The sequence below is a fragment of the Sphingobium chungbukense genome (assembly GCF_001005725.1).
GTDB lineage: Bacteria > Pseudomonadota > Alphaproteobacteria > Sphingomonadales > Sphingomonadaceae > Sphingobium > Sphingobium chungbukense.
In genome coordinates, this window is sequence record NZ_LBIC01000013.1 from 56,655 (window position 1) to 171,997 (window position 115,343).

The window sequence follows — 115,343 nt, forward strand, 5'->3', positions numbered from 1 at the left end:
CTGCCGCTCTACACCCAGGCTGACGCGCGTCTGGCATTGCAGCTCTTCCGGCCGATCGAGTTCGGAGCGTGGCATGCAGTCACGGACGGCATCAGGGTGCGCTATCATCGCGCCGGCCACATCCTCGGCGCGGCGTCGATCGAGATCGACTGGAAGGGGCGGACAATCCTCTTCTCAGGCGACATCGGCCGTTACGGCGATTCGGTGATGAAAGATCCCGAGCCGCCCGCGCGCGCCGACTATGTCCTGGTGGAATCGACCTATGGCGATCGGCGCCACGAGCAGGTCGATCCGACAAAGACGCTTGGAGATCATGTCGAACGATGCGTCGAGAGAGGAGGGACGGTGGTGATCCCGGCCTTCGCCGTGGGACGGGTCCAGTCGCTTCTCTATCATTTCTCGCGTCTGCGCGCGCAGGGACGCCTCCGCGACATCCCGATCTTCCTCGACAGCCCGATGGCGATCAACGCGAGCGGGCTGATGTGCGATTTCATGGACGAGCATCGCCTGGCCCGCGCCGAGTGCGAAGCGGCGTGCAGCGTCGCGCACTATGTGCGCGAAGTGGAGGAATCCAAGGAACTCACCGCCAACCCCGCCCCAAAGGTCATCATCTCGGCCAGCGGAATGGCAACGGGCGGCCGCGTGCTCCACCATCTCAAGCGCTTCGCGCCGGATGGGAAGAACCTCATCCTCTTCTCGGGCTTCCAGGCGGCGGGCACCCGCGGCGCCGCCATGATCGGCGGCGCCCGGACGATCAAGATCCACGGCGAGTATATCCCGGTCGAAGCCGAGGTCGCCAACCTGACGATGCTCTCGGCGCATGCCGACAGCGACGAGCTCATGCGCTGGCTCGGCTCGCTGCACGAGGCCCCGCGCCACGTCTATGTCACCCATGGCGAGCCGACCGGCGCCCACGTCCTGGCGAAGCGTGTCTCGGAGGAACTGGGCTGGGCATGCAGCGTACCGGCGCTGGGTAGCTGGGGCATGCTCGCGTGAAGCCCGGGATCATCGAGAACGCCGAAGCAGAGTCTGTCGCGACGACGCTGCGGGCACGCCGCATCGGCCTGTCGGGTGCCGGTAGCGATCTGATCGCGGTCATGCGCCACGACTGTCCCGTCTGCCGCTCGGAAGGTCTTGCGTCCCGCGCGCAGGTCGCGCTGCGCGCCGGCGGGCGGGAAATCGTCGTCTCGCTGCTGCACAGTTCCGCGGAGACTCCAGCGCCCGGCGAGATCGGCCTCTCGGAATCCGCATGGCAGCGGCTCGGCGTCAGCGAGGGCGATCCGGTCGAGATCGCGCACGCCCAGCCTCTCGCCTCGCTCGCCGAAGTGCGTCGGCGTATCTATGGCAATCGTCTCAGTGACGGGGCTTTTTCAGCGATCATCACCGACATCGCCGAGCGACGCTATAGCGATGTCCATCTCTCGGCATTCGTCACGGCCTGCTCAGCGGTCCCGCTCGATACGGACGAAACGATCAGCCTGACCAGGGCGATGGTCGATGTCGGCGAGCGATTGCAGTGGCCCGGAACGGTCATCGTCGACAAGCATAGCGTCGGTGGATTGCCGGGCAATCGCACCACGCCGATCATCGTCTCGATCATGGCCGCGGAGGGCCTGATCATGCCCAAGACATCGTCGCGGGCGATCACCTCGCCGGCCGGCACGGCGGACACGATGGAGGTGCTGGCACCTGTCGACCTCGACGTTTCCGCAATCCGCAAGGTGGTCGAGCGCGAAGGCGGCTGCATCGCCTGGGGCGGCGCCGTCAACCTCAGCCCTGCCGACGATGTGATCATCGGCGTGGAACGGGTGCTCGATATCGATGCCGTCGGGCAGATGGTCGCCTCGGTGCTGTCCAAGAAAATCGCGGCCGGTGCGACCCATCTGGTCATCGACATCCCGGTCGGGCCGACCGCCAAGGTACGCGGAGCCGATGCCGCCGACACGCTCGAGCGGGCGCTGAGCTCTGTCGCCCAAGCCTTCGGGCTTCGCACGCGCGTGATGCGCGGCCCCGGCGCCGAGCCGATCGGACGGGGCATCGGTCCGGCGCTCGAGGCGCAGGATATCCTTGCCGTGCTCCAGGGGCAGCCGGGCGCCGAGGATCTCGCCCACCGGGCCTGCGAGCTGGCGGGAGGACTGCTTGAGCTCGCGGACGCAGCCCCGGCCGGCGAAGGCTATGCGCGTGCGCGGGCGTGCCTCGAAAGCGGCCGGGCCTGGGCCAAGTTCCAACGTATCTGCGAAGCGCAGGGCGGCATGCGGGCTCCACCGGTCGCCCGGTTCCAACAGGATATGATCGCTCCCTATAGCGGCCGCCTGGTGAGTATCGACAATCGCAAGCTCGCGACGGTCGCGAAGCTTGCCGGCGCGCCGATGGCCAAGGCCGCCGGCGTCGCGCTGCAGTGTCGGCTGAACCAGATGGTGGATGCCGGGGCTCCCTTGTGCACCATTCATGCCGAGAGCCCGGGCGAGCTCGATTATGCGGCGGCCTATGCGGTGAGCGACGGGCCGATCTTCGGGATTGAAGCGCTATGAACCGTCCCGTGCTGTTCGCGCTGCCTGGCAGCGAGGCCCTGGCACAGCCGCTATCCGCCGCGCTCGATGCAGAGGTCGGCACGATCGAGCATCGTCAGTTTCCTGACGGGGAAACCTATCTCAGGGTCGTAAGCGACGTCAGCGACCGCGAGGTCATCCTGCTGTCGAGTCTCGATCATCCGGACGCCAAGCTGTTGCCGCTGCTGTTCGCAGCCGACACCGCGCGCGATCTGGGCGCTCGCAGGATCGGGCTCGTCGCCCCCTACCTCGCTTACATGCGCCAGGACATACGCTTCCATGCCGGCGAGGCGGTGACGTCGCGAACCTTTGCCGCGATTCTGTCCCGCCATCTCGACTGGCTGGTGACGGTCGATCCGCATCTCCATCGCTATCATGCGTTGTCGGAAATCTACCGCATCCCGACCCAGGTTGTTCATGCCGCGCCACTTCTGGCCTCGTGGATCAAGCGCAATGTCGCTCGTCCGCTGATCATCGGTCCGGACCTGGAAAGCGAACAGTGGGTCTCGCAGGTGGCGGCCGATGCCGATGCTCCGTTTCTCGTGTGCGAGAAAATCCGGTCCGGCGACCGTGACGTCACCATCTCGATTCCGAATGCCCCAGCGTTTCTCGATCGCCAGCCGGTGCTGGTCGACGATATCGCCTCATCCGGCCGGACCCTCGCCGAGGCGGCGCGCCAGCTGGTCGGCATGGGGTTCGCGCGACCGGATTGCGTGGTCGTGCATCCGCTTTTCGCCGGCGATGCAGCGCAAGTCCTGGGTGGGCTCGTCGAGAGGATCGTCAGCACGAACGCTGTTGCGCATACCTCTAATGATATCGACGTGATGCCGGCGATTGCGGAGGCCGTTCGTCACGGAATTTGAACGGTGCGCTGCGCGTCAGTTCTTCAGTACTCAATGCTCAATGCACGATGAAAACGAACGCCCGGCAAACGCCGGGCGCATTCCCATCCATTGACCCTACACGAGCCCGAACCAATCTTCCGGGAACTTCGCTTTCGGAGAAAGTCGCGGCAGGAAAGGAGGATATGTCATGTCGCACACACGCTCTTTCCTTGATCCCTTCATCGTTGCTCGGACCCGCAGCTTGAGCCCGAAGTGAAGCCCGCCATCCTTGCATCCTGGGCGTCCGATCGCTCCGCCGTCGAGGGCCAACCGGCCCTCCGTCGCCCGCCAGCATCCCGGTGCCGGTCGACGATGTGATGGCAGCGCTGCGCTGGCTCGATCGCGCTGAGCGCGGCGCGGGCCTGGCATCCTTGGTTCGTCAGGAACAACCCGGTATCGGTGCCATCCTCGCCGGGAATATCGAAACTGCGACACGGAAGGCGGGCGATCTCTGCGATGATCAGCCTTCGATCTCAAAACCCTATGATCACCGGTTCGTGCTGAATCGGATTCGCCGTGCCGTAGCGGCGCGCGAGCGGAGCTGCGATCCGCCCCGGACATCGGCGTTACGGCGCGCTGCTGACACAGAATAGCGATTATCAGCTTCTTGCCATGACAACATGACGCGTCGAGCTTAGGAGCAACCAGCGCGCTCATCCCCCAAGAGGCGTGCCCACTCCCGGCGGCAGCGTCTTGCGGCGCCTTGCCGCCGGGAGACCAGAGGGAGCGCCGCCCCGTTCGCAAGAGCGGTCATCTCGCAAAGTTCGGCACATGATGCCGGGTCGCTTACCCCCCTCTCGCCGAGCACCTGCCTTGCCTGTTGTGATGCGGCGGTATTTCGGCCTTGACCTTGGACCATGGTCCTACCCGTAGAAGGTCTCCCCTTTGAAGCTGTGCCCGCTGGGGTGCGCAGCAATGCCAACACGTCCGGGGGGCCATGGAGAGCAAGCGCGTCGTTCATGTCATTGATGACGAAGAAACAATCAGGAAAGCTGTAGGATTCACATTAAGGACAGCGGGATTTGCCGTCGAGACCTATGGCTCGGGAGTCGACTTTCTGAAAATTGCAGATGAAGCTGAAAGAGGTAGCATCGTTCTCGACATGCACATGCCGGACATGAACGGTCTACAGGTTCAGGCAGCGCTGACGCAGATGGATATAAGCATGCCAGTCGTGATGCTGACCGGCAACGGAGACATTGCGCTTGCTGTCCAAGCGATGAAGGCGGGTGCTGTCGATTTCCTGGCCAAACCTATCGAACGGCCGCTGCTGCTCGATGCGATAGACCGAGCGTTCGCGCGCATCGACACGGCCGAGGGGCGCGCTCTCGAAGAAGCCGAGGCATGCCGACAGGTCGATCTACTGACACCGCGCGAACGGGATGTTCTCGAAGGCCTTGCGCAAGGCCTTCCGAACAAGACCATCGCCTATGATCTGGGCATTTCTTCACGGACGGTCGAAGTCCATCGCGCGAGCATCATGTCCAAGCTTGGAGTCCGTACCCTTGCCGAAACCTTGCGGATCGCCTTTGCGGCTGGAATGGGAAGGCCGCTGTAGGTAAAGGCGGCCAGGGCTGCTGCGGTTGAATCTCTGCGTGTCACCTGATGGCGCGGACATAGTGCCTGCTGGGATGCATCGACGGTGTTCATCAGCTTTTGGCGGAATTTTCGTGAGCCCAGGCGAAGGGTCGCGCTTGATTGCTATCGCGAAAGGAGATGAAACTCTTCCAACAGCTGGGCGATCTCTGTGCCTTCAAGCTTCGTCATCAACAGCTTGCGCAGGAAGGACGGGCCGGGAATGTCGATCCCTTTGCCATCCCTGAGCGGCCCGATTGCGGCCAGAAGCGTGCGGATATCATAGGTTGAGTTGAACACTTCGGGCACGCCGCGTTCGACCTTCATCAGCGTGTAGACGGCCTCCATCGGCGTGCGCACCGAATATTCCGTCGTGAAGATACAATCACGCTGCTTCGACTCGGCAAACTGGCCGACAAAGGCGAAGTTGACCGCGCCCTCGGGCACCACGTCCGGCCGGTCGCCGGCCTGGCGCGGCATGAAGAAGGCGGTGATGTAGGGCATCATCACCGGCACGGTCTTCGCCCCCGTCGCGGCGAGGCCGGGGATGTCCTCGACCGGCACGCCGAGATGATAAAGCCATTCCTGCGTGATCTCCTCGCCCGTACAGTCCTGCATCGGCTTCTTCACATAGTCGCCGGGTCGGTCGACGAACAAGGCATAGAACCAGGCGACGATCTGGTCCTTCGGCTGTTTCCTGAAGTGGGGTTGCCGGCTCACCGTCCAGCTCAGCAGCCAGCTCGAGTCCTTGACCGTGATGATGCCGCCGGTCACCACCGTGCCGCTGAACGGATCGCGCTTGGCAATCTTGCGAATGTACGCCGGAATGCGCGCGTCGAGCGTGGTGATGGTCGCCGACGCCCATTTGGTTTCCGGGATATGGGATCCAAACACGTCGGGACGACCAAAGGCCGGGTCCTTGGCCGCGATCCGGCGCCACAGGTCCCAGGCCGGCGCCGGCCCCTCATTCAGCCTGGCCGGTGTATGATGATCGCCATTGTCGGAATTTTCGGTCAGCGATCCGATAGTGATGAAGACGAGATCATCGGCGCCGAGATCGACGCCGCCTTCGACGCCGTTTTCGATCCAGGCAATCCGGGTCGCCTGCTTGCGGCCGGGCTGGATGTCGAAATCGACGTCGGTGACCTCGACGCCGTAGCGAAATCTCACACCGCGATCCTGCAACCATTTGACCAACGGCAGGACCATCGATTCATATTGGTTGTAGCGGTTGAACTTGAGCGAGGAAAAATCCGCCAGACTGCCGATATGGTGGATGAAGCGATGCAGATAGAGCTTCATCTCGAGCGCGGAATGCCATTCCTCGAAGGCGAACATGGTGCGCCAGTAGAGCCAGAAGTTGCTCCTGAGGAAATCATCGCCGAAGACTTCGTTGATCCGCTTGTTCTCCATCTCCTCCCGCGTCGCGAGGAAGACGGAGATCAGATCTCTTCGCGCGCGATCGCCGAGTGTCAGCAAAGCCTTGTCGGGCACATCCTGGCCCTGGTTCTGCGTGACGCGCTGCAGCGAGAAATTCGGATCGTCCTTGTTGAGCCGGTAGAATTCGTCGAGCACACTCGCATCCTCGATCTCCAGCGACGGGATCGAGCGATAGAGATCCCAGAGGCATTCGAAATGCTCCTCCATCTCGCGCCCTCCGCGGATGACGAACCCCTTTTCGGGGACGTCGAGGCCGTCGAGCGCGCCGCCGGGAATATGCAACTCCTCAAGGATGGTAATATGCTCGCCGGCGACGCCGCCGTCGCGGATCAGGAACGCCGCGCCTGCCAGTCCCGCAAGACCCGAGCCGACGAACCAGGCCGTCTTCCTGTCAGCGCCCTCAGGTTTGCGGGGCCGCACGAAAGCTTCGTAGTTCCCGCTACTATAGTGCATGCTCAACTCCATCCTTGATCCCGACGACAATGGCGGTTCTGCGGTTTCTTGCTGAACAGCAGAAATGCCTGCCCTGCATTCATTCTCGCCGATGTCGCCCGCCGCTCAGTTCGACGACTTCACTGGTGATCTGATCCTGACGCGTGAGGCGCTCCTCGAGGCGCAGGGCCTCGCCCTTGCGATCGATGTGGCTGCGGGCGGTCGCCATGGTGCGCAGCCGTGCCTCATTCTCGGCGACGAACGTCTCGACCGCAGCCGCGCAGATGTGGGCGAAGACATATTCCGCGGTCAGGTCGCCGATAAGGTCCGCCGCGTTGATATTGACGAGCGGCGGCAAATCCGCCGTGGACGCGGGGAAAGTGTCGAGGTCGAGCGGCAGGAGGCTCGCGCGCACGATCGAGACGCCCTTGCCGCTGCTCCAGACCGGATAAGCCATGGTGATGGGCACCGCGCCGACCTCGTCCAGATAGTCGTACAGCGCGTCGATGATGCTTGTCGCGAGTGCGGGCAGCGCATCGGCCTTGCTCGGCATGCTCGCGCTCCATGCGATGCGCAGACCGCGCTCGGCCGCAAGCGTGGCCGTGCGCGCGCCAATCAGAAGAATATGCCTGTCCTGCATGTCGGCCGCGGCGCCGTCGAGCAGCTGCTCCGGAAAGGCCCCGGCAAAGCCTTGCTCCGCACCGAACAGGATAAGGCCGCCTCTCGCACCACCGACCGCCCGCGCCGGAAAACGCGCCAGTGGCTCGTCAAGGCGGCGCGCCTGGCCAATGGCGGTGCGGGCGGTCTCCGCATAGCGTCGCACCGCAGGCAGCAGCGCGCGCGCCTGATGCGCCCGCTGCGCGGCGATGCCCTGCATGGCGTTGACCACCGCACCGAGCTGGCGGACGGTCTCGATCCGCTGGCCGATCTCGGCGAGGCGATCGCTCATGATGCAGAACCGGCCGGCTGGCTTTCGATCAGCGCTTTCACCGTCGTCATCAGAGCGGACCGCTGCGCGGTGTCGATCTGTCCAGTCCGCTCGATCTGCGCGCATAGATCGGGGACGTGATCGTCGATCCAGGCGGGCAGCCGCGTGCGGAGCGACGATATCTCCGAGACCGCCATGCCATCGAGCAACCCTTCGCCGAGCGCCACGACCAGCGCCACCTGGTCGACGACCCGTAGTGGACTCGACAGCGGTTGCACGAGCAAGGCGCGCAAGCGCTTGCCGCGTTCGATCTGGGCGCGGACACGCGGCTCGGGCTGCTCGCCGAAGCGGGTGAACATCTCGAGCTCGAGGAACTGCGCATAGTCGAGGCGCATGGTCCCGCTCGCGTCGCGCAGGACGCGAAGCTGCGTCTTGCCGCCGACCCGGCTCACGCTCGTGCCCACATCGATGGCGGGCTTGTGCCCCTGCGCGAACAGCTTCGCGTCGAGAATAATCTGACCGTCGGTGATCGAGATCAGATTGGTCGGGATATAGGCGCTGACGTTGCCGGCATCGGTCTCCGCGATCGGCAGAGCCGTGAGCGAACCGCCCCCCTTCTCCGTCGAGAGACGCGCCGCACGTTCGAGCAGGCGGGAATGGAGGAAAAAGACGTCGCCGGGATAGGCCTCGCGCCCGGGCGGCTGTCCGGTCAGCAGGGCGATCTCGCGATGGGTCGCGGCATGCTTGGTGAGATCGTCGAGCACCACCACCGCATGGCCGCCACCATCCCGAAAATACTCGGCCATCGTGAAGCCCGCGAACGGCGCGATCCATTGCAGCCCCGGCGCCGCGGCGGGGCTCGCCACGACGAAGATGGTGCGGTCCGGCGCGCCATGCCGCCGCACCTGGTCGACCACGCGCGCGACCGCCGAGCTTTTCTGGCCGATCGCGACATAGACGCAGATCATGTCGCTGGTGCGCTGGTTGATGATCGTGTCGACCGCGAGCGCCGTCTTGCCTGTGGCGCGGTCGCCGAGAATGAGTTCGCGCTGCCCCCGGCCGATGGCGAACATCGCATCGATTGCGAGCGTGCCGGTCTGCACCGGCTGGACGACGAGGTCGCGTTCGATGATCGCCGGCGCCGGCCGTTCGACAGGATCGAAGCGCCTGGCCCGGATCGGCGCGCCCCCATCGAGCGGACGGCCGAGCGGATCGACGACTCGGCCAAGCAATGCCTCGCCAACCGGCACGCGCACCACCTCGCCCGAGCCGGTTACGGTGTCTCCTGCCTCCACCTGGGCGGCATCGTCGAGCAGCACGCAGCCGATCCGGTCCCGGTCGAGCGTGTGGACGAATCCGGTCTGGCCCCGGGCGAAATAGAGCAATTCGTCGAGGCGCGCGTCCGGAAGGCCCGAGACCATGGCAACGCCGTCGCCGATCGATTCCACCCGGCCAATTGCATCGACACGCGGCCCGAGATTGGCGCGCGTGATGCAGCTCTGGGCCTGCGTCAGCCAGTCTTCAGGCGATCCGGGCATGATCGTCTTCATTGAGGCTCTCAACCATGGCGTCGAGATCGGCGCGCCAGCTGTTGCGCACGACGGCGTGGGGCGTGCGAAGCTCCGCGCCGGCGATGAGATCTGGATCGACTGCGAAGATCGGGGTCGCGGTATCCGGCAGGATTTCGCCAAGCGCGCGCGCTACCTGCGTCTGCAGATCGGCCGTCAGCGGCGCGGGCGTCGCGACGGTGACGGGCCCGGCGGCCGCCAGGCTGCGGCGATCCGCCTCGGAAAGGTCTCCGAGCCGCGCCTTGAGCGCGTCGACCATGGCCTGCACCGTCTGCTCGGGCGGGAGACGAGCGAGCAACGTGCCTGCCATCGAGGCGGCGAGGTTCGCTGCCTTTTCCCGCCACTGCGCCGCCACCCGCCCGCGTTCGGCATCGATCGCCGCATGGCCTTGCTCGACGACGGCGTCCGCCTCGAGCCTGGCCTGCGCGAGGAGGCGCTGGCGCTCCGCTTCGGCCTCGGTCCGGATCTCGGCGCGGCGAGCCGCCGCATCCGCGACGAAGCCGTCATTCTGCGTTTTGAGCGCCTGCGCTTCGGCCTGTGCCCGGTCCTTTGCCTCCCGCGCTTCGTCGAGCAGCGCCTGGGCCGATGCCTGGCGGGCAGCGATGGCATCCATCACCGGACGGAACAGGAAGCGTCCGAGCAGCCACACGAGGATGAGGACATTGACCGCCTGCAGCGCGAGCGTCCACCAGTCGATCCGCATGTCAGGCGAACGGGTTGGCGAAGAGCAGCAGCAGCGCGATCACGAGGCAGTAGATCGCCATCGTCTCGATCATCGCGAGGCCCACGAACAGCGTGCGCGAGACGGTGTTGGCGGCTTCGGGCTGGCGCGCGATCGCGTCCATCGCGGCGGCGACGGCCCTGCCCTGCCCGAGCGCCGGGGCGATTGCGCCGATCGAGATCGCGAAAGCGGCTCCGAGGATGCTGGCGAGATGGATCCAGTTCATGCGGGGGACTCCTGTTTGGATGGCGGGCGGGCGCCGTTCTCGCTGATAGCGCTCCCGATAAAGACCATGGCGAGCGCGCCGAAAATGTAGGCCTGGACCGCGCCGGTCAGCATTTCGAGCGCCATGAGCGGGATCGGGACGAGCAGCCCGGCGAGGCTCAGCACGACGCCGATCATGAAGACGCCGCTCATGACGTTGCCGAACAGGCGCACCATCAGCGAGAAGCTGCGGGTGAAGAGCTCGACGATATTGAGCGGGGCGAGCAGGATCGAGGGGCGCGCGAAGGTCGCGAGATAGGCCCTGGGCCCGAGCGCGCGGACGCCGAACCAGAGCGTCGCGCCGAAGACGATCAGCGCCAGCGCCGCGTCGGTTTCGAGGGTCGCGGTCGGCGGCTCGACGCCGGGGATCAGCGACGACCAGTTGGCGACCAGCAGGAACAGGAACAGCGTGCCGATCAGCGGCAGATAACGCTGCGGTTCCGCCTCCATCGTCTCGCGGATCTGGCCGGCGACGGTCTCGACGACCAGCTCGAGCGCCGCTTGGGCTCGGGTTGGGCGTAACGCAAGGCGGCGGGTCAGCAGCCAGCTTCCGATTGTAAGGAAGGCCATGATGCCCCAGGTCGTGGCGACCGGCTGGCTGATCGGCACCGGACCGATCGGGAACAGCACATGGCTTTCAAGTGGTGACGCGAATTTCATCGGGCGCCTCCGAGCCGGTGGAGCATGATCTGGCGCCCGCCCATGAAGCCGGTTGTAGCGGCAAGAAGCGCCGGCCACCCTTGCCGGCTGGCGATGACGAGAACCAGAATAGTGACGGCGAGACGCCCGAGCCTGAGCAGGATCGCGCGCGATGCCGGGCCGCCATGGGTGACGAGGTCGGCTTCTCTGGCGATGGCCGCGAAATGGGCGAGGCCGACCGCAAATCCGAGGGCCAGGAACAGGATGGGGGAGAGCTGGCTCATTGCCGGTGCATCCAGCGCCAGCCCGACCAGCAGCCGAGGGCGAGCCCGACGAGCAGGAGCGGCGCGGTCCAGAAGATGCCGCTATCCAGCCGGTGGTCGAGCCAGCGGCCGATCGCGAGACCGACCAGCGCGGGCAGGACGATCTGCCAGCCGAGCACGCCGATCTGGCCGAGATTGCGGGCGACGGAAGGAAGCCGCTGCGCAAGCCGCCGCCGTTCCGCGCGGGTCCGGATGGCTTCGACGATCGGCTGCTCGGGCTTGTCCGCGGTCACAGACCAAGCTCCCGGCCACCACCCTGCAGGGCCTCGACCATATGGCGGATCGCCTGCATCCTGAGTTTCGCCGACGCGGTCCGTTCGGATCGTTCGCCCTCGTCGCGCTCGCGGTAGCGCGCGAGCACGTCATGCTCGAGCGTTCCGAGGTCATCGCCGACATGGCCTTCGCGCGTCGCGACCGCGACCTCCGTGCCGTGGCTCACGGTCAGAATGCCGTTGCGCACCGCGCAATAGCCGGGAGCGCCATCGAGGCCCCGCCAGGAGACGATCGAGACGCCAAGCGCGGTCAGGAAATCGGCGTGGCCCGACAGGATGCCGAAACTGCCGCTGGCATCCTCGGCGCGAACCGACCTGACGTCCGTGTCGACGAGGATCGCGGTCGGATCGGTGATCCGCAGCTTCATGCGCCCTCCCCCACGCGAGAGCGTGCCTCTTCAATATCGCCCACCATGTAGAAGGCGCTCTCGGGCCAGTCGTCGGTCTCGCCGGCCAGGATGGCCGCGACGCCCTGCAGCGTATCGGCCAGCGCCACAGAACGGCCGGCTTGCCCGGTGAAGGCCTGGGTCACCATGAAGGGCTGGGTCAGGAAGCGCTGCAGCCGCCGCGCCCTGCCGACGATCAGCCGATCCTCGCGGCCCAGTTCCTCGATACCGAGCAGCGAGATGATGTCCTGAAGCTCGCGATAATGCGCGATCGTCTCCCGGACCTGCTGGGCGAGCGCGTAATGATGATCGCCCACGACCTGCGGATCGAGCAGGATCGACGACGATCCCAGCGGATCGACCGCGGGATAGATGCCTTCGGCCGCCATGGCGCGCGAGAGCAGAATGGAACTGTCGAGATGGGCGGAGATGGCGGTGACCGCAGGGTCGGTGAAATCGTCGGCGGGCACATAGACCGCCTCGATCGCGGTCACCGCCGCCCCATGCACCGAGGCGATGCGCTCCTGCAGCGCGGCCACTTCGCTGGCCAGCGTCGGCTGGTAGCCGACGCGCGAAGGCATGCGTCCGAGCAGGCCGGAGACTTCGCTGCCGGCCTGGACGAAGCGGAACACATTATCCATGAGCAGCAGGACATTGCGCTTCTGCTCGTCGCGGAAATGTTCGGCGATGGTGAGCGCGGTCAGCCCTACCCGCCAGCGCGCGCCCGGCGGCTCGTTCATCTGCCCGAAAACGAGCACGGTCTTGTCGATCACGCCCGAGCCGCGCATGTCCGTGAGCAGCTCATGGCCCTCGCGCGATCGCTCGCCGATGCCGGCAAAGACGGAAACACCTTCATAGCGCGCGACCATCGCGTTGATGAGTTCCATCACCAGCACGGTCTTCCCCACCCCCGCGCCCCCGAACATTGCCGCCTTGCCACCCTGGGCGAGCGGCGCGAGCAGATCGATGACCTTGATGCCAGTCTCGAACATCGCCGTCGCCGCGCTCTGCTCGTCGAGCGGCGGGGGGGCGCGGTGAATGGGCCTCAATGGGACATCCGGCCCAAGCGGCGCGCCGCCGTCACCCACCTGCCCGGTCGGCGTAAGGAGCCGCCCCAGAACCTTGTCTCCGACCGGGACCGCGATGGGGGCGCCCAAGGCCATCACGCCGACATTCCGAGCGAGACCGGAGGTCGGCTGAAGCGCGACGGCGCGGACGGTGCGGTCATCGATATGGCTCTGCACTTCCGCGACCAGCGGGCCTGACGACGCATCGACGCGCAGCGCTTCATTGACCGCGGGCAGCGGCCCTTCGTCGAACTCGACGTCGAGGACGGGACCGCGCAGCGCCGCAATCCGGCCGAGCCTGGCTATGGACGGTATCACGCCCATGCCGGTTGCCGGGTCAGACCATAATCATGCCCGACCGTGCCGCGATCATGACGGGACGGGTAGAAGTCGCTGCCCGCGGGCACGACATGGACGACAAGCCAAAAGTGCATTGGCTGAGCGTCGCAGGCAAGCCGCAGATTCGGCATACGTAGAGTTACCGATTCTCTCTGATTCAGCCTCGCCGAATAACGGCGGCGCGACGCGATGGGCCTCAGGCCAGGGCGCTATGCCCGATATGCCAGAGCTCAAACGCGAAGAGAAAGGTTCACCGTTTCATGCCCTATCCCGTTGATCAACTCGCCGCGCTCGCCAAAGCGAATGTCGGCCTGATGCTGAAGCTCGCCGAAGTCGCCCGGAAAGGTGGCGAAGAGTCGCTCGAGGTCGGCAACCGCGCCGCCGGCCGCTTCGCCGAAGAGGCGCGTGCCTCGATTGCGGGCGCGACGGACAAGACGTCGGACGCCGGCGCGGTCAGCCCGGCCGGACCGCGGGCACTGTTCGAGGACATGGCCACGGTCCGCGAGCATATGATTGCCGGCACAAGATCGGCGTTCGAGGAATGGCAGCAGGCCTGGCAGGCCGTCGCGAGCGCTCCGACGGCTCCCGGGGCGCTGGATGCCTTTGCTGCCATTGTCGGACCATGGTTCGGGCAGAAAAGCCCGGGCGACGGCGAGAAGCAGGCCACCAGCGACAAATAGGATAGCCCCCGATCGCGGCGAGCCGCCCTAGCCGAGCAGGTGCTGACCGCCATCGACCGGAATGATCGTGCCGGTGATATGGCGGCCGGCATCGCTCACCAGAAAGGCGGCGAGCCCTCCGACATCCTCGATGGTCACGAGCTGGTGCTGCGGGACCGTCGCCGCGGCCCGTTCGAGCAGCTCGTCGAAGCGGTCGATGCCGCTGGCAGCGCGGGTCGCGATCGGGCCTGGCGAGATCGCATGGGCGCGAATGCCCTTGGGGCCAAGCTCAGCCGCGACATAGCGGGTCGCGCTTTCGAGGGCCGCTTTGACCGGCCCCATCAGGTTGTAGTGCTCGACCACCCGCTCCGACCCGTAGAAGGTGACGCACAGCAGGCAGCCGCCATCCGACATCAGCGGCTCGGCGAGACGCGCCATGCGCAGGAAGCTGTGGCACGAGACGTCCATCGCCAGCGCGAGGCCTTCGGCCGAGCTGTCGACGACGCGGCCGTGCAAATCCTCCTTCGGCGCGAAAGCGATCGAGTGAAGCAGGAAATCGAGGCCGCCCCATTCGGACTTCACCCGCTCGAACAGGGCCTCCAGTTCGCCCGGCACCCGGACATCGCACGCGGCGAGCCATTCGACTCCCAGGGTCTCCGCGACGGGCGCCACGAACGGCTCGGCCTTTCCGTTGAGATAGGTCGCCGCCAGTCTCGCGCCACAGTCGTGAAAGGCCTGGGCGCAACCCGCCGCGATGCTATGCGCGTTGGCGATACCGATCACCAGGCCGCGCTTGCCAGTAAGATCGACGAGAGGTTTCATGCTTTCGGCTCCTCACGCAGCAGATCGGCGGTGTGGATGGCGATCATCCTTTCCTCATCGGTCGGGATGACGCGGACGGCGACACGGCTGGACGGCGCGCTGATGACTGCATCTCCTCGGAGGTTCGCGTCCGCGTCGAGGTCCACGCCGAGCCAGCCGAGCCGACCGGCGACGCGGGCGCGAATTTCAGGCGAATTCTCGCCGATCCCGGCAGTGAACACGAATGTGTCGAGACCCCCGAGCGAGGACGCGAGAGCGCCGGCCTGGCGCGCGATCTGCCAGACGAAGAGCTCGATCGCTTCCCCAGCGGCGGGCGTTTCGCTGCCGAGAAGCGCGCGCATGTCGCTGGAGACGCCGGACACGCCCAAAAGGCCGGACTCACTGTAGAGGAGATGCTCGACTTCACGCGCCGTCATGCCCCTCTGCTGGAAAAGATAGAGCACCGCGCCCGGGTCGAGCGCGCCGCAGCGCGTACCCATCACCAGCCCGTCGAGCGCGGTGAACCCCATCGTCGTGTCGATGCTGCGCCCCCCGGCCATCGCGCAAAGGCTGGCCCCGTTGCCGAGATGCGCGGCGATCGTGCGGCCACCGCCTGTATCGGGATCGATCGAACGCAGCTGCCGCGCGATATATTCGTAGGAGATGCCGTGAAAACCGTAGCGCCGCATGCCCTCTTCGCCAAGCGCGCGCGGCAGCGCGAGGCGCGTCGCGATCGGGGGCTGGCCATGATGGAAGCCGGTGTCGAAGCAGGCGACTTGCAGCACAGCGGGGCGCAGCCTGGAGACGGCGCGGACCGCGGCGAGATTATGGGGCTGATGCAATGGCGCCAGTGGGCAAAGCGCCTCGAGCGCGGCGAGGAGTGGCGCGTCGACCCGCGCCGGCGCTGAATAGTCGGTGCCGCCATGAACGATCCGATGGCCGACCGCGATCAGATCGTCGCCGACCGAGGCTTCGATCTCCCGCAGCAAATCCTCGAGCAGCGTCTCGTGCGTGATCGTGCCGTCTTTCGTCCAGCGCCGCTCGGCAAGGACATCCCCCTTCGCATCGCGCGCGATCAGGTGCGGCTCAAGGCCGATATTCTCGATCTTGCCGCTCGCCAGCAAAGAGGGCTCATCAGTGCCCGGCTCGGCGTAGAGCGCGAACTTAAGGCTCGACGAACCGGCGTTGAGGCACAGGATTTCAGCCATCGCGGCGCTGTCCCGCAACGCCGGGAGCCGCCTTGGTCGCAGCCCGCGCCAGCAGCACCGCGAGCGCGCAGGAGGCGAGGCGCGTGCGCACGCTGTCTGCCCGGCTGGTGAGGATGATCGGAGCGCGCGCGCCGAGCACCACGCCTGCGGCATCGGCGCCGCCCAGGAAGGTCAGCTGCTTTGCGAGCATGTTGCCGGCCTCCAGATCGGGCACCAGCAGGATGTCCGCCTGGCCGGCGACCGGCGAGACGATACTTTTCTCGCGCACGGCCGCCTCGCTGATCGCATTATCGAGGGCGAGCGGGCCATCGAGCAGCGCGCCTTCGATCTGGCCCCGGTCCGCCATCTTGCAGAGCGCCGCGGCATCCAATGTGGTGCGCATTTTCGGATTGACCGTTTCGACGGCGGCGAGGATCGCGACCCTGGGCTGTTCGATCCCGATCACATGGGCAAGGTCGATCGCGTTGCGCGCGATGTCGGCCTTGTCCTCAAGCGTCGGCTCGATGTTGATCGCGGCGTCGGTGATGATGAGCGGGCGCGGATAGCCGGGCACGTCCATCACATAGGCGTGGCTGATCCTGCGTTCGGTCCGAAGGCCCGTGTCGGACGATACGACCGCGCCCATGAGCTCGTCAGTATGAAGCGAGCCCTTCATCAGCAGCGCGGCTTCGCCGGCCCGCACGCGCGCGACGGCTTCGGCGGCGGCGGCGTGGCTGTGCGGGACGTCGATCACCCGGAAGGCCGCAATATCGACACCGGCGTCCTTCGCCGCATTCGTCATACGCGCCGCAGGGCCGATGAGAATCGGAACGACGATGCCGGCGTCGGCGGCCTCAGCCACTGCGCGCATGGCGTCGGCGCTGCACGGATGGACCACGGCCGTGACGCACGCAGATCCGTCCTTGGCGCGCGCCATCAACTGGCGGAAGCGGTCGTGGCTGGCGATCCGCACGTCGGGAAGCGGCATGCGGGGCCGGCTGACTTTCTCGGTGGGCGCCTTGACCTCGGCCTGGCCGCTGATGACGGTCTCGCCCTTCTGGTTCACACAGGTGCAGTCGAGAACGATGACATGATGCTCGGCGCGCTTCTGCGCGACGGTGACGCAGGCCGTGATGGTGTCGCCGACGCCCACCGGGCGGGTGAAGCGAAGCGATTGGCCGAGATAGATCGCACCGGGCCCTGGCAGCTCGGTTCCCAGGATCGCCGAGATGAGCCCCGCGCCCCACATGCCATGAGCGATGACCCTGTGGAACATGTCCGTTTCGGCATAGACAGGGTCGAGATGCGCCGGATTCACGTCGCCTGACACCGCCGCGAAGAGCTGGATGTCGTCGGCGGTCAGCGTGCGGGTGAGGCTGGCCGTATCGCCGACGGCGATCTCGTCGAACGTGCGGTTCTCGATGAGGTTGGCGGCGGCCATGGCTCAGCGCTCCAGCACGTAGCGCCCGGGGGCATCACCGAGCGGCGGATAGTTCCGTTCGGGCGCGCCCATCGCCGGTGGGGCCGCCGCCTCGCCCGAGTGCGATCCAAGCCATGAACTCCATTCCGGCCACCACGACCCTTCGCGCACCTCGGCCCGCTCCAGCCAGGCATCGGGACCTGGCGCCGGGCCATCCTGCATCCGTGTCGCGATGCGATAATGGCGATGAGGATGCCCGGGCTCGGAGACGATCCCGGCATTGTGGCCACCGCTCGTCAGCACGAAGCGGATCTCCGCGCCCGTCAGCATGTGGAGCTTGTGGGTCGAGCGCCACGGCGCGACATGGTCGGTTTCCGTGCCCACCATGAAGATCGGCATGCGCAGCCCCGAGAGCGAGACCGGGTGGCCGCCGGCCTCGTAGCGCCCTTCGGACAGGTCATTGTCGAGGAACAGGCGCCGAAGATATTGCGCGTGCATGGCATAGGGCATGCGGGTGCCGTCGGCGTTCCATGCCATGAGGTCGGTCATCGGCTCGCGCTCGCCCATGAGATAGGTCGAGAGGATGCGCGACCAGAGCAGATCGTTGGACCGCAGCATCTGGAAGGCGCCGCCCATATGGCTGCTGTCGAGAAAGCCGCGCGCCCACATCATCGCATCGATCAGGTTGATCTCCGCCTCGTCGATGAACAGACCAAGTTCGCCCGGCTCGCTGAACTCGGTCTGGGCGGCGAACAGCGTGACGCTCGCCAGACGCTCATCTTCATCGCGCGCCATCGCGGCCGCGGTGATGGCGAGCAGCGTGCCGCCGATACAATAGCCGGCCGCGTGGATCTTCTCGGTGCCGGTAATCGCCTGGATGACATCAACGGCGGCCATCGGCCCAAGCAGGCGATAATCCTCCATGTCGAGATCGCGGTCGGCGCTGTCGGGATTGTGCCAGGAGATGCAGAACACGGTGTAGCCCTGCCCTACCAGCCAGCGGATGAGCGAATTTTCCGGCGACAGGTCGAGGATGTAATATTTCATGATCCATGCCGGCACGATCAATATCGGCTCCGGACGCACCGTCTCGGTTGCGGGCGCATATTGGATCAGTTCCATGACCCTGTTGCGAAACACGACCTTGCCAGCCGTGGCTGCGACCTTCTCGCCGACCCGATAGGCCTCCGTGCCCGCTGCGGGCTCCCCGCGTACCAGGCGTTCCAGGTCGTCGCAAAAAAATCGCGCACCCTCGACAAGGCATTGTCCTCCGGTTTCGAGGATGCGCTGCTGGAGCACGGGGTTGGTCGGGATGAAATTGGTCGGGGACACCATGTCGAGCATCTGGCGGGTCGCGAACTCGACGATCGCTTCGTGGTGCCCGGTGACGCCGCTCACGCCGGTCGTCGCGGCATGCCACCATTGCTGCTGGAGCAGGAAGGCCTGCTCGATCAGGTCGAACGGATGGCGCTTCCAGGCTGCGTCGGCGAAGCGCCGATCCTGGGGCAGCGGATCGATCGCCGGCTCGGGATCGCTGCCGGATGCGCTGCGCATGGCATAGTCGGCGAGCCGCATCAGCTTGCGCCCGCCCTTGGCGGCGAGCTGCAGCTGCCTGCCTGGCGAGCAGAGAATGTGCGTCCACCAGTCGGAAAAAGACTGCGCCAAAGTGGCGGGCGACTGGCCTGAAGTCAGCTGCGCGATGGCGGCGAAGCTCGACCGATCCAGCGTCGTGGCCAGACCGTCCAACGGGTCAGGGATATTGCTTCGACTCTGCACATTTTCGCTCCTGCTGCGGTGCAACAAGCCCTGAAGCGCAGGAAGCCTCTGCGCACTCCGTAGTCCTACGGAGGGATTGCCTCGCATATGCCAGCCCCAGAAGTCAGAGCTCAGCACGACATTGCTGTATGAAAAGCGGCCAAATACGATCAGGAGGCTCAGTGCGGTCGCACGGGCGAGCCAGCTATCCCGCCGAACCAGTCCCGCAATACCGGCGAAAGGGTCTGCGGGTTGCCGCCGATATGGCGAAGATCCTCCGCCAGCAGTGGCGGGCGGACTGCGAGGAAATATATCGCGAGGCCCGTCGTGAGAATGCCAAGTGCGATCAGCACCCCGGCCGCCAGAGCGGGTCTGGTCCGAGAGGCGGCCGGCGCTAACATTTTCTGTCGAGACTCAGTTCGGCGATGATGGGACAATCTGGCCGCTCGTCGCCATGACAGCGCTCGGCGAGATCGACGAGGGTCTCGCGCAGGGTCGTCAGCGCTTCGGCCTTGCGCTGCAATTCCTCCGCCCGCGCCAACGCGACCCGCTTTACATCGGCGCTGCTGCGGCCCGTGTCGGCCCACAGGCCGAGCAGGGTCCGGATCTCCTCGATCGGAAAACCGAGATCGCGGGCATTGGCGATGAACCGCAGGCGATGGAGGTCACTCTCGCCATAGTCGCGATAACCCGCTCCCCGGCGCGGCGGCGCCGGGATGAGGCCGATCTTCTCATAATGGCGGATCATCCGCTCCGAGACCCCGCTTTGCTTCGACGCCTCCCCGATGTTCACAGCGCTTTCCGGTTGAGGCGCAGCGCGTTGGTGACCACGCTGACCGAGGAGAGCGCCATGGCGGCGGCCGCGATGATCGGCGAGAGCAGGATGCCGAACAGCGGATAGAGCGCGCCCGCCGCCACCGGCACCCCGGCGACATTGTAGATGAAGGCGAAGACCAGGTTCTGGCGAATGTTGGACATGGTCGCCTGGCTCAGCCGCCGTGCCCGCACGATGCCCATGAGATCGCCCTTGAGCAGCGTCACGCCCGCGCTCTCGATCGCGACGTCGGTGCCCGAGCCCATGGCAATACCGACATCGGCGGCAGCCAGTGCGGGGGCGTCGTTGACCCCGTCGCCGGCCATCGCCACCACGCGCCCCTCGCTTTTCAACCGCGCGACGACGGCACTCTTCTGGTCGGGCAGTACCTCGGCTTCGACATCGTCAATGCCGAGCCGCCTTGCCACCGCCTCTGCTGTGGTGCGGTTGTCGCCGGTCAACATCACCACGCGAATGCCTTCGGCCTTGAGTGCGGCCAGGGCCTCCGGCGTCGTCTGCTTCACGGGATCGGCGATTGCAAAGGCGCCGCCGACGGTGCCGTCGACGCCGATGAAGATCGCGGTGGCGCCATCCCGGCGCAGGGCGTCGGCCTGCTCCGCCAGCGCGTCGGTTGCTATGCCCTCTTCCGAGAGGAACCGCGCATTACCGAGCACGATCCGGCGGCCGTCGACGGTGCCGAGCGCGCCGCGTCCGGTGGGGGAATCGAAGTCGGTGACGTCGCTCGTGGGGATGCCGCGATCCTTGGCGGCCTCGACGATCGCCAGCGCGAGCGGATGCTCGGAGGCCCGCTCGACCGAGGCGGCAAGCCGCAGCAGTTCGGCTTCGTCGAAGCCGGGCGCCGGCACGATCTGGGTGACGGCAGGCCGGCCTTCGGTCAGCGTGCCGGTCTTGTCGACGACGAGCGTGTCGACTTTTTCCATATGCTCGAGCGCTTCGGCATTCTTGATGAGGACGCCGAGCCCGGCGCCGCGGCCAACCCCGACCATGATCGACATCGGCGTGGCGAGACCCAGTGCGCAGGGACAGGCGATGATCAGCACGGCGACCGCCGCAACCAGCCCGTAGGCGAAGCGCGGCTCGGGGCCCCAGATGCCCCAGGCGATGAACGCGACCACCGCGACCGCGATGACCACGGGCACGAACCAGCCCGACACCTGATCGGCCATGCGCTGGATCGGCGCGCGCGAGCGCTGCGCCTCGGCGACCATCTGGACGATGCGCGCCAGCATGGTGTCCCGGCCAACCTTGTCGGCGACGATAACGAGCGCGCCGGTCTGGTTGAGCGTGCCGCCGATCACCGTGTCGGCCTTGGCCTTGGTGACGGGCATGGACTCACCGGTGACCATCGACTCGTCGAGCGAGGAACGGCCGTCCTCGACCACGCCATCGACCGGCACCTTCTCGCCAGGACGCACACGCAGGCGGTCGCCGACCGCAACGAGATCGAGGCTGATTTCCTCTTCACTGCCATCGGAACCGATCCGGCGCGCGGTCTTTGGCGCAAGGTTAAGCAGCGCCTTGATCGCGCCCGAGGTCCGCTCGCGCGCGCGCAGTTCGAGCATCTGGCCGAGCAGCACGAGGACAGTGATCACCGCGGCCGCCTCGAAATAGACGGCAACCATGCCGTCCTCTCCGCGGAAGGCGGGCGGGAACAGCTGGGGCGCGAGCGTCGCGACGACGCTGTAGATCCAGGCGACCCCGGTCCCCATCGCGATCAGGGTGAACATGTTGAGGTTGCGGGTCTTGAGCGAGGCCCAGCCACGCTCGAAGAAGGGCCAGCCCGCCCAGAGCACGACGGGTGTCGCCAGCACGAACTGGATCCATACCGAGATCGACATCGGCACGAGGCGATGGATCGCGGGAAAGAGATGCGCGCCCATCTCGAGGATCAGCACCGGGAGGGCCAGCATCAGGCCGACCCGGAAGCGCCGTGTGAAATCGACCAGCTCATGGCTGGGGCCGCTGTCGGCAGTCACGGTCGCGGGCTCGAGCGCCATGCCGCAGATCGGACAGGACCCGGGATGGTCCTGCCGAATCTCGGGATGCATAGGGCAGGTCCAGATCGTGCCTTCTGGCACCGCGACTGGCGGTGCCGGCGGGCCGAGATAGCGCTCGGGATCGGCGATGAATTTTGCCCGGCAGCCCGCGCTGCAGAAATGATAGCTTTCACCGCCATGCTCGGCATGGTGCGCAGTGATCGCAGGATCGACGGTCATGCCGCAGACCGGGTCCTTGACGCCAGCCGCTGGTTTCGCAGCGCCGTGGCTGCCGCAGCAACCGCCGCCATGCGCCGCTCCATGTGTCTCGTTCATCGCCTTGCTCCTTTCGACGCCTGACGATCTAGGGTCTGACACCGTGTCAGGGTCAATACGTAATCGCCTAAGCGGACAAATCGGCGGGCCCGTTCGCCTGGCCGCCATCAGCCAAGGTCATTGGCAACCGTAAGGCCGTGGTCCTGCGCCGGTCGATGCGCCGTAAACAAGTCGATCGCGCCGGTGATGGTCAAAAGCCGAAACGTCTCGGCCACATGCCTGAAGCCGGCCGCCGCGATCAGGCCGGGGAGCACGCCGTCGGCATTGGGCCGGGTATCATCGATGCCATCGAGCCGCTGCACGGTCAGGCGGAAGGCAAGCCGCATGAAACCCTGCTGGCGGCCATAATCGGCGATCACCAGGCGCCCACCCGGGCGCAGCATGGCGAACATGGCGCGCAGGGTTGCCGCCTTCTCCCTGACCGGCATCTGATGCAGCACGAGACTCGACACGACAGCGTCGGCGGTACCCGGGGCCACGTCCCTGGCAAATCCCTGACGCCAGTCGATATCGGCCCGCCGCACAGCGGCCTTGTGCCGCGCGATGTCGAGCGCCTCGGCATCGGGATCGAGACCGATCACCTGCGTCCTGGGCTCGGCTTGCTTGAGCATCAGCGCGAAGCTGCCGGTGCCACAGCCGACGTCGACGACCGTCTCACCGGCTTTGGGCGCCAGGGCGGCGAGCATGGCGGCACGCCACCGCTTCTCCCGCGTCCACAGGCGGATCGCGCGATCATAGTCTTTCGTCGATCCGGTCCCGAGCGGCGGGGTGTAGGATTGCATTGGCTTCTCCCAACGCGAGGCGTCCGAAACGATAAGCTACATCGACATGGGCGGCGATAGTGTCCCCAGCCAGGCGACGAGCCCGAGAATGACGATCGCAAGACCGCCTTCGACGACGAGGCTCGCGCGCAGCAGCGCCTGCGCCCGTGGCGCGTCCTCTTCCTCGATCGCCTGCGCAAGTGCCGGGGTCAGGCGATAACGGTTGAGCGCGGCCAGGCCCAGCATGCCGGCGAACAGCAGCAGCTTGGCGATGAGCAGCAGGCCGTAGGTCGACTGCCCGAGCGAGGCGATGTTGCCCGGACCGACGAGGAACCAGCCGTTCACCGTCCCGGTCAGGATCAGCAGGGCGACGATGATCGTGCCGACGAGGGAGAAGCCCCGCAACGCTTCCTCGGCGAGCGTGACCCGGTCCATGTCTTGAGCGGCGAGATCGTCGGTTGCGAGCCTGGGAAGTACCAGCGCGAGGAATGCGGCAAGCGCGCCGACCCAGGCGCCGGCGGCGAGCAGATGGATGAGATCGGCCCCCAGTTGCAGCCAGCCCGCCTCGCCTTCGCCAGCCGCGCCATGCCCACTCCAGGCGAGGGTCGCGAGTGCGACCGCGCCTGCCAGAGTGGAGGCGATGAAGGCAGGACGGGATTGCCGGCGATAGAAGGGGATGGAGAGCAGAAGAACGAGGAGCGCGACGAGGCGCGCCTTCAGCGCCGTTCCCATGGACGTGCCGTTGAACAGCTCTGCGACCATGGAAAGATCAGGCTGGGTGAGCGGCAGCCCGGTCATGGCCGCTGCCTGCAACGCGAACCCCAGCGCCGACAGCAGGAGGGCGAGACAGGCGAGACCGGCCACCATTGCTACCATCGGCAGATGCCGCTGTACCATCCGGCCGCCGCCGGGCGCATAGAGCGCGAACAGCGGCAGGCCGAACAACAGGCCGAGATCGACGTAGAGCGCCCAGCGGACGGCGACGAGTGCCACGTCGTTCATGGCGTCACTTGACGGTAAAGGCGAGATTGCCCTGGATGCGGTGCGTGTCGGTCGAGACGACGTGCCAGGCGACCTGATAGCTGCCCGCCATGAGCGGCTTGGCGAGCGTCAGCACGAGCGTCTTGTCGCCTTCGACGGACGTCTTGAAGCCGGTTACCGCCATGCGGTGGTTGGGCATGCCGGGCATGCCGGTCATCACGATCTCGGCGCCCGACAGCTTCGGCATCAGACCTTCACTGAAGGTGAGCGTTATACGCGACGGCGCCGGGACGCTGGCGTTGGCGGCGGGCGTCGAGGACACGAGCTTGGGATGGGCGTAGGCCGGAGCCGAAACACTCAGGCCGACGGCGGCGATGGCTGCGAGCGGCGAAAAGAAGCGCATTTGGACATTCTCCTGTCAGTGACATGAGAGAATACGCAGCCGCGACCTGCACCCCTCGCAATTTTCTTTTTGTTCCCGGACAAGGGTTGCCGGACCATCCTGCGTATTGAGAAGTGAAGACGGAGAAACATCATGGACCACCTCGACGACATGCTCAGCCGGTTGCGGGAAGCGCCGCTCGATCCCCGGCTTGCCGGGCTGGACAGCCGCGTCATGGCCGAGATCGCCCGGCTCCAGGCCATGCCCCGCCTGAGCGCCACGACATTCGGTATCGCCGCGGCAGCAGCCTTGTTCCTGGGAATTGCCGGCTCGGCCGTGCCTGTGCGGTCGACCGAAGCCGGGCCGATATCGCCCTTTGACGCGCGGCTCGCGCTCGCTCCTTCGACGCTGCTGAGTTCACAATGATGCGCGACCGCCGGCTCCTGCTCCTCGTCCTGCTGACCTTTGCCGCGGCGATCGCCGGTGTGGTCATCGGCCGCGTCTATGTGGTTCCGGTGCGCCCGGTCGAAAATGAGTTGCACGACCTGCTCCATCGCGATCTGAAGCTGGACACCGCGCAACATAGCCGTCTCGAGACGATCGAGAAGAACTATGCGATCCGGCGTCAGGCACTGGAGGCCGAACTGCGCGCCGATAACGCGCGGCTCGCCGAGGCGATCGAGGCGGAGCATGGCTATGGTCCTCGGGTTGCAGGGGCGGTGGATCGCTCGCACCAGGCGATGGGCGCGCTGCAGAAGGAAACACTCGAGCATATCTTCGCGATGCGGGCCGTGCTGCGCCCGGATCAGACGGACAAGTTCGACGACGCCGTGGTGAAAGCGCTGACGGCCAAGTCCAAATGACCGCGTGCCTCCCCGACTGCTCGGACGGGGAGCTCGCGGCTCTGGCGCTTGGAGGCCGGCAAGCGGCCTATGGCGAGCTGGTCCGCCGGCATCAGGGCTGGGTGCACCGCCTCGTGCGCAGCCATGTCGGGAACCGCGACGAAGCGCTCGACGTGACCCAGGCGAGCTTCGTCGCCGCCTTCGCCGCACTCAACCGCTATGACGCTGCGCGACCTTTTCCGGTCTGGATGTCGCGGATCGTCATCAACAAATGCCATGACTGGCGCCGCCGCCGCGCGGTCCGCAACTTCTTCTCCCACGCGCTGGCGCTGGGGGAAGCCGAACATGTCGTCGACGAGGCGCCACTACCCGACCAGGCGATCGGCGCCGAGCAGCAGCTGGCAGAGGCCATGAAAGCGATCGCCGCCCTGCCCGCATCGCTCAAGGACACGCTCGTCTTGCGGACGATCGATGAGAAATCGGAAGCCGAAACCGCCGAGATTCTCGGCATCAGCCAGAAGGCAGTCGAGACCCGCCTCTACCGCGCCCGCGCACGCCTCGCGGAAATGTTGAAGAAAGTTTGAGGGGGATGAGGCCACGCTGCGTATTTCCAATAGGTCCGCCCTCTTTCTTAAAGCTGAGACAACCGAATGATTTCTGCTCTCGACCGCCGCCAGTTCCTCTGCGGCGCGGCCCTCGCCGGCGGCGGCGCCGCCTTGTCAGCCTGGCTGCCGGCCTGGGCGCAGACGATCTCGCCGGGGATGCGACCGACGCTGCCGACCGTGTCGGGCGAAGACATCACGCTCACCATCGCCCGGCAGTCGATGACCATCGACGGGCGCAAGTTCCGGGCAATCGGCCTCAACGGCACGGTCCCCGCCCCGCTGATCCGGCTGCGCGAGGGCCAGCGCGTGCGGCTCAACGTCATCAATCAGCTGGAGGAGGACAGCTCGATCCACTGGCACGGGCTGATCCTGCCGGCCAATATGGACGGTGTGCCGGGCGTGTCTTTTCCGGGCATCAAGCCGGGCTCGAACTACCTCTACCAGTTCTCCGTCGTGCAAAGCGGCACCTACTGGTACCACAGCCATTCAGGCCTGCAGGAACAGGAAGGCCATTACGGCCCGATCATCATCGATCCCGCCGGTGCCGATCCGGTCGCCTATGACCGCGAGCATGTCATCGTGCTCGCCGATCACAGCGCGCTCTCGCCGCAGGCGATCTTCCGGCGCCTCAAGGTCAACCCCGGCCATTTCAATTTCCAGCGCCAGACCCTGGCCGGGCTCCTGTCGGGCAAGGATCAGCCGCTCAAGGACCGGCTCGACTGGGGCCAGATGCGGATGGACCCGGCCGACATCTCCGATGTGACCGGATCCACCTACACCTATCTCGTCAACGGCCATGGTCCGATGGACAACTGGACCGCGCTCTTCACCCCGGGCGAACGGGTGCGGCTGCGGGTCATCAATGCGTCGGCGATGACCACCTTCAACGTCCGCATCCCCGGCCTGCCGCTGACCATCGTCCAGGCCGACGGGCAGAATGTGGTGCCGGTCACCGTCGACGAGTTCCAGATTGGTGTTGCCGAGACCTACGACGTCGTTGTCAGCCCAGGCGATGACAAGGCCTACACCCTTGTCGGCGAGGCGATCGACCGCTCGGGCATGGCGCGTGCCACGCTCGCGCCGAGGGCCGGCATGGCCGGCGAGGTTCCCCCCTTACGCAAACGGCCGCTCGCCGACATGAAGGACATGGGCATGGACATGTCCTCGATGCCGGGCATGGAAGGCATGGACATGTCGGGCGGCGCTATGCGGGGCGTCGATCCGACGGCCGAGAAGAACGCGTCCGCGCGCCTCGCGACCGGCGCGGCGGCAGCGATGGCGACCATGGACAATAGCGCCATGGCAGGCATGGATCATTCGGGGATGGATCATGGATCGATGGCCGGCATGGACCACGGCGCGATGGGCGCCGATGGCCAGATGGCGGGCATGGATCATGGCGGGCACGCGATGGGCTCGATGAAGATGCGCGACTTCTCGAACGCGCCGCAGGTGAAGCGCGACCCGAGCGTCCAGACCATCTCGCCGATGCCCGTAGACCGCACCGGCGAGCCCGGCCAGGGCCTCGCCGACGTCGGCCACAAGGTGCTTGTCTACAGGGACCTGATGGCGCTCGATCGCAATCCGGACGTGCGCGCGCCGAGCCGCAGCATCGACATTCACCTCACCGGCAACATGGAGCGGTTCATGTGGTCGTTCGACGGCGAAAAAATGTCGGACCATCACGAGCCGATCCCCTTCATCGAAGGCGAGCGGGTGCGCGTCAATCTCATCAACGACACGATGATGGGGCATCCGATCCATATTCACGGGCATTTTTTCGAGCTGGTGACGGGGCATGGCGATCATGCGCCGCGCAAGCATACGGTGATCGTCCAGCCCGGCGGCAAGGTGACCTGGGACTTCACCGCCGACGCGGTCGGCGACTGGGCCTTCCACTGTCATCTCCTCTACCACATGCATGCAGGGATGATGCGGGTCGTGAGCGTCCGTCCGAAGGGAGACGCGCAATGACCCGCATCCTCACGCCGCTGGTGAGCGCGATCGCCCTTCTCTCCGCCGCGCCCGCCTTTGCCCAGGATCATTCGATGCACGACATGCCCGGCATGGCGCCGCCGGGCGGGGCGCGGCCGGCGCAGGAGAAAAAGAAGGACAAGGCCGCCGCGCCGCGCCCCAAGCCCGCTATCAGGCCGCGCGCTCAGAAACCAGCGCCGGGCACCATGCCGGCAATGGACCATTCGCAGGACCAGGCCAGTCCTGCGCCACAGGCAGATGCCGCCGGTCAACCGCAACCCGCTGCTCCCGCGATGGCGGAGATGCCGGGCATGGACCACTCCCGGCATCAGGACGGCGCGATGCCGGACATGCCCGGGATGGACCATTCGCAGCATGGCCAGACCGCCATGCCCGGAACCTCCGCCATGCCCGGCATGCAAATGACCGGCACGGCGCTTCCGGCCGGCAATGCGCCCCCGCCGCCCCCCCCCAGCGACCACTTCGCCGATCGGGATTTTCCCGGCGGCGAGATGGCGCGCTCGCGCGACATCATGATGAAGGACAGCGGCGGCAACAATTTCGGGCAGGTGCTGCTCAACCTGTTCGAGTATCAGGCGCATAGCGGCCGCGATGGCTATCGCTGGGATGGCGAAGGCTTTTACGGCGGCGACATCAACCGCCTCTGGCTCAAGAGCGAGGGGGAAGGCGAGTTTGGCCGCGGGATCGACAGCGCAGACGTCCAGGCCCTCTATAGCCGCGCCATCGACCCCTATTTCAACCTTCAGGCCGGCGTCCGCCAGGACTTCGGCCGCGGGCCCAACCGCACCTATGCGACCGTTGGCGTCGAGGGTCTGGCTCCCGGCATGTTCGAGGTCGAAGGCGCGCTGTTCCTCTCGACCAAGGGCGACCTTCTGGGCCGGGTCGAGGGCTATTACGACCAGCGCATCACCCAGCGCCTGATCTTGCAGCCGCGCGCCGAGGTCAATTTCGCCGCGCAGGATATTCCGGAGAACGACATCGGTTCGGGGCTGGTCAACATAGAGCTCGGCGCGCGCCTGCGCTACGAATTCAGCCGCCAGTTCGCACCTTACATCGGCGTTTCCTATCTGCGCAAAGCCGGAGACACGGCGCGGCTGTCGAGGCTTGCGGGCGAGGACGTCCATGCCACCAGCTTCGTCGCCGGCATCCGCTTCTGGTTCTAGGATCGGGACAGCTGATGGCGGGGGCGAACAAGAGAGCGGGGCGTTACACTCATACCCAGGTCGGCCGGCGCCGAGCGAAGGAGATACGCCATGGACCATTCGTCCCACATGAACACCCGGAAGATGGGTGCCTATTGGAGCCTTGCCGTTCAGACCGTCATCAGCGGCGTCATCATGTATCTGGTGATGTTCGTCATGATCGACGGGCTCGACAGCTTCTACAACAACCTCAACATGCTCTACATGACGCTGATGATGGTCGCACCGATGGTGGTGCTGATGATCCTCGCCATGCGACACATGTTCGTGTCGAAGGCCGCCAACATCGCGCTGATCGCCGCGTCGCTGGTCGCCTTCTTCGGCAGCTTTGCACTCATCCGCACCCAGACCACGATCGGCGACACGGCCTTTCTGCGCTCGATGATCCCGCATCATTCCGGGGCGATCCTGATGTGCCAGGAAGCAAAGCTCAGCGATCCGGAAGTCATCCGGCTTTGCGAAGCGATCAAGCGCTCGCAGCGGCAGGAAATCGACGAGATGAAGGCCATACTCGCGCGGCGCTGAGTGGCACGGTCGGGCTACGCCCGGATACGTGCGCCCGGCCAGGCATGTGAGCCGGGACGATGGTCGACACGAGGCGCGGGCCGGACGAGATTGCCAGGGAGGTGGTGCGGCTTGCGCCGTTGTTCCTGCGACAGGCTGGCGGCCATGTCCTGACGCTGCTCGATCCTGCCGGGATCGTGCTGAGCTATAATGAAGAAGGCGAGCGTGCCGAATGCTGGCCGCTCGACCGCGTCCTGGGACAGCCCCACGACCTGTTCTACCCGCCCGACGAGATTACGGCCGGCCGGCCGTGCGCAGACCTGGCGGCCGCCCTTCACGAGGGCACGCTGGAGCGCGAAGCGTGGCGGGTCTGCGAGAATGGAGCGGAGTATCTCGCGCGCCTGACGATCAGCGCCCTGTTCGAAGGCGACGCACATCGAGGCTTTGCCTGCATCAGTCGCGATGTCACCGACGAGGCGGCGGTCCGGGCGTCGATCGAGACCCGCGAGCAGCATCTCCAGTCGATCCTGGCGACGGTGCCGGATGCGATGATCATCATCGACGAGACCGGCGCCATCACATCCTTCAGCGCAGCGGCACAACGCCTTTTCGGCTACAGCGAAGCCGAGCTCGTCGGCCGCAACGTCTCCTGCCTTATGCCCCAGCCCGATCGCGACCGGCATGACGAATATCTCGCGCATTATCTCCAGACCGGCGAGCGCCGGATCATCGGCCTCGGCCGCGTCGTGGTCGGCCAGCGCCGCGACGGCTCGACCTTCCCGATGCAGCTGTCGGTCGGCGAGGCCGGTGAAGACGGGCAGCGGTTGTTCACGGGCTTCATCCGGGATCTCACCGCCAAGGAGCAGGATGAGCTCAGGCTCAAGGAACTGCAGGCAGAGCTGGTCCATGTCTCCCGGCTGAGCGCGATGGGCACGATGGCTTCGACTCTTGCCCACGAACTCAACCAGCCGCTTGCCGCGGTCGCGCTCTATCTCGAGACGATCCGCGACATGCTCGACGAGCGGGACGACGAACCCTTCGTGTCGCTGCGGTCGGTGATGGATGATGCCGCCCAGGAAACGCTGCGGGCCGGCCATATCGTCCGGCGCCTTCGCGATTTCGTCGCCCGCGGCGAGGTCGACAAGAGCCTCCACGAGCTGCCGCAGGTCATCGCCGAGGCGAGCCAGCTCGCGCTGGTCGGCGCACGCGAGCGCGGCATCCGCAGCTTCTTTGCGGTCGAGCACGCCGCGACGCCGGTCCTCGTCGACAGGGTGCAGATCCAGCAGGTGCTGGTCAACCTGATGCGCAATGCCATCGAGGCGATGGCGGAGTGTCCGGTTCGCGACCTCAAGGTGGCGACCAGGTTGCGCCCTGACGGGCTGATCGAGGTGACCGTGGCGGATACCGGCCCCGGCATCGCCGACGAGGTCCGGGAGCAGCTCTTCACGGCGTTCAAGTCGACAAAGGCCGACGGCATGGGCCTCGGCCTTTCGATCTGCCGGACCATCATCGAAGCGCATGGGGGCCGTATCTGGATGGAGCGCCCCGACCGCGGCGGCGCGCGCTTTCATTTTACCTTGATCCATGCGCGGGCGGAGGAGGAACATGGGGGATAGACGCGTCATCCATCTGGTCGACGACGAGGAGAGCATCCGCAAGGCGGCGAGCTTTGCGCTCAAGACCGCGGGCTACGACGTCGTGACCTATGCCTCGGGCGTGGAGTTTCTCAAGGAGGCGAAGTCGGCGGCCGTCGGCTGCGTCATCCTCGACGTGCGCATGCCCGAGATGGACGGTCTCGAGGTTCAGGCCGCCATGGCAGCACGCGGGGTCAACATGCCGGTCATCGTCCTGACCGGCCATGGCGACGTGTCGGTTGCGGTGCAGGCCATGAAAGGCGGCGCGGTCGACTTTCTCGAGAAACCCTTCGAGAAAGCCGCCCTGCTCGGCGCCGTCAGCCGCGCGTTCGCGCGTCTCGACGATGTCGACCTTCGTACCCTGGAAACGTCCGAAGCAGGGGTGCGGGTCGCTGCACTGACGCCCCGGGAGCGGGAAGTGCTCGAAAGGCTGGCCAACGGCCTGCCCAACAAGACGATCGCCTATGACCTGGGCTGTTCATCGCGAACGGTCGAGGTCCATCGCGCGAGCCTGATGGCCAAGCTCGAGGTCCGCAATCTGTCCGAAGCCCTGCGGATCGCCTTTGCCGCGGGCATGGGCCGCAAGCCGAAGTGACTGCGACCTCTACGTAGCGACGGGACGAGGCGCGATATGCGATCGATGGTGCAATCGTCACACGGGTGTCCGCTTCTCGCAATGCCATCGGTCCGTTCCACCCAGCATGATGGCAGATACACCATCCTCGTCTCCGACGACGATCCCGGCGTGCGGCGTGGCCTCCAGCTGCTGCTGAGATCGCGCGGCTATGCCGTGTGGGGATATACGACCGGCCGCGCGCTGTTGGCCGACCCCCGCGCGAAGGAGGCGGACTGCGTCATCCTCGACTATCGCATGCCCGACATCGACGGATTCGCGATGCTGCGTCACCTTCGCGAGATCGGATGGTCGGGACGGGCCATCATGATCTCAGGCTTTCACGACACGCTGCTGGCCTCGCGGGCCGCCGAGGCGGGCTTCGATCACGTTCTCGCAAAGCCGTTGATCGGCAGGGCTTTGCTCGATGCGTTGGACCGGCACCGCGCCGAGACGCTTCGAAAGCATTGAACTGTGGCAACCTGCCCCCGGCGGCCTCAGCCCTGCGCGATGTGGACAGCGGTCAGCGACGTCAAAGCCAGTGGTTGCGTTTGAACCGGATGTAGAGTCCGATGCAGACCGCAGCGATGACGCCGAGGATGACGAAATATCCCCACTGCGTCTTCAGTTCGGGCATATTCTCGAAGTTCATCCCGTAGATCCCGGCAATCGCGGTAGGCACCGCGAGGATCGCGGCCCAGGCGGCGAGCTGACGCGTGATCGCACCCTGGCGCTGCTGTTCGAGCAGGTGACTCGCCTCGAACACCGAGATCAGGATGTCGCGGATGCCGGTGATGGCGCTCTCAACCCGGAGCATGTGATCGAGCAAATCACGGAAATAGGGTTTGGAGGCCTCATCAAGCCGCGGAAGCTGCAGGTTCACCAGCTTGCGACCGACCTCGAGCATGGGTCCGAGCACGCGTTGGAAGCGGACGAGCTCACGCCGCAGCGTGAAAATCCGGGTCACCTCCTCGCGGGTGAGAAAGGCTGCAAGCATGCGCTGCTCCATCTTGAGGACGTCCTCCTCGATCGCCTCGACGATCGGGAAATAGCCATCGACGATGAAGTCCAGAATGGCATGGAGCACATAGTCCGGGCCCTCGCGCAGCAGGTCCGGCGTGATTTCGAGATGCGCGCGAAGCTCGCTGTGCGAGCGTGCCGAACCCTGCCGAACGGTGATGAGGAAATTCTTGCCCAGGAAAATCGCGGTGGAGCCGTAGGCGATATGATCGCCTTCAAGATGTGCCGTCCTGGCGACGATGAACAACTGGTCACCGTAGACGTCGAGCTTGGAAATCTGGTGGCCGTTGCCGGCATCTTCCACGGCAAGCGGGTGAAGGCCGTAATTTCCGGCGATGTCGGCAAGTTCTGTTTCGCTGGGCTGGGAGAGGCCGATCCACACAAAGTCATCCTTGGCGATATGCTCGCACGCCGGATCGATCAGGGTCACCGGCCGCAGCCGTTTGCCCTCGTGATAAAGAAAGGCGGCGACGACGCTCATGGCACTTTCCGGTGCCGCCACCTGCGGCGGCGACCGGAAGCCGTGTGCCTCGCCCATTGAGACGCGTGCACAAGCAGGCGCGCCTCGCCCTTTAACCCCAGTCGCAGGAAGACGAAGGCGGCGCGCAGCAATTCGAGCGAGAGCTTATAGAAGATGCGGCGGAGCGTTGGGTTTCGCAGAAGGCCGCTCCCGTTCATGACGCGCGTGGCTGGGCGGCGCGCTGCCACATCAAGGGCACGCAGACTGCGAAGGTCCGCGCACCCTTGATTGGCGACCGCGAAGGTTTTCCTCTCTTGCGATGGTACCAAGCGATTGCCCGTTTGGCGCTTCGGCAATCGTGTCGGATGGCTATACCTAAGTATCGGATAGCGGCGCTGACGACAGGGGTTGCCGGGCCCCGGTGAGGCGCATCGCACCGCGCGGAGACGAAAGCTGGAAGACGGGAAAGCTCAACTGTCGGAAGCGACCGAGCGCGCGAGCGCTTCCTGGGACTGCAGAAAGGCGAGCCGCGATTGCAGCGCCGCCTGGACAACGCCGAAAGCGTCACCCCCCAGAGTCACGCGCAGCGGCGGATGGTCGCTGGTTGCGACATCGACGATCGCTTGCGCGATCTTTTGCGGGTCGAGCGTGTAGAGCTCGTTTCCGGCGGTCTCGAACATCTTGCGGATATCGCCGGCGGGCGTATCGCGATAGGCGGCGATCTCGCTGGCGAATTGCAGGTTGTGGCTGAAGCTGGTGCGCGCGCCACCCGGCTCGATCAGCGTCACGAACAGGTTGAAGGGTTCAAGCTCCTGGCGGAGGCATTCGCTGAAGCCCTCCAGGCCCCATTTGGCCGCATGATAGAGACTGCTCGTCGGAAGCGAGCCCTGACCGCTGGCGCTGGAGATCTGGATGATCCGGCCGCTCCCGCGCAGGCGCATCGCGGGGACAAAGGCGCGGGTGATGTGGATGGGCGCCATGAGATTGAGCGCGATCTGGCCTTCGACCTCGGCGTCCGACATCTCTTCGGTGGCGCCGATCACGCCGCCGCCGGCGTTGTTGACCAGAATATCGACGGGTCGACGCGCCTGCGCCCGGGCCACGACCGCAGCAATATCGTCCTTGACCGTGACGTCGAGCGCTTCGACGCGCAGCTGGCTCGGATATTTCGCCGCAAGGTCGTCGAGGCTTTCGGGCCTGCGAGCCGTCGCGGTAAGGTCGTCGCCCGCGGCCAGGATCAGTTCGGCCAGATGGCGGCCAATGCCGCTGGACGCGCCCGTGAGAAACCAGTGATTGGACATATGCTGCTCCATATATTACCAACTGGTAGGTAACTTCATATGTGGAATGCGTCAATGCCGGGAGGTGTGATGAAGGAACGAACCAGGCGGAATGCCGCACAGAGCCGCGAGACGCTCCTGGCTGCAGCGACCGAGGAGTTCGCGTCCCATGGGCTGGCGGGCGCGCGGATCGATCGCATTGCGCAGGCGGCGGGTATCAGCAAGCCGATGCTCTACACCTATTTCGGGGACAAGGAGGCGCTCTTCGATGCCGCGCTGACGCAGGAAGTGATGGACGCGGCGCAGGCCGATCGCTTCGATCCCAATGATCTTGAGGGTTATGCGGGGCGCACCTATGACTTGCTGGTCGAGCGCCCGCGCTTGTGGAGGCTGCTGACCTGGCATCATTTGGAGCGTGGCCAGGATGTTCTGATGCTCCCGGCCGGCGAGGTCCTTCTCGGGGAGAAGCTGGACGGGATCGCAGCGGCGCAGGCCGAGGGGCGGATCGTCGCCGACTTCACGCCCATGGACGTCGTCCGGCTTGTCGCCGCCCTCACCCAGCTCTGGTGCATGACCGGAGCCGCACGCGACGCTACCGAGCATGCGGCGCGCAGGGCGACGATCATGCGGGCGGTGGGGCGACTGCTGCGCGTGTGATCGTGCGAGGCGCGCGTTGCCCGCCCGCGCGCCGATCAGGACACAGCAAGCTCCATCGCACCCCGCGACATTACCCGACCGCGAAGATACGGCGGCTCATCTGCTCGCGCTGCCCGTGGGCACGGCGGGCCGAGCGACGATCAGAATTGCGCGGCCACAGCCGAACCGGAGTGGATCGGCAAGTGAGCCCGTCGCAGCGCGATGACCTCAGGTCGCAGGCCTTGATGCGCGACGTTTCGTCAGCAGTCGTTTGAGATCCTTCGCAAGGCGATAAAACAGAATGACGATCCCGGTGACCACGATGAGCAACGTCGCCGATGCAGCGACAACGATCAGTGGATGGTTGTAACTGCGCGAGGCGCCAAGGTTCATGATATGGATTTTGTAAAAGAAATCATAGAAGTCCCACAGGTCCGAACGGCGACTGAGCACCTCTCCGGTGAACGGATCCAGATAGAGGCGACTATGCTCCTTGTCGGCGAAGCTGGCGCGCCACAGCGGCCCGCCGACCTGCGCTTCCTCGGGCGCCGTTTCCTGATAGTCGACCGCCTGCAGCCTGCCGGATCCTTTGTAGGACATCAGAGCATAGCGCCGAGCGTCTGCCAGACTGATCTCATCGACATTTTCGCCAGTGTAGGCGTTCCACCAGCTTTCGCTTCCGCCCCGCGCCTTGAGGACCCATATCGGACCGCGCGGCGTATTTTTGAGCGTGGCCTCGTTGAGGTCGGTGTGGCATGCGATCTTCGATCCCATGCGACGGAAAGCGGATAGTGCAGACGCCCCCGCCTGCAAAATCCCTCGCGAGCTATGGCAAATCCGGCTCGCCGCTGGATGCCCCCGCGCGCCACAAGCGCGCGGGGATCCGGGGGTCAGAAGGGCACGTCGTCGTCGAGCTCAGGATCAGGGTCGCCGGCCTCGTCGGACTTCGATTTCGCCCGGCTGAGGAAGTCGATCGTCTCGGCGATGATCTCGGTGCCGTAGCGCTCGACGCCGTCGCCATCGGTCCATTCGCTGTAATGGATGCGGCCGCGCACCAGCAGCTTCATGCCCTTGGTGCAATGCTCCTGCACGGTCTTGCCGAGGCCATTGAACGCGGTGATCCGATGCCATTCGGTGTCCTGGACGCGGTAGCCTTTCTCATCGCGAACGACCTTGCCTTCCGAATAGCGGGGACGCGAGGTCGCCAGGGTGAAGTGGGTGATGCGGGTCCCGCCCTGGGTGGTGCGGCTCTCCGGATCCATGCCGATATTGCCGGCAAGAATGACGATGTTCTGCATGATCAAATCTCCGTTGCTTCCGTCCGAGGGACCGTCCCTCCGACGAGACCCGGCCAAGACCGGCGGGAGACGAGGGCATCGACGCGCAAGCGGCGACCCGACCCACAAGGGCCGGAGTGGTGCGGGCAGGCGCGCGAGCGACAACCCGGTCCGGCACCGCGGGGGTTGCCCCACGGCAACCGTCCGGGCTTAGGGGATCAGTCAGGCGGAGGGCGCTTTCCCTCGGCGCCAGGCAACGGCAGAGCCATGTCGCAACATCGCGATGGGCCGAGCTCAGGACATGGACTGCCCGCAATGACTGGTCCGGTTGTGTAGTTAGTTGATCTGCGCCTCTGATACCAGCCTGGGCGGGAGGCGGAGCGTAGCGGAGCCGAGCGGCCAGGCTGGCATCTTGATCGTCTCCGGGGCCGGTGGTCGATATCCGAGACTGCTGTGGGGCCGTGCTCGGTTGTAATGATCGCGCCACCAGCCGGTGACGATCCGCACCTCCTCAAGGCTGTAGAAGATTTCGCCGTTGAGCAGTTCATCTCGCAGACGGGCATTGAAGCTTTCGATATAGCCGTTCTCCCATGGGCTGCCGGGCTCGATATAGAGGGTAATGACGCCAAGCCTGCCGAGTCACTCGCGCACCGCATTAGCGACGAACTCGGGGCCGTTATCGGATCTGATATGCTCGGGCGGCCCATGCTCGATGAACAGATCGGTCAGCACGTCAATCACGTCGTTCGACCGGAAGCGCCGCAGCGGCACCATCGCCAGGCATTCCCGGCTGAACTCGTCGATAATGTTGAGCATTCGGAACTTGCGACCGTTGTGCGTCTGATCCTCGACGAAGTCGTAGGACCACACATGCCGCGATGCTCCGGGCGCAGCCGGATGCACGATCCGTCGCCGAGCCAGAGCCGCCGCCGTTTCGGTTGCCGCTTCGGCACTTTAAGACCCTCCCGCCGCCAGATACGCTCAACCACTGACAGGCTGACCTGCCAGCCCGCCTGGCCCAGCAAGACATGGATGCGGCGATAGCCATACCGGCCATAGTCCTTGGCCAGCGCGATGATGTCGGCTGTTAGCCGCCGCTCGTCGGCATCATCCTTCGGTGGATGGCGCTGTGTCGAACGATGCTGGCCCAGAACACGGCAGGTCCGTCGCTCCGATACCGGCAACGCGCGACGGATCTGCTCGATCGCCTCACGGCGACGGGAGGGACTCAAAAAGTCAGCTTCGACGCCTCTTGCAGGATCGCCTTGTCGAGCGCGAGGTCGGCCACCAGCTTCTTCAGCCGCGCATTCTGGCGCTCCAGATCCTTCATTCGCCGCGCCTGGTCGACCTTCAGCCCGCCATATTCCTTGCGCCACCGATATAGCGTCTGCTCCGCGATCCCGATCTGGCGGCAAGCCTCCACCGCTGTGCCGCCTCGCCCCACAATCACCTCTACTTCACGCAGCTTCGCTATGATCTGCTCCGGCGTAAACCTCTGACGTCCCATACATTTCTCCAATTCTCATGCCCAAATGGGCTCTCTTCAGAATTGGACCAGTTTTTCCAAGGTAGACCACTATCCCTCCGTCAGACCGATGCCAGCCTCACAGGAGGTTTCGGGCAACAGCGGCAAGACTGAGTGCAAGCGCGACAAGGCTGGGAATGATGACCGCCGCCCCGCAGATGAAGGCAAGGACGCCCACCCAATTCCAACTCGGTGCCTGCATCATCACTTCGTCCTTTGCCCAATGGTGTCCACACCACCATCCTTATCGCAAACGATTTGCCTCGCCCTCGGTTTCGGGTCGCCAATCATCAGGTTCGACAAGAGGCTGGTCTGACTTGGCGTCGGTCACGACTCGCTCGGCCGCTCCATCCAGATCATCATACTGCCCGGTGCGCATCGACCAAAGAAAGGCGCCCAGCCCAGCAAGGCCCATCAGCAGCGCGACCGGCACCAGCCACAGGATCCCGCTCATCGGGTAGCGGCCAGGGGAACGAGGGTCGGTGCCGGCGCTCGCCTGCTAAGCCGTGATCCGCGTGCTGCGGGAATTCGCAGAGAGTTCGCAACGACCGAAATCGACGAAAGCGACATGGCGACGGCAGCAAGCAGTGGGGTGACATAGCCCGCCATGGCCACAGGAATCACCAAAAGGTTATAACCGACGGAAAGCGCCAGGTTCTGGCGGACACGTTGCCGGGCCGCGCGCGCGATCTGCACAGCGCGCGGAACCGCATCGAGATCCTGGCCGAGATAAACAATATCCGCGGCCGCCCGACCGATGTCGGCGGCATTGGAAGGAGCCATCGAAACGTGCGCCGCCGCCAGTGCCGGTCCATCGTTCAGCCCATCACCCACCATCAAGGTCAGGCGCTGACTGTCCGCCAGCGCCTGAAGCCGCTCCACCTTATGCTGCGGCAGCAATCCGGCACGCCAGTGGGCGATACCGATCGCGTTCGCGAACCCCGACACAGAAGCAATGTGATCGCCCGAAAGCAGTTCGATAGGCAGCCCAAGCGCGTCAAGCTTGGCCACCGCTTCCCGCGCACTCGTCTTTTCAACGTCCAAGAAGGCAAAATGGCCGGCAAGCTCACCATCGACCGAGAACACGGTCTGGAAACCGCCACTCTCGCCCGTGCCTGGATTCAAAGCCCAATCGGCACGCCCCAGGCGAAACAGATGGCCGTTCCGCTGGCCCTCCAAACCCCGGCCCGGCAGCTCGGAAAAACTGTCCAGATCGAGGCCGGACAAGGCGCCGCCGTTGGCGGCAATCGCGCGTGCGACGGGATGGTTGGAACGCGACGCCAGCGCCATCACGATTGCGCGATAGGGTTCATCGATGGCGATCTTGCTCACTCGCAAATCGCCATGAGTGAGCGTGCCGGTCTTGTCGAAAATCACGGTATCGACCTGTGCAAGCCGCTCGAGCGCGCTTCCATCCTTGAGCGCGATGCCGTGCTCGAACAAGCGCTTCGCCGCGGCGACCTGAACCATGGGTATGGCGAGACCAAGCGCGCAGGGACAGGTCACAATGAGCACCGAAATGGCAATGGTCAGCGCCCGATGCCAATCGCCTGTGTCAAGGAACCACCCGGCAAACACGGCCAAGGCCAGCGAATGGATGATCGGCGAGTAATAGGCCGCAACACGGTCGGCGAGACGGCGATAGCGTGCTCTGCCCTGCTCGGCCGCTTCCATCATTCGCACCATTTCGGATAGAAAGGACCGCGCGTGGCTGTTGGTCACACGCACCTTGAGCGAACCATTGAGATTCAGCATGCCCGAAACGAGCGTGCTTCCCGGTCGTACCGGCACCGGCATCGCCTCGCCCGTGACCGCGGCAGTGTCGAGATCGCCCTCGCCCGCAAGGACAAGACCATCCAGCGGAACACGCTCGCCTGGCGCGACGAGGATGACATCACCCACCGAGACATCCTCGAGCGGTCTAAAAGCGCGCGATCCATCCGTGCCGATTACATTCGCGCCCGCAGGCGTCATTCGCGTCAGCCCGAGCACGGCCGAACGGGCCTTGTCACGCATGGCATGGTCGAGCGTTCGTCCGACAAGCAGGAAAAAGATCAGCGTCACGACCGCGTCGAAATAGGCATGGCGTCCGAAATGCAGCGTGTCGTAGATGCTGAGACCCAGTGTCAGGACGATGCCGATCGAGATGGGCACATCCATATTGGTGCGTCCCGCGCGCAATGCCGACCATGCCGACAAGAAGAAGATGCGCCCCGAAAAGAATACCGCGGGAAGCGCGAGCAGCGCCGAGATGAGATGGAACAGCTGCCGCGTAGCGGGGTCGGCGCCTGACCAGACCGACACCGAAAGCAGCATGATGTTCATCGCCGCGAAGCCGGCGACCGCTGTCGCGACGATCAGCCGGCGCTTTTCGGGATCGGCGCGTTCGTCCGGTTGGCTGAGAAGATTTGCCTCGAAGCCCGCCTCGTTCAGCGTTGCCAGCAAAGGCGGTGCACTCGCGGTTTGCGCTTGCCGCCATGTGACGGTCACACGCCGCGTCGATAGATTGACCCGAGCCGCTACGACGCCCTCGAGGTTACCAAGGATGCGCTCGATCTTCGCCATGCATCCGCCGCAATGCGCGGTCGGGACCGACAGTTGCGTCCTCATCGTTCCGTCATCCAGCGATTGGCTGGCGAAGATGAGTTCATCGACCGATTGCCCGGTCAATGATGTCGGCGCCTGGACGGCAGGCATGGCATGGCTGGCCATGTCTAGGCCTGCGTGTCTGAGACCGCGCGATAGGCATGCCATGTGGCATGTCCAAGCCACGGGAAGATGACGATGAGGCCGATCAAGCCCGTAGCCGCGCAGAGTATGAAAAGCGCAAGGACGATGGCGCCCCAGACGATCATCGGCGCAAGGTTGTTCCAGACGAGCGCCGTGCTTGTTCCCATCGCCGTGAGCGCATCGACCTTGCGATCGAGGAGCATCGGAATGGCAAAAACACTGATCGCAAAAGCGAATGAGGCGAACAGGCCGCCCACCGCCGTGCCGACGCCGAGAATAATCCATCCCACCGGCTCGGTCAGCAGGAAGGCGGTTATGTGAGGCAGGCCGGGAAAGGGGCGCACGCCGAAGAACAACGCATAGATGAGCACCGCGGATCGCATCCACAGTAGCATCAGCAGGCTGAGCAGGACCCCGGTGAAAAGCACCTGCGGGCCCGCCGCCGGTTTCACCAGGAGCATTTCGCGCAGCGACGTATCGCGTCCCGCTTCTCGGTTGCGGCTTTTCTCATAGAGTCCGATGGCCAGCAGCGGGGCAATGATCATGAAGCCGGCGAGCGCGGGAAAAAGAATATAGTCGCGGCCATACAGCGCGAGCATCGCGACAGCAGCGAGAGACAGAAGGAAAATGCCCAGACCGTAGGCCAGGCTCGGCATCGGCCGATGGAAAAGATCCTGCCATCCGGCCTTGAGCCATTGGAAGCCGATGGAAGCGGGAAGATGGCGCTGAAACCGCGCGCTCTTCGTCTCCTCGATGCCCGAGGTCTGGCTCAGCAAGCCATAAGAGGGGCTTTTATCGCTCATGTCCCGCTACCTTTCAGCATGCCGATTTCGCCGCGCGATACTGCCCGCTCCCGTTCGCGCGTTCCTTCAAATGTCCCACGCATTCGGGCTGCGAGCGAAAGGCGACGTAGAAAAAATGCGCGTTCGCAAGAACGAACAGCAAAAGGCCTGCTGCCACCAGCGTCCAGACCAGCCACCGGGATCGGGATCGCATGGCCGTCATCGCTGAGGCGCGCTCAGCGAATGAACATAGAGCGCCAATATCTTGATATCCGAGTCCGTAAGCCGCTCGTCCCATGTCGGCATATGCCCCTGGCGTCCGCCATGGACGGTCTCCACGATCTGATCGATGTCTCCTCCATAGATCCAACGCGCGTCCGTCAGATTGGGAGCGCCGACATCGCGCTTCCCGCGCGCATCCTCGCCATGGCAAATCGCGCAATTGGCCATGAAGACCTCGCGCCCCGATACAATCGACGTCCGATTGGCATTCGTCACGAACTTGGGATGCGACAAGGCGTAGACATAGTTGGCCGCCAGACTGACCTGATCGGCATCGAGTATCCCGTCGCGTCCGAACGAGGGCATCTGCGAGACGCGCCCCTGCGGATGCTCCACATTGACCCCAACGCGCATGGTCTGCGCGATCGTCTCAAGGTCGCCGCCCCAGATCCAGTCGTCATCGGTCAGATCGGGATAACCATAACCCCCCTTGGCATTAATGCCGTGGCAGGCGGCGCAGTTGTCGCCGAACAACCGGTGGCCGGTGCTACGCACGATGGTCATGAGCCGGGGGTCGGCCGCGATCTGCTCGAGGTTCTCGCTTTCGATCCGCTTTATCCAGTCGGCCCGTCCCGCCTGCGAATCGACCAGGTGCTTTTCGACCGAGGTGCGCTGGTCGATGTTGAGAATTCCCTTGGTGTAGGTGTCGCCCAAGGGCCAAGTCGGCATGAGAATCCACCAGGCGAAAGCGAAGAGATGGGTGACGATCAGAAAAATCAGCACACCCTTGGGGACCGGCGTATCGAGCTCCTTGATGCCATTCCAGACATGGCCGGTCGTTTCATGACCGCTGACGGGATCGCGCTCTACGTCCATGGCTTGTCGTCCTGATCGAGAACGCTTTGTTTGGCTCGGTTGAACTTGCCACGATTGGACGGCCGGAACGTATAAATGAGGACACCGATCATCAGACCGATGAGGTAGAACAGCCCCCAGCTTTTCGAGAATGCAACAAGAGCCTCGTGGCTTATGTCCATGCCTGCCTCCTCATGTCATTTCACCGGCTCTGGCGGCTTCTGCGGCGCGGCCGTATTCTTGTACGGCACGTCGGTCAGCCGGCCGAGAACCTGAAGATAGGCGACGAGCGCGTCCATCTCGGTGACCTCGGTCGCCACATCGTCGAACACGCGAACCTGCGTTTCTTCGCCATACCGCTCGGTGATACCGGACGAGGTCGAGCTTTCCGGTGTCGCCTGGTCGAAGGCATCGACGCTCGCATTCTCGATCATGGCATCGGTGTAGGGCACCCCCGCGGCCCGCAGCGCCTTGAGGTGCAAGGGCAGATCAGCGAGGCGCAAGGGCGTCCGCGCCAGCCAGGGATAGGCCGGCATATTGGAATCGGGCACCACATCGCGCGGATTGGTCAGATGGGCGACGTGCCAGAAATCGGAATATTTGCCGCCAACGCGGGCGAGGTCGGGTCCGGTGCGCTTCGAACCCCAGAGCATCGGATGGTCATATTTGGATTCGACCGCGAGCGAATAGGGACCATAGCGCTCAACTTCGTCCTGCAGCGTCCGGATCATCTGGCTGTGACAGGCATAGCATCCTTCGCGCACATAGATGTTTCGCCCCGCCAGTTCGAGCGGCGTGTAGAGCCGCATGTCTGGCGCCTCCTCGACCGTCTCGTCGATCGTGAAAAGCGGAGCGATCTCGACGAGGCCGCCGACACTGGCAGCCGCGATGATGGCGAGCACGAAGCCGATCGCCGAACGTTCGAGCTTGCGATGAAACAGTTCCGCCACGGCTCAGGCCCTCCCCGCCGCCGTCGCGGCCTGTAGCGGGACGTCGCCTTCGAACGGCGCCTGGGCCGAGGCGGCGCGAATGGTCCTCCACATATTGTAGGCGCCGATCACAGCACCGATCAGGAACAGAAGGCCGCCGAGCGTACGCGCGATGTAATAGGGATACATGGCTCTGAGCGAATCCAGGAAGGAGTAGGCTAGCGTGCCTTCCTCCGTATAGGTCCGCCACATCAGGCCCTGGATGATGCCCGAGTTCCACATGGCAAAAATGTAGACAAGAGTGCCGGCAAGCGAGAGCCAGAAGTGCCACTCGACCAAGGCGGGCGAATACATCGCCTCGCGCTTCCACAAGGACGGCACCAGCGTGTAGAGCGAGCCGAAGGTGATGAGCGCCACCCAGCCGAGCGCGCCGGCGTGAACATGGCCAACCGTCCAGTCGGTGTAATGCGAAAGCGAATTGACGGGCCGGATGGCGAGGAACGAACCTTCAAAGGTCGAGATGCCATAAAACACCGCCGCGACCATCATGAAGCGGAGCGTCGCATCATCGCGCACGCGGTGCCAGGCGCCGTTCAATGTTAGCAAGGCGTTGCCAGCCGAAGCCCATGACGGCACGAGGAGCATCACCGAGAAGGTCATGCCCAGCGTCTGAACCCAGTGCGGTAGGGCGGTATAATGAAGGTGGTGGGAACCCGCCCACATGTAGAAGAAGGTAATGCCCCAAAAGCTCAGGATCGAGAGACGGTAGGAGAAGATCGGCCGCTGGGCCCGGATGGGCAGGTAGTAATAGAGCATGCCCAGGAAGCCCGCCGTCAGGAAGAAGGCGACGGCGTTATGACCATACCACCACTGCACCATAGCATCCTGGACGCCCGACCAGATGGTGTAGCTCTTCGCATGGCCCAGCGAGACCGGAATCGCGAGATTGTTGATGATATGGAGTATCGCGACGACGAGAATGAAGGCCATGAAGTACCAGTTGGCCACATAAATGTGTGGTTCCTTGCGGCGTGCGAGCGTCCGGATGTAGAGGATGAAGTAGGTCACCCAGACGATCACCAGCCAGATGTCGGCATACCATTCGGCCTCGGCATATTCCTTCGATTGGGTAACCCCGAGCAGATAACCGCTGGCCGCGAGGATGCAGAACAGGTTGTAGCCCACCAGCACGAACCAGGCCGAAAGCTGATCGGGAAGACGCGCCCGCGAGGTCCGCTGCACGACATGCAGCGAGGTGGCGATGAGCGCGTTGCCGCCAAAGCCGAAGATCACGCCGCTGGTGTGCACCGGTCGCAAGCGGCCGAAGCTCGCCCAGGCACTGTCAAACGTCAGGTCAGGGAATGCCAGCAGCGCGGCGACCCAGACCCCCACGAACATCGCCACCACCGCCCAAGCCATGCTGGCGATGATGCCGGCCTTGATGGGCTCGTCATAGTAGCTTTGCAAACGGGATTTTGGCGGTTCCGGTCCCCAGATGCCGCGGATTACGATGATGGCGCAAATGGCGGCAATGGCCAGGATCAGCCAGCCGTGGATTTCCATTGTGTCCTGATTGCCTGCCGCTGCGAGAACGAGGCCGCACAGACCGACGGCAACGGAAATGGCGAGCGCGATCTGGCGTTCGGTCTCGGTCAAGGTCAGTATCATGGCCGATCTATTTCCCCCCTCATCGGTCATCGCCACGGGCTGACAGCGCAGCAGCAGGTTCGCTCCCGATGGGAACACAGCTCGCGCCGAACCAGCAACACGCGGGTCGGACGGAAGTTCCCAACTATTGCCCTGCCGTCTCCCGCGGTAAACACCAAAAAATCAGTGGTCAGCGTCGCTCGCCACGCATCGCGGCCGAATTTGAACCTGTGTTTGGCGACGGCGCAATGGACTTTTGCCGATCAAGCTCTTGGACCGTTAAGCCTGTGTCCAAGACTGGCTCGACCTCCGTCTCCGATCGGTCAGGACTGAGCGGCAGCCGCTCTTCAGCATACTGCGGTCGAATCAGCGTATCGCCGCCAGGTATCGTCCGTCGTCGGCACGGAAGAGCACTGACCCATTGCTGTTGACGGACCATGAGGTCACATCCTGCAGAATGGCCAGGAACCTGGTTTCCTGGTTCCCGAGCGCCGGCACGCAAGCCCGGCGCGTCACGGCGAGCGGTCCGATCCGAAGCGACTGTTCCTCGATCGAATAGTCGCCGGTGAACCTGTTGCAGCCGGCCGATCCGCTCACTCGGCCGTCTTGCGAAAACTGCACCGTCACATTGGATTTGTCGATCAGACCGGTCTGATTGATGTCCTCCACCTTGAATTGCGGGCCGATCAAGCCTGAAGCCGCCGGGCGGTCACCAACGCGAACCATATTGAGCGTCCCCAGATCCTGCTCGAACCGCGTGGGATCGACCGAATGAACCGTATCCGTGGTCCATATCGGGTTGCCCTCGGGATCGGTAATCGTCGCACGGACTGCGTAACGCATGTTGGTCTTCAAGTCCTGTTCCTTCACCCTAATCGAAAATGGCAAAGGAACCTGCTGCCCTGCTGTCTCGCGCGTTTCCTTGGCAATGATCACCGATCTCGCATCGGCGCGCGAAACGTCCAGCAGTCTCACGTTGAATTTCGCGCGGGCGGGCAGAGCGATGCGCTGTCGATAGGATGCGTTGCCGGTTACGACCTTGTCTCTCAGCTCCGCAATGGGGGCTTGGGGATCGACGTATCGCGCGCCTGTCGCGCAGCCGCCGAGCGCGAGCATGGTCATCGCCAGTACGGCTTTGAATGGCTTGTTGAACATGGCGTTTCACTTTGCTGTGCGATTGGAGCGGAAGAGAGCAGGTCAGGCGGAACCCATGGCATCGGCAATAATGGGAGGGCTTCGAGCGGCAGTCCTGTGGGAATCGACTTCGCATAGGATGGTTCCGAACCACGAACGTCCGATGGCGGGCGGAAGATTGGGCTGGATTGGCGCGGGCGGCCCCGGCGGATATCTGATCCCCTCTTGGGAGACAGCCACTGAATTTTGGAACCACACGAAAAGCGCAGTCTAGAACCCGTGGCTTCCCGCCACTGCGCCGAGAACCGTGACAGCCGCGATACCCAGCAATATTCGGTGAAGTGTCTCCATTCGGGCAAAATCTGCGGCGGGCTTGACCGATGTCATCATTCGGCGGTGGAGAAACAGCGGCTCGATCACGAAAAGCATCGCGGCGAACACGGCCCACAGCCCTACCATCGCATGCATCCACCAGAAGCGAAGATCGAAAAAGCGGTCCCACATCTGCGCGCGATAGATCATCCAGAAGCCGCTCAGTCCTGCCAATAGCACCCAGATGCGCGCCTGCGCCGCAAAGCGCCCCTCCAGTCGATGAAAGGCCGCCAGCCGCTCCGCCGGCGGATTGGCGGCGCGCACGGACGGCATCACCACAAGCGTCACGAACGCCACGCCGCCGATCCAGACAAGGACCGCCAGGACATGAACGGCCCGGGCCAGGATGATGTCGTCCATGCCTCCGCTCCCTCAGGCCGCGAGCAGTTCGTCGGCCGGGCCGAAGAACTCATAGTGGATCCTGTCCGACGGCACACCCGCCAGCGACAGGGTCGAGACCGCATGACGCAGGAACGGACGCGGCCCGCAGATGTAATAGTCCGCTTGTGCGACCGGTGTGCTGGCGACCAACCATTCATCGGTAATTATGCCGGCCACATCGTAGTCGCTGCCCTCTGTTTCATCCTCGAGCGGGGTCTGGTGAAAATCGGTGATCGCGATCGATTGGCCATGGCTCGCCACAGCGCGGACATGGTCGCGCATCGCATGGGTGTCGCGGTCATGCGTGCCGTGGATGTAATGAACCGGCACTTCGGCGCCGTTCTGAACGAGGGCTTCGAGCATCGCCACCATCGGCGTCAGGCCCACGCCGCCCGACAGCAGTACGACCGGCCGTTCGACATGATCGGCGAGGAAGAATTCGCCAGCAGGCGCGGCCACCTTCAGGATCGTCCCGGGTTTCGCCTCGTCGTGCAACCAGCCCGACGCGAGCCCTTGCGGCTCGCGCTTGACCGAAATGCGATAGGTTTCGCCATTGGCGGCGGCCGAAATCGAGTAGTTGCGCTTGACCGGCGGATGTCCGGGAATTTCGAGCCAGAAGGTAAGATACTGGCCCGGCTTGTGGCGCATGACGGGGCCGCCGTCGACGGGGCGAAGGACAAAGGAATTGATGACGCTGCTTTCGCGCACAACGTCTTCGACGCGGAAATCGCGCCAGCCGTTCCAGCCGCCGGCCGCGTCCTTCTGTTCGGTGTAGACGCGCTGTTCCCGCGCGATCAGGATATTGGCGAGAAACCAGTAAGCTTCCCCCCAGGCCCCGAGGATTTCGTCGGTCGCCGCATCGCCCAGCACCGCCTTGATCGCACCGAGCAGTGCTTCGGCGACGTGCGGATAGTGCTCCGGCAGTATCTGGAGACCGACATGCTTTTGCGCGATGCGCTCGACCGCGGGAGCCAGCGCGCCGAGATTGTCGATATTGCTGGCATAGGCGAGAATGGCGCCGGTGAGCGCGCGCGGCTGCGAACCGGCGTCACCATGATGCGACTGGTTGAAAAGATCGCGAATGTCCGGGTTCTGGAACATCCTGGAATACATTTCATGCACGATATCCAGACCATGCGCTTCGAGCGCGGGGACCGTCGCCTTGACGAGCGCGATGGTCTGATCGCTGAGGGGCTGCGACATAAACTTCTCCTTGTTGGAAGGGATTCGAGTTTCCCGGCGATCAGGCGCCGGGCGGCTGATCATAGAAATCGACCCGCATTTTCATGGCGCCGATGGGCGTCACGAAGTGCGGCTGCTGCGGCAAGATCAATCCGGGCCGTTCGGGCGTCAGGACAACCTCCGACGGTGGATCGAGATAGGTCAGCCGAAGCTCACCCTCCAGAACGCGGATCAAACCCCAGACACCCGCCTTGGTATCATGGCGTGCCCGCAGGGCGGCCGGGAGCGTGTCCTGATCGAACACCGGCGTCGAACGATAGGGTAGAATGTCAGGCATGGGTGGGTACTCGCCGTTCGCAATGAATGGACCCGGCCTCGCCGTCAGCGACGCTTGGCCGATCGAGCCGAAAAAACATGGCAAGCTGCAGGCTCTCGGCAATCCGCTTCGCTTTCGCCTGCAGAGCCGCAGCTGCGTCGGGCGCCATCATCTCGTTTGTCGTACAGTCCCACAGCGCGAGCCAGCGGTCGAAAAGCGCTGGCGTTATCCTCGACCTGTGCTTCAGGTGCGCTGGCACGGGCTGGCCCTTGTATCGGCCACTGGCGAGCATGACGGATGACCAGAACGCCGCCAGCTTTTCGAGATGTTCCGGCCAGTCATCGATCGCGTCGTTGAAAATCGGCCCCAGGTCGGCATCTGCGCGAACGCGCGCGTAGAAGGCGTCGACAAGCTGCTTGAGCGCCTCATCCTTCAGTTCCAGCTCGGTCATTCGCCCGACTCCAATCATGTATCCCGAATGCATCTATACTTTTCCCTGAAAACATGCAAGATGAATACATCTTAATGCGACGAGCTGAGGAAGAGAGTGGGAACGCCCCATGAAACTGACCCTGTTCACCGACTATTCGATGCGCGTGCTGCTCTATCTGGGCGCGCGGCCTGACCGCCTGTGCTCGATCGGTGAGGTCGCGCAGGCCTACGGAATCTCGCAGAATCACTTGATGAAGGTGGTGAACCAACTCGCACGCAGTGGTGATGTGGAGAGTGTGCGTGGACGGTCGGGCGGCATCCGCCTGGGGCGGCCGCCCGAAGAGATCAACATCGGCGCACTCATACGCCAGACCGAGGACGGCTTCGATCTCGTTGACTGCGGCGGATGCGTGGTCGCGCCTGCATGTGGGCTGACGGGCGTGCTGAAGGAGGCGCTCGGCGCGTTCCTGGCGGTACTTGACCGCTATACGCTTGCCGACCTGCTGACGAAGCGGCGAGATCTCGCGTCGCTCTTCGAGCGTAACGCGGCCGATCGGTTCGAAACCCCTGCGGCGCCAGATGGATGATTGACGTCTTGGCGCATCGAAGCCGAAAAGGAGGAACGTGACATGTTCTGTCCAGAATGTGGTGAACCGGTCGATCCCGCTCCCTTTGACGGTCGTCGCCGCGCGTCGCGGTCATGGATCGCCGCAGGACTCCAAATCGGCGCGCGATGGGTAAAGGTATTGCGCGCTGGACGCTCCAAGCCGGACCGCACGCGGCAGTCCGCTTGCCCGTCTTGCTCCAATCATAAAACCACGAACACGGAAAGGAATTGAACGATATGGCCCTTCACCACGCAGCGCCCGGAGAAGTCGTCGATCTCTTGCCCGAGAACGTGACGACACATGAAGAACATTCCACAGCGATCGTGAAGGCGGACCATTTCGAAACCATCCGGCTGGTGATCCCGAGCGGCACCGAAATGCGCCAGCATCAGGTGCCGGGCAGCATCATGCTGCATTGCCTCGAGGGCCATGTGAAAGTCGAGCTCAGCGCAAGCTCGATCGAACTGCGGCGTAACCAGTGGGTCTATCTCGAAGGAGGCGCGCCGCACTCGGTCAAGGGCGCGGAAAACTCTGTGCTGCTTCTGACGATCCTCTTTCCGCCTGTAGAAGGATCACAGGCAAAAGCCGGCGCCGAGACCTTGGCGGTCGATGCCTATGACGATTGCGACTGTGTCGACCGGTGGGAAGCGGAAGGCGGTCCGGTCGTTCAATCGGATCAGCCTGCCCCCAGGAAGAATTGATCACGGGCGGCATGATGGCACGGCGCGCAGCGCGCTAGTCGCTTTGCTGTACCGCCTCGTAGCCCATAGGGGAGAACCATGGATCGAACACGTCAGCTCTGGATTTGGCTTCTATCATTGCTGGCAGTCTCTTTTGCCGTCCTGCTTCTGGTTGGCCGCGACATCAGCATTCAGGCGCCGCCGCTTCCCGCCAAGGTCGTGACCGCAAACGGCGAAACCGTCTTCACCCGTGCCGAGATGCAGCGTGGCCGCCAGGTCTGGCAATCTATGGGCGGCATGCAACTGGGCTCGATCTGGGGACACGGCGGCTACGTAGCGCCCGATTGGTCAGCCGACTGGTTGCACCGGGAATCACTGGCACTTCTCGATCTCTGGGCACAGCGGGATCTGGGCGGCGCCTTTGAGAGTTTAAACGAGGAACACAAGGCGCTCCTCCAGCGGCGGCTGCAAACGGAAATGCGCCGAAACACGTTTGAAGCGAGCACGGATACCATCACGATCAGCAACGATCGCGCGGTGGCAATCGAGCGGGTGGCAAAGCACTACGTCAATCTGTTCGGCAACGACCCCGCCACGGCCGAGCTGCGCGAAAACTATGCCATGAAGAACGATACGGTCCCCGACGCAGGGCACCGAGCCGCCATGACCTCCTTCTTCTGGTGGACGGCCTGGGCGGCCACAACGGAACGACAAGGGCGGACGACAACGTATACGAACAACTGGCCGAGCGAGCCGCTGGTCGGGAATCGCCCACCATCAAGTACATTCATCTGGTCGGCCTTCAGCGTCACCTTCCTGCTTGCCGGCATCGCGCTGTTGGGTTGGCACCATGCGGTGACGCACGGACGAAGGGAGAAGGAGCACGACCTCCCCGCGAAAGATCCGCTGCGCGAGATCGCGGTGACGCCTTCGATGCGGGCGACAGCCAAATATTTCTGGGTCGTTCTCGCACTGTTTCTCGCGCAGATCATGCTGGGTGCAATGACGGCCCACTATCAGGTCGAGGGGCAGCTGGTTTATGGCTATGAAGCGGCCGAGATCCTGCCTTATTCGATCACCCGCACCTGGCACACGCAGCTTGCCGTGCTGTGGATCGCGACAGCCTGGCTGGGAACGGGCCTCTACATAGCTCCTGCGATCTCGGGCCATGAACCGAGGTTCCAGGCTCTGGGTGCCAACATCCTCTGGGCCTGCCTCCTGATTATCGTCGTGGGCTCCTTTGCCGGGCAATGGCTCGCGGTGATGCAGAAACTGGGACTGGAGAGGAACTTCTGGTTCGGACACCAGGGCTGGGAATATGTCGATATGGGGCGCTTCTGGCAGTGGTTTCTCTTCATCGGCCTGATGCTCTGGCTTGTGCTCGTCGGCCGGGCGCTCTGGCCTGCGCTCAAAGAGAAGTCCGAATCCCGCCACATCACGATGCTGTTTTTCCTATCCGCCGTAGCCATCGGACTCTTCTACGGTGCCGGGCTGTTCTGGAATGAGCATACAGCGCTCTCCATGATTGAATATTGGCGTTGGTGGGTGGTCCATCTGTGGGTCGAAGGCTTTTTCGAGGTGTTCGCCACCGCGGTCATCGCCTTCCTCTTCACGCGCCTCGGCCTCATTCCGACACCCACCGCCACGGTCGCCGTCTTGTTTGCCACGATCATCTTCATGGCAGGCGGAGTGCTGGGAACGTTGCACCATCTCTACTTCGCGGGAACCTCGATCGCGGTGCTGGCGCTTGGCGCGAGCTTCTCAGCGCTCGAGGTCGTGCCGCTCGCCTATATTGGCTTCGAAGCTTATGAACACTGGAAGCTGAGCAGCGCGACACCCTGGATGCAGCGTTATAAATGGCCCGTCATGTTCTTCCTGGCGGTATCCTTCTGGAATCTCGTCGGAGCAGGCCTGTTCGGCTTCCTCATCAATCCGCCGCTGTCGCTCTATTACATGCAGGGTCTCAATCTGACGCCGCTGCACGGACACACCGCATTGTTCGGCGTATACGGCATGTTGGGCGTCGGGCTCGTCCTGTTCTGCCTGCGTGGCATGTTGCCGAACCTGATCTGGAACGAAGGCGTGCTGAAGACGAGCTTTTGGTGCTTCAACATCGGCCTTGCGTTGATGGCGCTCCTGACCTTGCTGCCACTTGGTACGCTTCAGCTGACCGCCGCGATTGACAAGGGCTACTGGTACGCTCGCTCGGCCGAGTTCATGCAGCAACCGGTGGTCGATCTGCTGGTGTGGCTGAGGGTTCCTGGAGATATCGTCTTTTCTGCCGGGGCGGTAGCGCTCGCCTGGTTTGTCGCCAGTCTTTGGCTCAGACCCCGGTCTGACGACAGCGAGGCGCAAATTGCACAGTGATCGATCGAGGAGTCCGATGCCGCGCAGTCCCAGCCAACCCTTGCTCGTGGGCTAGCCACGTTCTGTCGACAAACGCCACACTTGGATGCGAGTTTCGGTGAACCTTTTGTCCATGCGCACCAAACTTCTGTTCGCAGGTCTGGCAGCCGGGTCGATGGCTGCTCTATCCTCGCCCGCGATTGCTCAGATGCCGCCCGGCTCACGGGACTGTTCATTCCAGTCGCTATCGCCGGAGGAAAAGTCTCGGTACCAATCCCGTTACCGGCGCCGCGTGCGCGTCGATGGGCAAGCTTTTGCTGATAATGGCTGTATGAACAGGTGTGCATGACAGCCTCTGAGCGCAAAGCCCTCCGGCGTCCCCGCAAGGGCAAAAACTGCCGCGCCGTTTCGCGCCCCGTCACCAGCTTGGACGGATCCATGACAGTTGGCATCGGGCGCAAATGCGACTGACGCGCTCGATGCCGCACATGGCGATCATGGTGCGTTTCCAGGAGGGGACCAAATCCTACGCTAAGAATTTTGGCCAGCGATATTCTTCGCCGGTCAGGGTTATGTGCTCCCACCCCGCTCCTTACGGAGATCGAATCCACTGATCACTGAATTCTGACTTTAGAAACGTTTCTTGAATCGGGATCCATGGATGAAAAGGGGCCGACTCTCTGCATTCAGCGAATATTCGAACGCGAAGGCAGAAGGCCGGCCTGATCGATCAGAAGCTGATCGTTGCCGTGCCCCAAAAGCGGCGCCCTTCATCGAGCATCCAGTTGCCGTCGAGACCATCAAACCGGCCGCGGTCATCGACCGGCACGATCTTGTCGGTGACGTTGAGCACCGCCGCCCTCAGCGCGAAATTCTCATTGATCGTGAAATTGATGCCGACATCGAAGGTCGTGCTCCCTTCACGGGTGCGGGTGTTGAGCGCGCCGTTGCGGAACCCGCTGAAAGTCTGCTTGCCCGAGTAGTAGCCGAGCACATAGGCCGCGATCTGCTCGGTCGCTTGCCAGTCCAGGCGAACGTTGGCCATGTGCCTGGGCGTCTTGTCGAGCGGCGTTCCGTCAAGCGAACTGCCGTCGAAAGCGGGCTCGCCGCCACCCTTCCGGACGGAATCGGTGTAGGTATAATTCGCGGTCAGCAGCAATGCCGGGGTGATCGGCAGTCTGCCATTCACTTTGTCAAACGGCGCGCAAACGGGACCCCGTATAGGCGTTGAAGGGGGACCCCCTTTTCGAGATTGAGCGGAGGGTTGATGCCCTGCGCTGTGTGCGGCGGAGGTCGGGCGTAGCCCGGCCGGAGGCGTACACAGCGCAAGTTCGTTTTGAAGCTGGGGTGAGAGTGGCGGCTAACTGCTGTCAACGGGCGGCGAAGATTCCGCAAAAGTGGGCATCTAAAATTCCCTAGTTTGGCGGGACGGTCTGTGTCGGTGATCAGCCGTGATGGAGATCTGGCTTTTCCTTTGCTGGCGGTCGGCCGCGCCGTTTCGGCAAGGGCGGTGGGTTGATGGATGGAGTTGCGCGCGCATGCTCAGGCAGCAGGTCGGCGTGCTGTCGCATACGATAGCTCGAGCCCTCGATCTGGATGACAACGGCATGGTGAAGGAGGCGGTCCAACAAGGCCGTCGCCACCACAGGATCGCCAAAGACCTCGCCCCATTCGGCAAAGCCGCGGTTGGATGTGAGGATCATGGCGCCCTTTTCGTATCGGGCGTTGACGAGCTGGAAGAACAGGTTGCCGCCGCCCGGCGTGACAGGGAGATATCCGATCTCGTCGACGACGAGCAAGGAGGAGCGGCACAGGAAGCGGATCCTTTCGCGCAACGTGCCCTCGCGTTCAGCCTTGGCCAGCGCAGCGATCAGATCGGCAAGCGGGATGAAGTAGACGCTTTTGCCCGCCTTCACCGCCTCGACGGCGAGGGCGGTGGCGATATGGCTTTTCCCGGTGCCCGGCGGCCCCAGCAGATGCACGACCTCGGCCCGGTTGATGAAGTCCAGGCCGGCGAGCGCCAGGATCCGGTTGCGGTCGAGCGATGGCTGGAAGGAGAAGTCATATCCGTCCAGCGTCTTGATGATCGGCAGCCTGGCCATGCGCAGGGCTGCCTTGATCCTGCGGTTCTCCCGCAACGACAGTTCTTCGTTTAGCAATATGTCGATCGCCTCGACGCCATCGATCTTGCCCTGCTCGATCCCGCGCAGGGTGGCGTCGAGCATTTCCAGGGCGCGCGGCATTTTGAGATGGACCAGACTGCGGCGGATATTATCGACGCGGGACGCGGCTCCCCCATGGTTCATGGCCGTTCTCCCCGCGCCAGTTGGCTGCCGATCGCCTGATAGATAGCAAGGGAGCGCACGGCGACATGCTCGCCGATACGGCCAATGGTGATTGCATCCTTTGCGTGGTGACGACGCTTAGCGCCGCTGCCACCTGTCCGATGCGCAGGATCGATCCTGTACTGCCGGCGCCCCTCCAGGACAGGATGCTCGGCAATGACATTGCCCAGGTCGATGATCCGGATCTTGTCAGGCAGTTGCTGGATTTCGACGACGCGCCGGGAGCGGTCGGGGACGCTGTAATAGTTGCCGCCGACAGAGACCATTCCATCGTGGCTGACCCGGCGCTCCAGCTTCAGAACCGCGTCGAAGCGCCCCGCCGGGAGCAACTGCAACTCAGGCTGCTCGGCGGCAAAGGCGTGGGCGATGATCCGCTGCGTCGTGCCGTGGACACGGACGTTAGCGACGGTATCGAGCCAGTCGATAAGCTGGACATTGAGATCTTCCAGATTGCGGAAGCTCCGCCCGAGGAAGAAGTCTTTGCGGATGTAGCTGAACGGCCGCTCGACCTTTCCCTTGGTCTTGGCCCGATAGGGGCGACAGGCGCGCGGAACGAAGCGATAATGCCCCGCCAGAGCCAGCAATGATCGATTGTAGATGATGTGCCCCTGATCGTCTTCCCCGGTCACGGCGGTTTTCATGCGATCGTAGAGGATCTCGATCGGGACGCCTCCGATCGCTTCAAAGGCCTGCATATGGCAGCGCAACAGGGTTTGGAGATCCTGGTGCATGACATAGCGCGCGAACAGGAAGCGCGAATGCCCCAGCACCAGGCTGAACAGCCAGACAATCCGGCTGATGCCGGGTTCATCGGTAAAATCGACGACGAACCGGGCGAAGTCGACCTGCGCCTGCACGCCAGGCGGCGTCTCGAACCGAACCTCGAAGGGCTTGGGGCCATTTTCTGGTCGGATCGCTGCCAGGAACCGCTTCACAGCGGTATAGGCGCCCATATAGCCCAGCTCACGGATTTCACGCGTCAGGCGCGCCGCCGTCAGATCGGGAAAGGCCGTAACCCGCTCACGCAGAAATTCCAGATAGGGCGCCAGCTTGTTCGGCCGCCCCAATGCGCGTGGGCCATAGACCGGGGCTTCGACGCCCCGTTCAATATATTTGCGGATGGTCTTGGGATCGCGACCAGTGCGTCGGGCGATGGCGGATATCGATACGCCCTGCCGATGTAGCTCGAGGATCATCATCAATTCTCCAAGTCGGATCATCGGCCCCGTCTCCGCGTCTGCAAAGGAGATGAGGACGATGTCGGCTCATCTCATTCTGCCGGGGCTAGCCCCGGCAGAATGAGATGAAGGGGCCACCAACTAGGGAATTTTCAAAGCCCACTTTTGCGGAGAATTGCAGGACCGATGACAACTGCGGTTTTTGAAGCGCCAGCTGTCGTTGCCGGTCTCGACGATATCGCAGTGATGAGTGACGCGGTCGAGCAGAGCCGTGGTCATTTTGGGATCCCCGAACACGGTAGGCCATTCGCCGAAGGCGAGGTTGGTCGTGATAACGACGCTGGTGCGTTCGTAGAGCTTGCTGATCAGGTGGAACAGGAGCTGGCCACCAGAGCGCGCGAACGGCAGATATCCCAACTCATCGAGCACCACCAGGTCGAGCCGTGAGAGCTGTCCCGCCAGGGTCCCGCCCTTGCCGATCCGGGCCTCCTCTTCGAGGCGTGTCACCAGATCGACGGTGTTGAAGTATCGTGCCCGAGCCCCTTTGCGCACGACGTTGGCGGTAATCGCGATGGCGAGGTGGGTCTTGCCGGTGCCCGTGCCGCCGACGAGCACGATGTTGCGACGCGCCGGTAGGAAGGAGCCATCATGCAGGGAGCGGATCAGTCCCTCGTTGATCGGCGTCCCTTCGAAGCTGAACCGCTCCAGGTCCTTCACCACCGGCAGCCGCGCGGCCGTCATGCGATATCGGATCGAGGCGGCGTCGCGATGGGTGGCTTCCGCGCGGAGCAGATCGGTCAGGATCTCCATGGTGGTGCGCTGGCGCTGGAGGCCGGTGGTGACGGCCTCGTCGAACGCGGCCACCATGCCCTTGAGGCCCAGGCCGCGCATTGTGTCGATCATCTCATGCCGCTGCATCATAGCCTCGCAGTCGGTCATAGCTGGCACAGTCGGCGATCGGCGGGTGACTCAGCATCCGGTCTTCCGAAGTGACGATGCTATGGGGCGTCGCCGGCTCGCGGCGACGGGAGAGGATGTTGAGGATCAGGTCGTCGCTGACCGTTCCGCTCGCCAGCGCTTCGCGCACCGCCGCCTCGACCTGCTCCAGCCATCGGTGAGCACGGCCGAGAGCACCCGCACGAACCTGCGATCCGCCTCATCCCCGTGCCCCAGCCTGCGTCGCAGGCGATGGAGGGATGGCGGCAACTCCCAGTCCTGGAACGGCGCGCCGTTGCGCAGGGCACCGGGCTTGTGGGCCAGAACCGGCAGATAATGCCAGGGATCGTAAATGGTGCGGTTCCGCCCGAAGTGACGCTCATGTTCCCCGACGATCTCTTCGCCGCAGCGGATGACCATCCGGCCCGCATAGGCGCGCACCTGCACCGTGCGCCGCGCCGCCCTGGACATGACCGAGTAGCGGTTGCGGTCGAAGCTGATGAGGCAGGTGCCGGTGACGGCATGCTCGCTCTCATGGAAGCCATCGAAGGGCGCCAGGATCGGCTGCAGGACAGGCCGCTCCATCTCCAGCGCCTAGGCCACGGTGATATCGCCGCGCTCGGGATGGGTGTGGTGCTCGGCCCAGCGCCGGCACTCCGCCTTCCTTCTCACGATCTGGCTTTTGAGCCATTCGAGCATGGAATCTTTTGCCATCATGGGCGTCGTCGTCGCTCTCGGCAGCATCGTCTACCGGGCCAGCATCCGCCGGTCATCAACGTAGGGGTCACGACGGTGGAGCGAGCGGTCGGCTCTTCAAGCCCAACGCGATCGGCTCATTTCTCGCTCACCAGTCGTGAACTAACGGCAAATTTGTCAGAATTTGAGGGTGAAAGTGATTTATGGCCCTCATTTTTGTTTCAAGCAGCGCCTGCCGAATGCATCTCTGCGATTGATGTCTTCTGCAAAAGCTTGTTGGCATCGGATGCTCGCTGATCACACCTAACCCGTAATCGTGCCTCTGGCTGACATACCCGACAAACGTATAAGCTCGCCATGCGCGGGCGTCACCAACCCAATTCCGCGTGCGATCCCAAGCGCACAAGCTGCAAGGTGTCGTCATCGGGCTTGCGGTAAATCAGCACGAGGTCGGGCTTTATGTGGCAATCGCGATGGTCGCGCCAGTCGCCGGTCAGCGCATGGTCGCGGTGGCGCGGTTCAAGCGGCTCGTCGGATGCCAGCGCCTCGATGATCGGGATCAGGTCAGCGTCCAGCGTCTTGGCGTGCTGCCCCTTCTTCTCCCGCTTGTAGTCGCGCTTGAACCGCCCGAAGCGTTCAATCGTCCGCATTGAGGTCGGCCATCAGGTCGACCACCGTGGCGAACCGCTTGCCCTTTCCCTCGCGCGCTTCCTTCATGGCCTCGATCGTCTCGGCATTGGGCACCAGCGGTTCAAACGGCAAGGCCTTGTCGCGGGCAACGCGGGTCAGCATCAGGCGCACGGCATCGGAGACGGTCAGCCCCATAGCAGCCAGCACGGTCGCGGCTTCCTCCTTCACCGCTCCGTCGATCCGGGTCTGCACAAGAGCGTTTGCGGCCATGTCGATTTCCTTTCTGCATGACGATGTAATGCAAGCGAACGCAAAGTGCAATCAGGCAAAGCCCCGGCTATCGACATGGCGACCGGGCTTCGCGTTTTTCACCTTCAATGCTGTGAGTGCCATCGGTTCGGGGCCCTGATCGGGAATGTTGGGGCCGTTCTCACACTTTCGGTGGGCAAACGGTCCCACAATCGTTCCACATTTTGGGCCAAATTCAGGCAAATCAGGGAGACGACCGCGAACAACTTACAAGACAAATCGTTGCTTTTTCAGTGTAGGTAGGGGTAGGGACGCCATCAGCTCGCTTGACACAAGGTTCTACACTCGACAGCGGGGTCCTCTACCACCGGGCAATTCTGCAGGATGCTGCAAACCGCGCGATATCAATGGCGGGCGAAAATTCGCTGACCGGCGCTGCCGAAGGCCACCACCGTATAGGGTTGGCGGGCAGCGCCTGCCACTTCCATGCCCTCCGAACCGATCGGCATCCCCGCAACCGCAATGCCTTTGACGCCCGCAGGACGGGTCGCCAGCAAGCGCTTGACGTCGGATATCGGGACATGGCCCTCGATCATATAGCCATCGACGATCGCGCTGTGGCAAGATGCCAGCGTCCGGGGCATGCCGGCCTTGCGCTGAAGCTCGCTGCGCGACGCATCGTCACGCATGACGACCTTGCGTCCCAGCTTCGCGCGCACGGCCTGCGCCCACTTCTCGCAACATCCACATCCCGGATCCCGGTGGACGACGATATCACTGGCCGCAAGCGCTACGCCGGGCATGGCGAGGAACAGCAAGGCGACGAATAGGCGGGTCTTCATGAAATGACTCCCGGAAGAACGATAAGCATGGGGCAGAGGCCCCTTCTTTTCTATACGCATCAATGCGCCCCTCCCCTCATCACGCAGATGATTTTACGATGGCGGGCGGCCTCCAGGCTAGCGGCAGGGACACAAGCAGCGCTAGCGATAGACCACCAATCCCCCACAGAACGAGCGGCTGCGCCCCGGGAGCGACGATGGCTATCGCCAGCGGCGCGAGCGCCTGCCCGATGCTGGCGGCGGAATGCTGGAAACCGAGCTTCACGCCTGAAGGGGCCCCGCCGCCGCTGATCCAGAAGCTGGTGACCAATCGAAGGGTTGCCGAGCTCCAGCCGGCAGCAACGATGATCCCACTGAGCTCGGCCATACTCGCGGCGACAGGAAACATGAAAAGTGCCACAGCCAGCAGGCCCAGCGTCAATCCGGCAAGCCGCCTCGGCACAGTGACCAGCCAATCCAGCTTTGCATGGAAGATCTGTGCCGCCAGCATGCCCAATCCGCAGAGACTGAGCATCCAGGCGATCTCTTCGCGGCTCAGCGAAATGGCGCTCCGCGTCACCAGGAGATTGACATGCATCGCCGCCAGCCCGCCGCCCGCGACGATCGTGATAAAAAGCAGGATCAACGTCGCGCCGAGCGTAGGCGCGGGCAGGTCTCCGCCATCGATGCAAGGTGCACACCAGCGCGGCAGACGCACGGCGCAAAGCGCCGCCCCGACGGCACCGATGCCGAGAGCGAGGATCATGAGGGGAGCGCGGGGCAGGATCGCGGCCGAGACCTCCGCCACCAGCGGACCGGCGAGATCGCCCAGAAACACGAAGGCGGTCAGCCAGGTGAAGCGGCGCGCCTGGTCCGCGCGCCCGCTTGCGGCAAAGCTCGCGCAGAGCAAGCCCAACGGTATGATGGCGGCCGACGCCATCCCCGCCACCAGACGCAATGCATAAAGCTCAGGCAACCCGACGAGGCCGATCGGCGCGGTCACCAGCGCGAGGATGACCAGCGCTGCGCGCAACATCGCCCGATAGTCGACCCGGTCCGCGATCCAGCCCCAGAGCGGCGCCGCCAGCAAGGCTGCCAGGGGATGGACCGCGGTCAGGCTCGCGACGTGAAAATCATGAGCGCTTGACGATAGCGCGCCACGAGCCGGGTCGACCAGTGCCGGAAGGAAGGCGAGAATGGCCGTCTGTCCCGCCGACGCCGCAGCCGCCGCGAGCAACAAGACGAAAAAGGAGGCCGGCCAGCGACCGTTGGCTTGCGATCCAGCCTTGTCACGCGGCGCGTTCGCGGTCGATCCCTCGAGTGGCCATCCGCGGATCACCACCAGGCGCGCAAGCCGATCACCAGCCTGTGTTCGGAAGGCCCTTCCCTGCGCAGGCGACGGAAATCGGCCGTGCCGTCAAATGCGCGCTCCCAGACGAAGCCGATATAGGGCGCGAACTTGCGCGACACCTCGTAGCGCAACCGTCCGCTCAGCTCGACATTGCTGAAGCCGCTGCCGAGCTGCCGATCGCTCGACCGCTTCGAATAGATATTGGTCTCTACCTGCGGTGTGAGGATCAACCGATTGGTGAACAGGACCTCATAGGAGGCCTTGGCGCGCGCCGCGAGACGCCCATCGGTCCCTACATAGCCGGTGAGCTGGACGTCGAACCAATAAGGCGCCAGTCCCTCGACGCCGGCGGCCAGCCATGTCGTCGCGCCCTTGCCGAGATCCTGCCTGACCCCGAGCAGCGTGCCCCAGAACGGGTTCTTGCTGTGCCACCACAGCGCCTCGACGCTGCTCTCCGGATCGAGACGTTGGTCGCGGGAGTTCTTGAGGCCCTGGCTGCGCAGCCAGAGCTTGTCATTGTCCTGACCCTTGGTGACGAGCACGGTCCAACCCACGCCCTGACCCTCGTTGCCGCTGGCGAATTCGAGCTCATCGACAAGTATCTTGGGGATCGAGAGCTTGTCGGCCATCTCATAGCCCGGCAGCGTCGAGTTGCGATAGCCGTCGGCATAATCGTCCGAGTTGCGCGCGTCCGGCGGGGCCTTGCCACCCTGCATCGAGCCCATGTCCATCGTGGCGCCGTTACCGGACGCCTTCGTGTCGGTCATATCCATGCCCGGCATGTCCATGCCCGCATGGTCCTGAGAGCCTTGCGCGGAAGGGGTGTGCTGAGCGGGAGTGGCCGTTTGGGCAGGGGTGGCGGCGGGCGACGGGGGCGAGGCATCCTGCGCGAGGGCGGGAGCCGTGATCGCCGGCGCCAGGAAGAGGGCAGCGCCAAGAGCGATGCCGCGCGAGGGGAAAATCCGGATCATGCGACCACCACCTCCCGGAACATGCCGGCCGCCATGTGATAGAGCAGATGGCAGTGGAAGGCCCATCGGCCCATGGCGTCGGCGGTGACGCGGAAGCTCACCCGCTGGGCGGGCTGGACCACGACCGTATGCTTGCGGACCTGGAAGGCGCCGTCCGGGCCTTCGACATCGCTCCACATGCCGTGCAGATGCATCGGATGCGCCATCATCGTGTCGTTGACGAAGGTGACGCGCAGCCGCTCGTTTGGCTTGAAATGAAGCGGCCTGGAATCGTTGAGCTTGATGCCGTCGAGCGACCAGATGAACCGTTCCATATTGCCCGTCAGATGCAGCTCGATGTCGCGCTCGGGCTCGCGCGGGTCGGGATCGCCGCCCGGCGTGCGCAGATCGGCCAGCGTCAGCACGCGCCAGCCGCGCCCGCGCAGCCCGGCGCCGGGATCGTCGAGATTGGTGCGCGGATAGTCGACGCGCATGTCGGTATTGGCGCCATATTCGGTGCGGGCGTGCCGTGCCCTGGCCGGCATCTCGGTCATGCCGTGCCCGGCATGCGCGTCGCCTCCCATTGCGCCCATCGTCGCCATCGCGCCCATCATGTCGACCGGCTCGAGCCAGGTCCGGGCATCGAGCGGCGGCACGGCTGCCGCCATGCCCGGGGCCGGTGCGATCGTGCCACGCGCATAGCCGCTCCGATCGATCGCCTGCGCGAAGATGGTGCGGGCGCCGCCCTCGGGCATGGTGAACTCGACGTCGTAGGTCTCGCCCGGGCCGATCCGGAATTCCTCGACCGTGACCGGCTCGACCGGCTGCCCGTCGGTCGATACGACCGTCAGCTCGACCCCGGGGATCCGCACGTCGAAGAACGTCGCCGTCCCCGCGCCGACGAAGCGCAGGCGCACGCGCTCGCCGGGCGCGGCGATACCGGTCCAGTTGCCGGCGGGCGGCGCGCCGTTCATCAGATAGGTGTAGGTCGCGGCAGAGACATCGCTGTAGTCGGTCGGGTTCATCCGCGAGCTGTTCCACATCCGCCGCCGCTCGAGCGCCTTGCCCAAGCCCATGGTGCCGACATCCTTGAGGAAATCGCCGGCGGTCGGCTGCGCAAAATTATAGTAGCTGCTCTGCTTCTTGAGATTGAGGAAGATCTGCAACGGCGGCTCGTCCGACCAGTCGCTGAGCACGATGCAATAGTCGCGATCGGGCGCCCGCGCCGTCGGCACCTGTTTTGGCTCCACGATGATCGCTCCATAGAGTCCCGTCTGCTCGGCGAGCGTGTGAGCGTGATACCAGTAGGTTCCGCTCTGGCGGACCTCGAAGCGATAGGTGAAGGTCTCGCCCGGCGCGATGCCGGCAAAGCTGATGCCGGGCACGCCGTCCATCTCCGCCGGCACGATGATGCCGTGCCAATGGATGCTCGACATCTCCTTGAGGCCGTTGCGCACACGGAGCGTGACCGTGTCGCCTTCGCGCAGGCGCAGGACCGGCGCGGGCACGCTGCCGTTCACGGCGGTCGCGATACGGCGTTTGCCGGTGAAGTTGACTGGCAGCTCGGCGATCTCGAGGTCGAACTCGGTCCCGCTAAGCTCGGCGGGCGAGACTGGGGCGGATCGCGCGAGAAGCGCCGGGGCGAAGCCGGCAACCGCGCCGCCGATCGCCAGCCCCTGGACGAAACGGCGCCGTGCGATCGGCCGGATATGTAAGGGAGACATGAACTGTACTTTCGCGAAGTCGGGTTCAGGCGAGGTCGAGGACGATCCGGCCCTCGATGTCGCCATGGTGCATGCGGGAGAAGACGTCGTTGATGTTCTCCAGCTTGTCTGCATGGACCGTGGCCTTGACCTTGCCGTCGCCGGCGAACGCCAGTGCCTCGAGCAGATCGAGCCGCGTGCCGACGATCGAGCCTCGCACGGTAATGCCGTTCAGCACGGTGTCGAAGATCGACAGCGGGAAGTCGCCCGGCGGCAGACCATTGAGCGCGACCGTGCCGCCGCGCCGGACCATGCCGAGCGCCTGCTGGAACGCCTTGGGCGAAACGGCGGTGACGAGCGCTCCGTGCGCGCCGCCTATCGCCTTCTTGAGCGCTGCCGAAGGGTCCTCGCTGTGCGCGTTGACCGTCAGTGTGGCGCCAAGGCGTGTAGCGAGGTCGAGCTTGCTATCGTCGATGTCGACCGCGGCCACATTGAGACCCATGGCACGGGCATATTGCACCGCCATGTGGCCGAGCCCGCCGATCCCTGAGACGACCACCCACTCGCCGGGTCGGGCCTCGGTGGCCTTCAATCCCTTGTAGACGGTGACGCCCGCGCAGAGGATCGGCGCAATGTCGAGGAAGTCGACATTGTCGGGAAGGTGACCAACATAGTTGGGATCGGCGAGGACATATTCGGCAAAGCTGCCATTGACCGAATAGCCGGTGTTCTGCTGTTCGTGGCAAAGCGTCTCCCAGCCACCCAGGCAATGCACGCAATGCCCGCAGGCGGTGTAGAGCCAGGGCACACCGACCCGGTCGCCTTCCTTCACATGGGTGACGCCCGCACCGACGGCGGCGACATGCCCGACGCCTTCATGGCCAGGAATGAAGGGCGGGTTGGGTTTGACCGGCCAGTCCCCTTCTGCCGCGTGCAGGTCGGTATGGCACACGCCGGTTGCCGCAATCTTGACCAGGATCTGCCCGGGGCCGACCGTCGGGATCGGCGCGTCCTCGATGACCAGGGGCTTGCCGAATTCGCGGACGACCGCCGCCTTCATGGTTTTCGCCATGTCCGTTTCTCCTTTTGAGCGAGGGGTCAGAACAGGCCGAGCGCGTGCTCGTCATAGGAGACGAGCAGGTTCTTGGTCTGCTGATAATGGTCGAGCATCATCCGGTGATTTTCACGCCCGAAGCCCGACGCCTTGTATCCGCCGAAGGCGGCATGGGCGGGGTACTGGTGATAGCAGTTGGTCCAGACCCGCCCGGCCTCGATCGCGCGGCCCAGACGGTAGGCGGTGTTGCCGCTCCGGGTCCAGACGCCCGCGCCAAGACCGTAGGCGGTGTCGTTGGCAAGTGCGATCGCCTCCTCGACCGTCTTGAAGGTGGTGACCGCCAGGACGGGACCGAAGATCTCCTCCTGGAAGATGCGCATGTGGTTCTGACCCACGAACACGGTCGGCTGTACGAAATAGCCCTGGTCGAGCGCACCGCCCGGCAGCGCCCTGGCGCCACCGACCAGACACTGCGCGCCCTCGGCCTTGCCGATATCGATATAGCCCAGGATCTTGTGGAGCTGGTCCTCCGACGCCTGCGCGCCGACCTGGACCGACGGGTCGAGCGGATCGCCCTGGCGGATCGCGGCGACGCGCGCCACGGCGCGCTCGATGAAGCGGTCGAAGATCGACTCATGGATCAGGGCGCGCGACGGGCAGGTACAGACCTCGCCCTTGTTGAAGGCGAACAAAGTAAAGCCTTCGAGCGCCTTGTCGAAGAAGGCATCGTCCTCGTCGAGCACGTCCGCCATGAAGATGTTGGGCGACTTGCCGCCAAGCTCCATCGTCTGGGGGATCAGATGGTCCGCCGCGGCGTGCATGATCTGCTTGCCGGTGACGGTCTCGCCGGTGAACGAGACCTTGGCGATGCGCGGATTGGCGGCGATCGCCTGGCCGACGGTCCGTCCCGGGCCGGTGACGACATTGAGCACGCCGGGCGGCAGGATGTCGGCGGTGAGCTCGGCGAACATCAGCAAGGTGAGCGGCGTCTGGGATGCGGGCTTGATGACGGTGCAGTTGCCCGCCGCCAGCGCCGGGGCGATCTTCCACGCCGCCATCAGCAGCGGGAAGTTCCACGGGATGATCTGGCCGACGACGCCGAGCGGCTCGCGGAAATGATAGGCGATGGTGTCGGCATCGATCGTCGAGATGCCGCCTTCCTCCGCCCGGATGCAGCCGGCGAAGTAGCGGAAATGGTCGATTGCAAGCGGCACGTCGGCAGCGCGGGTCTCGCGGATCGGCTTGCCATTGTCGATCGTCTCGGCAAGCGCCAGCAGCTCCAGATTATCCTCGAGCCGGTCGGCGACGCGATTGAGAATCCTGGCGCGCTCGGCGGGCGCGATCCTTGCCCATTGATCCTTGGCGGCGTGCGCCGCATCGAGCGCGCGCTCGACATCTTCCGGCGTCGACAGCGCGAACTCGGCGATCTGGGCGCCATTGATCGGGCTCTTGTCGGCGAAATACTCGCCGCTCGCAGGAGCGCTCCAGCGGCCTCCGATGAAATTATCATAGCGGTGTCGGAAGGAGGCCGCCGCGTTAATGGTCCCGATCGCCTTCTCGAACATAACCTGACTCCATCTCTATCGATGGCCTGACGGAGTAGTCTCTTTGCCCGGGCGGCCTATAAGTAAGTTCCGCAGAAGGTAGTCTGGTATCGGTGTCGCGGGCTTTAAGGGTCGGACACGCCAACGGAGCCGATGAATATTCATCGACTCCTGAACCTATTCGCGCACGCCTGATCGGAATTATGCCGAGACAGGCGTTACTCGGCCGAGTCTTCTTTTGGCGAGGGCGGCGATTGGCATTCCAATTCTGGCGTTACGCCCGGGCGCGCTTTAGGCTCACCCAATCGCCTTTCTGAAACGTCCCGTCCCTCACGCGGAAATGAGCGTAATGGTCGTCGAAAATCTGGTCGACTTCGACATGACCGACAAGGCGGCGGTGGCGCGGCGTTGCGTGATAGACTTCGAGTATCTGCCCGATGTGCGCGCCATCGGCCTTGCCCAGGCAGGCCACTGTGCCGCCCGCATCCATACGGACGATCTTGCCGCGCATGAACAAGCTATGGCCGATACCCTGTGCGAGGAGGGGCGTGCTGCCAAAGAGCAGAAAGCCAATAGCAGCACCGACGCCAAGATGATTTCGCATCGCTGTTTCCTCTGTCACGTCAGACGCTCGGACCCGGTTTTGAAGGCCGGGAGCACGGGCGACGCTGGGCATCGTCAAAGAACTGGCCCGCCGCGGGGGCGGCGGCGGGCCCTCAGCCCCGGGGGGTGTTTTATCGGGGCTGGAAACTTCACATGTCGCTCATCGGCTTGTCGGCCATGGGCTTGGCGGTCTTCTTCTTCGCCGCCGGCTTGGCCTTCTTCATCGGCATCTTGCAGCAGCCACTCTTCGCCTTACCGGCCATGCCCGAGCCGTTCGATGCAGGCGAGCCGCCGGACATGCCGGCCATCCCCGACATGCCCTGTTGATCCTGCTGGGCCGGTTGCCCCTGCTGCTTCTGCGCGCCGGCCTGATGATCCTTCATCATCTGATCGTGCATCTGCTGCCCGCCATGATCCATGCCCTGCTGGTGGGCATGGGCCGGCGCAGTCTGCGCGGGCGCGGGCGTCGACTGGGCGAGAGCGGTGCCGGCGGCGAAGGTTAGCGTCGCGAAGAGGCTGACGGTCGCCGCTAGAAATGTCGTCTGTCGCATTGAGGGTCTCCGAGTGTTCGTCCTGTTGCCCGATCGACGTTCCGATCCCGGCAATTCCGAAGCTTCAATGCTGCTAGCGAGACGCAGTCTGTATACGTAACTTACGAATCCGCTTTGGATCGCGACTAGCATGCGCGGGATCGTGCGGGGTGGACCATGGTCCAAGGTCAAGCGAATTCATGATCCCGCTTGATGGCGGCCGACAGCGAAGTGCAAAAACCAATTGGCCCGCCGTGGGAGAACGGCGGGCCAAAGCTGCAGTTGAACCAGGCCACGGTCGTTGGCCACCCAGCCTCGTGATCGGAGCTGGCTTAAGTGCAGGGTCAGCAACCGCCCCGCGACCTACGCAACATGCGGGAGGCTCCGTCCTGGGTTCCCATCTCCCGCATAGCGATCCGATGGTCCTGCATCATCTCACCGTGCATCGGCACTTCGCGGTGTCGCATTCCTTGCATCTGGGCCGTGTCGGACCGAGCCGGCGCCGGCTTCGCCTTGAGCGTCTGCTCAAGGTCCGGCATGCCCGGCGGCATCCCATCGGCGAGAACTGGCCCGGCGCCGACGGCAAGGACGCCAAAGGCTGCGAGCGAAGCGATAATCGCTGCTTTCTTGCGCAAATATGATTCCTTCAAGTCTGAGTTTCAGTTCGACCGGACACATGCCCGGTCGATTCTCGCTCCCCAGGGAGCTTGCCGTTGAGATGGTGTCGGCCTGGAGGCGGCAGTATACGTAATTTGCGAAGCCGGCGGTCAGCTTGCCATGTCCGCTTTAGTTCGGCTATTAGCAAAAGCTGGGCGCGGATGACCGAAGACGGCGGCCATCAAAGCCTCCGCCTAGCCCGAGCACTGGAAAGCGACGCCGCCTGCTGCAGTGGCAAACAGCGAAACGTAAATCGCACGCCGCTTTTGCTTCGGCGCGATCGTGGCAAGGCTCACCGCCGAACCAGCCACTCGGACTGGCCCAGGCTAAATTGTCGGAATAGACGCTCGCTCGGATCGGTGCCGCAGTGATTGAACGCTCGCCTGGCTGATGATTGATCAACTGGCGAGGGCCGCAACCAGCTTAGAAGGGCAATTTTTTCTTCCCAGAGGGGGCGGGCACAAAAGCGATCGGTTCGGGTATTACGGATATTGCCCTCCCGAGCGCCCTTTAAGGGAAGAGCGGCGCTTCGCCTCGGTGGATCTCATCGGGATCGAGAAAAGCGCGTTTGCGTCAGTTTCACGATTGCTCAGGAGGGGCTTCGAAATGACTTTTCTGAGCCGGCGAACTCTCTTGGCGGGCGGAGGCCTCCTGCTGGGGGCGGCATGCACGCGCAGATTTGCGACGCCGGACCAAGCAGGCACGCTGCCCATTCCTCGCCTGTTAGATGCACGCGACCATGGGCAGAGAATTGGACTGAGGGCGCAGGAAGGGGAAACCACTTTCTTCCCAGGGCGGCGGAGCGCCACCATGGGATACAACGGCAGCTATCTCGGCCCGACTCTGCGGGTACATCGCGGGGACGACGTGACGGTGACTGTCAGCAACAATCTGTCTGCTGATACCACGGTTCACTGGCACGGGCTGCTCGTACCGGGAGAGCTGGACGGCAGCCCCCACCAGACCATTAGTCCAGGCGAGACTTGGCGTCCGACGCTGCCGATCCGTCAGCCGGCGGCCACTCTCTTTTATCATTCCCATGCACACGGCCGAACGGCGGAGCAGGTCTATGCAGGCCTAGCGGGATTGCTCTTCGTCACCGACGAGGAAGAGCAAGGTCTCGGTTTGCCTTCAGATTACGGCGTCGACGATCTACCAATATTGATCCAGGATCGGCAGTTCGTGGATGGCCGTCTGGTGTTACCGGCGGGCATGATGGTGGCGTTGGACGGGAGGCGGGGCAACGTTATTCTCGTAAACGGCGCGTACAACCCGCGAGCAGACGTTCCCAGAAGCTTAGTGCGGCTGCGGCTTGTAAATGGTTCGAATGCCCGGACTTACGATCTTTCGTTCAGCGACGGACGAGCCTTTTATTGGATCGGCACCGAGGGCGGCCTTTTGGAAAAGTCCGTTGAATTGCAGTCCCTCACTCTGGCCTCCGGTCAGCGGGCGGAGATCTTGGTGGACTTCAGCGATGGCAAACCGGTCTCGTTGGTCTCGGCTCCGGACCAAAGCACCCTGAGGATGCATGGCATGGGCATGATGCATCGGCACGAGGCTAGCGAAAACAACGCAGGCAATGAAACTGTCCTCACATTCTCACCGCGCTTGGCATCGAGCAAGCGAGGTAGCACCACGCTTCCGCTCCTCTTGGCGTCCCGCGCGGTGCCAAATCCGGCGACGGTCGTCGCACGGCGACGTCTGGTGCTCAACATGAGGCTGGGGGGCATGATGGATAGCGACGAAGAGCCGCTAACGATCAACCACAGGCGATTCGATATGGATCGAATCGATGAGGAGGTCGAGCTTGGCGCCGTCGAGATATGGAAAGTCTCCGGGCAGAAAATGGCCCATCCCTTCCACATTCATGGAGTGCACTTCGACGTGCTAAGTCGCGATGGCGAGGAGCCAGATCTTCTTGATCAGGGGCCACGTGACACCATCGTCGTGGACGAACCGGTCGAGTTATTAATCCGCTTCGACCAGCCTGCTTCAAAGGCGCCCTTCCTGTTCCATTGCCATATCCTGGAGCACGAGGACGAAGGCATGATGGGTCAGTTTTCCGTGACGTAGTGGGAACAACTCAAGAATCGAAATCCCGCATATGCCAATAAGGGGGCAATGCTCGACGTATGACTTCGAACTCCACTCTCGTTTTTGTTCCCTTTTCGGGCTTGGGCCAGAACGTTTCGCACATCTCGATCGAAGGCATTCGATCATCCCGGACACTTGTGCATCACATGACGAACCCTGCGGTTCGTCACGGCCACTAGGCGCCGCGGGCCGCGCTCTATAATGACCATACGCTTGTCGGGCCGTCCCGCGGCCGCTGTCAGTACTCGCGGCAATGAGTAATAGATGGTATCGCCGCGTTCATACCACTTTCCTCCGCCAAGCGGCGTCTGGTCAGGCAATCGGATTTCGCTGTAAGATCCGTTGCGATTAAGAACCCAGGCCATCCCCGACTTACAGCCGGATCGGCCATCAAATGACCAGACACCCGCGAGCTTGGTGGTCGAGGTATCTTCCCCTGCGGGAACGACCCTGGCCGGCGAAGGTAGCGTTGGCACAGTGAGCGCGGCGAAAATCGCCCAGATGGAACACGACCACCGTGTGAAAGTGAGCAGCCGGCATCGAAATAACCCGTTAAGCGCGATCGTCATACTATTTCCTTCCGATCCACACTCACTGCGCTGAGAGCTTCGTTGGTTGCCCTTGGCAGACTATGCAGACCATCTGCCGGCGGTAATGCGTATTTGCCGCTAGACAGAAGGGACGCCTGCCACGGCATCTGATCGCAGATCGCCCAGGACAAGGCAGGCGGCGCAGAACTTGGGATGACGGTGATCGGCTCATGCGCAGGGCAAGCGAGCGACCATATGAGCGGTAACGGGGGCGACGAGTTCGCTTCCGGACGAGGAAAAGGTGGCCCGGTGACCTTCACTCTATCCCGACATGTTGGTTTGGACGCTCAAGCCGGGTACCGAGGCGGAGGCATATAGGCCCGCCCGATGTACTAGTCGCAAGCGACCGGCTTTCGGTTCTGATGCTCTTGCGACCCGGTCAACCGACCGATCGCCATTCGTATATATCACAATTTCGCGGGTCGTTCCCCCCAGATAGGGTCAGAGCAGGTTCGAGTCGTGGAGGGTACGCCAGGCCGAAATGCCGGATGTTCCCGCTGTCCTAGCCGCCACGAATTCGATGGAGATCCAAGGCAAGAGGAGCATTTGATGTCAGCCGCTTCAGCATTTCCAGCTCTGGCGCAGGCGTCCCCCCGACCGCAGTCCGGGATTGTCGCCTGCATCGATTGCTCCGATCATGATGCGTGGATCTACTCACACGCTCGTGCGCTCGCGACAACGCTCGACGTTCCTATTACCCTGCTACAAGTACTTGACGGCGAGGGCTCGACGCGCTCTCGTCCAGACCCGATTGAATGTAACCTCCGGCGGCGCGAAGCCCTGCGCGCCCTCGATCGATGCGCCGCCGCGACCAGCGCACCTCCAACCAAAACCTCCATCGAACTGGCCGAAGGCCAAACCGCGGAGGAAATTTGCCGCTTTGTCCGAGAGTGCGACGACGGCATGGTCGTACTGGGAAGACGAGGCAGGCAAGAGGCCGGTCGCCCGGGCATGGGGGCAACCGTGCACAAGGTGCTCATGCAGACGCCAGCCCCGGTCCTGCTCGTACCGGTAGAGGCCCCGCTTCCGGCAGCGCCCTACAGAAGGGTTGTGGTGCCGCTTGACGGCTCTCGCTGGGCTGAGAGCGTGCTGCCCCTAGCTGTGCGTCTTGCGAAGGCCTCGGAAGCGGAACTCCTGCTTGTCCATGTCGTCCCTACGCCCGAGATGATCGAGGCACGGCCCCTGGAAGTCGAGGACAAGAAGCTTCAACAAGCCCTTATAGAGCGAAATGAGCAAGCAGCACGCAGCTACCTGGATCGAACGAAATCCAACCTCTCGGCGTCCGGTCTACGAATGCGTACGATTTCGATCCGTGGCGAGGATGTACGCGAGGTGCTGTGCGATCTTATTCAGCGCGAGAGGGCCGATATTGCCGTCCTGTCCGCGCGCGGCCACAGCCATCGGCATGTTTCCGACGTACCCTATGGAACGGTCGCCTCCTACCTGATGACGCATTGCAATGTACCAATGCTCGTAACGCCTGCGACAATCCGCTCGGGAAAAGCGCAGATCGCCGTAGGGCATAATTGCCTCCGGCTACCCCTCGCCGCCCAAGCCTGATCATGGCCGATATTGAGGGGACCGACCCTATTTCGGGGGCGGCCGACGAGACCGCCACACGACACCAGCTGACAGGATTGATCAGTCGCTCAGCGCCTCTTCCCATCTGGGCGCATCTCGACGCCATGAAAGACTGGCTGGCTCGAGCCCGCCAGGCAGCCACGCAAGCCGACCAGCGCGGCAGCGCCGCAGCCGAATGGCTACTCGACAACGACTATCAGATCCAGCGCGCGATCCTGCAAATTGGTGAGGGTCTTCCGAAGGCTTTCTACGCGAAACTTCCCGGTCTTGCTGAAGACGGCCTCAGGCGACCGCGCGCCCATCAAGTCGCGCGGTCTCTGCTTCTGGCGTCTCACCTGCAGGTCTCACTGTCCTCGGCTGTCGAATTCGTCGTTCGATATCAGAATAGGATGCCGCTCAGCATCGCTGAAACCTGGGCGATTCCTACGATGCTGCGTATCGTTTGTCTTGAAATGATCGTTACGGGTTTCACCCAGCTTTTTCCTCAAGTCGCTCCCCCTTTTGCACTAACGGACTCTCCCGACGTCGCGACCGGGGGATTCGACAACACGGAGTGCGTGGCACGCGGCATAGCCAATCTTGCCGTGATCGCGACCATCCAATGGAACGACTTTTTCGACAGAACCAGCCAGGTCGAGGCGATCCTGAAGCGTGATCCTGCAGGAATTTATCCGCGCATGGATTTCGCTACTCGCGACCAATATCGTCACGCGGTAGAACGGCTCGCAGCGCGATCCGGCCTCCTGGAACGAGAGGTTGCCCAGCGCGCTCTGCGACAGTGTCAAAGTAGTGAAGAGGCCCCCTCGGGGCATGTCGGTTATTGGCTCATCGATGCCGGCCTGCCTGCTTTCACGGATGCACTCGATCCCCGCCCATGGACACCCGGTTCGATTCTGCGACGCATATTGCGTCATAAGGGTATGCTTTACGCGACCGCGCTGGTGTTTGCCGGTATCGCGGCCTCTGCAGTTCCTGCAGCATATATGTCCTCGACCGGACCGTCTCCCTTATCCTGGCTGCTGTGTATCGCGCTGACGCTGCTGCCGGCTTCCATCCTCAGCATCACCTTTGTGAATTGGATGGTCACGCAAATCGTTCCTCCATGCGTGCTTCCCAAGCTGGAATTCAAGAAAGGAATTCCCGGAGATTGTGCGACGGCCATCGCAATCCCCGTTCTCGTCGCTCGGACCTCCGACATCGCTCCCCTTCTTGAGCGACTTGAGGCGCATCGCCTAGCCAACCCTGATGAAGCGCTGGAGTTCGTTCTCCTGACCGACTTCGCCGATGCCGCAACCGCCAGGGTTCTGGGCGACGATGAGATCGAGCAGATGCTGGTACGAGGCATCGAAGAATTGAATGCCCGCTACAAGGACGCAAGGGGCAATGGACCTTTTCATCTGCTCCACCGACCGCGCCTCTTCAACGAGGCGCAGGGCTGTTGGATGGGCTGGGAGCGTAAGCGAGGTAAGCTGGAGCAGTTCAACGCCTATATCCTGCGCGGCGACGCCACTGCATTCCATTTGACCACCGGCAAGGTGGAAAGGCTGCGGCGATGCCGCTTCGTACTGACGGCAGACGCAGATACCAGACTTCCGGGTGGTGTGGTGCGCCGTCTGGTCGGCACTCTCGCCCATCCACTCAATCGGGCTCATTTTGCCCCCGACACCGGCATTGTGGAACGAGGCTACACTATCCTTCAACCTCGCGTTGAACTAGGGCCGGAGGGCCCCGAGCAATCCCTGTTCGCTCGCCTCTACGGCGGCGATACTATGATCGACATCTACTCTCGCGCGGTTTCCGACGTGTACCAGGACCTTCTGGGCACCGGCGTGTTTGTGGGCAAAGGCCTCTACGATGTGGCGGCATTCGAACGGAGTCTGGAGGGCCGTGTCCCAGAGAATGCTTTGCTTAGCCATGACCTGTTCGAGGGGCTTCATGGGCGCGCGGCGCTCGTTAGCGACGTCATTGTCTACGAGCGCTTTCCGACCGGGTATCTCGACTTTTCCGCGCGCTGGCACCGCTGGGTGCGGGGTGATTGGCAAATCCTGCCCTGGCTGTTTCCTTTTGTCCCAGGGCGTGACGGCCGATGGCTGCGCAATCGGCTTGGGTGGTTCGACAGGCTCAAGATCTTCGACAATCTAAGGCGCAGTCTGGTACCCGCCAGCATCGTTGCCTTGCTCCTAGGCGGTTGGTTCCTGTTTCACGGTCGACCCTGGGTCTGGACATTGCTCGCGATCGTCGCGCCCGGGGCTTATCTTTTTACCGATCTCGTAACGGGCTTCGCTCAGGGCCGCCGTCGCGGCGTCATGCAGCGCGTCCTGCGGCGCCTCACGGATCATCTCGGACGCTGGATTTTAGCCATCGCCTTCCTCGTCAGCGACGCATACATCGCGCTGCACGCCATAGCCGTCACGATCTGGCGGCTGCAATCGGGGCGGCGGCGGCTCGAATGGACCTCGGCCGCTCATATGGCCACGCGAAACGCGGCGCGCCATCCGCGATTGGCGGCGTGGCGCGACATGTGGAGCTCGCCCCTTCTTGCGGTGCTTATAGCTGGCGCATTACTCGCTTATGCGCCGGGATCGATGCCTGTCGCGGCGCCGCTATTGCTGCTCTGGTTCTTCGCACCCGAGATCGCGGTTTGGATCAGCCGCCCGCGTAGACCACCGATCGAGGCGCTTACCGAAGCAGACAGGAGATTTCTCAGACTCGTCGCTCGGCGCACCTGGCTTTTTTTTGAAACCTTCGTCCGGCCCGAGGACAATTGGCTGCCTCCCGACAACTACCAGGAGCCGCCCGACGAGGACACCGCTCACCGAACGTCGCCTACCAACATCGGCATGTTGATGGTGTCGATCCTGACAGCGTGGCGGCTTGGGCATATCGGTCTCAACGAGCTGGCTACCCGTCTTGGCGACACGTTCGATACGCTTGACCGGCTCGAACGCTACCGCGGCCACATTCTCAACTGGTATGATACCAGGACGCTCGCTCCCCTTGAGCCACGTTACATTTCCACGGTCGACAGCGGCAATCTTGCCGTCAGCCTGATTACCGTTGCCCAGGCTCTTCGAGATGCTGGGAGGGCACCGCCGGTAGGCCGCGAGCTCTGGCAAGGCCTAGAAGATATCATCGGGCTGCTCTCCCAGGCGATCCGGTCTATCGGGACCGAAGCGGGCTCAACGGCCGGTGTGATCCTGGCTACCGTCGGCGAGACGGTGAAGCGGGTTTCGGACGATGAGCGCGAATGGCTCAGGGGGATCGACGATCTCATTTCGGCCGACTTGCCGAGACTGCGCGAGCAGGTGGGCGTGATGGCCGCGAGCGTTGCCGAAGCCGACGTCGGCATCTTGCGCGAAGTGCAAGTCTGGCTCGAGCGGCTCGAGCATCACGTGTCCGGGATACGTCGCGATTTGCAGGTTTTCTGCCCGTGGTGGGAAGTTATAACCGACCATCCCACAGACTGCGCGGAAACCGCAGCCAAGGTCGCCGATTTCATGGCTGGCGGCTCGGCGACGCCATCCGATTCGCGCACCGCGCACGTCATCAGCCTGCTCAGCGCGACCAAGGAAGGCGGATTATCCGACGCGGCCCGTCAATGGGTCGACAAGATGCTGGCTGCCATCGCGGAAGGGCAGGCCGTCTCGCGCGAGCTTCATGGTCGCTTCGACAGCCTTGCCCGCCGGGCCAACGTCAGTGCGCACGCGATGGACTTTTCACTTCTGCTTGATGAAGGTAGCCGGCTCTTTCACATCGGCTACAACGTCAGCGCCGACCGCATAGACGCGCATCACTACGATCTCCTCGCCAGCGAAGCACGGCTCGCCAGCTTCTTCGCCATTGCGAAGGGCGATATCGATCCTTCCCACTGGTTCCACCTCGGTCGCCCCATCACGAAACAGGAGGCCGGGCTTGCGCTGCTGTCCTGGAATGGCTCGATGTTCGAATATCTGATGCCAAACATCTTTTTGCACAGCGATCCCGGCACGCTGCTTGGTATGAGCGACCGAACAGCCGTCAGCATCCAGGCCGCCTTCGGCAAATCGCACAAAATCCCTTGGGGAATCTCCGAATCATCGTTCGCCTCGATGGGGTCTGATCGCATCTATCGCTATCACGCCTTCGGCGTCCCTGCCCTCGGACTTCAACGTGGCCTCGGCCACGACCTCGTCGTGAGCCCCTACGCAACGGCGCTTGCGCTTATGATCCGGCCAGCACTTGCGACAATCAACCTCAAGCTGCTGGCCGAGCTGGGGTTAATTGGACGGTTCGGCTTCTTCGAAGCCGCCGATTTCACGCCGGCCCGCCTGCCGGCGGGCGAGCGGTTCGCTATCGTTCGCTCGTACATGGCGCACCACCATGGCATGAGTCTCGCCGCGCTGGGAAATGCACTGTGCGACAACATGCTAGTGCGCTGGTTCCATGCGGACCCTTACGTCGGCACCGTCGATCTCCTGCTCAACGAACGCATACCGTGGGAGCTTCCGCCAGAAATTGCACGAGTAGAGGTTCGCGACCCGCCCGCTCACGCCGAAGGGAACATCCCGGCGCTGCACAGTTGGTCGCCAGACCGACCGTCGGGGCAGCATGCTTGGCACATCCTCGGCAACGGCCGGCTTTCGAGCCGAATCCGCACGGACGGTGCCGGGGGTCTAAGCTGGAATCAGCATGCGCTTACCCGCATCGAACCTGCAGATGACCAAGCAGGCTTCTGGCTCTATCTGCATGATCTCGATCAAGGCGATATCTGGTCGGCAACAGGGGGGCCATTCCCCGCCATCGGCGAGCCGCCGGAGGTCATGTTCCATGCCCATCAGGTCGAATTCCGTCAGCGTTCGCGCGGTCTGTCGATCTCGACGCTAGTCAACGTTGCCCATGGCGACGATCTCGAAATCAGACGCATCGCGCTCGTCAATGAGGAGGATCGTGCCCGGACAATCGAACTGACGGGCTACGTCCAGGTGGTGCTCGCCCCACCCCAGGATGCCGCTCGGCATCCTGCTTTCAGCAAGCTGTTCGTGGGCGCTGAAGCCTTGCCCGGAGGCGATGGACTCGTGTTCATGCGCCGACCGCGCAATCCCGACGAGCGGCCTCCGGTTTTGCTGATTCGCATAATCGGAGATGACGAAGGAGTCGCCTTGCTCGGACTTGAGGCTGATCGAAGAGCCTTCATCGGTCGCCATGGCAACGTCACGCATCCTACCGCGATGACAGAGGAGCCTCTGATTGGCGCATTGGGCTGGTCGCTCGATCCGATCTGCGCGATCAGGGCAAAGGTCATGCTGCCGCCGCACGGGCGCCGCGAACTCGCTTTCGTCACGATCGCGGCGGGATCGCGTCAGTCGGCGCTAGACCTGGCCGACCGCTATGCAACGTTGTCCGCGCTGGATTGGGTGGTTAGCGATTCCATCGCGGCAAAAGCGCGCGAGATGCACGACCTGGGCCTACAGCCACAGTTCGTACCTCAGGTACAGGCCCTCCTTTCCCATCTTTTTACTGCCCGCACAAACCCTGCACCCGGAGGTGAACGGCTCTTCCGGCAGGTCGATCTCTGGTCGCTTGGTATTTCAGGCGATCATCCCATCGTGATGCTGCGCGCCGGCACCGCGGAACAGACCGGTATGCTCCGCTTCGTTCTCGCTGCGCATTGGCTCGGCCACCAGCGCGGCATCCTCTTCGATCTCGCGATCGTCCACGAGGGCACCTCAGGTTACGTCGAACCGGTCCGCGAGCGCCTTCTGGAAGTCCTGAGAGACGCCGGCGCGCAGGAACGTCTTGGCACCCATGGCGGCATCCACCTAGTGGGCGTCAGCTCCTCCGATCACGAGCGCGTGGCGCTCCTCGAGCAGGCCGCCAAGCTGATCCTTGAAGACGACGGCGTCACGCTTGCCGACCAGCTCGCCCGGGTAGATCAACCTCCGCACCCCGGCCCGCCGTTTGCCCCAGTCGGCACCAACGTGCCGCCAGCCACCTCCGCACCCGTGCCGCGGTCCGTAGATCTCCTCTTCGACAACGGCTGGGGCGGCTTTGCGCCTGATACTGGCGACTATGTGATCAACCTAGAGCCCGACGCTCCCACCCCGGCTCCGTGGTCCAATGTCCTGGCCAACGACGCGTTCGGCACGATCGTTACTGAGGCCGGGCTTGGCTTCGCCTGGGCGATCAACAGCGGCGAGAACAGACTCACGCCCTGGTTCAATGATCCCGTCGAGGATCCCCAAGGTGAACGGCTCTATCTGCGCGACGAGGAGAACGGGCGGCTCTGGACCCCGACACCCTTGCCATCGGGCGGCGGCTCCGCGTGCCGCATTCATCATAGTCCCGATCGGACCATATGGCACCGCCACAGCGAAGGCCTGGAGCAGGAGCTGTCGACCTTCGTGCCAATCGACGATCCGGTAAAACTGGTGCGTCTGCGCCTACGCAATCAAACGCCACGCTCGCGCCGGATCACGGCGACCTACTATGCGGAATGGCTCCTGGGCGCGGTGAGGGGCGAGCAAGCCCCTTTTCGCACATCGCGCTATGACCCGGCCTCCCATGCAATTCTCGCACGCAATTCCTGGACGGACGAGTTCGGCGATCGCGTCGCCTTTCTTGCCACGACCCAGGCCGTTCATAGCTTCACTACCTCACGCCGCGATTTTCACGGTGTTGTTGCCGACCCGGCCCGACCGCTCGGCCTGCTCAACTGGGATCTGGGCAACCGCCAGGATTCTGCCGGCGACGATTGCTGCGGCGCCCTCCAGGTGCATCTCGATATCCCCCCTGAAGGAACCGTCGAAGTTTGTTTCATCCTCGGCCAGGGTGATAACCTCGAGCACGCAATCCAACTTATCCGGCATTGGCAATCGCCGTCCATCATCGAGACTGCTGCCCGGGTTCGCGTAGCGGACTGGGCCGATCGGTTGGAAAAGGTTCAGGTCAAGACACCCGATCCTGCCTTCGACCTGATGGTCAACCGGTGGCTGCCTCACCAATCGCTAAGTGCCCGCGTGCGCGCTCGCGCCGGTTTCTATCAGGCCAGTGGCGCGTTCGGATTTCGCGATCAGCTCCAGGACGTCCTTGCCCAGATCCAGGTCGATCCGAACGCAACGCGGCAACATATCCTCGCCGCCGCTGCGCACCAATTCGAAGAGGGCGACGTACTCCATTGGTGGCACCCGCCTTCGGACCGCGGGGTCCGAACCCGCTGCTCCGACGATCTCGTCTGGCTTCCTTATGCCGTCGCGCACTATGTCGAGGCGACCGGCGACAAATCCATTCTGGACGAAGAAATTCCATTTCTGAGAGCGCCGCCGCTCGCGGCCGGCGAGGCCGATCGTTACGCCCGATTTGAAGTTACCGACTATAAGCAATCGCTGTTCGTTCACTGCGACCGCGCGCTTGCCCATGCCTATCGCCTCGGAGCTCACGGCCTTCCCCTGATCGGCAGCGGGGATTGGAATGACGGCATGGATCGGGTCGGCGAGCGGGGACGCGGCGAGAGCATATGGCTGGCCTGGTTCCTCATCGCAACTATCCGGAACTTCACACTGCACTGCGTCGATGAGCGGCAAACCGAGTTTCGTGATCGCTGGGAAGCGCGTGTCGAAGCGCTCGCCGCAGCGGTCGAGCAGTCTGGCTGGGATGGCGAATGGTATCTGCGCGCCTTTGATGACGACGGCAGGCCTTGGGGCACATCCCAGGAGCAGGAATGTCGCATCGATTCCATCGCTCAATCCTGGTCCGTTCTCTCAAATGCTGCAGATCCGGAGCGAGCCAGAACGGCGCTCGCGTCGGCCAGGCGCTACCTAGTACGCAACGATGATACCCTCATACGCCTGCTCGATCCCCCCTTCGACCACACGCCGCGCGAACCGGGCTATATCAAGGCCTATCCGCCTGGCGTCCGGGAGAATGGCGGGCAATATACCCATGCGGCAACGTGGCTCGCGATCGCGTTCGCACGGATACGCGACGGCGACGTGGCCAAATCACTGTTCGACCGAATTAGCCCGATAACGCACAGTTCGACACGCGAAGGCGCAGAGCATTATCGAACCGAGCCATATGCTGTCGCGGGCGACATCGCCGGTGTGGCACCCCATCTCGGCCGCGGCGGCTGGACTTGGTATACAGGCGCCGCAGGTTGGACATGGCGGCTGGCCGTTGAAGAAATTCTGGGCGTTCGCTTAATCGGCGGCAAAATACAGATACGTCCAGCAATGCCGAAAAACTGGCACAAAGCGGAATTGACGCTCCGGCGCGCCGACGGAGCCATCCAGATAACGATCGAAACGGACCCGTCTCTTGAAGGTGACGGAGAGGAAATTACCATTGACGGCAAGCTCCTGCGAGAACCCGGGGTTTGCTTTCCCCACGACGGCGCGACGCGGATTGTGCTCGTGCGGGTTCCGCTAAAGGCCTGACGTTGATTCGACAACGGCAATACGAAAGGATTCTCATGTCGACCATCCCCGCTTCTACCCTGCATGGGGACGGCAGCCCGGAACGGCTGGCGATCGACACGATCCGCACCTTGTCGATGGATGCGGTCCACGCCGCGAAATCGGGTCATATCGGCACGCCGATGGCCCTGGCACCGGTCGGCTATACGCTCTGGTCGCAATTCCTGCGCACCGATCCCGACGCGCCGGATTGGCCCAACCGCGACCGCTTCGTCCTGTCGGTCGGCCATGCGTCGATGCTGCTTTACTCCCTGCTGCATCTCGCCGCAGTCAAGGAGATCGACAAGGACGGCAGGCTGACCGGCAAACCGGCGGTGAGCCTGCAGGACATCAAGGATTTCCGCCAGATCGGCTCGAAGACGCCGGGTCACCCCGAATATCGCCACACCACGGGCGTCGAGACGACTACTGGACCGCTCGGCCAGGGCTGCGGCAATTCGGTCGGCATGGCGATTGCCGAGCGCTGGCTCGCGGCGCGCTACAATCGCGACGGTTTCCCGATCTTCGACCATGACGTCTACTGCCTCGCCGGCGACGGCTGCATGATGGAAGGCGTCGCGAGCGAGGCGGCGAGCCTGGCCGGCCACCTGAAGCTCTCCAACCTCTGCTGGATCTACGATTCGAACCATGTGACGATCGAGGGCGGCACTGAACTCGCCTTCGACGAGGATGTCGGCCAGCGCTTCGACGCTTATGGTTGGCACGTCATCCATGTGGACGACGCCAACGATACCAAGGCGGTCGCCGCGGCGATCGAAAGCTTCAAGGCGACCACCGACAGGCCGACGATGATCGTGGTCCATTCGATTATCGGCTATGGCAGCTCGATCGCCGGAACCGCCAAGGCGCATGGCGAGGCGATGACCGGCGATGACATACGCGGCACCAAGAAAGCCTATGGCTGGCCCGAGGATTCGTCCTTCCTCGTTCCCGACGGCGTGCCCGAGCATTTCGGAGGCGCCATTGCCGGGCGCGGCAAGCCGCTGCGTGCCGAATGGCTGGCGATGCGCGAACGCTATGCGCAGGCCGAACCCGCCCTGGCCAAGGAGCTCGAGGCGATCTTTGCCGACCGGCTTCCCGACGGCTGGGATGCCGCCATCCCGACCTTCCCCGCCGACGAAAAAGGCATCGCGACCCGCGATGCCGGCGGCAAGGTGCTCAACGCGATCGCGCCCAACCTGCCCTGGCTGGTCGGCGGCTCGGCCGATCTTGCCCCCTCGACAAAGACCCTGATCGAAGGCGCGGGATCGTTCCAGGCGAGCAGCTATGCCGGCCGCAATCTCCACTTCGGCGTGCGCGAACATGCGATGGGTTCGGTGGTCAACGGCTTGGCCCTGTCGCACCTGCGTCCCTATTCGGCGACCTTTTTCATCTTCCTCGATTATATGCGCCCGCCGGTCCGCCTGGCGGCGCTGATGGAGCTGGGCGTCACCTTCATCTTCACCCACGATTCGATCGGCGTCGGCGAGGACGGGCCGACCCACCAGCCGATCGAGCAGCTGACCATGCTGCGCGCCACACCCGGCCTCGACATGATCCGACCATGCGACGCCAACGAGGTCGCCTGGGCTTGGCGTGCGGCGCTGAGCAAAAACAACCGCCCGACCGCCCTGGTCTTCTCGCGCCAGGCGATCCCGACGCTCGACCGCGGCAAATATGCCGGCGCCGAAGGGCTGCTGAAGGGCGCCTATGTCCTCGCCGGCGACGACAAGCCCGAAATCATCCTGATCGGCACCGGCAGCGAAGTCGGCCTGGTGGTGTCGGCATATGAGAGACTGACCGAAGCCGGCGTCAAGGCACGCGTCGTATCGATGCCGAGCTGGTATCTCTTCGAACTGCAGGATCAGGCCTATAGGGACCGCGTCCTGACCCCCGGCGTCGAGGCGCGTCTCGCAGTCGAAATGGGCGGCGAGATCGGCTGGGACCGCTATATCGGCGCGAAGGGAAAAACCATCACCATGTCGACCTTCGGCGCCTCGGCCCCTGCCGCGAAACTGCAGGATAAATTCGGTTTCACCGTCGACAATCTCGTCAAGGTCGCTCGCGAACTGATCGGAAAGGCCTGCCCCATGACGAGTCTGTTGAAGCAGCTCCAGGAATCGGGGCAGGCACCCTGGCTCGATTTCGTCGATCGCTCCTTCCTCAAGGAAGGCGGCCTCCGGAAGCTTGTCGAGGAGGACGGCCTGACCGGCGTCACCTCGAACCCGTCGATCTTCGAGAAGGCGATGGGCCAGGGCACCGCCTATGACGATCAGTACAAGGCGTTCGTCACCGCCAATCCGGGCGCATCGGTGGTCGAAACCTACGAAGCGCTGGCGATCAAGGACATCCAGGATGCCTGCGACACGCTGCGTCCGGTGTTCGACCGGCTGGACGGCAAGGACGGCTATGTCAGCCTCGAGGTCTCGCCCTATCTCGCCAACGATACCGACAAGACGATCGCCGAGGCGCGGCGGCTCTCGAAGATGGTCGATCGCCCGAACCTGATGATCAAGGTGCCGGGCACCAGGGCCGGCGTCCCGGCGATCCGCCAGCTGATCGAGGACGGGATCAGCATCAACGTCACCTTGTTGTTTGCGCGTGAGGCCTACATCGCCGTGGCGATGGCCTTCGTCGAAGGGCTCGAGGCGCGGCTCACCAAGGGCGAGACGATCGATCGCATCGCCAGCGTCGCCAGCTTCTTCGTCAGCCGCATCGACAGCGCGATCGACAAGAAGATCGACGAGCGTGTCGCCGCCGGCGACAAGGATGCCGACGCGCTCAAGGCGGTGCGCGGCAAGGTCGCTATCGCCAACGCCAAGCTCGCTTACCAATGGTATCTCGACTTCGTGAAGTCGGACCGGTGGAAGAAGCTGGCCGCCGAAGGCGCGATGCCGCAGCGGCTGCTTTGGGCATCGACGGGCACGAAGGATCCGTCCTTTCCCGACACGCTCTATATCGACGCGCTGATCGGCCCCGATACGGTCAACACCATTCCGCCCAAGACGATGGACGCGTTCCGGGATCACGGCACGCTCAAGCAGACGCTGACCGCGGACGTGCCGGGGGCTGAACATGTCCTGGCCGAGACCGACCGGCTCGGGCTCGATCTGTCCGGCGTCACCGCCAAGCTGGTCGAAGATGGCGTCAAACTGTTCGCCGACGCGGCCGACACGCTGCTCGGCGCGATCGAGGCGAAGAAAGCCAAAGCGGAGGCCTAAGCGCATGAACCATTTCCACGCCGACCTGCCCGAGCCGCTGCGCCACGCGGTCGATGCCAGGCTCAAGACGGCGGCGGCGGAGAAATGGGGTACGCGGCTGTGGGCCGCCGACGCGTCACTCTGGACCAACGGCGACGAAGCCAAATGGGTCGGCTGGCTCGCTGCCGGTGAAGGCAAGCAGGTCGATTTCGCCCAGCTGAAGGCGATCGCCGACAAGGCGCGCGGGCATAAGGATGTCGTCCTGCTCGGCATGGGCGGATCGAGCCTTGGCCCCGAAGTGCTGAGCGAGATCATCGGCCCGGCGCCCGGTTTTCCGACCGTCCACGCGCTCGATTCGACCGATCCGGGCCAGATCGGCAGCGTCGCCGCAAAGATCGATCCGAAGGAAGCCCTGTTCCTCGTCGCCTCCAAGTCCGGATCGACGATGGAGCCCGAACTGCTGCGGGCTTATTTCTGGGAATTGTCCGGCAAGGATGGCGACCGCTTCGTCGCGGTGACCGATCCGGGATCGAAGCTCGAAAAGCTGGCCAAGGATCATGGCTATCACGCCATCTTCCTCGGCGATCCGGCGATTGGCGGGCGCTATTCGGTCCTGTCCGTGTTCGGCATGGTGCCGGCAGCGATGATGGGGATCGACGTCGAAGCCTTTTTCGCCGCGACCCAGCCTCTGGTCGAGGCGTGCAAGGGCGACACCGCCAATCCCGGCCTGATCCTCGGCGCGATCATGGGCGAGGCGGCGATATCGGGCCGCGACAAACTCACCATCCTGACCAGCCCCGGCCTCGAGCCGATCGGCGCCTGGCTGGAACAGCTCATCGCCGAATCCACCGGCAAGCACGGCAAGGGAATCGTTCCCGTCGATCTGGAGCCGTCCGCGCCGGCCGAGGATTATGGTACGGACCGCCTGTTCGCCTTGCTGACGCTCGATGGCGACGATGCGTCCGACGTCATCGAGCAGGCCCATTTCCTGGTCGCCGCGGGCCAGCCGGTGATACGCATCACGCTGCCGTCAAAGGAGCATATCGGCCAGGAATTCTTCCGCTGGGAAGTGGCGACGGCGTTTGCCGGCGCGGTGATCGGGATCGATCCGTTCGACCAGCCCGATGTTGAGGATGCCAAGATCGCGACGCGCGAGCTGATCGACAAATATGAGGAATCGGGTGCGCTCGCCCCCGAATCCCCGTTCTTCCAGGATGCGGTGATGGCCTTTTCCGCACCGGGCGATCACACTTTCGCTGCGACCAACCCGGTCGAGATATTGCGCGATCATTTCGCCAGCGCCGAGCCCGGCGACTATGTCGGCTTCCTCGTCTATCTCGAGCGTAACGCCGAACATGAAGCCGCCGTGGCACGGATGCGCGAAAAGGTGGTCGAGGCGAAAGGCGTCGCGACCGTCGCCGGCTTCGGCCCCCGTTTCCTCCATTCGACCGGCCAGGCCTACAAAGGCGGTCCGAAGAGCGGCGTGTTCGTCGAGATCACGCGGACGCCGAACCCGGACGTACCGGTGCCCGGACGCAAGGCAAGCTTCGGCACGGTCCAGCTCGCGCAGGCGCGTGGCGATCTCGACGTGCTCGCCGCGCGCGGGCAGCGCACCTTGCGCATTCATCTCAACACAGGGGATCTCAATACCCTCGAAACATTGGTGGCGCGTTCGCTACAGAATTGAAGGGGATCAGCATAAATGCGTATCGCGATGATCGGACTGGGGCGCATGGGCGGCAATATCGTCCGTCGCCTGTTGCGCGGCGGACATGAAGCGGTCGTCTTCGATCGCAACCAGCATCTGATCGACGATCTGGTCAAGGAAGGCGCGGTCGGCGCGACCGGGCTCGACGATCTGCGCGGCAAGCTCGCCGAGCGCGCCATCTTCTGGGTGATGCTCCCGGCGGGTCCTCCGACCGAGGATACGATCACCGCCCTGCTCGAAAAGTCCCTGCCCGGCGACATCATCATCGACGGCGGCAACAGCTTCTACAAGGACGATATCCGCCGCGCGAAGCTCTGCGTGGCGAAGCAAGTCGCCTATGTCGACATCGGCACGTCGGGCGGCGTCTGGGGACTCGAACGCGGCTATTGCATGATGATCGGCGGCGAGACGGAGGTGGTCGACTACCTCGATCCGATCTTCAAGACGATGGCACCGGGCCGAGGGACGATCCCCCCCACGCCCAATCGGATGGAGCAGGAAGGCGAGGATGCGCGCGCCGAGCTCGGCTACATCCATGCCGGCCCGCCTGGCGCCGGCCACTTCGTCAAGATGGTCCACAACGGCATCGAATATGGTTTGATGCAGGCCTATGCCGAGGGCTTCGACATCCTGAAGTCGAAGAAATCCGACAAGCTTCCTGAGGATGAGCGCTTCGATCTCAACCTCACCGACATTGCCGAGGTGTGGCGCCGCGGATCGGTCATCTCCTCCTGGCTGCTCGACCTGACCGCGTCGGCGCTCGCCAAGGATCAGATGCTCGCCCAGTTTACCGGCACCGTGGCGGATTCGGGCGAAGGCCATTGGGCGATTGAGGCGGCGATGGAGGAAGCGGTGCCCGCCTACGTCCTCTCGGCCGCCTTGTTCGCGCGCTATCGCAGCCGCGTCGAACATACGTTCGGCGACCAGGTGCTGTCGGCGATGCGCTTCGGCTTCGGCGGCCATACCGAAATGCCGCAGTAGGCTCCCATGAAGAAGGCCCCACCCGCCACTCTGGTCATTTTCGGCGCGACCGGGGACCTGACCCGCCGCCTGCTGGTCCCCGCCGTCACCAATCTGTGCACCGACGGATTGCTGGGAAAGGACTTCACCATCCTCGGCATCGGCCGCAGCGATGGCGATGACGAGATGTTGCGCGCCAGCCTCGATAAGTTCGCGACCGAGGGCGATTGCTGGCGTGATCTGCGCAAGCGCATCGCCTACCTCCAGGGCGATTTCACCGCAGACCGGGTGTTCGACGATGTCGCCAAGGCGTTGGGCGACCGAAGCGCGGTCTTCTACCTCGCCACGCCAGCGCAATTCTTCGGCGCCATCGTCGAAAAGCTTGCCGCCAAAGGCCTGATGGCGGAAGCGGGCAGTCGGTTCCGCCGCGTCGCGATCGAAAAGCCGTTCGGCCACGACCTCGCCTCGGCCAAGGCGCTTGACGCCCGAATCCTCGCCTTGCTCCCGGAAAGCCAGATCTACCGGCTCGACCACTTCCTGGGAAAGGAAACTGTCCAGAACATCCTGGTCGCGCGCTTCGCCAACCAATGGTTCGAAGCGGTGTGGAACAATCGCTATATCGATCATGTCCAGATCACCGCCGCCGAGACGGTCGAGGTCGGATCGCGCGGATCTTTCTACGATGCAACCGGCGCGCTCCGCGACATGGTCCCCAACCATCTGTTCCAGCTGCTGGCGATGATCGCGATGGAGCCGCCCAACAGCTTCGATGCCGACGCGATCCGCGACGAAAAGGCCAAGGTGTTGCGCGCGATCCGCAAGCCCACCGCAGTCTGCGCAGTGCGCGGCCAATATGGCAAGGGCCGTGTCGGTAGCCGCAACGTGCCGGCCTATCGTAAGGTCCCGGATGTCGCTACCGACAGCAGGACCGAGACCTATGTCGCACTGAAGCTGGAAGTCGACACCTGGCGCTGGGCCGGCGTGCCCTTCTACCTGCGCACCGGCAAGGCGCTGGCAGCGCGCGATACGGAGATCGTCGTCACGTTCAAGGCAGTGCCCTACGCTTTATTCCGCGATTGTCCGATCGACCGCCTGCCAGCCAATCGCCTGATCTTCCAGCTGCAGCCGGACGAAAGCATCGTCTTAGACATGCTGGTCAAGAAACCGGGTCCAGTGATCAAGACCGCAGGGACAACGCTCGATTTCACTTATGCCGACCACTTCAAGCTGTCGGGCCGGACGGGCTACGAAACCTTGCTCTATGACATGATGACCGGCGACCAGACATTGTTCCAGCGCGCTGAGCAGATCGAGGCGGGCTGGGCCGCGGTCCAGCCGATCCTCGATGACTGGGTCAAGGACAAGGGCAGGCTTGAATCCTATGCACCAGGCAGCGCCGGCCCGGCCGGCGCAGATGCCCTACTCGAACGCGATGGCCGCTTCTGGCACAGGATCGGCCAATGATGCTGGGCCTCGTCATCTCCGACATCGACGGACTTTGGTTCGCAAGGACAAGAGCCTGGCGTCGGCGACGATTGCCCGGTCGCGGACCTACTATCTGGACGTCACCAACCCCTATGCCAACAAGCGAGCTGGCGTCGATGCCCTGGCGCGGGCGCTCGGCCACATGCCCAATGACCTGCCCTTTGCTCGTGCGCACCGGCCTATCGATCGCCATGGGCAAGGCGCCTGAGGAGATCCGTAGCGCAGCGCACTACATTTCAACCAGCGACGACAAAGATGGCATCGCCGATGCCATCGACGCATTTCTGCTGCCGCTTGTGGGAGGATCATCATGAAGCGACTGGCCGCTTTCGACCTCGATGGAACGCTCGCGCTCAGCAAGCAGCCGCTCGACGATGAAATGGCGGATCTGCTTACCCGCCTGCTCGACGTGACGATGGTAGCGATCATCTCCGGAGGCGACTGGCCGCAATTCGAGAAACAGGTGGTGTCGCGCATGCCCGCCCGTGCGCGGCTCGACAATTTTATCATCCAGCCGACCACGGGCACCAAGCTATATCGTCACGCCGACGGCCAATGGACGCGTATCTATGCCGATCTGTTCACCGGCGACGAAAGCCAGCGCATCCGCGAAGCACTGACCAAGGCGGTCGAGCAGGCGGGCTATGCAAACGAGAACATCTGGGGCGAGCAGATCGAGGATCGCGGCAGCCAGATCACATTCTCCGCGCTCGGTCAGCAGGCGCCGCTCGAGGCCAAGGACACGTGGGATCCCGATCACGCCAAGCGCAAGAAATTGCAGGCCCTGCTCCAGCCGTTGCTGCCAGGCTTTGCCATCAATATCGGCGGGGCGACATCGATCGACATCACCCGCGAAGGGATAGACAAGGCCTATGGCCTTAAGCGCCTTTCCGAGCAGACCGGCGTCGCACTCGACGAGATGATCTTCTTCGGTGACGCGATCTTCCCGGGCGGAAATGATTATCCGGCCAAGCATCTCGGGCTGGATACCGTGCGAGTCCGCGACGTTGCCGAAACCAAGTCGGTGGTTGGCGCGATCGCTGCCTGGCTGGTCTAGAAGCGCTACCGCCGATCCTTAACCAGTCCCGCTTTCGCACCCATACGACCCAGCTTCGCAGCGGTCCCACATTGTAGAGCCGACGGATCGCTTCAATGGTGCTGGAGCTGCTTGACCTCACTACGCCTGGGCGCGTTCGAGGAAACTCAGCTCGACATGTCCGCCATCGTTCGGCAGCTCGCCGCGCATTTCTTGCAGGTGGCCGAGCAACGCGCGATCCGCTGGTCCGCGCTATGGCGTCCGCATTCCTCGGCGCAGCGCTCGCAAGCGTCGGCGCAGGCGCGGCAGACGATGCGGTGCAGGGCAGATTCCCGCAGCATCGAGTTGGCAGTCGCCTGGCACAGTTCCGCACAGTCGTTCAGCATGGCGATCAGCGACGCCGTAGCTGACGCGCCGCCTTGCTTCGTCAGCCAAGCGGCGGTTTCCAGGCACATGCGGTGCGAAGCCACGCAATCGTCGATGCAGTCCGTCATCGACATCGCCATCCCTTCCATTCGATGCTGCTGCGCCGCCGCCGGCGCAGCCAGCGTTCCGGCGGCGGCAAGGCCGGCGCCGGCCATCAGCAATTCGCGTCTCTCGATCATGATGCGCCTTCCATCTGCTATCGCTTGAGCGCTGTGCCGCATCCGGCGGCCTCAGCCGTAGCCGGCGACCCATCCGACGCCGCACGCGCCTTCTCCCGCGCCATCCGGGTTTCCTCCCAGGGCCAGTGGCCGTTGATCTCGACCCCGAGCGAGATGCTCAGGAAGGTCCGCACCAGCACAAGCCCGGCCAGCACGATGAGATCGTCGAGCGTCGGGTTGATCACCAGCGACTTGACGATGTCGCCGGCGACCAGAAATTCCAGGCCGAGCAGGATGCTGCGGCCGAGCGCCGATCGGAACGCGCTATAGGCCTCGGTTCGGTCGCCCGCCCTCGCCCGCCGCGCAAACAGAAAGGTTGCGAGCCCCGCGCCGACCAGGATGGTCAGCGTGCCCGCCAGTTCCAGGCCGATCACCGCAAGCCGGAAGAAGGCGCTCAGCCAGTCGGCCTCAATGGTGATCATACCAGCCTCGCTTGCGGATATTGTTGAAGCTGTCGGTGGCGTGACAGGCATAGCATTGGTCGACGCGCGCTTTCGATCCGGCTGCGCGCTGCGAGACCATGCTGAAATGCTCCATGAAGTGACTGGGCGGCGCCTTGTGGCACTCGGCGCACTGCGTCGAATTGACCGATGGATGGCGGTAATTGGCGATCTTCCAGCTGTCGGTCTTGTGACAGCTCGCGCAGTCGGTGCCGAACAGGCCCTGGTGCGGATCGCGGAACGCATGGCAGCTCGCGCAATTGAGCGCGGTCTCGGGGGTCAGGCTTCGAGTGTTTGTCGACATGCCCGCCGAAGGCTGCCGCCACTTTGCCATGTCGAGCAAGGCGGCGTGATCCATGCGGATGATGCCGCGCTCTCCCTCATGTTCGACGTGGCAGGAGGTGCACTGCGTCGCTTTCGCGTGGAACTGCGTCGACTGCTTCGTCCCGAAATCCGTGCCCGCATGGCAGGTGAGACAGGTCCGGGTTTCGACGCCCTTGCCCGGCGTGTGGCAGGCCGTGCATTGGCCGGCGAAGGACTGGTGGGCGCTCGAGAGCGGGCCGGGCGCTACGAGCTGCGCCACCAGGCCGGCATCCCTCGGCGCGTCCGATCGCATCCGGATCGCGACCGCGGCGACCATCACCAGCAGGGCTGCGATGAAGACGGCATAGGAAAGACGCTGCCAGCTCATAGCCAGCGCAGCCCGTAATAGATCGCCGCGCCGACGTGGAGCGCGAGCAGCGCGAAGATGAGACAGCCCAGCAGGATGTGCAGGAACCGCCATCGCGCGAACAGGGTGTTGGTCGCCTCTTCGGCGCGGATCGCGAATTCGGTATCGGCCAGCGCCGCGGCGATCCCCGCCCTGTTCTGGGGGTGCTGGCCCGCGGGCGCATCCCCGGCGACGAACAGATAGCGCCTCCAGCCCGACAGCGGCGCGGCTGCGGTATCGGCCTGCGCCGGCGCCGCCGGCTCCTCAAGGAAGGCGGCGCGAAGCGAGGCCAGTTCCGACCTGCGTCCGCGCAGCGCCCGACCAAGCTGGGCAAGCAGGTAGCGGCCGATGAAGCCGGTGATGACCGTCATCAGCAGGAGGACGGTCAGAAGCAGTCCGACCGGGCTTTCGAGCTTGTGCGCGGCGTGGACCAGACCCAGGATCGGCGCCAGCACGCCGGCATAGATGTGGATGGCGAGCAGGGTAGGCTTGCTGACGAGCCGGGAGAGCACTTTGTCGACCCAGGCGATGTGCTTGGCCGCGACATAGGGAAGCGTCAGCAGCATCAGCACGAGCGCTGCGATCCCGATGATCCCGCCAGCGAGGCTGCCCGGAAAGCGCGGTGACACATGCACGAGGTAGCCGAACGGGAACAGCAGCAGGAATGCGACCAGCAGGCCGACGGCGATGTCGCTGCGTTCGCGCATCAGGCTTCGACCACGAGCGGCGTGCCCGTGCCCTTCGCCTGGCACGCGAGCACATAGCCCTGCGCCTTGTCGGCGGGCGCGAGGCCGGACTCGACCTCCATCGTTACCTCGCCCTGCAGCAGCTTGACCACGCAGGCGCCGCATGTGCCCGCACGGCAGGCATAGGAGATCTCGACGCCCGCGCCCTCGGCCGCCTCGAGCACGGTCTCGTCCGCGGGCAAGGCCGCCGACACCCCCGACACGGAGAAGGTCACCGTGCTCGGCGCCACCTCGGCGCTCGGGGCCGGCTTATCCGCTGGCGCGGGCGCGGGTTTGACCTCGAGATCCTCGTGGTCGGCCGGCAGCGAGGCCGGACCGAACGCCTCGGTGTGCAGCTGCGCTTCGGGGACGCCAAGTTCCGCCAGCACGCCGCGCATCGCGCCCATCATCGCCGGCGGGCCGCACATATGGATCCGCCGGCTCGCGATCTCCGGCACCGCGGCCAGGATCATCTCGCGGGTGATCGGCCCTTCGGGGCCCATCCAGACGGTGCCGGGCGCGCGCTGCATCGCGGCGACGACATGGAGGTTGGGAAAACGGCGTTCGAGCCGCTCGAGCTCGTCGCGGAACACGAATTCCTCGGTCGACCGTGCGCCGTAGAAGAAGAAGATATCACCCTTCCACGCGGTGTCGGTGAGATAGCGCAGCACCGACATCATCGGGGTGATGCCGACCCCGCCCGCGATCAGCACGATGCTCTGGGCATCCGTTCCCGTGAAGGTGAAGGCGCCGAACGGTCCGCTGACCTTCAGCAGATCGTCGGCGACGACCTTGTCGTGCAGGTATCGCGAGACCACGCCCTGCTCCTCGCGCTTGACCGTCAGTTCGACATAGGCCCGCTGGGTCGGCGAAGAGGCGATCGTGTAGGAACGGCGCGCGGTCTTGCCCGCTTCGGGCTCTACCTCGACCTGCAGGAACTGGCCCGGCAGGAAGTCGAACGGCAGCCGGTCGGCGGTCGGGTCCGCGAGCCGGAAGGTCAGCACGCTCGGCGTCTCTCGCACGATCTGGACCACGCGCAGCTGCCCCGCCCAGCTTTTGGGCTTGCGCAGCGACGCCCCAGCGGGTGCGGCCGCATTGCTCGGCGCGAGCCCGGCGCTGTCGGCAACGGGTGCAGGCGCGGGCGCAACCCTGGTAGCGGGAGGGGCAGCCTTCGGCTCCGGCTTTGCTGGAACCTTGGCGGTGGCGACACCGCCGGCGATCGCCCCGATCCGCCGCAGGCGGAAGATCTGCAGCGCGATAAGCGTGGCGCTCACCAGCCCCAGGAACAGCATGAGAAGGAGGTGCGAGGGCGAGATGCCGAACCAGTGATCGGCATGGCCGGGCGCGGCCTGGTCGATGTCGAGCTGATCGCGCAGCCAGGCAAGCCCGACCTCCCGGGGCGGCTGCAAGCCCCCGATCGCGCCCTGCGCGGCGGTACCGGAGCGGAACAGGTCGGTCCCTTCGCGCATCCGGCGCGCCGCATCGAGCCGGGCCGAGACCGTTGTCGCACGCGCGCCGTCGGCCGAGGCGGCGTTGACCATCGACAGGCCCGTGCTTACCCGTTCCCCGGCCTGCGCAGCGACCCGCTGCCGGGCCGCTTCGTCGAGCGCGGGAAAGGCGAGCAACTGCGAAAAAAATGCGGTGCGGCGGGAATCGTGCCCATGTTCATTCTCGCCTTCGCCGTTGATCATGCGCTCCATCATAGAGTTCATCATCGAGGCCATATCGGAGGTGCCGACCTCGGGCTTTGCGGACATTGCGCCATCGGCCATCCCCGCACCGCCCGAAGTATCCCCATGATGTGCCGAATGGTCTTCGCCCTCCTGAGCGTGCACGCTCGCAGAGGGAAGGCTGAAAGCGAGCAACAACCCCAGACCCGAAAGGCGAAGGCTGGTCCAAACGCACATGTCGACCCCCTTCGCGCCCTTACATGTCCTTCATCGGCATCGCCGAATCCGCAGGCGCAGGCTCGGTCTTCGGAGCGCTGCTGTTCATGCCTCCCTGGCGCATCGCATCATGGTCCATGGCCTGCTGGTGATGCCGCTCCATCTCCTGTTCATTGGCCATGGCGTCCGAATGATCCATGCCGGCGGGATTTACGCTATCAGCGCCAGCCGCGGGTGCGGCGCTGTTGGCCGCAGCCGGCACCGTCTGATCGGTCTTGCGCTCACAGCCCGAAAGCGCCGCCATCGAGAGCAGGCTAACGCTGATTAGCGACAGTATGACTTTTCGATTTCCGACCATTGCTTCTTCCTTTCGTACTGGAGGAATCTCCGGGTGGGCCCGAGCCACCCGGAGCAGGAATCATTGTGCTTGGCGAAGAATCTTGCGGCACTGATCGTGCGACAGGTTCATGGGATTACGACCCTGCTGTTTCATCTCGCCATGGTCATGACGTGTCTGGAGACCCATATCGCCCTCCATGGCCCTACAGCTTTCGACCTGTGCGGAGGTAGGCGGCGTCGTCGCACAGGCGCCCAGAAGCAATGCTGGAACAATCCCAGCCACTATATGCATTCGTGTCATGATAAATCCCCTTTTAATAATGGTGTTTGTTCTTCCTGCGAGGCTTGCTCTTATATCTTTCGGTGATCAGATCTCCGCCTTTCCGTGAGGAACGTGAGAATAGGGCAATCGGAAACAGGAACTTCGCCCGGGCACTCATCGGCAAGCAATCGAAGCATGTCGCGAATATCGGACAGGCGCTTGAGCCGGACTTCGGCGTCCGTGATCTTGGCGAGCGTGATATCGAGCACGGCCTGCGCATGCGCGGTGTCCGATGCCCTGAGCGCCAGCAGCTGCCGGGCCTGATCGAGGGTGAAGCCAAGCTCCTGCGCCGAGCGGATGAAATTGACGCGCTCGAGGTCGGTCGCGTCGTAGAGCCTGTAGCCCGCTGCCGTGCGCGCGGGCTCGCGCAGCAGGCCCATCCGCTCATAATAGCGGATCGTATCGCGGCCCACGCCTGCGGCCGCGGCCAGTTCGCCGATCTTGAAATTGCCCATGTCATCCGCTCGATCATGCCGGTTGGACCATGGTCCAGGGTCAAGCGGTTTCGCTTTGACCCCGAACGGTCTCCTCGTCGCCGGCGGCCCGCTGCCCCGACGCGTCGCATCAGGGCAGCCCGTGCCGCCGGGCCACCGGCTTGTCAGTTCTTGCGAAGCTCGACGATGTCGTGCTTGGCAGGCGTGCCGTCGGCGACGGACACGTGCGCGAAGTGATCGTCAAAGATATGGTCGATTGTCACATGGCCGACGAGCTGGCGGTGATAGGTCGGCGCCACGCCCTTGGACGGACCCGGATGGGTCACGACGCGATAGACCTCGAGCTTCTGGCCGACCTCGGCGCCATCGGCCTTGCCGATGCAGACGACCGTGCCGTTGCTGCCCGTGTCGACGATCGAGCCGCGCATGAACAGGCTGTGCCCGATGCCCTGGGCCATAGCGGGGACGGCAGCAAGCATCGAAATGCCGGCAAGCGCGACCATGAGAGTTTTTCTGACCATATTCACCTCCTTGGATGGTAAGCCACCGCCCGGACTTTGCCGAGGGGAAGAGCGTCTCTTCAGGCTTGGGACTACGGTCCCGGGTCCAGCCTCGATATACGTAGAGGCCGCAGCCGATCTTCTTCCCCGGGCCGGATCTTTATTGACGCGGAGTTGACGGAATCAGCCGTCAGCACTTCAAAATCCGCGCGGCGCGAGACTTTGGTTGGCTGCGCCCGCGAAACCCGCTAGATATCGAGGCCCGTGAAACGCCTGCTCGCCCTCCTGCTCGTCATCGGAGCGCTGTCCGGTCTCTTCGGAGCCCAGATGGCGGCCGCGCACAGCGTGCCGCAGGCGGCAGGCGCGCCGCTGGCCAAGGGCATGGATGCGGACTGCATGGCGATGATGGCCAAGCAGCAGCCTGCGCCCAGCGAAAAGCCCTGCAAGGGCCTGACGCTCGATTGCATCGCCGCGATGGGGTGCGTGATCCCGCTGGTCGCAGCGGACCTGGCAGGCGGCGTTGCGCCTGCGCGTCTCTACGACGCGCCCAGCTTCTGGACGACCGACACGATATTGACCGGCAAGGCGGTTGCGCCCGAGCCGGATCCTCCCACCAGCCTTGCCTGATTGAACGAGCACGGGCTGCGCGCATCGATCGATGCGTGCGCGCCCGGTTTCCTTCTTTTCAGTCAAAGGTTTTCGTGATGATCAAACTGCTTCCGGCCGCCCTTGTGGCGGCCCTCAGTCTCGCCGCGCCTGCGCTTGCAACCGACGCGAGCCGCACGCCGCAAGGCCATTGGGAATGGCGGTCGGCGCCGCAATATGGTCCGCGGGCGACTGGCCCTGCGCGTGTCCGCATATGGGTGCCCGACAGCCGGGACATGGCCAGCTGCGATTGCGCGATGATGCAGGCAAGCGCCGCCGACTGCATGCGCGGCGCAGTCAGGTCGGACAAGGGCTAAACCCGCTCCGGAGCGGCGCGTCACATCTTGGCGCGCCGCCTCTGTCATGAGGGGATGATATCCATGATCATGATGCCGAGGCGCGCTGTGCGACGCCTGTTGCTCTCTATCGGTGCGACGCTTGCGAGCGCCTGGGCCGTGCCGGTGTCGGCCGGCCCGCTCACCTACGAGCAGGCAGTGAGGCTCGCTGCCGCCAACGCGCCAAGCCTCAAGGCGCGCGCGGCGGCGACAGCCGGCGCCCGCTCTTCGGCGGTCGCGGCCGATCGCCTGCCCGATCCGACGCTCGACCTGGGCCTGCAGAACTTCCCGGTGAGCGGCCCCAATGCCGGCAGCTTCACGCGCGACGATTTCACCATGGCGACGATCGGGTTCAGCCAGACCTTCCCCAATCTCGCCAAGCGCCATGCACGCGCCGCGCGCGCCGCGGCCGATATCGGTATCGCCGAGGCGGGCGAGCTGGTCGAAGGCCGCAACGTGCGGCTCGAGACCGCCCTCGCCTGGGTCGATCTCTATTATGGAGAACGCCGGCTCCGGCAGCTCGACCTGCTCGATGCCAGCCTCGACGACCTGCAGAAGACCGTGACCGCACGCCTGGCGTCGGGCAGCGCGCGCCCGAGCCAGGCGCTCGAGCCCGACCAGCTCCGCGCCGCCATCGCCGATCGCCGCGCCGAGATGGCTGCGGTGGTGGCGCAGGCGCGGGCCCGGCTCGCGCGCTATACCGGCGACCCCGACCCGCAGGCGACGGGCGACCCGCCGATGCTCGATGTCGATCCGATCCGGCTGCGGGCCGGGATCGATGCGCTTCCCGCCCTGCGCGCGCAGGACGCGCGGATCGCAGTCGCCGAAGCGGACGTGCGTCTCGCGCGCGCCGACAAGCGCCCCGACTGGAAGGTCGGCGTCACCTATGGCCGGCGCGATCCCATGTACGGCGACATGGCCTCGGTCGGCGTGTCGATCGACCTGCCGCTGTTCGCCGGCAAGCGCCAGAACCCCAGGATCGCTGCAAGCGAGAGCCTTGCGCAAGGGGGTCGGTTCGACCGCGAGGCGATCCGCCGCGAGCTGGTGGCGCAGCTCGACGCCGATCTCGCAGACCATGCCATGCATCTCTCCCGGTTGCGCAATGCCCGCGAGACGCTGGTGCCACTCGCCAGGCACCGCGCCGAGCTCGACCGCGACAGCTATGGCGCCGGCAAGCTCGACCTTGGCGCCGCGCTGCTCACGACGCTCGGGCTCGCGGAGGCCGAGGTCGAGGCGCTCAACCGCGAAGCCGACGTCGCGCGCGACGCGGTCCGCATCACTATCACCTATGGGGAGGAGCGGCCATGACGCTCGATAAATCCGCGCTGCGCTGGGGCGCATCGATCCTGGCTGTCGCGCTGCTGGCCGGCGGCACAGGCTATTGGGCTGGCCATCGCCAGGCACCGCAATCGGAGGCGACCACGCCCGCCGGGGCAGGCAAAGTCCTTTACTGGTACGATCCGATGTTCCCCAACCAGAAGTTCGACAAGCCCGGCAAGTCGCCCTTCATGGATATGCAGCTCGTGCCGCGATACGCGGACGGAGGAAGCGCCGGCGCGGCCCCCACGGTCGCCGTCGATCCCGCCGCGCGGCAGAGCCTGGGATTGCGGGTCGTCGCGGCGAAGATGGGCAGCCTTGCCTCGGCCCTCGAGGTCACCGGCACGATCGACTTCAACCAGCGCGACGTCGCCGTCATCCAGGCGCGTTCGGGCGGGTTCGTGAGCCGCGTCTATGCGCGAGCGCCCGGGGACGTGGTCCGCGCCGGCGCGCCGATCGCGGACCTGCTCCTGCCCGAATGGGGCGGCGCGCAGACCGAATATCTGAGCGTCAGGCGGCTCGGCAAGCCCGATCTCACCGCGGCCGCGCGCCAGCGGCTGCGGCTGATGGGCATGTCCGACGGCCTCATCGCCAGCGTCGAGCGGAGCGGTCGGCCGAACGGCGTGGTGACCATCACGACGCCGATCTCGGGCACGATCCAGACGCTCGACGCCCGTGCCGGCGTGACGCTCGCCATGGGCCAGACGCTCGCCCAGGTAAGCGGGCTCGGCACCGTCTGGCTCAATGCCGCGGTGCCCGAAGCGCGCGCGGGCGATGTCCGGGTCGGCCAGAATGCCAGCGCCACGCTGGCGAGCTTCCCCGGCGAGCGCTTCGCCGGCCGGGTGATCGCGATCCTGCCGACGACGCAGGCCGACAGCCGCACGCTCACCGTGCGGATCGAGCTGCCCAACCGGGACGGGCGGTTACGGCCGGGCATGTTCGCCAGCGTCGTGCTTGGCGGCGATGCCAAGCCGGCGCTGCTGGTGCCGAGCGAGGCGGTGATCCGCACGGGCAAGCGCACGCTCGTCATGCTCGCCGCAGGCGACGGGCGCTATCATCCCGCCGAGGTCCGCATCGGCCGCGAGGCGGGCGGTGAAACCGAGATCCTTGCCGGCCTGTCGCCCGGCGAGAAAGTCGTCGCCTCGGGGCAGTTCCTGATCGACTCCGAGGCGAGCCTGTCGGGAATCGAGGCGCGGCCGATCGGCGGCGGTGCGGCATCGGCGACCATCGCCGCGCCGAGGTCGAAAGCCACGCTGTACGAGACGACGGGCAAGATCGAGCGGCTCACGGCCAATGCGGTGACGCTCAGCCACGAACCGGTCCCCGCGCTCGACTGGCCCGCGATGACGATGACCTTCGCGCTCGCCGATCCGGGCATCGCGCGCGGCTTCAAGGCGGGCGACCGGGTTCGGTTCGGGTTCGACCGGCCCCCGGCGGGACCGACGCTGCGGCGTATGGCGAAGGTGGCGGGCCGATGATCGCCCATCTCATCCGCTGGTCGGTCAAGAACCGCTTCTTCGTTCTGATCGGCATGCTGGCGCTGGTCGGCGCGGGCCTCTGGGCGGTACGATCCACCCCGATCGACGCCCTCCCCGATCTGTCCGACGTGCAGGTCGTCATTCGTACCAGCTACCCGGGTCAGGCGCCGCAGATCGTCGAAAACCAGGTCACCTATCCGCTCACCACCACCATGCTGTCGGTGCCAGGCGCCAAGACGGTGCGCGGCTATTCCTTCTTCGGCGACAGCTTCGTCTATGTGATCTTCGAGGACGGCACCGATCTCTATTGGGCGCGCAGCCGCGTGCTCGAATATCTGAACCAGGTGCAGGGGCGCCTGCCGGCGAGCGCGCGCAGCGCGCTCGGGCCCGACGCGACCGGGGTTGGCTGGGTCTATGAATATGCGCTGGTCGACCGCACCGGCCGGCATGACCTGTCGCAGCTGCGCGGTCTGCAGGACTGGTTCCTGCGCTATGAGCTCAAGACCGTGACCGGCGTCGCCGAGGTCGCCAGCATCGGCGGCATGGTCAAGCAGTATCAGATACTGCTCGATCCGGTGAAGCTCGCGGCCTACGGGGTGACCCACGCCCAGGCGGTCGAGGCGATCCGGCAGGCCAATCAAGAAGCGGGCGGGTCGGTGCTCGAGCTGGCCGAAGCCGAATATATGGTGCGCGCCTCAGGCTATCTGAAGACGCTCGACGATTTCCGCGCGATCCCGCTGAAGACGGCGGCCGGCGGCGTGCCGATCCGCCTCGGCGACGTCGCCACGATCCAGATCGGCCCCGAGATGCGGCGCGGCATCGCCGAGCTGAACGGTGAAGGCGAGGTCGCAGGCGGGGTCGTGATCCTGCGCTCGGGCAAGAATGCGCGGGAGACGATCGCGGCGGTCAAGGACAAGCTCGCGGACCTCAAGAGGAGCCTGCCGCCGGGCGTCGAGGTGGTGACGGTCTATGACCGCTCGCAGCTGATCGACCGTGCTGTCGAGAACCTCACCCACAAGCTGGTCGAGGAGTTCGTCGTCGTGGCCCTGGTCTGTGCGCTCTTCCTCTGGCATGTCCGCTCGGCGCTCGTCGCGATCCTCACCCTTCCCTTGGGCGTGCTCGCCGCCTTCGTCGTGATGCGCTACCAGGGCGTCAACGCCAACATCATGTCGCTCGGCGGCATCGCCATCGCGATCGGTGCCATGGTCGATGCGGCCGTGGTCATGATCGAGAACGCCCACAAGAAGATCGAGCGCTGGGAGCAGGACCATCCGGGCACGCATCTCGACGGCGAGACGCGCTGGATCCTCGTCACCGAGGCGGCGGCCGAGGTCGGGCCGGCGCTGTTCTTCAGCCTGCTGATCATCACGCTGTCGTTCATCCCGGTGTTTACACTGGAGGCGCAGGAGGGCCGGCTGTTCGCGCCGCTCGCCTTCACCAAGACCTATGCGATGGCCGCCGCCGCGATCCTGTCGGTGACATTGGTGCCGATCCTGATGGGCTGGCTGATCCGGGGGCGGATCCCGCCTGAGCAGGCCAATCCGGTCAATCGCTGGCTGACCGATCTCTACCGGCCTGCGATCGACTGGACGATGAAGCGGCCCAAGACCGTGCTGCTGATCGCGGCTTTGGTGTTCGCGACCACGGCCTGGCCGCTCAGCCGGCTCGGCGGCGAATTCATGCCCAACCTCGACGAGGGCGACCTGCTCTACATGCCCTCGGCCCTGCCCGGTCTCTCGGCCGCCAAGGCGAGCGAACTGCTCCAGCAGACCGACCGGCTGATCAGGACGGTGCCCGAGGTCGAAAGCGTGTTCGGCAAGGCGGGGCGTGCCGAGACCGCGACCGACCCCGCCCCGCTCGAGATGTTCGAGACGACGATCCAGTTCAAGCCCCGCGACCAGTGGCGACCAGGCATGACGCCCGAGAAGCTGATCGACGAGCTCGATCGCCGGGTGAGGCTTCCGGGGCTCGCCAATATCTGGGTGCCGCCGATCCGCAACCGCATCGACATGCTCGCGACGGGCATCAAGAGCCCGATCGGGGTCAAGGTGTCGGGCAGTGATCTCGCCGAGCTCGACCGCATCGCCCATGATGTCGAGACCGTGGCCAGGACCGTGCCGGGCGTCAGCTCGGCGCTCGCCGAGCGGCTGACCGGCGGACGCTATGTCGATGTCGACATCGACCGCGCCGCCGCTGCGCGGTTCGGACTCAACATCGCCGACGTGCAGGCCATCGTCTCGGGCGCGATCGGCGGCGAGACGATCGGCGAGACGGTCGAGGGCCTCGCCCGCTATCCGATCAGCGTGCGCTATCCGCGCGAATTGCGCGACAGCCTCGACGGGCTGCGGGGGCTACCGATCCTGACGCCCGCGGGCCAGCAGATCACCCTCGGCACGGTCGCCAATGTCACGATCGCCGAAGGGCCGCCGATGCTCAAGACCGAGAATGCCCGGCCCTCGACCTGGGTCTATGTCGATGTGCGCGGGCGCGATCTCGCCTCGGTGGTTGGCGATCTGCAACGCGCGGTGGCGAGACAGGTTCGGCTCTCGCCGGGGGTCAGCATCGCCTATTCGGGCCAGTTCGAATATCTCGAGCGCGCGGTCGACCGCTTGAAGCTGGTCGTGCCCGCGACGCTGCTGATCATCTTCGTGCTGCTCTACCTCATCTTCGGCCGCTTCGACGAGGCTGCGCTGATCATGGGCACGCTGCCGTTCGCGCTGACCGGCGGCATCTGGACGCTCTATCTGCTGGGGTTCAACCAGTCGGTTGCCACCGGGGTCGGGTTCATCGCGCTCGCCGGCGTCTCCGCCGAGTTCGGGGTGGTGATGCTGATCTATCTCAAGAATGCGCTGGCCGAGCGCACGGCTAATCCGGACGCCGCCGAGGTGAAGGCCGCGGTGCGCGAAGGCGCGCTGCTGCGCGTCCGGCCCAAGGCGATGACGGTCGCGGTGATCCTCGCCGGCCTGCTGCCGATCCTGCTGGGATCGGGCGCGGGCTCGGAGGTGATGAGCCGGATCGCGGCGCCGATGATCGGCGGCATGCTGAGCGCGCCGCTGCTGTCGATGTTCGTCCTGCCCGCCGCCTATCTGCTGCTGCGCCGGCCGAAGACCGACCCCATCCATCAACCCGCTTCATCATGAAGGAGACGATTATGAGACATGCACGACTGACCCTCGCCCTCGGCCTTGCCGTCCTGACCGCCGCGTGCGGCAAGAAGGGCGAGACCCCGGTTACAACCGAAACCAACCAGGCGGCGCCTGCCGCGACCATGAGCGGCGACATGGGCAACATGTCGATGGCGCCTGACGCGAACGCCGCAATCAAGGCCAAGGGCCATGGCACCGTCACCGCGATCGACAAGACGGCGGGCACGATCACGCTCAACCACGGCCCGATCCCCGAAGCCAAGTGGCCGGCGATGACGATGGCGTTCAAGGCGGCGCCCGCGATCACCGATGCGGTCAAGGTCGGCGACAAGGTCGATTTCGACCTCTCGCTCAAGGGCAGCGATGGCGAGGTCACCGCGATCACAAAGCAATGATCCGCTAAGTTCGACCAAAAGAAGCTGGTTGCGTCGCCGCTCCGGGGCGGCGACGCCCCTGCCGGCCGTCTGCCTGGCCGTGCGCCCGGTCTACGGATGCGATCGGCAACGCCCAACGCCAGCCGCGTTTCCCTGCGCGATCACAGGCAGTTTGAGCAAGCTTCGCGGATCGCACATTGAACGTGCAAGCCGCCCTTGCCCGCGATAGCCTGAGCGGCAAGGAGCCAGTTCAGGATGACCGAGCCAGTATGACCTTGTTACCCACGACACATCATGATCTCTTGAGCGAGCTTGTCCGTCGTTGGCGAGACGATCCGGGCGCCACCTATCGCTCCTGGTTTCTTTGGGACGAACGCCTGAAAAACTTCCGCTCCATCCGTCGGGGGCTGCAGCAGGTGGTCGTGGAAATCGAAAGTGGGCGGTTCGGCGTCGCCTATCGCGGCTCGTCACTGGAAACGGTTGTCCACTCGATCGCCGAACAGCGGCAGATCTTCAAGGGCGCCGACCATGCCTGGCTGTGGAAGCCCAAGCTGCGCATTCCCGACATTTACGAAAGCCCGGACAATCAGCGGGCGTTCGGTCGCCTGCTCGACAATTGCTCGTGCTGCGATACCGCCGAGGAGATCATCAGCCACATCCGCAGCATAGACGCGCTCAAGATCAAGGGGCTGGGGCCGGCGGCGGCCAACCTGCTCTATTTCCTTCACCCGACGCTGGTGCCGCCCTTCAATACCGCGATCGTCAAGGGCTACAATGCCGTCACCGGCGCCAAGGTGAAGCTCGGGTCATGGGATCATTTTCTCGCCATGCGCGCCGGCATCCTCGACCTCAACGACCGTTACCGCGAGTTGCTCTCCAACGATCTCGGCGCGATCGGCGGACTGTTGTTCGACATTGGCTCGGGCCGCTATCCCGCGCCACCGCTGGAGGATGACGCAACGGCGGCCGACGACTGGCTCGGCAGATTGGAACATGCCAGAGCGGAGGCAAGCCGGCTCGACAAGACAGCCGCCGCGCAGGGCGAAACCGATCGCACGCACGCCGAAATCCAGGCCTGGCTGCGCGACCTCGGCCATGCCCTCGGTTACGATGTGTGGATCGCCGCCAATGACCGCGGTCGACTTCACGCTGGCTGCCCGCTTGGACAGGGATGCCTCGAGCGCCTTCCAGACGCCATTGCGACCTCTCCCGGAGCGGACTCGATCCGCCTCATCGACGTGTTGTGGCTGGCGAAGGGTGGCGACGGCGTCGCCGCCGCGTTCGAGGTTGAACATTCGACCTCGATCTACTCGGGGATCGTGCGCATGCTCGATCTGGCGCTGTCGGGGAGCGATCTGCACGCTGCCGCCGGGCTATTCCTGGTCGCACCGAATGCGCGCGAGCAGGACGTTCGCGCGCAACTCCGTCGCCCGGCTTTCAGCCGTATTGCCGATCTCGACTTCGCCTATCTGCCCTATGGCGAGCTGGAGAGAAACAGGGACGCGATCGCTCGTTTTGGAACGGGATTGAAGGCCATCAAGGCGATCTCAAGCCCCCTTCCCTGAAAGGGGGCGTTTGCGGGAGGGGGCGGAATCCTACGCCAAGCTCGCCCAGATAGCCGGCGCGAGATCTTACTTGTTGCTGCCTTCTACGGTCGCGCCAGAAAGGCGACGGCTCAGTTCTATCCGGCGATGGCTACGCATTTTGAAGGTGTCTGGCCCAACGCGCCGATACTCAATGAAGCCGAGAGAACGCCAAAATCGCTCTGCCGCTTCATTCGCTTCCAGCACGGCCAACCGAATCTCTGTGGCACCTCTCGCAGCGGCCCAGCTTTCGACCGTCGAGTAAATTGAGCGTCCGACGCCACGACCACGCTGTGCGGCATCTACGATCATGAAGCCGAGATACCATGTGCCATCACGCGGATAATCGCGGAGGATGGCCGCGATTGCATATAGGCCGCCAGGCCCCTTCCATCCCAGGACAGCTTGATTGTGGGCGCTCTTTTCGGGCGGCACATCGGAGAAAAGCTCGCGAGCATCGTCCAGCGTGGGCGCGGCCCCGTCCTGCAACAGGAAATAGTCGCTGCAACGGTTGTACAGGTCTGCAACGTCTGCGGCGTCCGCTTGGGTAAGTTTGATCGGGGCTCCCGTCATCATCATCGCGTTTTGGCAGCAAGCACGCGCTGACCGTAATCCCGGAGTTCCCCGTTGGGACCGACATAGCGGTAGAGAGTGACGCGCTCGATCCCGAGTTCCTTGCAGAGGTCGGAAACGGACGTGTCGCGTTGGGCCATAGCAGCCTGAGCGAGCCGCACCTGGGCCTTGGAGAGGGCGAACTTGCGGCCACCCTTGCGTCCCCGCGCGCGGGCAGCGGCCAGGCCAGCCATGGTGCGCTCGCGGATCATATCCCGCTCAAACTCCGCCAGTGTGGCAAAAATGCCGAACACCATCCGGCCCGATGGTGTCGTGGTGTCGATCTGCGCGCCCTTGCCGGTGAGCACCCGCAGACCGATACCGCGATCCGACAGATTCTGCACCGTGCTGACCAGGTGGGTGAGCGTTCGGCCGAGCCGGTCGAGCTTCCAAACGATGAGGACATCGCCGTCGCGCAACGATTTCAGGCAGGCGGCAAGACCGGGGCGATCATCACGGCTACCGGATGCACGATCATCATAGATATTGCCTGGCTCGACACCGGCAGCGCGAAGGGCATCGTGCTGCAGGTCGAGCGACTGCGAGCCGTCGGCTTTGGACACGCGGGCGTAGCCGATCAGCATGGATCACAAACGAAGGTTTGAGGCGGTGACGAACATGAGCACATAAGATTGGGCTATTGTGTATCTTAACCAGCATCTCAATCAAGCTATCTCAAACCGTAGCTCGGAAAGAATAAGGAGCATGTATGCCGCGTCGCGTGACCCTGACCGATCGACAGCGCGAGGCGCTGCTTCACTTGCCGGTCGATCAAGGTGAGCTGCTGCGGCACTATACCCTCAGCGATGAGGATCTCGGGCATATCCGCCAGCGCCGGCGCGCCCACAATCGTTTTGGCTTCGCGCTGCAACTGTGCGTCCTGCGCTACCCGGGCCGGGTGCTCGCTCCTGGCGAGTTGATCCCGGCGCAGGTATCGGATTTCATCGCGGCCCAGCTCGGCCTGACCAGCGACGATCTACTCCTCTATGCCGCGCGCGAGGAGACCCGGCACGAGCATCTGGCGGACCTTCGCCGAATCTACGGCTATCGCTCCTTTTCGGGGCGGGGCGCACGGGATTTGCGCGAATGGATCGCTCGGGAAGCCGAGGCGGCGACATCGAATGAGGATCTTGCCCGTCGCTTCGTTGCGGAGTGTCGCCGCACCCGCACGATCCTTCCCGGCTCCTCGACGATCGAGCGCCTTTGCGCCGATGCGCTGGTTGAGGCCGAGCGCCGGATCGAGGATCTTATCGCCCATCGCATCACGCCAACCCTGAGCGAGAATTTGGCTCACCTGTTGGAGGATACGGTGGATGGTCGCGTCACGCGCTTCGTATGGCTGCGACAGTTCGAGGTTGGCGCAAATTCAGCAGCCGCTAACCGGCTGATGGATCGACTGGAATATCTTCAAAGGTTCGATCTTCCGGCGGATTTGCTGGACGGCGTGCCGGCGCATCGTGTGACCCGGCTTCGCCGGCAGGGCGAGCGCTATTACGCCGACGGCATGCGTGATCTGCCCGAAGACAGGCGGCTTGCGATCCTCGCTGTCTGCACCCTGGAATGGCGGTCATCGCTGGCCGATGTCATCGTGGAGACCCACGATCGCATCGTAGGCCGTCTCTATCGGGCCTCCGAACGCCTTTGCAACACCAGGATCGCCGACGAAAAGGCGGCCGTTCGGGACACGCTGAAGTCCTTTGCCGAAATCGGTGGTGCTTTGCTTGGAGCGCAGGACGATGGCACGGCCCTGGACGGGATAATCGCCACCGGGCCTGGCTGGGAACGGTTCAGAACCCTTGTCGCCACGGCCTCCGCGCTGACCAACGTGCTCGCGGCCGACCCGCTCAGCCGTGTGCTGGACGGCTATCACCGTTTCCGCCTCTACGCGCCCAGGATGCTGCGCCTGCTCGACATGCAGGCGGCGCCGATCGCCACGCCTCTTCTGGCGGCCGTTGCGATGCTGCGTAACGGGATCAAGGTCGATCCGCCGGTGGATTTTCTACGTCCCAACTCGAAATGGCATCGTCATCTTCGCGCTGAGCCCAGCGGCGACCACCGGCTTTGGGAAATCGCGGTGCTGTTCCACATCCGCGACGCCTTCCGGTCCGGTGACATATGGTTGGCGGGATCGCGCCGCTATGGCGACCTCAAGCAGCTTCTGGTCCCGCCACAGGCGATAGAGCAGACCGCGCGGCTCGCCGAGCCGCTGCGACCCGGCGAATGGCTGGCCGAGCGCAGGGCTCGACTGGATACACGGCTGAAGGAGTTTGGCCGCGCGGCGCGAACCGGCACGATCCCAGGCGGCATCATCGAGAACGGCAAGCTGCACATCGACAAGCTGAGGGCCGACACGCCCGAAGGGCCGAGGATCTCGTGCTCGATCTCTATCAACAGCTCCCGCCCGCGAGGATCACCGATCTGTTGCTGGAAGTCGATGAGCGAACCGGATTTTCCGAGGCGTTCACGCATCTGCGCACCGGCGCGCCCTGCAGCGACCGGATCGGCCTGATGAACGTGTTGCTGGCGGAAGGCGTCAATCTCGGTTTGCGCAAGATGGCGGCGGCGACCAACACGCACAGCTTCTGGGAATTGCTGCGGATCGCGCGCTGGCATGTCGAAGGCAGCGCCTATGATCGGGCGCTCGCCATGATCGTGGAGGCCCACGCCGCCCTGCCCATGGCCGCCTTCTGGGGACAAGGGCAATCGGCATCCAGCGACGGGCAGTTCTTCCTTGCTAACGAGCAGGGCGAGGCGATGAATCTGATCAACGCGAAATATGGCAACGTCCCGGGCCTCAAGGGATACAGCCATGTGTCCGATCAATATGCGCCGTTCGCAACCCAGGTGATCCCGGCAACGGTCAGCGAGGCTCCCTATATCCTGGACGGGCTGCTCATGAATGACGCGGGCCGCCGCGTTCGCCAGCATTTTGCCGACACGGGCGGCTTCACCGATCATGTGTTCGCCGCCTGCGCCTTGCTGGCGTCACCTCAAGCTTTGTACGCTGAACAACGATTTTCCGGACATAATGTGAACATTGGTGTCAGGCAGCGGCGCGAAGGTACTGGTAGAGGGTTTCGCGGCTGATGCCCATGTCGCGCGCGATGGTCGCCTTGCGTTCACCGGCGGCAACGCGGCGGTGCAGATCGGCAATCATCTCATCCGAGAGCGACCGTTTCCGCCCCCGATAGGCGCCGCGCTGCCGAGCGATCGCAATGCCTTCGCGTTGCCGTTCGCGGATCAGGGCGCGCTCGAACTCAGCAAACGCACCCATGACCGAGAGCATCAGATTGGCCATCGGGGAGTCCTCCCCCGAGAAGGACAGGCTTTCCTTCTCAAACTCGATCCGGATACCTCGCTTGGTGAGGCCCTGGACCAGCTTGCGCAGGTCATCCAGATTGCGGGCCAACCGATCCATGCTGTGGACGACGACGGTATCGCCTTCGCGGGCGAAAGTGAGCAGAGCCTCAAGCTGGGGGCGGTTGACGTCCTTGCCCGATGCCTTGTCGGTGAAGGTCCGATCGAGCGACTGACCTTCCAATTGGCGATCCACATTCTGATCGAACGTGCTGACCCGGACATAGCCGATCCGTTGCCCCTTCACTGCGCACTCTCTCCATCAAAATGTCAGGTTGAAATCTATGATACGCAACGACATTCGTCAACAAATTCCGTTTAGTACCCTAATCTGACAGAAACCGCGGTAGCGCCCTGACGTCCGGTTAGGCTATACTCCAAGCTGACATCACAAAATCAAATCCCTCAAAGATGGCGTCAATTGCCTTGATGGGGTAAAAACTGGAGTGCTTCCAGGATGGGACATTCGGCAACGTCATCTCCAGTGCATCTGGCTAACGTGGTCGCCAGCGTCACCTCTATCTTCTGCAAATCTGCAATGCGGCGGCGGACATCTTCAAGGTGGAGTTCGGTTCTCGCCATAACCTCCGCGCAGGTTTGTGCACCGGTATCGGTGAGCGACAACAATGACCGTATCTCATCCATTGCATAGCCAAGGTCGCGCGCGCGCAGGATGAACTGCAACCTTTGCACCAGTTCCGGCGAATAGACGCGGTAGCCGTTGGAACTGCGAGGCGGCCCCGGCAGCAATCCCACCTTCTCGTAATAGCGGATGGTTTCGAGATTGCAGCCTGTTTTCCGGGCAAGCTGGGCACGCAAGATGCCGACCTGTTGCTCCATGAAAATACCTCTTGAGTCTGTAGTGGCTACAGAGCCTACACTGCGAATCACTCAGTTGGAACAAGGGATTCAAGCCATGGTCTCAACGCCGGAAGCGGGACAGCCAGCCCTCACCGAAAACCACGAGCCGAAGCAGGCAAACTGGGTTGCGGCGGGCGCATTGATCGGCGCGGGGCTCGCCTCGGCTTGCTGCGTCGTCCCGCTACTGTTGGTTATGCTCGGAATTTCCGGCGCGTGGATCGCCAACCTGACGGCGCTCGAACCTTACAAGCCCTATGTCGCAGGCGTAACGCTCGCGCTGCTCGGCTACGGCTTCTGGCATGTCTATTTCAAGCCGAAACCGCCCTGTGAAGACGGTTCCTACTGCGCTCGTCCACAATCGGCTTGGACCACCAAGGCGGTGCTGTGGCTGGGCCTTGCCGTCGCCATCCTGGCGCTCACCATCGACTGGTGGGCACCCTGGTTCTATTGAAAGGAAATACCCATGAAAAAGACAGTATGTATCGCTATGGCCGTGCTGGCTATGGCTGGCGGCGGGGTCGCCTATGCAGTTAGTGGCACGGCGCAAGATCGCCCCGCGGCTACCGCAACCGCTCAGAAGCAAACCACCTTTGCCATAGAGAACATGACCTGCGCCACCTGCCCGATCACCGTGAAGAAGGCGATGGAAGGCGTCGCCGGGGTAACGGCGGTCACGGTCGATTTCGCAGCCAAGACCGCGCGCGCAACCTATAACCCGCGCCGCACCAATGCTGCTGCGATTGCCGCTGCATCAACCAACGCGGGTTATCCGGCGCGCGCTATTCAAAACTGAGCGGGGCGCCGCCAGCGCCTCAAGAAAGCGATAAGCAATGAACGACTGTTGCAACCGCCCCGGGCAGGAAGGATTTGACGTGGCCGTCATCGGCGCGGGTTCTGCCGGGTTCTCCGCCGCGATCGCCGCTGCCGATCTGGGCGCGAAAGTGGCGCTCGTCGGTCACGGCACGATTGGCGGCACCTGTGTCAATGTTGGCTGCGTTCCTTCCAAGACGCTGATCCGCGCCGCCGAAGCGGTGCATGGTGGGCTTGCCGCCGCGCGCTTTCCCGGCCTTGGGGGCGCTGTCCAGATGGATGACTGGTCCGTATTGGCGGCGTCGAAGGACGATCTTGTCACGACGCTGCGCCAAAAAAAATATGTCGATCTGCTGCCCGCCTATGACGGTGTGAGCTATATCGAGGGCAAGGCACGCTTTGCCGATGGTGCGCTGATTGTCGGCGATGCGCCCATGAAGGTCGGCAAGGTCATATTGGTGATGGGTGCGCACGCCGCCGTGCCGCCGATTCCGGGGATGGACAGCGTGCCCTACCTAACCAGCACATCGGCGCTGGCGCTGGATCGCTTGCCCAAATCGCTGCTGGTGATCGGTGGCGGGGTGATCGGGGTAGAACTGGGACAGATGTTTTCGCGTCTGGGCGTTGATGTCACCATCTGCTGCCGAAGCCGCCTGCTCCCCGAAATGGACCCGGAAGTGAGTGCCGCGCTGAAAAACTATTTGGAAGCCGAGGGCGTGCGGGTTTGCGCAGGTGTCGGCTATCAGCGTATCGCCCAAACACAGAGCGGGGTCGAATTGACCTGCGAGGGGCATTGTGACACCGTCGCGGCGGAACAGGTGCTCATCGCCACCGGACGCCGACCCAATAGCGACGGGCTTGGGCTGGAGGAGCGCGGCATAGTGCTTGCCCGTAATGGTGGAATCGTCGTCGATGACCACCTCGAAACGTCGGTTCCAGGCATTTACGCGGCGGGCGATGTAACGGGACGGGACCAGTTCGTCTACATGGCCGCCTATGGCGCAAAACTGGCCGCGCGCAACGCGGTGACGGGCAACCAATACCGCTACGACAATTCCTCCATGCCATCCGTCGTCTTCACCGACCCGCAAGTCGCCAGCGCCGGCCTCACTGAAACGACAGCACGGGCGCAAGGCCTGGACATCAAGGTTTCGCTGCTCCCGCTCGATGCTGTGCCAAGGGCACTGGCAGCACGCGATACGCGGGGTCTCATCAAACTGATTGCCGACAAGGCGAACGACCGTTTGCTGGGCGGCCAGATCATGGCACCCGAAGGCGCGGATTCGATCCAGACACTGGTGCTGGCGATCAAACACGGCATGACCACCCTGGAATTGGGTGCAACGATATTTCCTTACCTGACCACTGTGGAAGGCCTCAAACTGGCGGCCCAAACGTTTGATAAGGATGTCGCCAAACTGTCTTGCTGCGCCGGGTGATTGCTCGGGGATCAACCGGCAACGAATGGCCTCCCTCCAGTGCAAGCCGCTTTGGTGTCAATTTTGTTATTCGCCTCAGCGGGAGAGCAAAATGGCACGACGCCGACTTCTGACCGGAGACGAGCGCCGGCGCCTGTTCGATCCTCCTGTCCAAGAAACCGCGATCATTGGGCATTATACCCTTTCTGCGGAAGATGTTGAATTGGTTGGGCGCCGCTATGGTCCAGCAAATCGCCTCGGTCTGGCTGCACAAATCGCTTTGATGCGACATCCCGGCTTTGGTCTGCAACCCGAGATCGGGCTTCCCGACGTCATTCTTCAGTACCTCGCGGCACAGTTATTCGTCGATCCTTCCTCCTTCTCTGCATATGGTCAGCGCGCGCAAACCCGTACCGATCATGCCGATCTCGTGGCGCGTTATCTTGGCATACGCCCGTTTCGACGCGGCGACCTGGCACTTGCCCTGAATCTTGCCGCGCAAGCCGCCGAGTATACAGACAGAGGTGAACCGATTGTTCGCGCCCTCATGGTTGGCCTGAAGGGTGAGCGGTTCATTCTTCCGTCAGGCGACACACTGGAACGCGCCGGTCTTGCTGGCCGGGCACGCGCACGCAAAGCTGCCGCAGCCGCAATCGTCGAAGGCCTCAGCTCTGCTGAACTGACACGGCTAGACGAACTCGTAATCAACAACCCGGATTTCGGCATGACACCGCTGGCGTGGTTGCGTAATTTCGAAGAAGCCCCGACTGCGGCCAATATCAATGGCTTGCTTGAGCGCCTGCGCTATGTTCGCGGCATAGGTATCCACCCGGTAGTTGGGGGCGCCATTCCGGAATTCCGCTTTGCCCAATTTGTCCGCGAGGGCGGCGTGGCACCGGCATTCCTGCTTTCGGATTACAGCGTCAATCGCAGGCGGGCGACGTTGACGGCCGCAGTGATCGACCTTGAGGCCAGACTTGCCGATGCCGCGATCCAAATGTTTGACCGACTTATCGGCGGCATGTTCACGCGCGCGCGGCGTGGGCGCGAGCGTCGCTACCAAGATAGTATTCAGTCGGTGGGGCAACTCATGCGGCTGTTTGGCGCCACGATTACAGCACTTGATGAGGCTGTCCAGAATGGCGGCGATCCGCTCGAATTGATTGACGAAGCGGTGGGCTGGCACCGGCTTGTTGCGGCAAAGGCCCAAGTAGATGCCCTTGCTGATCTTGCCGGCGAGGACGCACTGGTAACGGCAACCGAGCGTTACGCCACGCTACGGCGTTTCAGCCCGGCATTTCTGGACGCCTTCACCTTCAAGGCGTCTGGAACAGGGACGGCACTGATCAAAGCCATCGATGTCATTCGCGATGCGAACACACGAAAGTCGCGCGACCTTCCCGATGGCGTTCCACTGCCATTCCCCAATCGGCAGTGGAAGCGTCTCATCACCGAAAGCGGCCGTATCGACCGCCGACGTTATGAAATTGCGATCATGGCAACCTTGCGTGATCGTTTGCGCGCCGGTGATGTATGGATCGAGGGAACCCGCAACTATCAGCGCTTCGATGCCTATTTGCTGGGTCGGCGCGACGCCGCCAAAGTGGCGGATGTGCTTCCGTTCGATTCAAATGCTGCATCCTACCTCGCTGACCGGGCACGAAATCTTGACTGGCGGCTGCGCCGATTTGCCAAGCAGTTGAAAACAAACAAGCTTGAGGGAGTGTCGCTCGAACGAGACCGGCTCAAGCTTCAGCAAATGCCGCCTGTCACCCCACCGGAAGCTGAAGCCCTCGATCGCAAGCTCGATACCCTGCTTCCCCGCGTGCGCATCACCGAGCTGCTGCTTGAAGTCGCCGAACGCACTGGTTTTTTGAACGCATTCCGTGACCTGCGCTCAGGCAAGGAGCACGACAACCCCAGCACGGTACTCGCCGCAATTCTGGCTGATGGCACCAACCTCGGGCTGGAGCGGATGGCCAATGCCAGCGAAGGCGTCAGCTATGCCCAACTCGCATGGACCCACAACTGGTATCTTTCACCCGAGAACTATCAGGCCGCGCTGGCCATGATCATCTCAGCCCATCACGAATTACCCTTCGCGCGGCATTGGGGCGCTGGCACCAGTTCGTCGTCCGATGGCCAGTTCTTCCGGTCGGGGCGGAGCCGTTCAGGGGCGGCGGACGTCAATGCCAAATATGGCGCCGAACCTGGCGTGAAAATCTATTCTCACCTTTCCGATCACTTCGCATCATTCGGATCACGGATCATGTCCGCGACGGCAGGTGAAGCGCCTTACGTGCTCGACGGGCTTGTCCTGGGCGCCGGCAACCTTCCGTTGCATGAGCACTATACCGATACCGGCGGCGCCACCGATCATGTTTTCGCACTCTGCCACCTACTCGGGTTCCGCTTCGCGCCACGGCTGCGCGATATTGGCGACCGCAAGCTGGGTTCGATCGCTGCGCCATCGACATACAAGGGCATCGAAAATCTGATGGGCCGCACCATCAAAACGGCAGCGATCGAGGCCGATTGGGATGACATCGTCAGGATTGTCGCCTCAATCAAGGATGGCACGGTGGCGCCGTCAGTAATCTTGCGAAAACTTGCCGCCTACAAACGCCAGAACAGGCTGGATTTTGCATTGGCTGAACTGGGCCGTATCGAGCGCACTTTGTTCACGCTCGATTGGCTTGAACAACCGGAACTGCGACGTGCCTGTCAGGCCGGTCTCAACAAAGGCGAGGCGAGGCACACGCTTGCCGCCGCCATCTATACCAACCGGCAGGGTCGGTTCACCGATCGCTCGCTGGAAAATCAGGAATTTCGCGCATCTGGGCTGAACCTGCTGATTGCGGCGATTTCCTACTGGAACACGGTCTATCTCGACCGGGCCGCCCAGCACCTCAACGCTGTCGGCACGACGTTCGATGCGGCACTGCTTGCGCACCTTTCTCCGATGGGCTGGGCGCACATCAGTCTGACCGGCGATTACCTCTGGGAGCAGGCCAGGCGACTTCCAGCAGGTGAATTCCACCCACTCAACGAGCCAATGGCGCGGTTGAAGCGTGTAGCGTAGCCCATGTTCCGCTTATGTCCGAGAAATCGTTGTCTGGCGAACAAACCTTGAGGTGACGCCTTGCTCGGCTACAGGTTCGCCCCCCGTATCCGCGATCTCCCTCAGAAAAGACTCTATGCCTTCACGCCCAACGCGACGCCGGCCAATGTGCGAGCGCTGGTCGGAGGTAAGATCAATGAACCGCTCATCGAGCGCAACTGGCCCGACATCCTGCGCATCATGGCGACGATCGCAGCGGGGATCGTCGCCCCCAGCCAGATTCTTCGCAAGCTCGCCTCTTACCCGCGCCAGAATGAGCTGGCCCTCGCATTGCGAGAGGTGGGCCGCATCGAGCGAACCCTGTTCATGATCGACTGGATTCTTGATGCCGGCCTCCAGCGCCAGGCTCAGATCGGCCTCAACAAGGGTGAGGCCCACCACGCCCTAAAGCGCGCCATCAGCTTCCACCGCCGAGGTGAAATCCGGGATCGATCCGGCGAAGGCCAGCACTATCGCATCGCCGGAATGAACCTGCTCGCCGCCATCATCATATTCTGGAACACCATGAAGCTCGGCGAGGTCGTCAATACCCGGGCCGCCAGCGGTACCCATATCGCGCCTGATCTACTCGCCCACGTCTCGCCGTTGGGATAGGAACACATCAATCTAACCGGGGAATATCGCTGGCCCAAATCCTTAGCGTAGGATTCCGCCCCCTCCCGCAAACGCCCCCTACGATTGAGAAGCGCGGCGGAATCTCTTAGATTGATCGCTGGAGGCTTTGTTCGCGGAGACGCGCACATTGCCTTCTTTTCGTTTTAGGAAGCGCTGCCCTAAGCGACAGAAGCCAGAGCTTTGACAATGCGGCATTCCGCGATGGAGCCGACCATGTATCTTGATCCTATCGGTGCAGACACGCGATGATGGCGGTCACGACGGCGGTGGTTTCCGCGACGTCGCGCACCCTCACTGTGTCGAGGCCGATTTCAGCAGCGGGATAGTCATTCCCACCGGGGAATATCGCATCCCCAATGAACAGCATCCCGTCGAGCGGGACACCGCTCTCGGCACTCAGGCGCTTCAGGCCATAGCCCTTGTCGATCCCTGCTCTGGTCACGTCGATCGATGTCGTGCCACCGAGATTGATCGAGAGCTCCGGCAGCTTCGCGCGCAACGTGGCCTGCAACGCGGTCCTCTTCTTTCGGTCAGGATCCCACGCTTCCTTTTCCTTCAGCGGCGCTGCCTGCCCCAGGCCCGAAAAGGTGATCTGGCTGCCCCGGTCCTCGATCCGTTCGCCCCAGATACGTTCGTCGGCGAGACCGGCATCG

General features: G+C 63.9%; 104 protein-coding genes and 6 pseudogenes (2 of these 110 cut by a window edge). 44 read left to right on the forward strand and 66 right to left on the reverse strand.

Features of this window, described 5'->3' with window-relative positions; genetic code table 11:
• The 5 genes and pseudogenes from YP76_RS22670 to YP76_RS22690 form a co-directional block, all read left to right on the forward strand.
• Window positions 1-996, forward strand: partial view of an MBL fold metallo-hydrolase RNA specificity domain-containing protein gene (locus YP76_RS22670; RefSeq protein WP_021245239.1) — the 3' portion only. It extends 465 nt beyond the left edge of the window; 996 of the gene's 1,461 nt are visible here — the last part of the coding sequence; the start codon falls outside the window, past its left edge; it ends in the stop codon at window positions 994-996.
• The gene (locus YP76_RS22675; protein ID WP_021245238.1) at window positions 993-2,531 is read left to right on the forward strand and encodes a thymidine phosphorylase family protein; all 1,539 of its coding nucleotides are present in this window, start codon (window positions 993-995) and stop codon (window positions 2,529-2,531) included. Before YP76_RS22670 ends, YP76_RS22675 begins: the two co-directional genes overlap by 4 nt.
• A gap of 8 nt (window positions 2,532-2,539) precedes the next feature.
• Entirely contained in the window at window positions 2,540-3,412 is an 873-nt protein-coding gene (locus YP76_RS22680; protein WP_232307278.1) for a ribose-phosphate pyrophosphokinase, read from the forward strand.
• A gap of 169 nt (window positions 3,413-3,581) precedes the next feature.
• Window positions 3,582-3,777 (forward strand): annotated as a pseudogene (locus YP76_RS29315) (hypothetical protein); the annotation flags it as partial.
• 593 nt (window positions 3,778-4,370) lie between these two features.
• On the forward strand, window positions 4,371-4,991 hold the full coding sequence (locus YP76_RS22690; protein ID WP_021245235.1) for a response regulator transcription factor: 621 nt from the start codon (window positions 4,371-4,373) through the stop codon (window positions 4,989-4,991).
• A gap of 143 nt (window positions 4,992-5,134) precedes the next feature.
• Here the strand turns inward: YP76_RS22690 and YP76_RS22695 are convergent, their stop codons facing one another.
• From YP76_RS22695 to atpD, 10 genes are all read right to left on the reverse strand, one after another.
• A complete protein-coding gene (locus YP76_RS22695) occupies window positions 5,135-6,901 on the reverse strand; it encodes an oleate hydratase (RefSeq protein ID WP_021245234.1) in 1,767 nt (588 codons plus the stop codon).
• Between the two features lie 79 nt (window positions 6,902-6,980).
• Window positions 6,981-7,829, reverse strand: a complete 849-nt coding sequence (locus YP76_RS22700) for a F0F1 ATP synthase subunit gamma (protein WP_021245233.1) — start codon at window positions 7,827-7,829, stop codon at window positions 6,981-6,983.
• Window positions 7,826-9,358, reverse strand: a complete 1,533-nt coding sequence (locus YP76_RS22705; RefSeq protein ID WP_306303067.1) for a F0F1 ATP synthase subunit alpha — start codon at window positions 9,356-9,358, stop codon at window positions 7,826-7,828. The genes YP76_RS22700 and YP76_RS22705 overlap by 4 nt, the downstream gene beginning before the upstream one ends.
• Window positions 9,330-10,079, reverse strand: a complete 750-nt coding sequence (locus YP76_RS22710; protein WP_021245231.1) for a F0F1 ATP synthase subunit B family protein — start codon at window positions 10,077-10,079, stop codon at window positions 9,330-9,332. Before YP76_RS22710 ends, YP76_RS22705 begins: the two co-directional genes overlap by 29 nt.
• Window position 10,080: 1 nt before the next feature.
• Window positions 10,081-10,323 carry a F0F1 ATP synthase subunit C gene (locus YP76_RS22715; protein ID WP_017501321.1) on the reverse strand — a complete coding sequence of 81 codons (243 nt, stop codon included), beginning with the start codon at window positions 10,321-10,323 and terminating at the stop codon, window positions 10,081-10,083.
• Window positions 10,320-11,021, reverse strand: coding sequence for a F0F1 ATP synthase subunit A (locus YP76_RS22720; protein WP_025546733.1), 702 nt, complete (start codon window positions 11,019-11,021; stop codon window positions 10,320-10,322). The genes YP76_RS22715 and YP76_RS22720 overlap by 4 nt, the downstream gene beginning before the upstream one ends.
• On the reverse strand, window positions 11,018-11,284 hold the full coding sequence (locus tag YP76_RS22725) for an ATP synthase subunit I (RefSeq protein WP_017501319.1): 267 nt from the start codon (window positions 11,282-11,284) through the stop codon (window positions 11,018-11,020). The genes YP76_RS22720 and YP76_RS22725 overlap by 4 nt, the downstream gene beginning before the upstream one ends.
• Window positions 11,281-11,556, reverse strand: coding sequence for an AtpZ/AtpI family protein (locus YP76_RS22730; RefSeq protein WP_021245229.1), 276 nt, complete (start codon window positions 11,554-11,556; stop codon window positions 11,281-11,283). Before YP76_RS22730 ends, YP76_RS22725 begins: the two co-directional genes overlap by 4 nt.
• Window positions 11,553-11,963 (reverse strand): F0F1 ATP synthase subunit epsilon, encoded by a 411-nt coding sequence (locus YP76_RS22735; RefSeq protein WP_017501317.1) that lies wholly within the window; start codon window positions 11,961-11,963, stop codon window positions 11,553-11,555. The genes YP76_RS22730 and YP76_RS22735 overlap by 4 nt, the downstream gene beginning before the upstream one ends.
• Entirely contained in the window at window positions 11,960-13,366 is a 1,407-nt protein-coding gene (gene atpD, locus YP76_RS22740) for a F0F1 ATP synthase subunit beta (protein ID WP_438943869.1), read from the reverse strand. The genes YP76_RS22735 and atpD overlap by 4 nt, the downstream gene beginning before the upstream one ends.
• Window positions 13,367-13,647: 281 nt before the next feature.
• Between atpD and YP76_RS22745 the strand changes: the two genes are divergently transcribed.
• Window positions 13,648-14,067 carry a hypothetical protein gene (locus YP76_RS22745; protein ID WP_017501314.1) on the forward strand — a complete coding sequence of 140 codons (420 nt, stop codon included), beginning with the start codon at window positions 13,648-13,650 and terminating at the stop codon, window positions 14,065-14,067.
• A gap of 27 nt (window positions 14,068-14,094) precedes the next feature.
• Here YP76_RS22745 and fabI read toward each other — a convergent pair whose 3' ends face one another.
• The 10 genes from fabI to copC form a co-directional block, all read right to left on the reverse strand.
• Complete coding sequence (gene fabI / locus YP76_RS22750) at window positions 14,095-14,868, reverse strand: enoyl-ACP reductase FabI (RefSeq protein WP_021245226.1); 774 nt, start codon at window positions 14,866-14,868, stop codon at window positions 14,095-14,097.
• Window positions 14,865-16,055 (reverse strand): acetate/propionate family kinase, encoded by a 1,191-nt coding sequence (locus tag YP76_RS22755; protein WP_031291181.1) that lies wholly within the window; start codon window positions 16,053-16,055, stop codon window positions 14,865-14,867. Before YP76_RS22755 ends, fabI begins: the two co-directional genes overlap by 4 nt.
• Window positions 16,048-17,475 (reverse strand): bifunctional enoyl-CoA hydratase/phosphate acetyltransferase, encoded by a 1,428-nt coding sequence (locus YP76_RS22760; protein ID WP_021245224.1) that lies wholly within the window; start codon window positions 17,473-17,475, stop codon window positions 16,048-16,050. Before YP76_RS22760 ends, YP76_RS22755 begins: the two co-directional genes overlap by 8 nt.
• Window positions 17,476-17,478: 3 nt before the next feature.
• Window positions 17,479-19,200, reverse strand: a complete 1,722-nt coding sequence (locus tag YP76_RS22765; protein ID WP_021245223.1) for a PHA/PHB synthase family protein — start codon at window positions 19,198-19,200, stop codon at window positions 17,479-17,481.
• Window positions 19,201-19,388: 188 nt separating this feature from the next.
• On the reverse strand, window positions 19,389-19,610 hold the full coding sequence (locus YP76_RS27985; protein ID WP_017501310.1) for a hypothetical protein: 222 nt from the start codon (window positions 19,608-19,610) through the stop codon (window positions 19,389-19,391).
• Entirely contained in the window at window positions 19,604-20,002 is a 399-nt protein-coding gene (gene cueR / locus YP76_RS22770) for a Cu(I)-responsive transcriptional regulator (RefSeq protein WP_007406402.1), read from the reverse strand. Before cueR ends, YP76_RS27985 begins: the two co-directional genes overlap by 7 nt.
• Window positions 19,999-22,356 carry a heavy metal translocating P-type ATPase gene (locus YP76_RS22775; RefSeq protein WP_021245221.1) on the reverse strand — a complete coding sequence of 786 codons (2,358 nt, stop codon included), beginning with the start codon at window positions 22,354-22,356 and terminating at the stop codon, window positions 19,999-20,001. Before YP76_RS22775 ends, cueR begins: the two co-directional genes overlap by 4 nt.
• 107 nt (window positions 22,357-22,463) lie before the next feature.
• Window positions 22,464-23,138 carry a class I SAM-dependent methyltransferase gene (locus YP76_RS22780; protein ID WP_017501308.1) on the reverse strand — a complete coding sequence of 225 codons (675 nt, stop codon included), beginning with the start codon at window positions 23,136-23,138 and terminating at the stop codon, window positions 22,464-22,466.
• 36 nt (window positions 23,139-23,174) lie between these two features.
• Window positions 23,175-24,119: a copper homeostasis membrane protein CopD gene (gene copD / locus YP76_RS22785; RefSeq protein ID WP_007406374.1), complete on the reverse strand. Its 945-nt coding sequence runs from the start codon at window positions 24,117-24,119 to the stop codon at window positions 23,175-23,177.
• A gap of 4 nt (window positions 24,120-24,123) precedes the next feature.
• Window positions 24,124-24,501, reverse strand: coding sequence for a copper homeostasis periplasmic binding protein CopC (gene copC / locus YP76_RS22790; RefSeq protein WP_007406420.1), 378 nt, complete (start codon window positions 24,499-24,501; stop codon window positions 24,124-24,126).
• A 132-nt stretch (window positions 24,502-24,633) separates the two neighbouring features.
• Here copC and YP76_RS22795 point away from each other — a divergent pair, with 132 nt between their 5' ends.
• The 9 genes from YP76_RS22795 to YP76_RS22835 all read left to right on the forward strand — a co-directional run bounded on the left by YP76_RS22795 (window position 24,634) and on the right by YP76_RS22835 (window position 32,346).
• A complete protein-coding gene (locus YP76_RS22795) occupies window positions 24,634-24,906 on the forward strand; it encodes a hypothetical protein (RefSeq protein WP_007406394.1) in 273 nt (90 codons plus the stop codon).
• Window positions 24,906-25,343, forward strand: a complete 438-nt coding sequence (locus tag YP76_RS22800) for a periplasmic heavy metal sensor (RefSeq protein WP_025550099.1) — start codon at window positions 24,906-24,908, stop codon at window positions 25,341-25,343. The genes YP76_RS22795 and YP76_RS22800 overlap by 1 nt, the downstream gene beginning before the upstream one ends.
• Window positions 25,340-25,906 carry an RNA polymerase sigma factor gene (locus YP76_RS22805; protein ID WP_046765847.1) on the forward strand — a complete coding sequence of 189 codons (567 nt, stop codon included), beginning with the start codon at window positions 25,340-25,342 and terminating at the stop codon, window positions 25,904-25,906. The genes YP76_RS22800 and YP76_RS22805 overlap by 4 nt, the downstream gene beginning before the upstream one ends.
• A gap of 66 nt (window positions 25,907-25,972) precedes the next feature.
• Window positions 25,973-27,901 carry a copper resistance system multicopper oxidase gene (locus YP76_RS22810; RefSeq protein ID WP_046765848.1) on the forward strand — a complete coding sequence of 643 codons (1,929 nt, stop codon included), beginning with the start codon at window positions 25,973-25,975 and terminating at the stop codon, window positions 27,899-27,901.
• A complete protein-coding gene (locus tag YP76_RS22815) occupies window positions 27,898-29,085 on the forward strand; it encodes a copper resistance protein B (protein ID WP_046765849.1) in 1,188 nt (395 codons plus the stop codon). Before YP76_RS22810 ends, YP76_RS22815 begins: the two co-directional genes overlap by 4 nt.
• Before the next feature lie 90 nt (window positions 29,086-29,175).
• Complete coding sequence (locus YP76_RS22820) at window positions 29,176-29,649, forward strand: DUF305 domain-containing protein (protein WP_015449253.1); 474 nt, start codon at window positions 29,176-29,178, stop codon at window positions 29,647-29,649.
• A gap of 59 nt (window positions 29,650-29,708) precedes the next feature.
• Window positions 29,709-31,244: a PAS domain-containing sensor histidine kinase gene (locus YP76_RS22825; RefSeq protein WP_025550097.1), complete on the forward strand. Its 1,536-nt coding sequence runs from the start codon at window positions 29,709-29,711 to the stop codon at window positions 31,242-31,244.
• A complete protein-coding gene (locus YP76_RS22830) occupies window positions 31,234-31,857 on the forward strand; it encodes a response regulator transcription factor (RefSeq protein WP_013039093.1) in 624 nt (207 codons plus the stop codon). The genes YP76_RS22825 and YP76_RS22830 overlap by 11 nt, the downstream gene beginning before the upstream one ends.
• Window positions 31,858-31,938: 81 nt before the next feature.
• A complete protein-coding gene (locus YP76_RS22835) occupies window positions 31,939-32,346 on the forward strand; it encodes a response regulator (protein ID WP_021245219.1) in 408 nt (135 codons plus the stop codon).
• 61 nt (window positions 32,347-32,407) lie between these two features.
• Here the strand turns inward: YP76_RS22835 and corA are convergent, their stop codons facing one another.
• Together corA and YP76_RS22845 are read right to left on the reverse strand one after the other, a co-directional pair.
• Entirely contained in the window at window positions 32,408-33,376 is a 969-nt protein-coding gene (corA, locus tag YP76_RS22840) for a magnesium/cobalt transporter CorA (protein ID WP_004212726.1), read from the reverse strand.
• 449 nt (window positions 33,377-33,825) lie between these two features.
• Complete coding sequence (locus tag YP76_RS22845; RefSeq protein ID WP_046765863.1) at window positions 33,826-34,656, reverse strand: SDR family oxidoreductase; 831 nt, start codon at window positions 34,654-34,656, stop codon at window positions 33,826-33,828.
• Window positions 34,657-34,725: 69 nt separating this feature from the next.
• Here YP76_RS22845 and YP76_RS22850 point away from each other — a divergent pair, with 69 nt between their 5' ends.
• A complete protein-coding gene (locus YP76_RS22850) occupies window positions 34,726-35,292 on the forward strand; it encodes a TetR family transcriptional regulator (RefSeq protein ID WP_004212724.1) in 567 nt (188 codons plus the stop codon).
• A 207-nt stretch (window positions 35,293-35,499) separates the two neighbouring features.
• Here the strand turns inward: YP76_RS22850 and YP76_RS22855 are convergent, their stop codons facing one another.
• The 16 genes and pseudogenes from YP76_RS22855 to YP76_RS22935 form a co-directional block, all read right to left on the reverse strand.
• Window positions 35,500-36,045, reverse strand: coding sequence for a PepSY-associated TM helix domain-containing protein (locus YP76_RS22855; RefSeq protein ID WP_004212723.1), 546 nt, complete (start codon window positions 36,043-36,045; stop codon window positions 35,500-35,502).
• 116 nt (window positions 36,046-36,161) lie between these two features.
• A complete protein-coding gene (locus tag YP76_RS22860) occupies window positions 36,162-36,569 on the reverse strand; it encodes a single-stranded DNA-binding protein (RefSeq protein ID WP_004212722.1) in 408 nt (135 codons plus the stop codon).
• Window positions 36,570-36,884: 315 nt separating this feature from the next.
• Window positions 36,885-38,055: pseudogene (locus YP76_RS22865) on the reverse strand (IS3 family transposase).
• A gap of 97 nt (window positions 38,056-38,152) precedes the next feature.
• Window positions 38,153-38,278 carry a hypothetical protein gene (locus YP76_RS29120; protein WP_004212719.1) on the reverse strand — a complete coding sequence of 42 codons (126 nt, stop codon included), beginning with the start codon at window positions 38,276-38,278 and terminating at the stop codon, window positions 38,153-38,155.
• A 39-nt stretch (window positions 38,279-38,317) separates the two neighbouring features.
• Complete coding sequence (gene ccoS, locus YP76_RS22875; protein ID WP_004212718.1) at window positions 38,318-38,527, reverse strand: cbb3-type cytochrome oxidase assembly protein CcoS; 210 nt, start codon at window positions 38,525-38,527, stop codon at window positions 38,318-38,320.
• On the reverse strand, window positions 38,524-40,785 hold the full coding sequence (locus YP76_RS22880; protein ID WP_004212717.1) for a heavy metal translocating P-type ATPase: 2,262 nt from the start codon (window positions 40,783-40,785) through the stop codon (window positions 38,524-38,526). The genes ccoS and YP76_RS22880 overlap by 4 nt, the downstream gene beginning before the upstream one ends.
• A gap of 2 nt (window positions 40,786-40,787) precedes the next feature.
• A complete protein-coding gene (locus tag YP76_RS22885; RefSeq protein WP_232307695.1) occupies window positions 40,788-41,579 on the reverse strand; it encodes a DUF2189 domain-containing protein in 792 nt (263 codons plus the stop codon).
• A gap of 225 nt (window positions 41,580-41,804) precedes the next feature.
• Window positions 41,805-42,683, reverse strand: a complete 879-nt coding sequence (ccoP, locus tag YP76_RS22895) for a cytochrome-c oxidase, cbb3-type subunit III (RefSeq protein WP_004212713.1) — start codon at window positions 42,681-42,683, stop codon at window positions 41,805-41,807.
• Window positions 42,674-42,844: a cbb3-type cytochrome c oxidase subunit 3 gene (locus tag YP76_RS22900; protein WP_004212711.1), complete on the reverse strand. Its 171-nt coding sequence runs from the start codon at window positions 42,842-42,844 to the stop codon at window positions 42,674-42,676. The genes ccoP and YP76_RS22900 overlap by 10 nt, the downstream gene beginning before the upstream one ends.
• Window positions 42,845-42,859: 15 nt before the next feature.
• Entirely contained in the window at window positions 42,860-43,612 is a 753-nt protein-coding gene (gene ccoO / locus YP76_RS22905) for a cytochrome-c oxidase, cbb3-type subunit II (RefSeq protein WP_004212709.1), read from the reverse strand.
• Between the two features lie 3 nt (window positions 43,613-43,615).
• A complete protein-coding gene (gene ccoN, locus YP76_RS22910) occupies window positions 43,616-45,259 on the reverse strand; it encodes a cytochrome-c oxidase, cbb3-type subunit I (protein WP_004212708.1) in 1,644 nt (547 codons plus the stop codon).
• Between the two features lie 345 nt (window positions 45,260-45,604).
• The gene (locus tag YP76_RS28875) at window positions 45,605-46,393 is read right to left on the reverse strand and encodes a YbaY family lipoprotein (protein ID WP_046765850.1); all 789 of its coding nucleotides are present in this window, start codon (window positions 46,391-46,393) and stop codon (window positions 45,605-45,607) included.
• A 249-nt stretch (window positions 46,394-46,642) separates the two neighbouring features.
• On the reverse strand, window positions 46,643-47,104 hold the full coding sequence (locus YP76_RS22920; protein WP_004212706.1) for a hypothetical protein: 462 nt from the start codon (window positions 47,102-47,104) through the stop codon (window positions 46,643-46,645).
• Between the two features lie 12 nt (window positions 47,105-47,116).
• Window positions 47,117-48,328 carry an NO-inducible flavohemoprotein gene (gene hmpA, locus YP76_RS22925; protein ID WP_004212704.1) on the reverse strand — a complete coding sequence of 404 codons (1,212 nt, stop codon included), beginning with the start codon at window positions 48,326-48,328 and terminating at the stop codon, window positions 47,117-47,119.
• 40 nt (window positions 48,329-48,368) lie between these two features.
• Complete coding sequence (locus YP76_RS22930; protein WP_004212703.1) at window positions 48,369-48,644, reverse strand: DUF1971 domain-containing protein; 276 nt, start codon at window positions 48,642-48,644, stop codon at window positions 48,369-48,371.
• Window positions 48,637-49,074 (reverse strand): group III truncated hemoglobin, encoded by a 438-nt coding sequence (locus YP76_RS22935; protein WP_004212701.1) that lies wholly within the window; start codon window positions 49,072-49,074, stop codon window positions 48,637-48,639. Before YP76_RS22935 ends, YP76_RS22930 begins: the two co-directional genes overlap by 8 nt.
• Before the next feature lie 109 nt (window positions 49,075-49,183).
• Between YP76_RS22935 and YP76_RS22940 the strand changes: the two genes are divergently transcribed.
• The 3 genes from YP76_RS22940 to YP76_RS22950 all read left to right on the forward strand — a co-directional run bounded on the left by YP76_RS22940 (window position 49,184) and on the right by YP76_RS22950 (window position 52,710).
• On the forward strand, window positions 49,184-49,642 hold the full coding sequence (locus YP76_RS22940) for an Rrf2 family transcriptional regulator (RefSeq protein WP_004212699.1): 459 nt from the start codon (window positions 49,184-49,186) through the stop codon (window positions 49,640-49,642).
• Window positions 49,643-49,953: 311 nt separating this feature from the next.
• On the forward strand, window positions 49,954-50,364 hold the full coding sequence (locus YP76_RS22945; protein WP_232307696.1) for a cupin domain-containing protein: 411 nt from the start codon (window positions 49,954-49,956) through the stop codon (window positions 50,362-50,364).
• A 78-nt stretch (window positions 50,365-50,442) separates the two neighbouring features.
• Complete coding sequence (locus tag YP76_RS22950) at window positions 50,443-52,710, forward strand: nitric-oxide reductase large subunit (protein ID WP_025549136.1); 2,268 nt, start codon at window positions 50,443-50,445, stop codon at window positions 52,708-52,710.
• 709 nt (window positions 52,711-53,419) lie between these two features.
• On the opposite strand, the gene YP76_RS22955 is transcribed toward YP76_RS22950, so the two are convergent.
• The 15 genes and pseudogenes from YP76_RS22955 to YP76_RS28420 all read right to left on the reverse strand — a co-directional run bounded on the left by YP76_RS22955 (window position 53,420) and on the right by YP76_RS28420 (window position 67,300).
• Window positions 53,420-53,878 (reverse strand): TonB-dependent receptor domain-containing protein, encoded by a 459-nt coding sequence (locus tag YP76_RS22955; RefSeq protein WP_004212694.1) that lies wholly within the window; start codon window positions 53,876-53,878, stop codon window positions 53,420-53,422.
• Between the two features lie 256 nt (window positions 53,879-54,134).
• Entirely contained in the window at window positions 54,135-54,995 is an 861-nt protein-coding gene (istB, locus tag YP76_RS22960; protein ID WP_046764954.1) for an IS21-like element helper ATPase IstB, read from the reverse strand.
• Complete coding sequence (gene istA / locus YP76_RS22965; protein ID WP_046764955.1) at window positions 54,992-56,254, reverse strand: IS21 family transposase; 1,263 nt, start codon at window positions 56,252-56,254, stop codon at window positions 54,992-54,994. The genes istB (YP76_RS22960) and istA overlap by 4 nt, the downstream gene beginning before the upstream one ends.
• Before the next feature lie 99 nt (window positions 56,255-56,353).
• Window positions 56,354-57,130: an IS21-like element helper ATPase IstB gene (istB, locus tag YP76_RS22970; protein WP_046765851.1), complete on the reverse strand. Its 777-nt coding sequence runs from the start codon at window positions 57,128-57,130 to the stop codon at window positions 56,354-56,356.
• Window positions 57,117-57,811 (reverse strand): annotated as a pseudogene (locus tag YP76_RS22975) (Mu transposase domain-containing protein); the annotation flags it as partial. The pseudogene YP76_RS22975 and the gene istB (YP76_RS22970), both read right to left, overlap by 14 nt.
• Window positions 57,812-58,212: 401 nt before the next feature.
• Window positions 58,213-58,494, reverse strand: coding sequence for a type II toxin-antitoxin system YafQ family toxin (locus YP76_RS22980; protein WP_004212690.1), 282 nt, complete (start codon window positions 58,492-58,494; stop codon window positions 58,213-58,215).
• A complete protein-coding gene (locus YP76_RS22985) occupies window positions 58,481-58,744 on the reverse strand; it encodes a type II toxin-antitoxin system RelB/DinJ family antitoxin (RefSeq protein ID WP_004212689.1) in 264 nt (87 codons plus the stop codon). The genes YP76_RS22980 and YP76_RS22985 overlap by 14 nt, the downstream gene beginning before the upstream one ends.
• A 383-nt stretch (window positions 58,745-59,127) precedes the next feature.
• The gene (locus YP76_RS22990) at window positions 59,128-59,565 is read right to left on the reverse strand and encodes a DUF411 domain-containing protein (protein WP_007683347.1); all 438 of its coding nucleotides are present in this window, start codon (window positions 59,563-59,565) and stop codon (window positions 59,128-59,130) included.
• Between the two features lie 79 nt (window positions 59,566-59,644).
• Window positions 59,645-60,886, reverse strand: a complete 1,242-nt coding sequence (locus YP76_RS22995; RefSeq protein WP_007683345.1) for an MFS transporter — start codon at window positions 60,884-60,886, stop codon at window positions 59,645-59,647.
• Entirely contained in the window at window positions 60,880-61,866 is a 987-nt protein-coding gene (locus YP76_RS23000) for a copper resistance protein B (RefSeq protein ID WP_004212678.1), read from the reverse strand. The genes YP76_RS22995 and YP76_RS23000 overlap by 7 nt, the downstream gene beginning before the upstream one ends.
• Window positions 61,863-63,569 carry a copper resistance system multicopper oxidase gene (locus YP76_RS23005; protein ID WP_021238859.1) on the reverse strand — a complete coding sequence of 569 codons (1,707 nt, stop codon included), beginning with the start codon at window positions 63,567-63,569 and terminating at the stop codon, window positions 61,863-61,865. The genes YP76_RS23000 and YP76_RS23005 overlap by 4 nt, the downstream gene beginning before the upstream one ends.
• Before the next feature lie 25 nt (window positions 63,570-63,594).
• A complete protein-coding gene (gene adhP, locus YP76_RS23010; RefSeq protein ID WP_007683342.1) occupies window positions 63,595-64,620 on the reverse strand; it encodes an alcohol dehydrogenase AdhP in 1,026 nt (341 codons plus the stop codon).
• 26 nt (window positions 64,621-64,646) lie between these two features.
• Window positions 64,647-66,167, reverse strand: coding sequence for an aldehyde dehydrogenase family protein (locus tag YP76_RS23015; protein WP_025549141.1), 1,521 nt, complete (start codon window positions 66,165-66,167; stop codon window positions 64,647-64,649).
• 253 nt (window positions 66,168-66,420) lie between these two features.
• The gene (locus tag YP76_RS23020) at window positions 66,421-66,750 is read right to left on the reverse strand and encodes a hypothetical protein (RefSeq protein ID WP_025549143.1); all 330 of its coding nucleotides are present in this window, start codon (window positions 66,748-66,750) and stop codon (window positions 66,421-66,423) included.
• Window positions 66,751-66,898: 148 nt separating this feature from the next.
• The gene (locus tag YP76_RS28420) at window positions 66,899-67,300 is read right to left on the reverse strand and encodes a hypothetical protein (RefSeq protein WP_061934281.1); all 402 of its coding nucleotides are present in this window, start codon (window positions 67,298-67,300) and stop codon (window positions 66,899-66,901) included.
• A gap of 398 nt (window positions 67,301-67,698) precedes the next feature.
• Between YP76_RS28420 and YP76_RS28880 the strand changes: the two genes are divergently transcribed.
• The 12 genes and pseudogenes from YP76_RS28880 to YP76_RS23075 all read left to right on the forward strand — a co-directional run bounded on the left by YP76_RS28880 (window position 67,699) and on the right by YP76_RS23075 (window position 89,040).
• Window positions 67,699-67,920 (forward strand): hypothetical protein, encoded by a 222-nt coding sequence (locus YP76_RS28880; RefSeq protein WP_046765852.1) that lies wholly within the window; start codon window positions 67,699-67,701, stop codon window positions 67,918-67,920.
• Window positions 67,921-68,326: 406 nt separating this feature from the next.
• The gene (locus YP76_RS23035) at window positions 68,327-70,009 is read left to right on the forward strand and encodes a multicopper oxidase family protein (protein ID WP_021243539.1); all 1,683 of its coding nucleotides are present in this window, start codon (window positions 68,327-68,329) and stop codon (window positions 70,007-70,009) included.
• A 1,160-nt stretch (window positions 70,010-71,169) separates the two neighbouring features.
• Window positions 71,170-72,180 (forward strand): universal stress protein, encoded by a 1,011-nt coding sequence (locus tag YP76_RS27325; RefSeq protein ID WP_081659635.1) that lies wholly within the window; start codon window positions 71,170-71,172, stop codon window positions 72,178-72,180.
• A 2-nt stretch (window positions 72,181-72,182) separates the two neighbouring features.
• Window positions 72,183-80,612: a GH36-type glycosyl hydrolase domain-containing protein gene (locus tag YP76_RS23045; protein ID WP_040602510.1), complete on the forward strand. Its 8,430-nt coding sequence runs from the start codon at window positions 72,183-72,185 to the stop codon at window positions 80,610-80,612.
• 35 nt (window positions 80,613-80,647) lie between these two features.
• Window positions 80,648-82,708 (forward strand): annotated as a pseudogene (gene tkt / locus YP76_RS23050) (transketolase); the annotation flags it as partial.
• A 12-nt stretch (window positions 82,709-82,720) separates the two neighbouring features.
• The gene (tal, locus tag YP76_RS28425) at window positions 82,721-83,851 is read left to right on the forward strand and encodes a transaldolase (RefSeq protein ID WP_176342091.1); all 1,131 of its coding nucleotides are present in this window, start codon (window positions 82,721-82,723) and stop codon (window positions 83,849-83,851) included.
• Window positions 83,852-83,855: 4 nt separating this feature from the next.
• On the forward strand, window positions 83,856-85,517 hold the full coding sequence (locus YP76_RS28430; RefSeq protein ID WP_021243096.1) for a hypothetical protein: 1,662 nt from the start codon (window positions 83,856-83,858) through the stop codon (window positions 85,515-85,517).
• Between the two features lie 15 nt (window positions 85,518-85,532).
• Complete coding sequence (gnd, locus tag YP76_RS23060; protein WP_021243095.1) at window positions 85,533-86,519, forward strand: phosphogluconate dehydrogenase (NAD(+)-dependent, decarboxylating); 987 nt, start codon at window positions 85,533-85,535, stop codon at window positions 86,517-86,519.
• A gap of 6 nt (window positions 86,520-86,525) precedes the next feature.
• Complete coding sequence (gene zwf, locus YP76_RS23065) at window positions 86,526-87,962, forward strand: glucose-6-phosphate dehydrogenase (RefSeq protein ID WP_021243094.1); 1,437 nt, start codon at window positions 86,526-86,528, stop codon at window positions 87,960-87,962.
• A 34-nt stretch (window positions 87,963-87,996) separates the two neighbouring features.
• Entirely contained in the window at window positions 87,997-88,191 is a 195-nt protein-coding gene (locus YP76_RS28435) for a hypothetical protein (RefSeq protein WP_021243093.1), read from the forward strand.
• A complete protein-coding gene (locus tag YP76_RS29320; protein ID WP_021243092.1) occupies window positions 88,175-88,297 on the forward strand; it encodes a hypothetical protein in 123 nt (40 codons plus the stop codon). Before YP76_RS28435 ends, YP76_RS29320 begins: the two co-directional genes overlap by 17 nt.
• Entirely contained in the window at window positions 88,294-89,040 is a 747-nt protein-coding gene (locus YP76_RS23075) for an HAD-IIB family hydrolase (protein ID WP_009824013.1), read from the forward strand. Before YP76_RS29320 ends, YP76_RS23075 begins: the two co-directional genes overlap by 4 nt.
• A gap of 146 nt (window positions 89,041-89,186) precedes the next feature.
• Here YP76_RS23075 and YP76_RS23080 read toward each other — a convergent pair whose 3' ends face one another.
• The 8 genes from YP76_RS23080 to YP76_RS23115 all read right to left on the reverse strand — a co-directional run bounded on the left by YP76_RS23080 (window position 89,187) and on the right by YP76_RS23115 (window position 95,021).
• The gene (locus YP76_RS23080) at window positions 89,187-89,627 is read right to left on the reverse strand and encodes a four-helix bundle copper-binding protein (RefSeq protein ID WP_025549148.1); all 441 of its coding nucleotides are present in this window, start codon (window positions 89,625-89,627) and stop codon (window positions 89,187-89,189) included.
• A 14-nt stretch (window positions 89,628-89,641) separates the two neighbouring features.
• Window positions 89,642-90,085 (reverse strand): DUF1622 domain-containing protein, encoded by a 444-nt coding sequence (locus YP76_RS23085; RefSeq protein ID WP_004212663.1) that lies wholly within the window; start codon window positions 90,083-90,085, stop codon window positions 89,642-89,644.
• A complete protein-coding gene (locus YP76_RS23090) occupies window positions 90,072-90,794 on the reverse strand; it encodes a hypothetical protein (RefSeq protein WP_025549149.1) in 723 nt (240 codons plus the stop codon). Before YP76_RS23090 ends, YP76_RS23085 begins: the two co-directional genes overlap by 14 nt.
• Complete coding sequence (locus tag YP76_RS23095; RefSeq protein WP_009824015.1) at window positions 90,791-91,519, reverse strand: hypothetical protein; 729 nt, start codon at window positions 91,517-91,519, stop codon at window positions 90,791-90,793. The genes YP76_RS23090 and YP76_RS23095 overlap by 4 nt, the downstream gene beginning before the upstream one ends.
• Window positions 91,519-93,444: a 2Fe-2S iron-sulfur cluster-binding protein gene (locus tag YP76_RS23100; protein WP_021243091.1), complete on the reverse strand. Its 1,926-nt coding sequence runs from the start codon at window positions 93,442-93,444 to the stop codon at window positions 91,519-91,521. Before YP76_RS23100 ends, YP76_RS23095 begins: the two co-directional genes overlap by 1 nt.
• Before the next feature lie 19 nt (window positions 93,445-93,463).
• The gene (locus YP76_RS23105) at window positions 93,464-93,829 is read right to left on the reverse strand and encodes a hypothetical protein (RefSeq protein WP_232307697.1); all 366 of its coding nucleotides are present in this window, start codon (window positions 93,827-93,829) and stop codon (window positions 93,464-93,466) included.
• A gap of 284 nt (window positions 93,830-94,113) precedes the next feature.
• Window positions 94,114-94,539 carry a heavy metal-responsive transcriptional regulator gene (locus tag YP76_RS23110; protein WP_021243089.1) on the reverse strand — a complete coding sequence of 142 codons (426 nt, stop codon included), beginning with the start codon at window positions 94,537-94,539 and terminating at the stop codon, window positions 94,114-94,116.
• A 143-nt stretch (window positions 94,540-94,682) separates the two neighbouring features.
• On the reverse strand, window positions 94,683-95,021 hold the full coding sequence (locus tag YP76_RS23115) for a hypothetical protein (protein ID WP_021243088.1): 339 nt from the start codon (window positions 95,019-95,021) through the stop codon (window positions 94,683-94,685).
• Window positions 95,022-95,282: 261 nt separating this feature from the next.
• Here YP76_RS23115 and YP76_RS23120 point away from each other — a divergent pair, with 261 nt between their 5' ends.
• The 7 genes from YP76_RS23120 to YP76_RS23150 all read left to right on the forward strand — a co-directional run bounded on the left by YP76_RS23120 (window position 95,283) and on the right by YP76_RS23150 (window position 103,878).
• On the forward strand, window positions 95,283-95,645 hold the full coding sequence (locus YP76_RS23120) for a hypothetical protein (RefSeq protein WP_007406428.1): 363 nt from the start codon (window positions 95,283-95,285) through the stop codon (window positions 95,643-95,645).
• Between the two features lie 77 nt (window positions 95,646-95,722).
• Complete coding sequence (locus YP76_RS23125; RefSeq protein WP_007683334.1) at window positions 95,723-95,980, forward strand: hypothetical protein; 258 nt, start codon at window positions 95,723-95,725, stop codon at window positions 95,978-95,980.
• Between the two features lie 63 nt (window positions 95,981-96,043).
• Window positions 96,044-97,306, forward strand: a complete 1,263-nt coding sequence (locus YP76_RS23130; RefSeq protein ID WP_013039107.1) for a TolC family protein — start codon at window positions 96,044-96,046, stop codon at window positions 97,304-97,306.
• Window positions 97,303-98,793 carry an efflux RND transporter periplasmic adaptor subunit gene (locus YP76_RS23135; protein WP_021243085.1) on the forward strand — a complete coding sequence of 497 codons (1,491 nt, stop codon included), beginning with the start codon at window positions 97,303-97,305 and terminating at the stop codon, window positions 98,791-98,793. Before YP76_RS23130 ends, YP76_RS23135 begins: the two co-directional genes overlap by 4 nt.
• The gene (locus YP76_RS23140; RefSeq protein WP_025549154.1) at window positions 98,790-101,933 is read left to right on the forward strand and encodes an efflux RND transporter permease subunit; all 3,144 of its coding nucleotides are present in this window, start codon (window positions 98,790-98,792) and stop codon (window positions 101,931-101,933) included. The genes YP76_RS23135 and YP76_RS23140 overlap by 4 nt, the downstream gene beginning before the upstream one ends.
• Window positions 101,930-102,334, forward strand: a complete 405-nt coding sequence (locus YP76_RS23145) for a copper-binding protein (RefSeq protein WP_037462736.1) — start codon at window positions 101,930-101,932, stop codon at window positions 102,332-102,334. The genes YP76_RS23140 and YP76_RS23145 overlap by 4 nt, the downstream gene beginning before the upstream one ends.
• A gap of 248 nt (window positions 102,335-102,582) precedes the next feature.
• Window positions 102,583-103,878, forward strand: coding sequence for a hypothetical protein (locus YP76_RS23150; protein ID WP_021247421.1), 1,296 nt, complete (start codon window positions 102,583-102,585; stop codon window positions 103,876-103,878).
• Between the two features lie 66 nt (window positions 103,879-103,944).
• On the opposite strand, the gene YP76_RS23155 is transcribed toward YP76_RS23150, so the two are convergent.
• Window positions 103,945-104,475, reverse strand: coding sequence for a GNAT family N-acetyltransferase (locus tag YP76_RS23155; RefSeq protein ID WP_007686150.1), 531 nt, complete (start codon window positions 104,473-104,475; stop codon window positions 103,945-103,947).
• The gene (locus YP76_RS23160) at window positions 104,472-105,092 is read right to left on the reverse strand and encodes a recombinase family protein (RefSeq protein WP_008832583.1); all 621 of its coding nucleotides are present in this window, start codon (window positions 105,090-105,092) and stop codon (window positions 104,472-104,474) included. The genes YP76_RS23155 and YP76_RS23160 overlap by 4 nt, the downstream gene beginning before the upstream one ends.
• Window positions 105,093-105,217: 125 nt before the next feature.
• On the opposite strand from YP76_RS23160, the pseudogene YP76_RS23165 reads away from it, so the two are divergent.
• Window positions 105,218-107,490, forward strand: a pseudogene (locus tag YP76_RS23165) (Tn3 family transposase); the annotation flags it as partial.
• A gap of 61 nt (window positions 107,491-107,551) precedes the next feature.
• Here the strand turns inward: YP76_RS23165 and YP76_RS23170 are convergent.
• Together YP76_RS23170 and YP76_RS23175 are read right to left on the reverse strand one after the other, a co-directional pair.
• Window positions 107,552-108,112, reverse strand: a complete 561-nt coding sequence (locus YP76_RS23170; protein WP_004213255.1) for a recombinase family protein — start codon at window positions 108,110-108,112, stop codon at window positions 107,552-107,554.
• A gap of 170 nt (window positions 108,113-108,282) precedes the next feature.
• On the reverse strand, window positions 108,283-108,705 hold the full coding sequence (locus YP76_RS23175) for a MerR family transcriptional regulator (protein ID WP_014072603.1): 423 nt from the start codon (window positions 108,703-108,705) through the stop codon (window positions 108,283-108,285).
• Between the two features lie 76 nt (window positions 108,706-108,781).
• On the opposite strand from YP76_RS23175, the gene YP76_RS23180 reads away from it, so the two are divergent.
• From YP76_RS23180 to YP76_RS23200, 5 genes and pseudogenes are all read left to right on the forward strand, one after another.
• Window positions 108,782-109,177, forward strand: coding sequence for a mercuric transporter MerT family protein (locus tag YP76_RS23180; RefSeq protein WP_014072602.1), 396 nt, complete (start codon window positions 108,782-108,784; stop codon window positions 109,175-109,177).
• Window positions 109,178-109,189: 12 nt separating this feature from the next.
• Window positions 109,190-109,519 carry a heavy-metal-associated domain-containing protein gene (locus YP76_RS27335; RefSeq protein WP_004213249.1) on the forward strand — a complete coding sequence of 110 codons (330 nt, stop codon included), beginning with the start codon at window positions 109,190-109,192 and terminating at the stop codon, window positions 109,517-109,519.
• Window positions 109,520-109,598: 79 nt separating this feature from the next.
• The gene (gene merA, locus YP76_RS23190) at window positions 109,599-110,975 is read left to right on the forward strand and encodes a mercury(II) reductase (RefSeq protein WP_037465822.1); all 1,377 of its coding nucleotides are present in this window, start codon (window positions 109,599-109,601) and stop codon (window positions 110,973-110,975) included.
• A gap of 91 nt (window positions 110,976-111,066) precedes the next feature.
• Complete coding sequence (locus YP76_RS23195; protein WP_014072601.1) at window positions 111,067-114,036, forward strand: Tn3 family transposase; 2,970 nt, start codon at window positions 111,067-111,069, stop codon at window positions 114,034-114,036.
• A 57-nt stretch (window positions 114,037-114,093) separates the two neighbouring features.
• Window positions 114,094-114,669 (forward strand): annotated as a pseudogene (locus tag YP76_RS23200) (Tn3 family transposase); the annotation flags it as partial.
• A 247-nt stretch (window positions 114,670-114,916) separates the two neighbouring features.
• On the opposite strand, the gene YP76_RS23205 reads toward YP76_RS23200, so the two are convergent.
• Window positions 114,917-115,343 carry the 3' portion of an HAD-IIB family hydrolase gene (locus YP76_RS23205; protein ID WP_004212890.1) on the reverse strand. Its footprint extends 323 nt past the window's final position, so 427 of the gene's 750 nt are visible here — the last part of the coding sequence; the start codon falls outside the window, past its right edge; the stop codon is at window positions 114,917-114,919.

Coding starts and splice junctions, on each gene's coding strand:
- YP76_RS22690 (WP_021245235.1), top strand. CDS start 4,371: ATGGAGAGCAAGCGCGTCGTTCATGTCATTGATGACGAAGAAACAATC.
- YP76_RS22695 (WP_021245234.1), bottom strand. CDS start 6,901: ATGCACTATAGTAGCGGGAACTACGAAGCTTTCGTGCGGCCCCGCAAA.
- YP76_RS22700 (WP_021245233.1), bottom strand. CDS start 7,829: ATGAGCGATCGCCTCGCCGAGATCGGCCAGCGGATCGAGACCGTCCGC.
- YP76_RS22705 (WP_306303067.1), bottom strand. CDS start 9,358: ATGAAGACGATCATGCCCGGATCGCCTGAAGACTGGCTGACGCAGGCC.
- YP76_RS22710 (WP_021245231.1), bottom strand. CDS start 10,079: ATGCGGATCGACTGGTGGACGCTCGCGCTGCAGGCGGTCAATGTCCTC.
- YP76_RS22715 (WP_017501321.1), bottom strand. CDS start 10,323: ATGAACTGGATCCATCTCGCCAGCATCCTCGGAGCCGCTTTCGCGATC.
- YP76_RS22720 (WP_025546733.1), bottom strand. CDS start 11,021: ATGAAATTCGCGTCACCACTTGAAAGCCATGTGCTGTTCCCGATCGGT.
- YP76_RS22725 (WP_017501319.1), bottom strand. CDS start 11,284: ATGAGCCAGCTCTCCCCCATCCTGTTCCTGGCCCTCGGATTTGCGGTC.
- YP76_RS22735 (WP_017501317.1), bottom strand. CDS start 11,963: ATGAAGCTGCGGATCACCGATCCGACCGCGATCCTCGTCGACACGGAC.
- YP76_RS22745 (WP_017501314.1), top strand. CDS start 13,648: ATGCCCTATCCCGTTGATCAACTCGCCGCGCTCGCCAAAGCGAATGTC.
- fabI (WP_021245226.1), bottom strand. CDS start 14,868: ATGAAACCTCTCGTCGATCTTACTGGCAAGCGCGGCCTGGTGATCGGT.
- YP76_RS22755 (WP_031291181.1), bottom strand. CDS start 16,055: ATGGCTGAAATCCTGTGCCTCAACGCCGGTTCGTCGAGCCTTAAGTTC.
- YP76_RS22760 (WP_021245224.1), bottom strand. CDS start 17,475: ATGGCCGCCGCCAACCTCATCGAGAACCGCACGTTCGACGAGATCGCC.
- YP76_RS27985 (WP_017501310.1), bottom strand. CDS start 19,610: ATGTTAGCGCCGGCCGCCTCTCGGACCAGACCCGCTCTGGCGGCCGGG.
- YP76_RS22775 (WP_021245221.1), bottom strand. CDS start 22,356: ATGAACGAGACACATGGAGCGGCGCATGGCGGCGGTTGCTGCGGCAGC.
- YP76_RS22780 (WP_017501308.1), bottom strand. CDS start 23,138: ATGCAATCCTACACCCCGCCGCTCGGGACCGGATCGACGAAAGACTAT.
- copD (WP_007406374.1), bottom strand. CDS start 24,119: ATGAACGACGTGGCACTCGTCGCCGTCCGCTGGGCGCTCTACGTCGAT.
- copC (WP_007406420.1), bottom strand. CDS start 24,501: ATGCGCTTCTTTTCGCCGCTCGCAGCCATCGCCGCCGTCGGCCTGAGT.
- YP76_RS22795 (WP_007406394.1), top strand. CDS start 24,634: ATGGACCACCTCGACGACATGCTCAGCCGGTTGCGGGAAGCGCCGCTC.
- YP76_RS22800 (WP_025550099.1), top strand. CDS start 24,906: ATGCGCGACCGCCGGCTCCTGCTCCTCGTCCTGCTGACCTTTGCCGCG.
- YP76_RS22805 (WP_046765847.1), top strand. CDS start 25,340: ATGACCGCGTGCCTCCCCGACTGCTCGGACGGGGAGCTCGCGGCTCTG.
- YP76_RS22810 (WP_046765848.1), top strand. CDS start 25,973: ATGATTTCTGCTCTCGACCGCCGCCAGTTCCTCTGCGGCGCGGCCCTC.
- YP76_RS22815 (WP_046765849.1), top strand. CDS start 27,898: ATGACCCGCATCCTCACGCCGCTGGTGAGCGCGATCGCCCTTCTCTCC.
- YP76_RS22820 (WP_015449253.1), top strand. CDS start 29,176: ATGGACCATTCGTCCCACATGAACACCCGGAAGATGGGTGCCTATTGG.
- YP76_RS22825 (WP_025550097.1), top strand. CDS start 29,709: ATGGTCGACACGAGGCGCGGGCCGGACGAGATTGCCAGGGAGGTGGTG.
- YP76_RS22830 (WP_013039093.1), top strand. CDS start 31,234: ATGGGGGATAGACGCGTCATCCATCTGGTCGACGACGAGGAGAGCATC.
- YP76_RS22835 (WP_021245219.1), top strand. CDS start 31,939: ATGCCATCGGTCCGTTCCACCCAGCATGATGGCAGATACACCATCCTC.
- corA (WP_004212726.1), bottom strand. CDS start 33,376: ATGAGCGTCGTCGCCGCCTTTCTTTATCACGAGGGCAAACGGCTGCGG.
- YP76_RS22845 (WP_046765863.1), bottom strand. CDS start 34,656: ATGTCCAATCACTGGTTTCTCACGGGCGCGTCCAGCGGCATTGGCCGC.
- YP76_RS22850 (WP_004212724.1), top strand. CDS start 34,726: ATGAAGGAACGAACCAGGCGGAATGCCGCACAGAGCCGCGAGACGCTC.
- YP76_RS22855 (WP_004212723.1), bottom strand. CDS start 36,045: ATGGGATCGAAGATCGCATGCCACACCGACCTCAACGAGGCCACGCTC.
- YP76_RS22860 (WP_004212722.1), bottom strand. CDS start 36,569: ATGCAGAACATCGTCATTCTTGCCGGCAATATCGGCATGGATCCGGAG.
- YP76_RS29120 (WP_004212719.1), bottom strand. CDS start 38,278: ATGATGCAGGCACCGAGTTGGAATTGGGTGGGCGTCCTTGCCTTCATC.
- ccoS (WP_004212718.1), bottom strand. CDS start 38,527: ATGAGCGGGATCCTGTGGCTGGTGCCGGTCGCGCTGCTGATGGGCCTT.
- YP76_RS22880 (WP_004212717.1), bottom strand. CDS start 40,785: ATGGCCAGCCATGCCATGCCTGCCGTCCAGGCGCCGACATCATTGACC.
- ccoP (WP_004212713.1), bottom strand. CDS start 42,683: ATGGACGTAGAGCGCGATCCCGTCAGCGGTCATGAAACGACCGGCCAT.
- YP76_RS22900 (WP_004212711.1), bottom strand. CDS start 42,844: ATGGACATAAGCCACGAGGCTCTTGTTGCATTCTCGAAAAGCTGGGGG.
- ccoN (WP_004212708.1), bottom strand. CDS start 45,259: ATGATACTGACCTTGACCGAGACCGAACGCCAGATCGCGCTCGCCATT.
- YP76_RS28875 (WP_046765850.1), bottom strand. CDS start 46,393: ATGTTCAACAAGCCATTCAAAGCCGTACTGGCGATGACCATGCTCGCG.
- YP76_RS22920 (WP_004212706.1), bottom strand. CDS start 47,104: ATGGACGACATCATCCTGGCCCGGGCCGTTCATGTCCTGGCGGTCCTT.
- hmpA (WP_004212704.1), bottom strand. CDS start 48,328: ATGTCGCAGCCCCTCAGCGATCAGACCATCGCGCTCGTCAAGGCGACG.
- YP76_RS22930 (WP_004212703.1), bottom strand. CDS start 48,644: ATGCCTGACATTCTACCCTATCGTTCGACGCCGGTGTTCGATCAGGAC.
- YP76_RS22935 (WP_004212701.1), bottom strand. CDS start 49,074: ATGACCGAGCTGGAACTGAAGGATGAGGCGCTCAAGCAGCTTGTCGAC.
- YP76_RS22940 (WP_004212699.1), top strand. CDS start 49,184: ATGAAACTGACCCTGTTCACCGACTATTCGATGCGCGTGCTGCTCTAT.
- YP76_RS22950 (WP_025549136.1), top strand. CDS start 50,443: ATGGATCGAACACGTCAGCTCTGGATTTGGCTTCTATCATTGCTGGCA.
- istB (WP_046764954.1), bottom strand. CDS start 54,995: ATGAACCATGGGGGAGCCGCGTCCCGCGTCGATAATATCCGCCGCAGT.
- istA (WP_046764955.1), bottom strand. CDS start 56,254: ATGATCCGACTTGGAGAATTGATGATGATCCTCGAGCTACATCGGCAG.
- istB (WP_046765851.1), bottom strand. CDS start 57,130: ATGCAGCGGCATGAGATGATCGACACAATGCGCGGCCTGGGCCTCAAG.
- YP76_RS22980 (WP_004212690.1), bottom strand. CDS start 58,494: ATGCGGACGATTGAACGCTTCGGGCGGTTCAAGCGCGACTACAAGCGG.
- YP76_RS22985 (WP_004212689.1), bottom strand. CDS start 58,744: ATGGCCGCAAACGCTCTTGTGCAGACCCGGATCGACGGAGCGGTGAAG.
- YP76_RS22990 (WP_007683347.1), bottom strand. CDS start 59,565: ATGAAGACCCGCCTATTCGTCGCCTTGCTGTTCCTCGCCATGCCCGGC.
- YP76_RS23000 (WP_004212678.1), bottom strand. CDS start 61,866: ATGATCCGGATTTTCCCCTCGCGCGGCATCGCTCTTGGCGCTGCCCTC.
- YP76_RS23005 (WP_021238859.1), bottom strand. CDS start 63,569: ATGTCTCCCTTACATATCCGGCCGATCGCACGGCGCCGTTTCGTCCAG.
- adhP (WP_007683342.1), bottom strand. CDS start 64,620: ATGGCGAAAACCATGAAGGCGGCGGTCGTCCGCGAATTCGGCAAGCCC.
- YP76_RS23015 (WP_025549141.1), bottom strand. CDS start 66,167: ATGTTCGAGAAGGCGATCGGGACCATTAACGCGGCGGCCTCCTTCCGA.
- YP76_RS23020 (WP_025549143.1), bottom strand. CDS start 66,750: ATGCGAAATCATCTTGGCGTCGGTGCTGCTATTGGCTTTCTGCTCTTT.
- YP76_RS28420 (WP_061934281.1), bottom strand. CDS start 67,300: ATGCGACAGACGACATTTCTAGCGGCGACCGTCAGCCTCTTCGCGACG.
- YP76_RS28880 (WP_046765852.1), top strand. CDS start 67,699: ATGGTCCTGCATCATCTCACCGTGCATCGGCACTTCGCGGTGTCGCAT.
- YP76_RS23035 (WP_021243539.1), top strand. CDS start 68,327: ATGATTGATCAACTGGCGAGGGCCGCAACCAGCTTAGAAGGGCAATTT.
- YP76_RS27325 (WP_081659635.1), top strand. CDS start 71,170: ATGTCAGCCGCTTCAGCATTTCCAGCTCTGGCGCAGGCGTCCCCCCGA.
- YP76_RS23045 (WP_040602510.1), top strand. CDS start 72,183: ATGGCCGATATTGAGGGGACCGACCCTATTTCGGGGGCGGCCGACGAG.
- tal (WP_176342091.1), top strand. CDS start 82,721: ATGACGAGTCTGTTGAAGCAGCTCCAGGAATCGGGGCAGGCACCCTGG.
- YP76_RS28430 (WP_021243096.1), top strand. CDS start 83,856: ATGAACCATTTCCACGCCGACCTGCCCGAGCCGCTGCGCCACGCGGTC.
- gnd (WP_021243095.1), top strand. CDS start 85,533: ATGCGTATCGCGATGATCGGACTGGGGCGCATGGGCGGCAATATCGTC.
- zwf (WP_021243094.1), top strand. CDS start 86,526: ATGAAGAAGGCCCCACCCGCCACTCTGGTCATTTTCGGCGCGACCGGG.
- YP76_RS29320 (WP_021243092.1), top strand. CDS start 88,175: ATGGGCAAGGCGCCTGAGGAGATCCGTAGCGCAGCGCACTACATTTCA.
- YP76_RS23075 (WP_009824013.1), top strand. CDS start 88,294: ATGAAGCGACTGGCCGCTTTCGACCTCGATGGAACGCTCGCGCTCAGC.
- YP76_RS23085 (WP_004212663.1), bottom strand. CDS start 90,085: ATGATCACCATTGAGGCCGACTGGCTGAGCGCCTTCTTCCGGCTTGCG.
- YP76_RS23090 (WP_025549149.1), bottom strand. CDS start 90,794: ATGAGCTGGCAGCGTCTTTCCTATGCCGTCTTCATCGCAGCCCTGCTG.
- YP76_RS23095 (WP_009824015.1), bottom strand. CDS start 91,519: ATGCGCGAACGCAGCGACATCGCCGTCGGCCTGCTGGTCGCATTCCTG.
- YP76_RS23100 (WP_021243091.1), bottom strand. CDS start 93,444: ATGTGCGTTTGGACCAGCCTTCGCCTTTCGGGTCTGGGGTTGTTGCTC.
- YP76_RS23110 (WP_021243089.1), bottom strand. CDS start 94,539: ATGGGCAATTTCAAGATCGGCGAACTGGCCGCGGCCGCAGGCGTGGGC.
- YP76_RS23115 (WP_021243088.1), bottom strand. CDS start 95,021: ATGGTCGCGCTTGCCGGCATTTCGATGCTTGCTGCCGTCCCCGCTATG.
- YP76_RS23125 (WP_007683334.1), top strand. CDS start 95,723: ATGATCAAACTGCTTCCGGCCGCCCTTGTGGCGGCCCTCAGTCTCGCC.
- YP76_RS23130 (WP_013039107.1), top strand. CDS start 96,044: ATGATCATGATGCCGAGGCGCGCTGTGCGACGCCTGTTGCTCTCTATC.
- YP76_RS23135 (WP_021243085.1), top strand. CDS start 97,303: ATGACGCTCGATAAATCCGCGCTGCGCTGGGGCGCATCGATCCTGGCT.
- YP76_RS23140 (WP_025549154.1), top strand. CDS start 98,790: ATGATCGCCCATCTCATCCGCTGGTCGGTCAAGAACCGCTTCTTCGTT.
- YP76_RS23145 (WP_037462736.1), top strand. CDS start 101,930: ATGAAGGAGACGATTATGAGACATGCACGACTGACCCTCGCCCTCGGC.
- YP76_RS23150 (WP_021247421.1), top strand. CDS start 102,583: ATGACCTTGTTACCCACGACACATCATGATCTCTTGAGCGAGCTTGTC.
- YP76_RS23155 (WP_007686150.1), bottom strand. CDS start 104,475: ATGATGATGACGGGAGCCCCGATCAAACTTACCCAAGCGGACGCCGCA.
- YP76_RS23160 (WP_008832583.1), bottom strand. CDS start 105,092: ATGCTGATCGGCTACGCCCGCGTGTCCAAAGCCGACGGCTCGCAGTCG.
- YP76_RS23175 (WP_014072603.1), bottom strand. CDS start 108,705: ATGGAGCAACAGGTCGGCATCTTGCGTGCCCAGCTTGCCCGGAAAACA.
- YP76_RS23180 (WP_014072602.1), top strand. CDS start 108,782: ATGGTCTCAACGCCGGAAGCGGGACAGCCAGCCCTCACCGAAAACCAC.
- YP76_RS27335 (WP_004213249.1), top strand. CDS start 109,190: ATGAAAAAGACAGTATGTATCGCTATGGCCGTGCTGGCTATGGCTGGC.
- YP76_RS23195 (WP_014072601.1), top strand. CDS start 111,067: ATGGCACGACGCCGACTTCTGACCGGAGACGAGCGCCGGCGCCTGTTC.